Below are 115,343 nucleotides of genomic sequence, written 5' to 3'. Positions count from 1 at the left end.
TGATCATCACGAGTTCGGCCGTCCAACTGGAGCACGCGCTCGGCAAGTCCCAGTCGGAGGCGGAGGCGATGATGGTCGACGCGATCGAACGGGCGGTCGACGGCGGGGTCGACGTGGGGGTCACCCTGATGGACGCGATCCGTGCGGAGGGGGCCGCCCTCGACAGTTACGCGGCTGCGGCCGTCGACGCGGGCGTCGACCACATCACGCTCGCCGACACGACGGGCGCCGGGGACCCGGCGAGCGTCCGCGGGACGGTCGCCGGCGTGGTCGAGACGGTCGCCGGCGCCGCCGGGGTCGCCATCCATCCGCACGACGACATGGGCGTCGGCGCGGCGAACGCGAAGGCGGGCGTCGAGGCCGGCGCCGACAGCGTCGACGCCACCGTCGGGGGGATCGGAGAACGAGCCGGCAACGCGCCGCTCGAGGCCGTCGCCGTCCTCCTCGCGGAACACGGCGAGGCGTTCGACATCGACCACGAGCAGCTGACGCCCGTATGCCGCCGCGTGCACGAGGCGCTCGGGGTGTCGATCGACCCGACGACGCCCGTGATCGGGACGGCGGTTCACCGCCACGAGAGTGGACTCCACACCGCGGCGATGCTGCGCGACCCCGCGGCGTACGAGGGGTTCGACCCGACGCGCTACGGCGCCAGTCGCGAGTTGTTGTTCGGCGCCGGAACGGGTCGGGGGGCGGTTCGTGCGATGCTCGACGACGCCGGCGTCGACCCGACGGACGAGCGGGTCGACCGGGGACTTGAGGCGATCCGTGCCGCCGCGGTCGACCGCGAGGAGCCGCTGTCGGAGGCGGCGGCTCGCGACGTGGTGCTCGGCGCAGTCGACGGCTGACGCCGCTCCGGGCGGCGTAATGGGCCGGTCGGTCGCCGGCTGTTCGGATCGACGGCGGATCGTCGGTGGTCCTCGCGTATCCGTGGGCGACGTCGGTGTGGCGAACGTTGCGAAAGTGTGCTTCGAACGCCGCAGATCGCTTCGAACTGTCCTTCGCAGCCGATTTCGGCTTTCTGATAGCTCCGACATCTAGGAGTTCCGGTGAACGCTGCAGGCTTCTGTTCGAGTGTCGAATGATTCCCCTTGGAGACTGTGAGGCGGACGATCTAGGGGGTCTCGATGAGGGCGTATTGAGGGGCCGCGATAAACCGACTGTGTCGCTGGAACCGATCGACCCAGAATCAGCCTGGCGCTCGCTGTTGGACGAGTGGCGTCTGGCAAGGATCTGAGCGAACGTAAGGGGAGTACAATGCCATCAGCAACTTATGAATTCGGGGTGGCGGAGAGCCCGGAGGAAGATATAAGTCATTATCGCAGTAATCATTATCGAGAGTATGACCTTTTACGATCGCGCGGAAGAACTCGACGCCCTCGACACGGCGTTCGCGTCTCCGGACCACGACTTCTACGTGGTCTATGGTCGGCGTCGCGTCGGGAAAACCGAACTCCTCAAAGAATTCTGTACTGATCGACCACACATCTACTTCCTAGCGGCCCAGGAAGCCGAGGACCGGCAGCGCGAGAAGTTCGTCGAGAAAGTCGCTGACCACTTCGACGACCGCGTTCCCCGTATCGACGGCTGGGACCAGGCCCTCGAGTACCTCGGCGAGAAACTTGCGGCCGAACGGATCGTCGTCGCCATCGACGAGTTCCCCTACCTCGTGGAGGAAAACGACTCCCTCCCGTCGTATCTCCAGTCGTTCGTCGATGAGCAGCTCCGGGAGACCGAGTCGATGCTTGTACTGTGTGGCTCGAGCGTGAGCACGATGGAGTCGGAGGTGCTCGGTCACGAGAGCCCGCTGTATGGTCGTCGTACGGGCCAGATCGACGTGCAGCCGTTTTCGTTTCGGCAGTCCCAGGCTGTCATCGACTACGATATCGAGAACGCGATCCGGTCGTTTGCGGTCACGGGCGGCACCCCGATGTATCTCACCCTCTTCGACTACGACCTCCCGCTCGAAAAGAACATCCGGACGCAGATTCTCTCCCCGACGGCAGTCCTCTACAACGAACCCGAATTCCTCCTCCGCACTGAGTTACGGAACCCCGCGAGATACATGAGTATTCTCGAGGCGATCGCAACCGGACACACGACGCCCAACGAGATCTCGGGAGCGACCGGCATCGATTCCGGGCCGCTGTCGAAGTACCTCCTGACCCTCCGCCGACTGCGGTTGATCGACCGCGAAGTGCCCGTGACGGCGTCTGCAAAACAGTCCAAGCGATCGCGATACCACGTGGCCGACGAGTTCCTCCGGTTCTGGTTCCGCTTCGTCGAACCGAATCGCTCCAGCATCCAAGAAGCCCCCGACGTCGTCTACGACGGAACGATCGAGCCGAATCTCCCCGCCCACGTCGCAACGACCTTCGAGGACGTCTGTCGAGAGACCGTCTGGGAAGCGATCCGTCGTGGCCACCTCGAGTCGTATTCCGAGGTCGGACGGTGGTGGTACGGGGAAGACGAGATCGACATCGTCGGGCTCGCCCCGGACGCCGACCGGATTCTGTTCGCGGAATGTAAATGGACGAGCGAGCCGGTTGGACCGGCCCTCGTTTCGCAGCTCCGCGAGAAAGCCGAGCGTGTTCGATGGGGGCCGGACACGCGCGAGGAGGAATTCGCGTTGTTCTCGAAAAGGGGATTCGTCGATGGACTCGTTGACGACGTAGATGGTAACTGGACGCTGTACGGGCTGAGCGAAATGAGGGCCCTTCTGTAGTCGAACCACTCAACTTCCGTCGAATTAGTAATTCAGTTCCTCCCGCAGCACTTTCGATTCACAGCACAAATTCCGGTGACCGTTCACTCGGAGGGACGGGGCGGTGCCTGCCCGGTTACATGGCTAGGCTTGATGGTGCGGACGACTCACTATTGACCGTTCGGTCCCGAATAGTGTGTCCATTCCCCAAATATCAGGTATGGGACAGGTATAACCGTCCTGGACCCCTCTCACTAGAGAGTTACTCATGGATATCTCCGAGATACTCTCGCCGAATTTCACCGAGTTCGACATCGGCACACCGCTCTCGAAGGTCGCCGGGGCGTTCGAGGATCAGGAACTCGATGCCGTCGTCGTAACGGACGGCGACGAGTATCGCGGTGTCGTCAGCCGCCAACAGCTGGCCTCCTCGTCCAACCAGCCCTCTGCGAAGGTCGGCTCACAGGTACAGCACCTCCCGACGGTCGACCGCACCGAGGACGTCCGCGAGGTCGCGCGACTCATGATCGGGAGCGGCGCCAAAACGCTCCCCGTACTTCGTGATGACCGTGTCGTCGGTGTGGTGACTGGCGATGCCGTGCTTGAGGCTGTCCGTCCGTTTCTCGACGCAGCGACCGTCGACGACGCGTACACGGCGGAATTGGTCAGTGCGACCCCCGAAACCACGATCGGGAAAGCCCTCAATCTGCTTCGAGAGGCCGGAATCGCCCATCTCCCGGTCGTCGACGGGGACGACCTCGCGGGCATGCTGAGCCTGTACGACGTCATCGAGTTCACGACGCGGGGCGGCAGCAAGAGTCAGGGCGGGTCGTCGAGTGGCTTCGGTGGCCGCGGCGGTGGCGGACAGAATCGTGGCGGGTTCGGGGCGCGCGAGGGCGATTCAGACCGAATGCTCGATCTCCCGATACGGAACCTGATGTCCGATACCGTCGCGACGGTCGAGCGGAGCGCTCCGCTCGACGAGGTCGTCGAGACGATGTTCGAGCGGGAGATCTCCTCGCTCGTCGTCACGGCCGACGGGACCGGTGAGCCAGTCGGGATCATCACGAAGACGGACGTCATCGAGGCGCTCACCTGGGAGCGCGAGGACCGGAACCCCGTGCAGGTGTTCGGACTCGAGCTGCTGGAGGGGATGAACTACGACGACGTCTCAACACTGATCGAGGACACGACCTCGAAGTACGGCGAGATGAGTGTGATCAAGGCCAGTATCGAACTGCAGGAGCACAAGGAACAATCGCGGGGGGTTCCACTGGTACTGGCGCGGATCCGACTGGTCACCGACCGCGGCTACTTCACGGCCGATGGCGAAGGGTACGGTGGCTCTCACGCCCTTCGACTCGCCGCGAACGCGGTCGAACGCCAACTCCTCAAGGGGAAGACCTACGGCGACTCGAAGAAGCATCCCGACACTGACGAGCAGGTACAGCTCTATGGCTGGTGGCTCGGCGGGTAATCGGCTCGATATCGACGGACAGACGAGCACGCGTCTCCTGCAGATACCCCTTCGCCGGGGTCGCTGGTCGGGAGTCGCTTTCGTAGATCGACACGGAGACGGGGGATTGTACGGTGTGTTCGAGGGGGCTCGCTAATAGGCAGCCCTCCCGTTATCCGCCTGGGCCCGCTACCGAGGTGTATGGCAGATGACAGACGGGGGTGAGACGACTAGGCGGATCGCGAGGACGAACGCCAGCGTGAGCGTGGGGTTGAGGAGGCCCGGACCCGCTGCGACGAGAAGGAGCCGGTGGGCGATGACCCCCGCGGCCGGCTTGGTGATCTCGATGGAGCACTCGGATCTCACGACTACCCAGTCACGACGGACGCGTTGGTCGAGGCCTATGGCGATTATGCGCTCGAAACACGGGACGGAGAGAGATCCCTCGAAGGCGTACTCTCCGGAACCGAAGACCAGGTATTCGACTCGGCTGATGACGTTCGCAGACGGGTACTGGGACTCATGGGCCGCTAGTAGACCGATCCAACACACTCCTCTCGCAGATCGACCGCCGGTGTTGAGATGAACCTAGTCGGCTCTGTTGAAATCCTCAACCGGTGATATGTTCTCAGCGTTCTGCTGCCACAGGGCGCGAGTCGGCCATCGGGTTCGATCTTATCGGAAACTGAATTTGGTTGGTACAGATAGCGGTAGACAAGTGTGTAATCGTTTCTTGGGGACTCCGAGGCACGTCTCTCTAACGGCCTTACTCGCCGACCACTCACCGGGCGACGACGACCGGAATGGGTGACTGTCGGACCACCTTCTGGGCGACGTTCCCGACGATTAGCCGATCGACTAACGAACCGCTGTGGCTGCCGAGTACGATTGCATCGAAGTCGTCGGCCCTGTTCAGGATCGCCCGGGCCGGATGACCCATCTGAACTTCGGTGGTAATGTCGACATCGTACTCGGCGGCGAGTTCCCGGGCGTTCTCGAATACCGCCTTCGAGTGCTCTTCGGCGGCCGCTTCCGGGTCCTCTTCGAGAGCGAGTGCCGTGGCTGCTCCCCCCATCAGGGACGGTCCGCCCTCGACATGCAAGACCGTGATCTCCGCCTCGGGATGGTTCTCGAGAGCGTACTTGAGCGCTTGCTGGGCCATCTCCGAGTCGTCCATCGGGACCAGAAGCCTTGATAGCATTCTCAAGACTACGGTGAGGACGTGCATAAAATGGATGCTCACTCGCCTCAGGTGACACGTTGGACGGGCACCAGTCGGTGAACTCTCGCAGCACGCATCGACACAACGCCGAGGCGGTTCGGTCGTGTCGACGCCTCACCCGAGACTCGGTGCGACAAAGGTGTCCTCTACCGGATCGTCGAGACCGCGCAGGGCCCAGTTGAGCTCGATCGAACCTTCGTCTACTGTGAGGGGATCAATTTGTCCGAGTGGTCCGTCGGGGTCAAACGGGATCATCAGCCGATTTGCACCGTCTGCTACTGCCCGCTCATACTCGATGAGTTGTTGTGCCGCGTCTTCGTAGCCTGGTTTGAACCACGGGACGACGTATGTCGGTCGGATCTCCATCTCTTCCGGGATGGAGGGAGGAAGTTCCTCCGCCTGCTCGAGTTCTGGCGGGAGGCTCTCGACCACTTGGGTGGTCAACTCGTACTGGTCGGCTACGTGGGCGCCGGCCACGTACTCCCCGTCCGCAATGACGGCGTCGGCTCGATGGACGGACTTCCCGTCGACGGCGGCCGCGACCAACTCAGAGAATCGGTCGGTTCGATAGGGAACGAACAGCTCAGCGTCTCCGTAGAACGAGTTGATCCCCGCGACGAATTCGGAGAGCTCCCGTCTCTCGAGTGTCCTGACTGTGTGCGATGTCGACGGGCGATCCACGCGCGTTTCGAGTGGGTGCATCACGTACTCGTACGGAAATCCATCAGCCCAGGAACGAGCAACTCCCATCGATGCGTCGTTCCCCGACTGGATCGCCGCCGCAATAACGACGTCATCTCCGACTGTCTCCTCTGCATACTCGATCCGTTCGGTGGCGAGTCGTGTGCCGAGGCCATCTCCTCTGTACTCGTGGTCGACCATGAGTCCCGCAAGGTAGCCACGGGGCCGAATCCGGCCGCCGAGTCGGCTGTCGTTGAACGCGATGAACCCCATCCCTGCGGCATCGCCGGATGGAGCTTCGGCGATGAACCCGGCGAAGTCGTCGACCGGCATCAGCGTGGAGTACATCTCGTACGGGTCGACGCTGAATCGCGGCGCAAACTGAATATCCCCGCCATCGGGATTGGACTCAACGAGCCGCTTCATCGTATCCCCGTCGTCGGGGGTGACTTCGCGCACTTCGAACGTTCCGGGAGACATCTTTTGGGCACATATGACAATCCGAATATATCAAATTCATCATCCTATTCGCGGATCGATACTCGAGGGGAGCCGAAGGTGACTCTGTAGCTGTTCGGATGATCTACCCGGGTGGCGGTACAGTCCCACTAGAACCTCCCTGATCCCGACTAGGCCGACGGGTCCGATCAACGGAACTCGCCTGACACGGGTGAGCGTGATGCTGTCTCCGGCTCCTGCAGCGGTACGGGAGTATCCCAGGATAGACGGTTGGGCTCTGCGGAACTATTCACGTCCCGACGAACGGGCCGTCGACACTGCGTTCGGGCGGTGAGAGTCACTGCCGTTTCCTCCTCGAGAACGCGCTCAGCCGTGCCGCAGTTGGAGCGAGAGGCGACTCGCAGTCTGAGTGATCTTCTCCGGATACGACTCCATGAACTCCTCCTGTGCGGCGACGTTGGTGGGCAGCGAGACGCTGATCGCGCCGACGGTGTCGGTCGTCGGGTCGGTGACGGCGGCGCTGATCGCGCTCACCTCGGGGTCGCGTTCCCCGCGGTTGACCGCGAAGCCGCGATCGCGGATGATCTCGATCTCGTCCCACAGTGCGGCACCGTCGGTGATCGTCCGAGGGGTCGACCCCGGCAGGCCCTCGCCGATGATGCGGTCGATCTCGGCGTCCGGCAACTCCGCCAACATCGCCTTCCCGGCCCCGTTCTGATGGAGGTGGAAGCGATTGCCGAGCGGGATGGTCTCCTTGAGGTTGTACTGGTCGTTCTCGCGGTAGAGGAACACACCGGCGTCGAACTCCCGGACCGAGAGGATGACGAGTTCGTCGATTTCGGCGGCGAGTTCGGACACCTTCCGGCGCCCGAGATCGTAGATCCGGCTGGCGTCGCGGACCTTCCCACCGTACTCCAAGAACTTCAACCCGAGTCGGTAGGTCCCATCGGTGTTGTGGACGTAGCCGTGTTGTTCCAGCGTCTTCAGGTGTTTGTGGACGGCGCTCTTCGAAAGTTCGAGGCGGGCCGCCAACGCGGAGACGCCGGCCTCCCCCTCGGCGTGGAGCGCGTCCAACAGCGCGAACAGCGTCTCGTCGGTCGCGATCGTTCCGCCAGCTCCTCCAGCCATTGGGGTCTCTGCGTGGTACACCCGCAATAGTGTTTCCCAGGAGCGAACGAGTTCGACGCCGATCTCGGGGAGTGGCGACTCTCACCTCCGTAGACGTCCGTTTTGCGGACCGAGCAACCAGAATCCGGCCCGCGCCGGAAGCGCAGCGATTCACTCACAGCGAACGAACGAACGGTAACATTCGATGGTTCGGATCCGATAAGAGTCCGAATTCGGCCTCCTCGGCGGCTATTTATATATCCCATACGCTTATGCGCGGAACGTCGCTGGCGCGTGCCATGACGAGTGAGCAGACGGCAACTGTCCGCATCTCGGCGGTTTGTACCGAGGGGAGCACGGGAACGCGTTCGAGCGGCTGGAGCTACCTGCCGTGAGCGACGGCCCGCTCTCGGACCTCCGCGTGATCGAACTCGGCAACATCGTCGCCGGGCCGTTCGCGTCGTCGATCCTCGCCGACATGGGCGCCGACGTGATCAAAGTCGAGCGCCCCGGCACCGGCGACATCATCAGAGGATCCGGCGAGACCGGCGAGGCGATGTTCGGCGCCCTGAACCGCAACAAACGGTCGGTCGTCCTCGACCTGAAGGACGACGACGAGCGTGCCGACCTGATCGGGCTCCTCCGTGACGCCGACGTGTTCATCGAGAACCTCGGCCGGGGCACCCCCGACCGGATCGGAATCGGCTACGAGACGCTGTCCGAGGTGAACCCCGAGTTGGTGTACCTCTCGATCAAGGGGTTCCAGCCGGGCCCGTACGGCGACCGAGCCGGGATGGACGTCGTCGCGGAGGCGATGTCGGGGCTGATGGGCGTCACCGGCGAGCCGGGGCGCCAGCCCGTCCGCGTGGGCACCTCCATCGCCGACATGGGCGCCGCGCTGTACGGGGTGATCGGCGTGTTACTCGCGCTGCGCGAACGATCGACGACCGGCGAGGGGCAACGGGTGGACGCGACGCTGTACGAGTCCGCGAGCCACTGGATGGGGTACTGGCTGTCGTACGCCGACCGGACGGGGCGCGACCCGGAGAAGCTGGGGGCGTCACACCCGTCGTGGGGGCTGTACGACATCTTCGAGACCGACCCCGAGGAGTGGGTGTTCGTCGGTGTGACGAGCGAGCGACACTGGCCGGCCCTGTGTCGGGTCCTCGAGGCGGAGGACCTGCTCGCGGACGAGCGGTTCGACACGGCGACGAAACGCCGCGAACGCAAGACGGAGCTCCGACGCACCGTGGCCGAGTCGATCGCCGACTGGGACCGCGAGAAGCTGATCGCCGCGCTCGAGGCCGAGCGCGTTCCGGTCGCGCCGGTGAACCAGCCGTCCGACCTCATCGACGACGAGGGCCTCCTCGCGGCCGACCTCCTGACGGAGTACACGTCGCCCGCCGACGGCGAGTCCGCCCAGACCGTCCTCGCGCCGGTGATCGGCGAACGGTTCGAGCCCACTCAACGACTCGACCCACCGGCGCTCGGCGAGCACACCGACGCCGTCCTCGACGAGGTGGTCGACGACGCGGCCGACGCCGACGACTGAGCGACTGTCGGCGGGCACGGTCCGCCCCTCGACGAGCCGTGCGCGGGTTTGTTTCTACATAATTTTGTTGCAAATATTTATTGTGGGCCAGAGTGTGTGATCGATCATCGCATGCCATCCGACGTGACGACGTACGAGCTGTTCATCGACGGGGAGTTCCGGGAGTCCAGCGGCGAGGAGCGCATCGACGTCGAGTTCCCCTACGACGGGGAGGTCTGGGCGAGCGTCCCCGACGGGACCGCCGCGGACATCGACGACGCGGTCACGGCCGCACGGACGGCGTTCGAAGAGCCCGAGTGGCTCGGCCTCGAGGCCTCGGACCGACGAGAGCTACTGAACGAGATCGCCGACACGATCGACGCGCACGCGTCGGAACTGGCGGAACTGGAGACGCGCCAGAACGGGAAGCTCCTGCGGGAGATGGAGCCGCAGATGAACGTCCTCGGCGACTGGTTCCGTTACTACGGCCGGCTGACCGACGAGATCGGCGACGGCCGGACGGTGAACGTCGAGAACAAAGACGGGCAGATGTTCAACTACGTCCGCCACGAGCCGTACGGCGTCGTCGGCGCGATCACCCCGTGGAACTCGCCGCTGTTGCTGGCGTCGTGGAAGCTCGCGCCGGCGCTGGCGGCCGGCAACACGTTCGTCCACAAGCCCAGCGAGGAGACGCCCGTCAGCGCGCTCCGCTTCGCCGAACTGCTCACCGCGGAGACGTCGCTCCCGGACGGCGTGTACAACGTCGTCCCCGGCGCGGGCGCCACCGGCGCCGCGCTCACCGACCACGGCGGCCTCGACAAACTCGCGTTCACGGGGAGTACCGCCGTCGGCCGCGAGGTGGCGAAGAAGGCCGGCGAGAACCTGATCAAGGTGTCGCTGGAGCTCGGCGGCAAGAGTCCGAACGTGTTGTTCCCGGACGCGGACCTGGACGACGCCGTCAACGGCGTCATGAAGGGCGTATTCGCAGCGACCGGGCAGACCTGCATGGCCGGCTCGCGGGTCCTCGTCCACGAGGACATCCACGAGGAGTTCGTCGACCTCCTCACCGACCGCGCGGGCGACATCAAACTGGGGGACCCCCGCGACCCGGAGACGGAGATGGGACCCGTCGCGTTCCGCGACCAGTGGGAGACGGTGAAACACTACGTCGACGCGGGGGTCGAGGAGGGTGCTCGGTTGGCCTTCGGCGGCGAGATGCCAGACGAACTCCCGGGCGAGTGTTTCATCCAGCCGACCGTGCTCGTCGACGTCGACAACGGGATGACCGTCGCGCAAGAGGAGATCTTCGGCCCCGTGGTCAGCGTCATCACGTTCGGGTCCGAGGAGGAGGCGATCGAACTGGCGAACGACGTCGACTTCGGACTCGCGGCGGCCATCTGGACGCAGGACATGCAGCGGGCGAACCGATTCGTCGAGTCCGTCCGGGCCGGGACGATCTGGGTCAACGAGTACCGCGTCGTCGCGCCGAACTCGCCGTTCGGCGGGTACAAGGACAGCGGGATCGGCCGCGAGAACGGCCCCGAGGGACTCAAGGAGTACTACCAGGTCAAGAGCGTCTGGTACGACCACGCGGGCGAGGTCGGCGACCCGTTCTCGCTGGACGTCGAGTGACCGGACGACCCGGTCGACCGTCGGGACCGCGGTTCCTCACGGTCGATCGGTAGGAAGTTATTTGGTACTGTAACCCATAGAAAACTTCGCGATGAGTGATCTCGAAGTTATCGAAGACGACACACCGCTCGGGAAGTTCGTGTACGACGGATTCGCGGAGGAGTTCCAGCCCCGGTTCGAGGAGATCGCCGAGGAGACGGGCCTCGATTCGGTGCTGTTCATCCGATCGACGCCGACACACACCCGGATCGTGTGCACGGCCGGGCCGTACGCCGAGACGTACGTCAAGGGCGCCAAGGGGACGAAGAGCGTCAACGAGGGCGAACACGAGGCGTACTGCGAGCGCGTCCACAACACCGGCGAGGAACTGTACATCCCGGACGCCGAGCAGGAGGCGGAGTGGGTCGGCGCCGACGAGTTCGACATGTTCGGCCTCCGGTCGTACTACGGCGTGCCGGTTCGCTACGGCGACGAGGTGGTCGGGACGGTCTGCGCGCTCGACGAGGAGGTGTACGACTTCGAGGCCGGATCGCCGAGCGCGGTCGAGTTGCTCCGCGACGTTCGCGACGACGCGGAGGCGGCGATCGATGCACACTTCGGCTGAGACGCCGCTCGGATTCGGTTCGTACCGGGGTTCTTCAAAAATTCGCTGAACGTACCGGAGCGCCGGCTACAGTTCGTTCCCGCACTCCCGACAGGCGATGACCATCTCTTCGGGATCGGGCATCCGCACGTCCGCGGCCCCCTCGACGACGCGGAAGGTGTGGACCGTCTCATCGCCGCACTCGGGGCAGTCGACCAGGCCGAGCGCCTTCTCCCACTCGTGTCGGGAACCGGGGACGCCCATCGCGAACCCCTTCACCACCCCGTCCGACTCGTTGACGCCGGTCTGGAACACGTCGTCTGCGGCGAAGTGGACGACTTCGCCCGCGCCGACCTCGAACACCTCCGGTTCGGCGCCGGCGTCCGCTTTCGTGTGCCATGTCGCCGTCCCCTCGGTGATGTAGAAGAGCTCCTCCTGGTTGAGGTGCTTGTGTGGAGCCCCGGAGAACGACTCGCCGGGCTCCAGTTCGAACACCGTCATGGCGAAGTCCATCTCGTCGATCGCGCGCGAAATCGGCCGTCGGTTCGAGTTCGCACCCATCAAATGCGGCACCGGGTCGACGTCTGCAACGGATACTTTCCGCATGTGATATGGTGACACTCATTGTGCATAATCGTTCCGTTAGGTACCGGATCGTCGCGCCGGCGTACCGGACTTGAGTGTTCGTGTTTCGGTACGGTTACTTGCCTCTCTGTGGTACGGTAACACACATGCCGACCGAGTCACTCGCGGCGGTACTCGAAGCGCCGATCGACGACGACACCGCATTCACCGACGGACGTCCGGTCTCCGTCGAGGAAGTGCAGGTGGCCGACCCCACGGGCGAGGAAGTGCTCGTCGAGATCGAGGCGACGAGCCTCTGTCACACCGACGTCGGGTTCGCAAGAGGGCACTTCGACACGCCGTACCCGTTGGTGCTGGGACACGAGGGCGCGGGCGTCGTCCGGGAGGTCGGCGATCAGGTCGCGGAACTCGACCCGGGGGACCACGTCGTGCTCGGTCGGATCGCCTGCGGTCGCTGTTCGCAGTGTCGGGCCGGCCACTCGAACCTCTGTTCCCGGCGGGTGCCGGCGAACGAGAGCGGTCGCCTCCGAACGGGGACGGTCCCGTTCAGCCGGGACGGCGACCCCGTTCACCACTGCCTCGGCGTCTCCTCGTTCACCGAGTACACGCTCGTCACGGAGGACGTCGCCATCCCGGTGACCGACGACCTTCCGATGGACCGCGCGTGTCTGCTGGGCTGTGGCGTGTTCACGGGGTTCGGCGCGGTCGAGAACACCGCTGGCGTCCGCATCGGTGACTCGGTCGCCATCTTCGGCGTCGGCGGCGTCGGCTTGAACGGCGTGCAGGCGGCCCGCATCTGCGAGGCGGACCCGATCATCGCCGTCGACATGGTCCCGGAGAAACTGGATCTCGCCCGCGAGATGGGGGCGACACACACGATCGACGCGAGCGACGGCGATCCGGTCGACGCGATCCGGGAGATATTTCCGGAGGGCGTCGACTACGCGTTCGAGATGACCGGCCACAGCGGCGTCATCACTCAGGGACTCGACGCCGTCGGATCAAAAGGGGAAGTCATCGTCGTCGGCGTTCCGCCGTTCGGGAAGGAGTCGGTCGACCTCGACGTGTACGGGATGCTGTTCGGCGAGAAGGCGATCCGTGGGTCGCTGTCGGGGTCGTACAACCTCCCGCTGGCGATCCCGAAGCTCGCTGACCTCGTGGCCGACGGGACGCTCTCGCTCGACCCGCTCGTGACGGACACCCGGTCGATGGCGGACATCAACGAGGCGATGGACGCGCTGGAGGACGGCGGGCAGATCCGGCAGCTGATCGTCCCGTAGATCGTCCGTTCGGTTTTCACTCCAATAGACGACTGATGGATCGAGGACCCACACGAACTCTCCCCGAGAGTGTACTTCGAGGGGGTGGGAACGTATTTATGCTCAGTTAGCGAATATACGGCGTGTCTACCAGAATCATCCTCCAAGCGACCACGTCGCTGATGCTCCTGCTCGGCCTCCTCGGTATCGCGGCTTCGTACGTCGCCGCCGTGCCGTTCTTCTGGTCGGGAGAGGAGGCGCTGTTCGTCGGGGCGGGCCTCCTCGGCATCGGTGTGGTGATGTTCGCCGACCTCCGGCGGCGCAACTGGGGCGAGGAACCGCCCGCCGAAAGCGCCTGAAGCATCCACGGGGGTGTTCGGTGAAGTGCAGTGTCGGACGGAGCGCGACCGCTCACTCACGTAATCGATTTTTACCCGCCTTCGACACTCCCGATCAGACGGATTCGACCTTCTCCGGCCCGTCCATCTCGCCGGCCTCGCCGTCACGGGACACGACGACACCCATTGCGGTCCCCAGACTGGCGCCGAGGCCGATTCCCATGCCCAGCCAGAAGGGGAGGTCACCGGTGACAGCCCCGATCGCGACGCCGACACCGGCTCCGAGCGCGTTGCCGAGTCCGAGTCCGAGCGCGATAATCCCGTACGAGTCGGAATCCATGCTTTCCGGTAGCCTTCCACCGATATAGCTCTACGGTGCGTGGTTCGTACCGGCAGTTGCTGGGCACTGGTGCCCGCTTGTGGACATCATAATCCATCGACCGACCCATCGACCGCTGTCGCGTACGCGAGCCCTCGGGACGACGCTCCCCCGTACCTGCACAACCCCTCGACGGGGCGATCGCCCCCGTCGGCGAGCACGGGACGGCGTACAGGATCGGGTCCTCTCGAGCGGTCCGGGACAGCCCATCCGCCCGTGGCGACGGTGGTCGACCACGTCCGTCCATCCAGTACGGCCAGCGATGGCGAGGTCCCAGGGACAACCGACGCGGACGGTCGCCCTACAGTTCGCGTTCGCGATGACCGCCGAGGGGGAGCGTTCACCATTCGGCCGTCTCCCCGATCTCCCGTAGCAGCGGCGACGGTGGACACGGAGTCCCGTCGGCGTCGAGGCGGTGCCGGGTGCAGACGAGGGTCTCCGTCGCCGCCGTGACGGCGTCGCGGAACTGGTCACGGACGCCGGCGTCGGACCACGCCGCCCGGGGGCTGAGCGTTCCCCCCCCGCCGTCGCCCGCGAGCACACGCTGTGCGAGCGCGTCGGTCAGCACGCTCTCGTGTGCTCGGAGCCACTCGCCGTCGCGGAGCCCCACGACGATAACGACCGGGCGCGACAGCCCCCACGTGTCGTTCGCCTCGACGAGGTCGAGCGCACGGGCGTTCGCGTGTTCCCGGCGGCCGGCGCGGTAGCCCGCGACGGTCTCGGCGATGCGGTCGACGGCGCGCCACGACGGCTCCATCCCCGTCTCGAGGCGGTCGTCGTACGTCGCGGCCGCCTGCGTGACGAGGTCGCGCATGCGGACGACGGAACGGGTCGTCCGCGCGGTGGCACCCAACGCCTCGTCGTCGCGGTCGCGGCGTCGCGGCAGCACCGCCTCCTCGTACCGGTCGACGATCCCCGACAGCGTCCGTCGAACGGTCTGTGGCGTCGGATCGGGGCCGTCGCGGGTGGCCGCGACCCATCCGAGGTATCGTGTGACCGACCGCGGCGGCTCCGTCTCCGCGACCAGGTCGTTCCACTCCGCGAGCGAGCGTTCCTCCTCGGGGAGTTCGCGGGCGAGCCTCGCGAGGGCTGGCGTCGGCACGGGTGCCGGGTCCGCCGCCTCCGGGTGGACCCACTCGTACTCGAGCGGGGCGAGCAGCGTCGCTCTCGAACACGGGGCGTCGACGAGCACCCGACACACCGCCGCGACGAGGCGGTACGGGAGCGTGTCCGTGAGCGGGAGTTGTGTCCACGCCGCGGTCTGGAGGTCGAACGCGCCGGCCGCGTCGGTGAGGGCGGCCTCGTAGCGCGAGAGGTCGGGCGCGACGACGACGATGTCGCTGAGCGAGGTGCCCTCGTCGACGTGGTCGGCGACGACTTCCACGACCCGGCGTGCCTCCGCTTCCCGGGTGCTCGCCGTGACGGTTTCGGGTGTCGGACTGTCGCTCATCCCTCGATCACCGTCGCGCCGGGGCGCTCGACCGAACAGAGGTCGGGGAGGCGTTCCGCGAGCGGCTCCCCGGTCGCGTGCCGGAGGTGGAGACGGAGTTCGGTGTCCGCGTCGGTCGCTCGGCCGACGGATCCGAGGAAGTCGACGAGTGTCGCACCGAGCGTGCTCACGCCCGCGACGGTGACCCGCTCGATGTCGGCGTACACGTCGTTCCACAGGGGCTGCCCTTCGGCGGCGAGTTCGCGGGTCGCCCCACGGGTGATCGCGTCGGCCGAGGGGGCGGTGTCCGTTCGGTCGGCGAGCGTTCGTTGCAGGGCGACGGCCGCGTCGATGCGTGCCAGCGCGTCCTCCCGATCCGGGCCCTCGATGTCTCGGGCGGCGGCGCGAAGGCTCGCTAGGCGGTCCGGGTGGAACCCGGTCGTCGTCTCGACCTCGGCGCGCAGGTGCTCGACCCGTTCCGCGCTGTCGGCGAGGTCGGTGCCCATCGACACCGCGAGATCGCGGTGCCAGTCGGCGCCGTGGTCACGTGCCTCGCGCACGGCGACTTCGAGGTGGTAGAGCCTATCGACTCGGTCGAGGCACTCCGTTCGGGCGCCTCGCTCGCCCGCGAGTCGCCGCGCCACGTCCAGCGGCTGGGCGAACGTGAACACGCTCTGTGGGGCGTTCGCGCGACGAAGGCGGTCGCGCAGGTTGCGACGGTGCAGTCGTGTCGGGGTGAGCACGAGTTCCGTACTGGCGGGTGTGCGGTCGGCTCGCTCGGTGAGCGCGGGGACGGTTCCGTGATGGATCTCGAACGGGTGGTCGGTCGGATCGTGGGGGATGGACTCGGCCGCCGGCATGGCTCTCACCGATGGGGGTGACGGTGTTAACCGGTCGGGTAGTGGAGTGAAAGTGGAATCCGACCTGCGCTGGCATCGCCGATCGACTGGGTACCGTCCGAGAAGCGTTTGAGGACCGGCTGGAGACTCATCGTCGGCGGGTCCCTCACCGAACTCCTGCGCCAGTCACGCCGCCCCGAGTAGAGCGACCATCGCCGACGTGGTACATGAATACCCCCCTATGTCCTGTTATTAGCTTCAAGCTCAGACAGCAAGCTACGCTTTACACCGAAAACGAACTCGAACGGTAATCCGAGTGAGTGTACACGGGTGACGGTCGAAGTCCTCCGAAAAACGGTCGAACCGCGGGGAGAGAACCCGATCGAACCGTCGTTTCGACCGACACCCGGTCGGGGTCGTTGGAACGACCCGGCTCTGTTGAAATCCTACTATTCAGACAGATCATCACCTGAAACAGCCGGTCGATTAGAGCTGCCCATTAAACATATACGACCATTCGTTGCTAAGTACGTATGAGCACTCTCCGGCAAGTCGGATACGTCATAGCTGTAGTCCTTGGTCTCGCCTATCTTATCCTTCCGAAGAGAACCCACACGTTTGGATTTGAGTTCCTTCGACGTTCATCATCCGACCGAACGGAAGAGTCCAACACCCCTGTCTGGCTTTATCGCGGATTGGGTGTACTATTTGTATTCATTGGCGTAACAGGATTCCTCTGAACGGTCACCTGTACTGAGCGGTTCGTGAACCCCTTGTATTCAGCACGGCCTCAACGAACGATCACCGACCTAGAAGGCAGGCAGATGGCTTCTGAATCGGTCGGACGACAACGTGATCGGCGTGGACACAACCAGATTGTCCCGACCGAAACGTGGTCACTACGTCAAAATGTCGTTCACTCGAAGTCTAATTTGGAGAAATGACCGAGCGCGACAGTGCTACCGCTCGTGGTTCAGCTATCTCAGAGGGGAATCAACCGTCAGTCGGGCGGGTCGAGCCCATAGAACTTCTTCGCCACCGTGAGGAACTGGTTTGCGTCTATTCGCGGCGCGTACTCAGCGTTCTCACCGTCGACGGCGAGCTTCACAAGCAGGTCCACGAGTCGCCAGACGTTGTACAAGACACACGCGAACGCGAAGTTGAAGAAGCGGTAGCCGTGGTCCTTCGAGGTCGTCCGGACACGGAACTTCTTCAGCTTCTTGTAGCCGTTCTCGATGCCCCAACGCCGCTTATACCGCCGAACGATAGTCTGAACGCCATCGAGTAACTCCTCGCCAGTTTCGGCCTCACTTGGCTGGAATGACGGGTGGTTCGTTTCAAAGAGTGCGTACGCCTGCGCCGCCTCGGTGTCGTTTGGGATTTCTTCCTCGTCTCTCAGATCGTCCACGAGGTCGCCGAACGGCGACCCACCGGTGTCGTCCGCCTCAACGATATCGGCGAACTCGTCTACCAACTCCTGTCGGTGGGTGGCTTCGTCGAACTCATCGGCGTCCTCGTCGATGGCGAACAGGTCGTAGTTTCAGATCTTCCCATCGCCACAGGTGAGATGAGTCCTAATAAATTCCTGCCAAGTGAATCGCCTGTGCCCATTCCTTCCATTCAGGTAGCACAGAGCACTGATGATACTATTGACATAACGGCCCGAGGAGAGGAATACAGAGTCCAACAGGATGAAGAACTCACGGTTGGTCTGAAATCGAAGACTGTCACATCGCCTGGTGGAGATCAATTCGAGGTGACACCGCAAGTCCGCGTCAGGAATCATGGAGAATTAACTGCACACAAGTTCACCGGAGAGTAAGAGTTCGGAAGTATACCACGACTCAAATCCTACACATTTAAACATGAAATTGTCAAAAGATATTCCATTCTTTCGGACGATTGTTTCCGCTCTGTTAGCAGTCTTACTATTCATATGGGTTACGAGGGCGACGAAGAGCAATTTTCATCCAGTAAATCGGAATCCAGGAGTAGATGGAGAAACGGCATTGGCAGGGTTGTTTGTTAGTGTTATTGCGTGCGTCGCTGGAGTTCTATTTATTCATTCTCTATCACATATTCTGGATCTTGGTGACAACATCGTGATCAGAATCCTGAGGTACCCGTTTGGAGCGTTTATGATTATGTTGGTACAAATATTATACATCTTGTATTTGCAGTCGGATAGTATTACCCAGTTGCTGACTTTTTACGATTGGTTGGGAGTCCCGATCATCATTGGGGCAATCGCAGCCATGGTATCTGAACTTTCTCGCGCTCTGATGCAGCGGCGTTCACAGAGCGGATAGAATACGTTCCATCTCCGAGCCATAGCTTCGCGGGAGAGACTCTCAATCCGCAAACAAGCGTTATTACTATCATTCCGAAATTAATACTTGGATGAGGTACCGACATCCGTTGATTCTCATAGTCTATCTTAATCAACAACCGTCATTTCATTGACGATCCCATCATAGTCTATACCAGTTAGTAGTTCGTCAACGCCAGAGGACTCAGTTCTATGTTCGCCGAGACCAGGGCCCCAGACGCACCCCAGAAGCGGTGAGCTGACACATTGGTTCGACGACAGCATTGGTAGGGCAGGTTCACAAAGCCATTTTCGGCTCAATTCGAAGATTCGTAGTAGTCAGTATTTAAATATCACATCCAAGCGATTCAGGCGTATGTGCCTGTCTTCAGCCGACCAAGGATTTCAACACAGCCAACGACTCGGCTCTGTTGAAATCCTCTGACCTTGACAGAAGTCGCGTGCTGAATATATAGGGTGTATGCAGCAGGCGGTCGAGTCTCAACTCGGGGGTTGAAGGCGACAACGTCACCCTCAGTGTATGTATACAGGTCATTGAGCCGAGGCCACGTGGATGTGTAGGACTACCGCTATTCAGGGTGACCTCTTCGTCTGTGACCCGGGCTCGATGGCGACTGATCTGTGGCTCTCGACCCTGGAATCGCGGTACCGTGTCAGTCCGTTGGCTGCGGGTTGGTGCCAACGTCGAACTTTGCCCTGTACTGCCGGACGACGTACCAGATGGCGACGCCTCCGACGGCAGCGGGGAGCAACCATATCACCGGCAGGGGGACGAGTGAGACGTCCCGCACGTTCGTTGTGACGAACGCGGTGATGGTCGCGATGTACGCCCCACCCATACGTTGGATGTGCTCGAAGAACCACGTGCGAGGTTCGAGGTCGGTGGCGCGGAACTGCCGGACGTCACCCACGGAGGTGATGAGCGCGATGCCGCCGAAGACGAGCATAACGACTCCGAACTGGTTCCCGTTACTGAGGAACCACCCGCCCATAGCGAGGAGGCCGACGCCGGAGGCACCGAAGAGTCCAGTGGCCACCCAGTCGACAGTACCGGGGGTGTCGATCGTGCGTTTCCGGGAGAGAACTCGATAGCCGGAGAACGCGAAGTAGAAACTGAACACGGCGACGAAGCCGAGAAACACTCGAAGGAGCGTCTGGTCGAGCGCCAGCAGTCCGAGTGCCGTGACCGAGACGGCGGCCATCGCGTACACGTACGTCCGACCGAGGCGCCGATGCCGGCGACGACCTTTCTCCGTGAGGAGTGCACCAGCACCGGCACCGAGTGCGACGAATCCAAAGAGGACGTGAACGGCGAGGGTAGCGTCTTCGAGGGAGTACATGTTACTGACACGCCAGGATATATCATAAAAACGTACGGTACGTTGTGAAGCGACCGTCTCCGTTGGTACACTGCCGACCACGTCTGTGTCTCTGACTGTGCCTCGCGCTCTCTGTGCAGCACGGTCGGTGAAACCTCACCCGCCCCTGTCAGACGTGCCGTGCAAGATATAGAGGATACGTTCAGCACCAGTTGCTGGTTGAATTCCTGTCTCGAGGGCTGTTCCAGCTGGTATTGTGTGGCGTTGCGGAGACTGGAGTTCGAATTCGACTCACCGTTTCGCTCCCAATCATGGGGTCTCCCCGTTGTTCTCCCCGCAATCGATTGCTACGAGCCGCGGCTCACTTCTTTTTGCCGACCTCGCGGATGATTCGCAGGTCGTGGACCAGCGGTGCGTCCATCGGCACGATGAACAGTCCCGCCCAGCCGTGGTCGACGCCGCCACCGTCGGATCCACGCGCGGCCATCGCCGCTTCGAGTACAGCCCCGTCGGGGTCGAAGCCGTCGTCGGGGCTGGCTATAAACCCCCCTTCCCTGCTCGGGTGCACCTGCCCCATCTCGCTGGTGTACTCCCTGACGTCCGTTCGACCCGAGGCAGTCAACACCGTCGCCGCATTGGTGTACAGTCGCGCGTCGTCGACGACCCAGCCAGCGACGAACAGGGTGTCGCCCCCGTGGACGAGGCGCTGGGCCCACACCAGCACCGGGAGCTTCACGCCACCGTCCAGCGTGGCGACGGCCCGACCGACGACAGGCTCTGACTGGTCGGGCGCGCTTGTCTCGCCGCGGAGACTCGTCTGCGACCACGCCCCGGCCATCGGGGTGTCGTCGTCCTGCGGAGTGCTCAGCGAGAGGTACGGGGACGCCTTGTCGTTTCTACAGCACCGGCGCACGAGCGTCGGCGTCGTCAGCCCCCGGAGGACGGTCTCCTCGGTCGTCGGTGCCCCCGCCAGGCCCTCGCTGACAGCGTTCTCCACCTCCTCAAGGTCCTCGCCGTTGATCGACGAGCCCTTGACGCCCGGGATGTCCACAGCGGGCACCGAAAGCACAAACGTCTCGGCCACGACGACCCCGTCGCCATCGTCGTCATCGTCGAGGTAGTCGAACGCCTGCTCCATGTCGATGGCCTCGTCGCTGCCGTCGCCCTCGCCTCTGACCGGATTGTCGCGGGTGCTGCGGGTGGTGTTGTGGTTGTTAGCTCGCGTCTCGTCGTCGCCGTCGTCCACCCCGTCGCCGTCCGAGTCGGGGTCTTGGGCCCTCGACGGCTTGTTGCTCCGCGAAGAATTGTAGTCCTGGGCTCGAAGTTGCGTTCCCCCGAGCCAGCCCCGTATCTGGACCGTTCCAAGCATCGGATTGCCCAAGTCGATTTCCTCGTCGATCGCTCGGACGATGTGTGGTCGCACGCAAACGTCGCCGTCGTTGCAGTCCTCGTCGCTCCACTGGGCGATTGCGGGGGCGGCCTCAGTACGGGCCACTCGACTCCCCACGGCGTCGAGACAGCCGGCTAGCCCCACGACACCCGCCCCAGCGCATGCTCCCAGATACGTTCGTCGATTCATGAGATACTATGGGTCTCTGAGGATATAAATAAATCCCAAATAAATTATTATTTTTGCCGGTGCTTTGATCTACTCGGACATTTTCGGAAATGATCGGTATCGTCACATCTGCCGAGTAGAAACTGTGTCCACCCGCCGATGACCGACTCGCGCCCTGTATTCAGCAGGCCCGGTGAAACCTATCACTAGCTGAGGATTTCAACACAGCCAACGACTCCTATTTCAGCCCGGGGTAACCAACACCGCGTATGGTCTCTCGCCGTCGCGTCCTCCAGTCGATGACCGGTCTGGTCGTAGGTACCACGGTCGGATGTCTCGAACGGCCCGGCTCGTCGTCCGAGCGGGTCCGTTGGCGACGGCGGAGGGGTGGGATCCCGCATCTCGCCGACGAAACCCTGTACGCGATGGGCAACAGACAGCTCGACGCTCGCTCGCCCGCCGACGGACGGACGCAGTGGCGGGTCGGGTGGGACGAAGACGAGTTCGACGAGTGGGGCTGTCTGCAACGCGATCTCGGGATCGGAGACGACCTGGTCTACGTCGCAGGGTGTGACGGGCTCAGAGGACTGAGCCGGGCGGACGGCGAGCGCGAGTGGATCACGTCGATGTCGCTTCGAAGCGGTGTCGCTGTCGGGCCCGACCGGGTGTACGCGAACGGCCGTGACCTGATCGCTGTCGACCCCGGGAGTGGCGAGGTCGACTGGCGGGCCCCGACCATCGGAGCGCGGCTCACACGCCCCGCGGTCGGACGCGGGACGGTCGTTCACACCGACCGTGTCGACGGCGTCGTCACCGCGTTCGACACGGACGGTGCGCAGGTGTGGCAACACCACACCGGGACGGAGACACGCAGCCCGACCGTCGCGGACGACACGGTGTACGTCGCCACAGCTGACGATCCCGGCCGAACGGGCGAACTGCTCGCACTGGACCGGAGGGACGGGAACGTTCGGTGGCGTGCCGACACCACGGGCACGGTGAAGCGGGGGACGCGACCGGTCGTCGGCGACGAGCGAGTGTTTCTGGGCTGTAACGGGACGGACGCCGGGCGGATGATCGCCGTCGACAAGCGGGACGGCACCGAGCGGTGGACCTTCACCGACGGGAACACCACCGTGTACGAACCGGCGCTGGCCGACGACTCGGTGTACGCCGGGTCGAACGACAACCGCGTGTACGCGCTCGGTCGCGACGGGCGTCTCCGCTGGGAGTTCGAGACCGACCGTACCGTCGGGAGCGTCGTCGCCGGCGACGACCTCGTCTTCGCGTCGAGCGGTGCGCTCTTCGCACTCGTTCGCGAGTAACCTCGGGGAGTCGATACGGGGGCTCAGTTCGCCGTGTGCGTCGTCGAACTCCCTGCCGGTGTTCCCTCGTCTCACGGGAGACGGAACGTCCGGTCGGAGGACGCTCCGAGCTGTCGTGGCCCGAGTGCTCCCTCGTAGTAGTGGATCACCACGGTGTCCTGTGGGTGTGAGCAGTCGGCCAGCTCCGAGGTTCGAATCTCCGGGAATCCTGTTGGGATTTTACGTCAGGTAAGCTGAGTGTTAGCATATGCTGTCAAGTGAGCGGAGCCCTCGGATACCCCTCGCCTGCGGTGCAATCGTGCCGCTCGCGGCACCTCTCGTCAGGTCCGGTGTCCGGGCACGGGCGCACCCGAGTGGCGGTGGAGTGTGGGGTGGGGCCGGACGGGAAGCGGTCCCGTTGTGGGATTTCGTCGTGGCCACGACTCTCGGCGTCGGCTCCGCTCCGCATCCGGGAATTCGGACGGTCGGTCCAGCGACGGATGTCGCACTGCGGGACCACCGCGTCTCGTCTACCCGCGGAAATCGTTCCGCCACGGTGTCCGAAACACGACCTGAGCGTCTTCGAGTGGGGATCTGACCGATGCCCGAACAGCACGACCATCACGACGAACAGGCGCCGTCTCCGCTGTCACAGCGCGAGACGCCGACCGACGGCGAGTGTCCGTCCTGTCGCGTCTGCGAGCGGTATCGAGCCGACGCCGAGAGGGACACGACACGCCCGGCTCACGGCCACCACGGCGGTGGCGGTGAACACGATCACGGCGGCATGGTCGACCACTCAGGGCACGAGCAACTGTTCAAACGGCGGTTCGTCGTCTGCTTCCTGCTCTCGGTGCCCGTCCTCTACTACAGTTCGATGCTGCAGGAGTGGTTCGGTTACGCGGCCGTCGAGTTCCCCGGAAGCGAGTTCGTCGGCCCCGTGCTCGGCGTGGTCGTCTTCGCGTACGGCGGCATCCCCTTCCTTCGGATGGGCGCGGTCGAGGCCCGAAACCGCGAACCCGGGATGATGCTGTTGATCTCGCTGGCGATCACCGTCGCGTTCGGCTACAGTGTCGCCGCCGTCGCGTTCGACATCGGGGAGCCGTTCTTCTGGGAACTGGTCACGCTGGTGGTCATCTTCCTGCTCGGTCACTGGATCGAGATGCGGAGCGTCCGCCGGGCCTCGGGGGCGCTCGACGAACTCGCCGAGTTGCTGCCCGCGACCGCGGAGCGAATCACCGAGTCCGGTGAGCCCCGGACGGTTCCAGTCGACGACCTCTCCGAGGGCGATCTGGTGCTCGTCCGCCCCGGCTCGAACGTCCCCGCCGACGGCGTCGTCGAGACGGGAGCGTCGGACGTCGACGAGGCGATGGTCACCGGCGAGTCGAGACCCGTCGAGAAGACGCCGGGCGACGAGGTGATCGGTGGGACGACGAATCGGAGCGGCAGCCTCCGGGTGCGGGTCACTGCCACCGGCGACGAGACCACGCTCTCGGGGATCATGCGGCTCGTCGAGGATGCCCAGCGGAGCAAATCACGGACGCAGGTACTCGCCGACCGGGCGGCGGGCTGGCTCTTCTACGCGGCGCTCGGCGTCGCGGCGGTGACGGCGGTCGCGTGGGGACTCGTCGAAGGGCTCGGGCTGTCGGTGGTCGAGCGAGTCGTCACGGTACTGGTGATCGCCTGTCCGCACGCGCTCGGACTCGCCGTCCCGCTCGTCGTCGCGATCAACACCTCGATGGCAGCCCGGAACGGCATCCTCGTCCGCGACCGGATCGCGATGGAGGAGGCCCGCAACCTCGATACGATCGTGTTCGACAAGACCGGGACGCTCACCGAAGGCGAACAGGGCGTCGTCGACGTCGCGACGACGGACGGCTGGGACCGGGACGACGTACTCGCGCTCATGGCCGCGGCCGAAGGCGACTCCGAGCACATGATCGCCGCGGCGATCCGCGAGGCGGCCCGCGAGCGTGATCTCTCGGTCCCCGGGACACGGCGATTCGAGGCGCTCGAAGGGCGCGGCGTGCGGGCGACCGTCGAAACCGAACTCCCCGCGGGGACTGGCGAGTCCGGCACCGGACGACAGGGGACCACGGTCTACGTCGGCGGACCGAACCTCCTGCGGCATCTCGACGTCGACCTCGACGCTACCCTCGCTGCGTTCGCGGACGAGGCCGGCTCCCGGGGACAAGGAGTCGTCTACCTGGTACGCGAGAACGAAGCGGTCGGCGCCGTCGCGCTCGCGGACGTGATTCGCGACGAGAGCCGCGAGGCGATCGACGCGCTCCACGCGATGGGCGTCGAGGTGGCCATGTTGACCGGCGACTCCGAGGACGTCGCGCGTGCGGTGGCCGAAACACTCGGCATCGACACCTACTTCGCCGAAGTGCTCCCCGAGGACAAAGACGAGACGATCGTCGAGTTACAGGAGCAAGACCGCCTGGTCGCGATGGTCGGGGACGGTGTGAACGACGCGCCCGCGCTGACGCGTGCGGACGTCGGTATCGCCATCGGGTCGGGCACCGACGTGGCCGTCGAGTCCGCCGACGTCGTGTTGGTCGAGAACGACCCCCGCGATGTCGTGAGTCTCGTCCGGCTCAGCCGGAAGAGCTACCGGAAGATGCAGGAGAACCTCGTGTGGGCCGCCGGCTACAACGTCTTCGCCCTCCCGCTCGCTGCCGGCATCCTCGCCCCGGTCGGTGTCCTGCTCTCGCCCGCGGTGGGTGCCGTGCTCATGTCGGCGAGTACGGTCATCGTCGCGCTCAACGCCCAGCTCCTGCGCCGTGCGGACATCGCGGCGTGATGGGTTCTTCGACGACTCGACGATGAACTCCCGACCCCTCGACGGGAAGAGACCTCACCGACAGGTTTCTCCCCGGTAGCAACGGACCACACGCTCATACGCTCGTAGTGCTAGTTGTCGGACATGGGCGACGATCACCTGTCTCGACGCCGACTGCTCGCAGCCGTCGGTCTCGCCGGATCGGTAGCGGGCTGTACCGGTAGGTTCGGGGGGGGCGGCCGGATCACCCGGCGCGGGCGATTCGACGGGGGGCGGTCGGGGCGACTCCGGGGACGGGTCGGCCGCAGCTCCCGACGTCGAGATCACCGAAGCGGTGACCGACGTCGAGAGTCCGTGGGGGCTCGCGTTCCTCCCCGACGAGTCCGGGTTGCTGGTGACCGAGCAGGACGGCGAGCTCCTGCTGGCGGACCTCGATGGCGACGACCGAACGGAGTTGGCGGGCGTTCCGGACGTGTACGCTCGGGGCCAGGGCGGCTTGCTGGACGTGACCCTCCACCCGGAGTTCGACACGAACCGGTTCGTCTACCTCACCTACTCGGTCGCGGGGGACGGCGGATCGACGACGCGCGTCGGTCGCGGCCGGCTGGAGCGCGACGAAGGTCGCCTCGCGGAGTTCGAACCGATCTACACCGCTCGCCCGTTCGTCGAGTCGACGGGCCACTTCGGCTCCCGAGCGGTGTTCGACCCCGAGGGGTACCTGTACGTCAGCGTCGGCGACCGACAGTTCAAGAACTTCGGCCCGGACCACGTCGCACAACAGTTGGACAACGACCTCGGGTCGGTGTTGCGCCTCGCCGACGACGGGTCGATCCCCGAGTCGAACCCGTTCGTCGACGACTCGGACGCCTCGGACGCGGTGTTCACATACGGCAATCGGAATCCGCAGGGACTGACGGTCCACCCCGAGACCGGCGCGGTGTGGGAGACGGAGTACGGCGAGCGCGACGGCGACGAGATCAACGTCCTCGAGGCGGGCGGGAACTACGGCTGGCCCGTTGCGGACAACTCCTGTGCGTACGGCAGCGACGATGCGGTCGGCGTCCCGCACGAGGAACGCGACGACGTGATCGCGCCCGTCTACGGGTGGCCCTGCGGGAGCGGGGGGTTCCCGCCGAGCGGCACCACCTTCTACGACGGGGACGCGTTCCCCGACTGGCAGGGCGACCTGTTCGTCGCCGGCACCGCGAAGCAGTACCTCGCGCACTTCACGGTCGACGGCCGAGAGGTGACGGAGGTGACGCCGCTGTTGGACCGCGGCCAGCGGCTCCGCGACGTGACGATGTCGCCGGTTTCGGGACACCTCTACGTGGCGGTCGACGCCGACGAGGCGCCGATCTACCGTATCGCACCGAGCGAATAGCTCGGTATCCCGGTCGACCACTCACCACGAGCTACTACCTGTTCTCGGAGAACGGTTCGACCCGGACGCGTGCGTCGAACCGCTCGACGCCCGCGACACACCCGACCGCCGTCACGCTTTCCCTGCCCGGATGGACGCGAGGCCGTAGGCTGCCCCCGCCGAGACGAACCCCACGACGGCCGTGACGACGAGGTAGATGGTCACCCGGGGGCTCGGTTCGACGACGGGGATGGCAACTATCGCACCGGCGGCGACACAGAGGCACAGGACCGCGAGGTATCGGTCGTACACGGCGGGGTACTCGATCCCGTTCAGGGCTTTCGCGACCGATTCGCCGGCCCTGGTCCGTCGGCGAACGATACCGGTGTCGGTTCGTTCCGCGACGAACTGGAGTCGGATCCGGGCCGCGAACAGTCCGACCGTGGCACCGCCGAGGAGGGCCTCCCGGACGCCCGCGTACCCGAGAACGGTGACCGCTACCCCGAGGAACACACAGACGACGAGGAGTGCGGCCGCCTCGGCGAGGTCACGGCGGATGAGGGACCGGGTCATCGCAACGGCTCCTCGGTATCGAGACGGGCGATCCGTCCACTGACGGACGACCGAGCGGCACTCACCGGCCCCCGGAGACGGTCGATCAATGGTGGCTCCGGGGCTGGCGCGTGTGGTCGATGGTCCGGGCCAGCTCCTCGGCTGCCGCCGAATCGGCACACGACACGCGGTACTCGCTGTGGACGTAGTATCGCCGCCGCAGTCGGACTGTGTCGTCACGAACCGCGACGGAGAGCCGGGACCACGGGACGTACGTGGCGCCGAGCGACCGCTCTTTATCGAACACGACGGCCGAGTCGACGACGGTCAGTTCCTGCGTGTGGTCGCCGCCGAACCGCGCCGCGATGACCATCCCGATCCCGATCCCGACCGCGCCCCCGACGCTCACCTCCCCCAACGCCGCCGAAACGACGACGAACACCGGCACGACGCCGACGGGGATCGCGAGCCCGTGCCACCGATAGACCAGCCTCGCCTCGGCGGTCGCGTGCGCTGCTTCCGTCCGCACACGCTGTTGGGCTCGGGAGCCCGTCCCCACGATCACCGGAACGATCGCGGTGCCGAGCGCGACGAGCGCCCGGACGACGGTCGCCCGCGCGAGTCCGAACCGGCCCGTCGCCGCCGCCACGACGACTGCGGTGGCCGGGGCTGCGATGACGAGTCCGAGCACGAGGTCGGCTTTTCGTGCGACGGCGGTCTCCAACTGCGCGGGCACCTGCCCGGCGAGGACCCACGCGACGACGCCGGTAAGCAGGGCGAGCGCGATGCCGCCGCCGGGTGCGGACGGCCACACCAGCGGCTGCAATACGCCGAGGACACCGGCGGCCGTCACCGCGGTCGCGACGGGGAGGGCTTCCGTAGCGGGGATACGAGGGCGCACAGTCGTGTGTGTTCGACCGGAGACATAACACCGATGGACGCGACGACCAGCTCTCGATTGCCCACGAGGACGCCCCGGTGGTCCCGGGCGGGGGCCGCACCCCGAGCCGACTGAAATACCCCCACGCGTGGCGTGAAATATCGAAACGCGCAATCTGGTGGCGTGAATCGGGATCCCGACCGACCGACGACCTGCAAGTACGAATTTGCCGCAGTTCGGAGAACAGTTGCAGAATAGACATGAACTCCCCATCCTCCGATGCGGACGGTCGGGACCGGCGGCTGCGGGGGCACGACCCGGACGAATGGCTCGCGCTCGGGCGACGGGCGACGCTCAAGACGGCGGCGCTCGGTGTCGGGACGGTCCCGTTCGTGCGGCGCGTTCGGGGCGGTCGGCAAACCCCGTACCTCGACATTCTCAGCGTGGACCCGACCGACTGTCCGTCGGTCCTCGTGAACGTCGCCGTCAACAGCGATCCGGGGCGGAGTGGGGAACTCGACGTCGACCAGTTCACCGTCATCGAGGACGGCGTCGAGCAGCCCATCGAGGAGTTCGGCTTCACCAGTTCGGCGGCCGACATCGCGTTCGCCTTCGACAACAGCGGCAGCATGGAGGACGAGATCGTCCGGATGCAACGCGAGGTGCGCGACCTCACCGACGCGATCGAGGACGCCGGGATCGACGCGCGCTACGGGCTCGTGTCCTTCCGCGAGCGGGTCCGCGTGGAACGCGACCTCACCGCCGACACCGCCGCGTTCGGCACGGCTGTCGACCGCCTCCGACCCGGCGGGGGCGGCACCAGTCCCCGTCGCGAGAACAGTTTCGACGGGATCGCACGGACGCTCGATCTCGACTTCCGCCCCGCCGCACAGAAGGTCGTCGTCGTGATCACCGACGCGCTCGCCCATTACGACGGGGACGTCTCGGGCGTGTCGGACCTGACGATCGACGACGTCGCGCGGCGGGTCCGCGAGAGCGGCGTCGCCTTCGTCGCCGTCTCCCCCGACCAGAGCGACCCCACCTCGAGCATCAGGGTGCTCGCCGACCGGGTGGACGGGCTGTGGATCGACATCCGTGGCGGGAGCTTCAGTGAGGTCCTCCGCCGGATCAGGGAGTTGGTGACGACCGCGTACGTCCTCCGCTACGACACCGACGCCGGCGCGGGCGAGCGCCGCGAGCTCACCGTCACCGTCGCCGACCCCGAGTTGGGCCTGGAGCGGGACACCACCACGCTCGACATCCCCGACGACGCCGACTGTGGGGACGACCCCGACGGCGGGACCGGCCGCCGTCGGACGGTCATGATCACGGCGAACGGACCTATCGAGTACACGCTGGCCGTCGAGGGCACGGTCGAGCCCGACCGGTACGGCGGCGACTTCGCGGCCGACGACAACGACGACCCGGAGGAAATCGCCGACGGGGTGTTCTCGTACGCGAACGACACCGGGCCGCGCGCAGAGAACGCGGGGCCGACGAACTTCCGCGGCGACCGCTTCGTGTTCAGCGGCGCCGTCGAGGAGTTCGACGTCGACCCGCGCTCCTCGCGCACCGACTACAACGTCTACCTCGACGGCAGGAACACGACCGTCGGCCGCGTCCGGCGGTTCCGCGACGTCGACGACCACTCGCTGACGATCACCGCGAACGGACCCGTCGACTACACCGTGACCGTCGACGGCACGCTCGAGCCGGACCGCTTTGGCGGCGTCTTCGTCGGCGACACCCTCGATCTCCCGGTCGAGACCTCCGGCGGCTACCTCCGCGTCACCGACGACACGGGCCCGATGGCCGACGACGCTGGCCCCTTCGCCTTCCGCGGCGACCGCTACCTCGTCGACGGTCGGGTCCGCCTGCTCGACGTGGACACGTTCGACGACGACACGGCGGTGAACTGCTACCTCGACGAACGGCTGACCCCGATCGACGAGATCGTCTCCCCGCTCCCCGGCGGCGACGGCCCGCTGGAGGGGTACGCCTCCGGCACCGCCATCGAAGGCGACGGGAGTCTGTTGGCGATCCTCTCGACCGCGGACAACCAGTTCGGCTACACTGCCGTGGTCGACGGGGAGGCCGAGAAGTCCGAATCGGACGACAACGCCGCCGACGACGGCGATCAAGTGCGGTCGCGCGGCGGCGTCGCGGTCATCAAGGGCACGACCGGCGACAACGCGGGCGACGTCTTCGAGTTCACCGGGGAGCTGCTGTCGGTCACCGTCGTCGGCGCCGACGGCGGGTTCGAGATCGAGGTGGACGGCCGTCGGGTGACGGATTCGGTCGTCCGGTGACCCTCGCGGTCTCGTGGCCGACTCGCCGGTCGACGGCTTCGAGATGGTCCCTCTCCGGTCGACTCCCGGCGGCTCCAGACTGCCGTGAGCCGCCCCTGTTCGCCGGAGCAGTCATTACTGCGTGCGAACTATTCAGTATCGGATAGGTATGGAACAACAACCACTGTTTCGTGAAGTCCAGCGGTTCCGCCAGCCGTGGATCTGGGCGGTCCTCGGCGGAACCGCCGTGCTCATGCTCGCTACTGGGCCCCTCTCGTGGGTCGGTCTCCTGATCGTGGGTGCGGTCGCCGCGCTCGTCTACAGCCTCCGGCTCCAGAGTGAGGTCCGTGAGGACGGTGTGTACGTGAAGATGTGGCCGATCCACCGCTCGTTTCGCCGCTTCCCGTGGGCGGAGATCGAGCACTACGAAGCCACATCGTACGGCCCCCTCCGCGAGTTCGGCGGGTGGGGGATCCGCTGGGCCCCCGGAAAGATCGCGTACAACGTCAGCGGTACCGAGGGTGTGTTGATCGAGCGGACCGACGGCCGGACGGTTCTCATCGGGTCACAGCGCGCTTCCGAGTTCGTCAGGGGCATCGACCAGACCGTTGCGTAGTCCCCGCGACTGCTTGTTCCACGGGAGAGCAGATCAGCCCCGACGCGAGCGGTGAGTATTTCGGGTGCTGGAACCGTGGGTACGATCCATCTTCCGTATGCAGGTGCTTGAACCACTCTTTCGACCGTTCGAACGGTACGCGGACGCCGTCTCCGTGAGAACCCACGGCAGCGCCGCTGCCGTCTCGTTTTGCGTCTTCGTCGGGGTGATCGCGTTCGGATTCGTTCCGGTGACTCGCCGGATCGAGACGTCGGGCTACTCCACGAGCGACTTGCAGGAGGCGACGACACGCGCGGAAGTGGACACGATACTGCGGGCCTTCGAGCCGGTGCTCGATGCGGTCATGTTGCTCTCGGTCTTGGATTACGTCTTCATCGTCGCGGGGTTCTTCCTGTTCTTCTCCCTCCACTCGATCGCCCTACGGACGCTGGCATCCCACGAAAGACTCGCGCTGATCCCGAAGGTCGGCATGGGACTGACGATGGTTTCTCGGCTGCTCGATTCGCTGGAGAACTTCTGGGTCATTCTCATCTACACGAATCCCGAAGACTACCCGACGGTCTTGATCACGCTGATGAACGGCTCGGAATCGCTGAAGTGGCTGGTCGTCAATGTCGAGTATCCGACGTTGGGGATCGCGGTCGTGGTCGCGCTGCTCGTCCGGTTCACTTCGGTGTTCGACGGGCGCGCCGATTCATCGCCGTGATGTGAATCGGGGACATTCGGTGTTCCATCCCGCCCTCCGTGTACCTGCTCTACTTCGGTGGCGTCGCACCCGGAGAGAAGGGGGCGCTCAAGACGGCGAAGGCGTTGGACGACGCCGGCGTCGGTGCGTTCCTCATCGAAATCCCCCGGATCGCCGGGCGGAAGGTGGACCTCGACGACTACCTCTCGTAGCGCCTCTACGAGGTCGCCCCGCCGCTCCCGCACCTGTCGCACCTGTTGGAGTCGTGGCGCCATGCAGACGGCGAGACGGGGCTGGAGGACGTGGGTGGCACCGCAGGTGTCGAGCGGCCGCCGGCGGCCGCGGCGGCGCAGACGGACGGTCTCTCGGCCAGCGAGGAGGAGCTGTTGGACATCATCGCCACCCGCCGCGCGTTCGACGACGTGTTCGGCGACCAGTTGGAGGGGTACCTCGAGGAGCACCACGCGCCCGAGGAGTTCGACCCTGACGAGCAGGACGTCGGCGAAGGTGGCGTCCGCGGGCTCGGCGGTGTCGAGGACACCGACAGCGAGCCCGACGAGAGCGACATCGTAGAGCGGTTCAGCGAGTACCCGCACCTCGACTACGCAGGTTCGGGCCTGGACACCGACGAGTTGCTGGCGATCATCGAGTACGACGACGACCACGGGATCCCGCGGCTCCCGTTCGAGGAGTTCGCCGCCTACGCGGACGCGAAGACGGCGTTCGCGACCGGCGGTGACGACGGGAACGGATGGAAGGACGTCCTCGAACAGGCGGGTGTCGACGTCGACGACTACCGGCCCACGTCGCTCGCGACCAGCGGGCTCGGCTCCTACCTCGCCCTTGGGCGTCACGTCGCCGTCCAGAGCGCCGAGAGCATCCACCGCGAGTGGAGGCGCCTCGAGACGGTGGAGGCTCACAGCGACGACAAGAGCGGGCCTGACAGCCTGCTGTTGGAGTCGATGTTCGAGGGACACACCATCACCCACCCGACCGCGCACGACGCCTACGACGACCTCCTGCCGCGGCCCTCGGCGAGCGCGTCGACCGACTTCGAGAGCTCGTTCGGGGAGGATGAAGATGGATCGAGCGGAGCCCGCCGCGGGCGTCGCAACGAGTTCTACGAGCAGACCATCACCGGCCTGACCGGGATGGAGGTTGGCGAGCGCGGACCGAACCCGCTCGGCGATTCGGGCGCGTCGTCGAATTACTTCATCGTCCTCGATCGGGACTTCGCGTTCGACCACAAGCACGAGAAAATCTCGTACACCCCCCTCTCGTACATGGCGTGCATGGTGGGGGTCCGACCCCCCCATGATCCGGAGGGTGAATTCACCGCTGAGGAGCAGCTCCACACCTGGGTTCGTATCAAGGATCCCACGACGATTCTAAGTGACGATGCGAAGGTGCCGATGGCCCTGTTCAACGAGGCTGCGATCGAACTTGGCACCGCGTCGAGTGAGGACATCCAGCCGGTCGAGCACGAGCCGAAGGATCGCGAGAGTTGGAGTCGCGACGAGATCGTCGACGACGAAAAATGGAACGCGACCGTCGATGCGTTCGCCGAGGAATACGGGATCGATTCCAATATCAGAAAGAAGATAGTTCAAGACGATCTGCTCGTCAACGGCCTCACGAAAGAGGACTCGATTCAGGTCTTCGCGGAGCAGCACATGACCGAGGGGATCGAAGTTGACGACGCAAATGAGGAGAACGCTCCAAGAGTTAAGTCCCGAGTAGCGTTCGCCGCTTACCAACAGTTCTGCCGGTTGAACGATACCGAAAGCAAGCACAACTCGGACATCAATGAGATCGTGGAGGCTGCGGAAGCTTCCAAGGAGCGGAGAAGGTTCGGTGGACCCAAGAGGAGTTGGATTATTGGTTCCACCCTCACTGATAGCGGGTGGGAACTCTGGGAGCAATCCCCTGAGTCTAGCGAGGATTGAAACTATGCTATGAGTTGATCGAACCGATTTTACCATATTTCTGATATAGAATTTGGCTCATTCATATCGGCGAGAGTTGTTCCAGCTCGTGGGGGGAACTTCGACCTTCTGGCTCTAGAGGCTGTCGCATGATGAACGCCTAATGGATACCCTCTAGAGGATCCTACCCGACTTGACTGAATTCAATATCCCATCGTCAAGTCATTGATTGACCCTCTCATCTCGACCCGATTTCCACCACGAGAAGGCCAGTAAAATCGGCCAATTCATCCACCACAGTGTTCGTGTAACAATGGACCGCCATCGGCCCATGTATGTAGTCCGATTCAGCTAAGGCTGGTGCCTCAGGAACTTATCGAGATGGGAATACCTCGCCCAGAAATTCGATGCGACCCACCCGATCCAAGGATCAGTCAGACAAAAATTCCCCAGCTCCCGGACAGCGGTCGTCGTTCTAACAAATACATATACAATCTGGTAGTTTCCGGTGACGTAGCTACAGTACCCCACAATTAAAATTGTGGGGTATGATGGTCTTCCAGACATCCTTTCGGTACTCCTCTCCGAACGTTTGGCAGCAGGTAATCGATGAGTCAAACTACACTGATTCCGATGTTGTTGGCGCGGGTAACGTCCCGCCCTAATTCACCTCTTGTTCAGTGGGATGAACACGATCGTCACGAAGTCACTGGAACCGTACTCGACTAACAGCGTGTTCGGGAAGTGAGCGCACGAACCCTTGGCTCAGTGTATCCGTCCGTTTTCTGATATACGGTACATCCGGTGGGCAGGGGGGGGGCAGGGGGGTGGGCAAGGGGGTGCCGGTGGTCAAATCATGAAAATAACCATACGGCGTCGGGGTAACCCCCTGCCCACCCCCAAAAGATACCTTTGTAAGACAAACATATGATATTATCTTGTGCGGGTAAATCGTAGAATGGCATACGGCGGTGCCGGGCAGGGGGGTGGGCAGGGGGGTGGGCAGGGGGGTAAGTACGGATGGGCAGGGGGAATGATACATCCGAGTTATTAAACCTCTCTTACCTTTGAATTCGAAGTCCTCAGTATAGTCAGAGCCAATTCACTATGGGAACTCTCTGTCGACCTTTATTCCGCACTTCCGGCTGGGGGAGGGGGTATATAACGACCGTATTGAATAACCCCCTATATGTGGTTACGGAGCAGAAAGCTCCTGTCTCAGTGGCCGACTGGCCATCATCGATGTCCGCACCGCCAGGTGGCCAGTGGGGCCTACATTGTACCAGTTTGCTTTCATAGCTTCTGAGAGGCTGGGGGGTTGGCCGAGCGTCGACGCGGGAGGCCGGCTGACGCCGACCGCCGAGTGGGGGGTTGGCCCTGCCATCGCAGATCGGGTGGTCGCCGATAGCGACTGAGTGGGGGGTGGGTTCGAGTATGAGTGAGTGGGAGTCGAGGTGGATCGACAGGCCGACTTTGGGCAGTCGGCCCCAGCTGGAGGTCGGGTGTTCGACGACGTCGAACTCGGGGATCGTCCGAGTGACTCCAGTCACCTGGGCGAGTCGAGAGAGGGCCGAGGCCTATATCGGATTTCCGAGAGAAACGACACTGGGCCAGTCGAGTGGCCGTCCGGATCCCCGGCTGGGTGAGAAGCAGTCGCCAGCCCAGACTGGCTCGGATCGACGTGGCCGAACGTCGGTCGCGACGTCCACGAGTGGGGGCGGAGTGGAGTCGTTCGAAAGGGCTTCGCGTGGGGGGTCGTCGTGGGGGTGCCGCCCCAGCACGAGCCGCCCCGCCCAGCGGGTGGTGTGGGTGGGGTCGTCGTGGGGGTGGGTGCCCGTGTGTCAAGGGTGGGTTGTTGCCCCAGGGCCCCATAGGGAAGACCTCGGATCAAGACGTCGGGAGTGGGGGTGGTAGTGGCACCAGCCCCATAGGGGAAGATGGAGATCGGCGGGTCGTCGTCGACGTCCTCCTCCCCTGGATGGGCATTACTTGATCCGTCGATGTACCAGATACTCGATATACGTCTGACGTTGCGATCGTTGCGGCCGCGAACGCGACCGCGGGGCCCGTGGTGCAGCAGCCCGAGCCGGGAGTCGGCCCGGTCGACCCGCCGCGCCTCGCTGCGCTCCTCGGTCACTTCGTTCCCTGCGGTGCTTGCGTCGTCGGGGCGGGACCGACCGAACCTCACCCGGCTTCGAACCGCGACCGCCACCGAGACGGAAATTCGGCCCGTGCGGACCTCCGAACGCTGACCAAGCTTGACAGACTTGTGTTTCTGTAAATTCGTGGACGGTGTTAGATACAGAACCCCCATTCAGCACTCCTGAACAGCGGCCGATCCGTCGACTACTGATCTAACTCTTCATCGTTGTAAGTACGGTCTGTCGAGCGGTCTTCGTGGGGAACCGACCGATTCCGCTGCCCGTGAGAGAGCGGTGGGGAGCGCTGCCCAACAAACTATATCGCCGACGTACATCTTTGTGGACAGATGCCACGATCTACTACCGCGGAATTCACTATCGATTCGATCCGAATTCTCGATAAGGACGGGTCGGCCGACGAGGACCTAGTCCCGGACCTCACAGACGAAACCCTCATTGACCTATATCGACAGATGCGCCGGTCACGGCGACTGGACGAACGTGCCATCGCGCTTCAGCGACGGGGTGAGCTCGGCACGTACGCGCCGGCGATCGGACAGGAGGCCGCACAGGTGGGCAGCGCGGCTGCACTCGATGCAGGGGACTGGATCGTTCCCGCGTTCCGCGAGCAAATCGTCTATCTGATGCGCGGAAGCCCGATGCACAAGATCCTCTGGTATGCGATGGGAATGGAAGAGGGCGCCGAGATCCCGGAGGGATCGAATCTCATGCCGCCATCGATCCCCGTCGGGTCACAGGCGCTTCACGCGACCGGAATCGGCTGGGGGAAGGCGCTTCGCGGAGAGAACGCCGCGACAATCACGTACTTCGGCGACGGGGCGACCAGCACGGGCGACGTCTACGAGGCCCTGAATTTCGCCGGCGCGTACGATGCACAGACCGTCTTCCTCTGTCAGAACAACCAGTACGCGATTTCAACACCGCGGCGTGTCCAAACGCGGGCAGAGACCCTGGCCCAGAAGGCAGTCGCCGCAGGGATCGAGGGAATTCAAGTCGACGGGAACGATGTCCTCGCTGTCTACGTCGCGACGACCGAAGCACTCGAAAAAGCCCGTAACGGGAACCCAGTGCTCATCGAGGCTGAAACCTACCGCCGGTCGATGCACACCACGTCCGACGACCCGTCGGTATATCGGAGCGCCGAAGAAGAAGCCGACTGGGAGCAACGAGATCCGATCTCGCGATTCGAAACGTACCTCCGATCCGAGGGCGTGCTGGACGACAACCGGATCGAGGAGATCAACGCGGCGATCGAGGCCGAGCTAGCGGACGCGATCGACCGCGCGAAAGAGGGCCAATCGGAGATCGATCCTGTCGATATGTTTCGGCACACGTTCGCCGAGATGCCGCCGGTGCTACAACGCCAACTCGCCGAGTACAAGGTGATGCGCGATGAGTGACGCAAACCAGCTTCGCATCATCGAAGCGGTCAGTCAGGCACTCGACGAGGAACTGGCCCGTGATGACGACGTCATCGTCTATGGCGAGGACGTGGGTATCGACGGCGGTGTGTTCCGGGCCACCCAAGGACTCATTGAAGACCATCCCGAGCAGGTTCACGACTCACCGCTAGCCGAAGCCGGAATCATCGGGCTCGGGATCGGCCTCGCCGCGACGGGCTTTAGGCCGGTCCCAGAGATTCAGTTCCAGTCGTTCCTTTACCAAGGGTTCCACCAACTCCAGCAACACGCGAGTCGACTCCGGAGTCGCACCCGCGGGACGCTCTCATGTCCGATGACGATCCGGATGCCGTTTGGGGGCGGTATCCGGGCGCTCGAACACCACTCCGATAGCTACGAGGCCGGGTTCGCTCATATCCCCGGGTTGAAAGTGGTCGTTCCATCGACCCCGGCTGATACAAAGGGACTCCTGACGGCCGCGATCCGCGACCCGGACCCGGTCGTGTTCATGGAGCCGACGCGACTTTACCGTGCGTCCAGCGAGCCAGTTCCCGAAGGGGAGTACGTCGAGCCGCTGGGGGCAGCCGCTGTCCGCCGTACTGGGGAGGACCTTACTCTCATCTCTTGGGGGGGCATGGTCAGGGACACGCTCGATGCCGTTGAGGAGACGGAGGTAAGCGCGGACGTGATCGACCTCCGCACGATTTCGCCGATGGACATCGATACGGTCGTCGCATCGGTCAGAAAGACCGGCCGCTGCATCGTCGTTCACGAGGCACCTCGGACGGCCGGGATGGCCGCCGAACTCGTCGCCCAGGTCACCGACGAGGCGTTCCTCTATCTCGAAGCGCCCGTCGAGCGCGTAACCGGATACGACGTTCCTGTCCCGATGTTCGCCCGAGAAGAGGCATACCTCCCGGACACGAGCCGAATCGTGACGGCGATCGAACGAACCGTAGGGTTCTGACCGACCCGCTTTGCCACCCTCCGCTCGGCGGGACGAGTGAACATCGCCGGCGTGGAACCAGGGACGAGCGAAAAACAACAACGGCGAAACCTGCGCTGTTACACACGCAGTGCCTTCCAAACGGTGATTTTCTAGTCGAATACCTCCGTACAATCCGCGCAGTCAGAGAACAGCCGTCGACATGAGCAGGCTCAGAATCCCGAGTATTACACTCAGTCCACTGAGACTGACGCTGATCCGTCTTCACTTCCGATTCTCCTGCTGCATCTCCTCGACGAACCTGTGTAGATCCTCCACTTCGTCCTTTGCGTCCGAAGAGAAACTCGTGATAATTCGACTTTCAGATCCTAACTGAAGGAATTGACCAATTAGTCCGCCGTCTGCGTCTGCCCGAGAGCGTCCTGCTGCATGAGCCGCTGCGCGGCGAGTCAACTCGCCCCCGTGACAGCACTGGTTTGTCTCGTCGCCGGCGCATTCCTTCTTGGAATCCACTTCGGTACCGTTGAGACACACTGAGGCTCTCGGGTCTGCAACCCCTGTTGAGTTCCATCGGGAGATGAAAGAGAAGACGGACGGAGAGAACGTCCAGCTGGCCGAACAAGGATCACATGCGGAGAGACGCGAGAAATCGTGGGTTGACCTTTCGCCCGACTCCTCTGAGATGTGGGCAATTTGAAGCCGATCGTATTGCCATGCTTGGAGACTGCGTCGACGGTAGCGACCGTATCGCTGAGACGGGTGGGAAACTCGGCCGCCGCGGTCAAATTTGGACCGCAACCAGTGAGCGTGTAGGTGTCCTCAGGTTGAATCACACCCTCAAGAAAATCGTTGGAATTCGGGCGTAAGCACCCGTATCTCCCGGAATATATAGGTTCGCTCTTCAGGTTCATATATCGGCATCCTCCAAGATTCGGTGTAATGACGAACCGGTATTACCCCACCATCGACGCGGACACTCTCCTCCCAACGTTCGCCTCTGACTCTGGAGCTATCGGGGGTAAGGCCCCTGCGTTGTTCGGCAATTTCTCACCGGGCTCGACTGGTGGTGACAACTGACCATGGACCCAGACGATGACGTTCCGAGCGAGCCAGTGTCTCTCGAAGAAGTGATCCGAGCGAACGCTCCCGAAACGACATTCGTTCTTCGAGTCGACCCGACCACAGGTCCCGAACGTAAATTGGAGATCGTTCCAATAGCGGAGGGGGACAACTGGAAACTCTTGGAGTACGAACACAATGGCTGTCGCTGGCGAGTGATCGGGTCCGAACGAGTCGACGGCTTCTGCTGTAAGACGGAAACCAATCACCCGGAGTAGCTCGGCAAGTCCACGGTAACCGGTATTTGTTTTCAGATGATTGGTGCGTCTTTCGGTTACTGAGGCGCACCACGCAGTGGTCCTTGCAAGACCAGTCCTCCACCCACAACACCAGCTATGCAACACCAGCAATCGCTTTACACAGATGCATCGTACGACCCACCAACTCCCCAGCGCGTGCTCACGGCTGATCTCGGTTGGAAGCCCATTTCCACCGTTTCAGAAGGGGATGAGCTCGCGTCACTTACGCACGTCACGTCTGCGAGTGGTCAAACACAACGTCGGCTCCACACGGCACAGGTGACCGATGTGACCTGTGTCCGTCAACCGACGGTAGAGATCCAAACCGAGGACGTGACTGTCTGCGTCGGGCAGGACGCACGAATCCTGCCGTACACGCACGACTTCCGCGACGCTTGTCGCTTCCGGGCGGGCCAACGCGTCAAGACCGTGCTCACGCCGACGCCGGACCCCCACTCACCCGCGTACCGCGATGGGTACGTTCACGGCGCCTTCGCGGGCGACGGAAGTGTCGTGAAAACGAAGTCGACGAAGAACGCCACCCTGCGGTGTCAAGACGAGGCGATCATCGAGCGTGTCGACGCGTTCGCCCGCGACGAGTACGGACTACAGCGGAAGGGGCGGGAGTTCAACGGCCTCCACGAGATCCGGACGACGATCTGGAAGGAGGTGGATCTCCTCGACGAGGTCCTGCCGATCGATCCCGCGCTGGTCGACGATCTCGATTACTGTCGTGGGTGGTTAGCGGGGATGTTCGACACCGACGGCTCGTTCGACGGGCACACTGTCCGGTTCACGCAGACGAAGCCCGAGCAGCGGAAGGCGTTACAGCAGTTGTTGAGTCGGCTCGGGTTCGAATACGTGGTGGAGCCGGGTGGGATCCGCGTTCGTGGGGCAAATAGTCGGCTCCGTGTGTTGAGTGCGATCCGGCCTGCTGTGTCGAGGAAGATCCGCTCGTACGCCGGGATCATGGTCAACGGATCAGCGGAGGTGGTCAGTGTTGCAGAGCGGCCCGTGCGGGATACGTACGACATCTCGCTGGATAGTGGGGATGCGTACGTGCTTGAGGGGGTGTGTGTGGAGGTTGAGTGACAGGGTCTTCTCGAGACTCAGCGACGATTTGTCGAAGCATCTCTCGCGCCTCATTTTCTGCCAGCCTCTCTAGCTGAGCAACTTACCACACGCACATTCAAGCCCACTCCTCGTGTGGCGACGATAGATGACGCGGCAGGCCCACGTCGACACTCGTCGCTCCGGCGCCGAAGCTGCGGCTCTCGAACGCGCCACAGACGAGGCCCCACCACTCCCCGAGTCGGTCGTCTACCTCGCCCCTGCCAGCGCTGATCCATCACGTATCCGCCGGACGTGGCGCGAGTTCGCCCCCGCGACCCAACTCCGGGTCTGCACCTTCGACGACCTCGTCACCGACACGCTCGAACGCGCCACCTATCACACCCGTTCGAACGCCCTGCCCGCCGAGACGCGCCTGCGCCTCGTCGAACAGGCGGTCGACACCCTCCCAGCCACTCACCCGCTCGTCTCCGCTCGCTCGACGGCGAGCGCACAGACGTACGCCCAAGCGGAGGACCTCCTTTCACTGCTGGAGTTCGCCGGCCTCACGGACGCCGACGCGGTCCGCGATGACGACCGCCTCACCGACGTCGCCCCCCGTACCAGAGACGCCCTCGCAGACCTGTACGCTGCCTTCACGACCGCCCGCGAGGATCACGCTGGCGCCACCGCCACCGACACACACCCGTCGATCCGGAGTGAGCGCTACCAGACGGTCGTCGACACCCCCGACGCCCTCGCGGCTGAACTCGCGCCGGCGACGACAGTCGTCTTCGGTGGCTACACCGTGTTCTCGCCGCTCGAACGCGACCTCGTCGCCGCGATCGCCGACGTCGTCGACCACGCACACGCCATCCTCCCGGTCGCGGGCGACCCCGATGGAGCCCACCTCGCAGGCATCGACCGCGCCGTCGAACGTGCGACAACAGCCTACGAGGCCGCCGGCTTCGAGTTCGTCTCCACAGCACCGACTGGACCGTCGGACCGGCTTGCCGAACGACTGTATCGTTTCGACGACCGCGACCGGCTCCCGAGATCCACGATCGAGCAGGCGGGCGTCGAACGCCGCCACTATCCTACGGCCGCACACGAACTCCGCGGGACGTTCCGCCAAGTCGCGGAGTGGATCGGGTCGGGAACGACACCTTCAGAGATCGCGGTGGTCGTCCCCGACCTCGCCGCGTGCACCGAACAGGTCGCCGAGACCGCAGCCCAGTACGACCTCTCCCCACACATCGCTCGCGAGGTCGGCCTCGCGAACACCGAACTGGGTGAGGTACTCGTCAACGCCTTCCGCCTCGGCGCCGACGACGCGACCGTCCGCGACCTGCTCCGACTCGTCGATAACCCGCTCACCGACCCCGACTGGCCCGCCGACCCCGTGGACGCCGCGACGGTCCTCGCTGCCGGCAGCGCCCTCGAGGCGACGGACCTCCACACCCTCTGTGAGTACCTCGCCACCGACGAACCGGGAACGGCCGACGCGATCGACTGGCTCAAAGAGCGGTGTGGTCGCCTCGCGGACTGCACGTCTGATACCGCCCCGGACCGACTCACCGATCTGCTGAGTGACCTCGGCGTCATCGATGCCGACGCTGACGACTGGACGCTGGCGACCGACCACGCGACGGGCTGGGTCGGCGCCCGCGAACGCGCCGCCCTCCGTGGCGTCAGCGACGTGGTCGACTCCTTCGAGGGGACGGCGATCCCACCGACAGTCGAGTTCGCCGAACGCCTCCAGACCGCGTTCGACTCGGAGACGGTCGACGTCGAAGCGGGAACCACCGACGACGTCCGCGTGTGCACGCCGAGTACGGCGGCCTACATCTCGGTCGAGGCGGTGGTCGTCCTCGGCTTGACCGACGACCGGATGCCGAGCAACCCGACACGGCTCGCGTTCGCCCGGAGCGTCAACGACGCCCATCCGGACTTCGCCGAGAGCGACGCCGTCCAGCAAGCCCGCCACGCGATCGGTGGCCAGATCGCCGACGCAGACACGGTCGTCCTCTCACGCCCGCTGTACACCACCGACGGCGACGAGACCGTCCCGGCGGACATCCTCACGGAACTCGACCGCGTCACTGCCGAGGACGCCATCCCGACTGAACAAGTCGACGACGTGGACGTGGCGCCGCGCTCGCGCGAGGACATCCAACGTCGGCTCGCGGGCGCCCTCGCCGACCAGCCAGTCGTCGACGACGGTGCGCCCACGACCGCTGAGACCGACCTCGTCGATGCCATCGCCGACGCAGACGCGCTCACGAACGCCGCGGGCGACCCGACCGAGCGACTCCGCGCCGGCGTCGCGTGTGCCGCAGGCCGTCGGAGTCCGGTCACGACGGCCTACGACGGTGACCTCTCCCCGGAGACCGTTCAGGAGTTCGCCGCGGCGTCGACGCCGCTGAGTCCCTCACGGGTGGACCGGTACGCGTCCTGCGGGTTCAAGTTCTACGCGAAGACGGTGTTGGGGTTCGACGAGCCCGACTCGGAGCCGCTGGAACTCGATGCGCTCGACAGCGGGCGCCTCGTCCACAACATCTTCGCGCGGTTCGTCCGCTCTCTGCAGTCGGCGCCCGGCGACCCGGTGACGGTCGAGACGGACGAAGCCCACCAGACGGCGATGTACGACGCGGCGGTCGCCGAGATCGAACGGCCGTACGTCCACGCCCACGAAACGGCGTTCCACGACGGGTGGCTCCAGCGGCTGTTCGCCGGGCTGGAGCCCGCAGGGACGAACGAGTACGACGGTCCCGACGGCTACGAGGGGCTGTTGGTGCGGGCACTCCGGAGCTTGGCCGACGAGACGAGTCGCTTCACCGCTCGCCCGGCGTACGTCGAGGCCGACGTCGGCGTCGAAGCCGACGGGCACATCGACGACCCGGTCGCGACGACCGGCCGTGACGACGACCCGGTGACGCTGCTGGGCGGTGAGGCGGTCGACCTGCTCCCGGAGGCGCCCTTCCGCTTCCGCGGGAAGGTCGACCGTGTAGACGTGGTCGCCGGGACGACGCCGACGCAGGTCACGGCGATCGACTACAAGACGGGGTCGTATCCGTCGGTGGCGGACATCCGTGGCGGGACCAGTTTCCAGCTCCCGCTGTATCTGCGCCTGTTGGAGGCGGCGCTCGACGACGTGGACGCCGTCGGCGCGGCGTACTACGACCTCGACATCCCGACGAGTGCGGGCATGTCGACGTCGCCGTTCACGAGTCGACTCCACACGAGCTACGGCGGCGGCACACCCCTGCGACGAGCTCGCACCACCGGCTTGTTCGACTACCACCGCGATCCGGCCGCCGAACCGGTAGAGGACCTCGATCTGAGCGGCAGCGAGAGCGAGGCGGACCTCGACCCCGAGGACCGCTTCCACGAGTTCCTCCACGAGACACTCGACGAGCGACTCACGACGATCACGCAGGCGATGACCGAGGGGGTGTACCATCCGACGCTGTTGGGCGCGGACAAGGCCAACTGCGACTACTGTGCGTACGCGGACGTCTGTGACGTGCGCCACCACCAGCGCGTCGACCGCGTCGACGGCCACGGGCTCGCCACGGCGTACGTTCCGGACGCGGCGCAGTCTACGGGTAGTCAGTGAGAAGTGGCTGGGGGACCGTTCGCAGTCCGTGTAGTGTGCACGCACACTACTTTGTACGGGGAGTCCCTTTGGAGCCCTATGAGCGGTGAGACAGTCGATTCCGAGAGCAAGGTTTCGGGGAACCAAGCCAACATCCCCGCTCGAATCCGTCGCGAGCTGGACATCGACGACGGTGATACCCTCCGCTGGCAGATCGAGGACGACGGGACGCTCCGGGTTCGTGTCGTGCAACAGCGGAGTGGGACCTTCAGCGAGTTCGACGGGTATGACGGTGACGAGGAAACCGACGTCACGTCCGACCACGATGCCTGGGGAGTGGACGTCCGCTAATGCCGCGTGCGTTGATCGACACGAGCGTACTCTTCGCTGCTGCGTACCGCCGCGACGGCGCGCACGACGACGCGCTTCCGCTCCTTCGTGGTATCGACGACGGGACGCTCCCGGAAGCAGTCGTCCTCGATTACGTGCTCGCAGAGACGCTCAACGGGCTCACGACGCACGCGGGTCACGATGCTGCAACTGACTTCTTGGACCGAATCGAAGAAAACGCTCGTGTCCACATCGACTCGCTGACGAAAGACGGGTTCGCCACGGGAAGAGCGCTCTTCCGGCAGTACGAGCAGTTGTCGCTCGTCGACGCCTGCATCGTCGCGTACATGCAAACCGAGGGGATCGGGTATCTCTACGCGTTCGATGACGGCTTCGACGTTGCCGACGATGTGTACCGTCTCGACACCCCGACGAACCCGTATCAACCGGACTGATCCATGCCCGAACAGCCACGTATTTCGACGGGACTGCCACTCGACAACGCGTCTGAACTGACCGCGGTCGTAGAGGTGCCTACCGCATTCGACACGTCCCGATCTGGGTGTGAGCGGTCGGATCACTCCCTTCGAGACAGAGAGGACACGGGTCGGTGTGACCAACTTCATTCCACACTCGTAGCCGCGGGGCACAGGTTCCTGCGATGATCGACGACTCCCGCCTCGAACCCGAACAGCTCGCCGCGAAGACCGCCCTCGATCGCAACGTCTCGCTGCGCGCCGGCGCGGGGACCGGGAAGACGACCACGCTCACGGCGCGGTACATCGCCATCGTCGAACGCGAACTCGAAACGGTTCGCGAGCGACTCGCCGACGGGACCTACACCCGCGAGGAGGCGGTCGAGCACGCGAAGTCGATCCCCGAGCACATCCTGACGACGACGTTCACCGACCGCGCCGCCGCCGACCTCACCGGGACCGTCCGCGAGGAGATCAACGCGAAGCTCTCGGCGGCCGCCGACGAGGAGACGTTCGCGCTGTGGCGCGCCGTCGGCGACGCGCTCGACGACGCGTACGTCCAGACGCTGCACAGTCTCTGCAGACGCATCTTGGAGGAGCGCGCTATCGGCGGACTCGACACGCCGCAGGTCGCTCCCGACCACCCGCTCGCGCGGTACGGGCTCACCTACGCCGACCTCGACGTCGGGTTCGACGTCGTCGAAGAGGACGACGCCGAGGAACTCGCTCGCGAGGCCGCCGCGGCGACGCTGCGTGAGGAGGAAACCGACGCCGTGCGGACGCTGGCGCGGCGCTACGACCGCGGTACCGTCGAGGACATCTGCTACGATTTACTGACTGCTTCGCCGCGCTCCGACCCGTACGCGTGGCTGGAGTGGATGGCCGACATCGAGCACGCCGACGAGTACGTGGCCGCGATCCTCGCGACGCGAGCAGACCCCGAGCGACTCGCTGCGGTGTGGTCGGAGATCGCCGGGGCCGTCGAAACCGTCACCGCGCTCGCCGACGAGGCCGCCGGTCGCCCGACGAACACCGTGGTCGGCCCGCTCGTCGACGTCCTAGAGTCGACAGGCATCGACTCCCGGGCGGCCTTCGAGGCGGCGTCGCTCGCCGACCAGCTCGCGGTGTGCTACGGCGTCGCCGGCGCGGTCAGGACCGGCGACGGCGACCTGTACAACGACGGCTGGCTGTTCCCGAGCGCCTACGACATCGACGGGCCGTCCGACTCCGACGAACACCGCCTGTACGACGCGGTGTGGGCGATCGCGACGGCGGTCCCCGACGAGTGGGCGACCACGTCCGTGGATCTCGAGGCCGAACGCGCCTCCTACGAGTACGTCGACGCGTTCGCGACCGTCGCGACCGCGGCGTTCGAACGCTACGCGGCGGCCAAACACCGGGACAACGTCGTCGACTTCGGCGACCTGATCGCGTTGGCGAACCACTTCCTCGGACAGCTCGACGCCGACGCCCGCCGCGAGTTCGGCTTCTTCGCTGCGGGTGCGCCCGACGGCCCCGACGGCTACGTGATGGTCGACGAGTTCCAAGACACCAACGCCGACCAGTGGCGGGTCGTCCGCGCGCTCGCGGCGCCCGACCCCGACGCAGTCGACACGACGAACCTGTTCGTCGTCGGCGACGACAAACAGAGCATCTACCGCTTCCGCGGCGCCGACGTGTCCGTCTTCGGTGACGCCGACGCCGCGCTCGCGGCCGCGAACGAGCGTGCCGGCGTCGCCGCCGACCAGCCGCCGCTGACGACCAACTTCCGGACGCTCCCCGAACCGCTACACGCGATCAACGGACTGTTCGACCGCGTGTTCCCGCAGGCCGGCGCCGCGGCGAGCGACCCCACACACGAGTGGGCCGCGACGGACGACGACGGGTCGGTGGCGGCCTTCGAGGCGGCGAGCGAGCCGCTCGCGAGTGCCCGGCGGTCGACGACCGGCGACGGCGACCGCGTCGATCCGACGGTCGAGTACATGCCGGTCCCCGTCGACGCTGCCCAGCAGGCCGACCTACTGGGTGACGGCCACCACCTCCGCGAGGAGCGGCGTGAAGACGGGAACGCCTTGGAGGCGAAGGCGGTCGCGACCCGCGTTGCGACGCTGTTGAGCGACGGGACCGCGGTGTTCGAAGCCGTCGACGACGACCACCCGGAGTACGAGCGTCTCGCGCACGGCGACGAGGACGTCCCTGTCGAGCGGATCCGCACCCTCGAACCGGACGACGTGGCGATCCTGTTGAGTTCGCGCGGCGGGCTCGACCAGTACGAACGAGAACTGCGCGACCTCGACGTACCCTACACGGTGATCAAGGGTGCCGGGTTGTTCGACTCGCCGGAGGTCACGACGCTCGTGAACCTCCTCAGAGTGCTGGTCGACCCGACGAACGACCGCGCGCTGTACGGGCTGCTCCGGTCGCCGATGTTCGGGCGGACCGACGACGCGCTCGCACGGCTTGCAGCCACCCGTGATTCCGACGGGTCGCTGTGGAGCGCGTTGCAGGCAGCCGACCACGAGGAATGGGTGGCCATCGCCGCAGACCTCCGGCGGTTCCGTGGGTACGCCGGCGCGAGCGAGTCCGAGGAGTACGATCGCGTCGCGACGTGGAGCGCCCTCCTCACCCGTGTACTGGACGAGACGGGCTTTCTCGCGACGGTCGGAACGGACGAACGCGGCGAGAAGGCGGTCGCCAACGTCGACGAGTTCCGGTCGCGGCTGCGAGCGTTCAGCGAGGACGGCGTCCACAGCCTCGCGGAGGTGCTCGACCGGATCGAGCGCCGAGCCGACAGCGACGCCCGCGACGCGGAGGCGAACGTCGTCCAGTTCGACCACGGCGACGGCGGTGGCGGCGGCGTCAACCTCCTCACCATCCACGAGTCGAAGGGGATGGAGTACGAGGTCGTCGTCGTCCCCAAGCTCGGTCGGGACTTCCAGGCGGCGAGCGGGCCACGGCTCGCCGGCTCCGTCGAGTTCGAACGCGTCGGCGACGGGGACGGCGGCCGCGTGCCGCTGTTCGGGATCGCCGGCCCCGACCCGGCCGACCCGTACACCGACACGAGCACGGTCGCCCGCGAGGTGGCACGCGAACGCCGGCGCGCCGAGGAACGCGCCGAACAGAAGCGCTTGTTGTACGTCGCGGCCACGAGGGCGCGGGACCACCTGATCCTCTCGGGACAGCACACGGGCGGCAGCGACGAGTACCCCGCCGGGCTCGAAGCCCCCGACCCCGAGAACGCGACGACGTGGCGCGACTGGGTGCAGGCGGTGGTGTTCGACGGTGTCGGCTGTCCCGGAGACGACGACGCCGCGACAGTCGTCGATGGCCTTCGCACCGATGGCATGTACGAGCGCGTGCTCCCGTACGAGCGCGCCGGCGCGGCCGAGGCCGGACGGATCGCGGTTCGACTCCCGCCCGCCACGGTGTCGTACGAGCCCTCAGAGACGACCGTCGAGTTGGGACTCGACGAGTTCGTCGACGGTGTCACCGTTGATGGCCCGACGGTGTTGGAATTGTCACCGAGCACGTGCACGGCGCTCGAACAGGGGGAGAAGGTGCTGGAGCGACACGGCAACCGGATCGTCGCGGTCGACACGGACGCTAGCGACCAACGGACGGGCGGCGACAGCGAGTCGGCAGCGACCTCCACCCCGGGTGGACTCCCGCCGACTGCCTACGGCGAACTCCTCCACCGGCTGTGTGAGGTACGGCCCCCGGACAATCGTCTACACGAGTTCGGACGCGAGGTCCTCGCGGAACACGACGAGACGGTATCTATCGAGGGAAACGGCGTCGACGACGCGATCGATACCGCGGCGCGGACCGCCGACCGGGCGCGGGCGCGTATCGATGATGCGCTTGAGTCGGTCGACGGGGAGGTCCGCGCTCGCTACGACGAGTTCCGACTCGATGTCGAGGTCGACGGCGGGCCCGTCGGCGTCGACCGTGTCGACCTCGGCGGGGAGATCGACCACGTCGCCGTTACAGACGACACGTACCACGTGTTCGACTACAAGACCGACCGGATCGACACCGGAGACGTCGACGCGGCCGTCGAGGCGCGAATGGAGCATCACCGGCCGCAGATGGTCGCGTACGCTGCGGGGCTACAGACCGCTGATCCGACTCGGGACGTCGTCGTTCGGCTGGTGTTCACCGACGGAGAGTGTCGTATCGCGCGGGTCGCTGGAACGGACGACGCTGTGGATCGACTACTCGCTATGCTGGATCAACGTCTACAGGACCTCCTGTCGAAGTGAATCTTGGACGAGGAACTGGAGGGGCGGTTACAGCTGTTCGAGAACGTGGTTGGGCCGATGCGTCCGATACTGAACAGCATCGAGCAGGACATCAAAGACGCCGTTATGGGTAGTTCCGGGTCGGACGACACCAGCGAGCCAGTCGTACCACCGCTGGACTTTCGCCCCGTCTGCCGCCTTCTCGCCGACGCGAACGTCGTCGTTCGGACACTCCGGGCAGTTGAGGTCCGGTGCGGGCCGCTCCCGGAGCTCGTCACGGAACGATGTCGCATCCTTCGTCTCGTATCCCCGCGACCAGACCGGGTAGCCGTCGACGAGAATCACCCCGCGCCACTTGTACCGGTAGGAGTCCGGCGCACGATGCAGCACGGCTCGCGCACCGGTCTCGGTGTTCCGATACGCAAGCGTCGGCGAGCGGCTCTCGCGTCGCCAGTTGGTGATGCGGGGCATTGTTCAGAAGTGGACGTCAGCGGGAACGATCCAGAGCTCCTCACTCTCCTCGAGGAGTCGGTCCAGCTGTCCACGGTGGCGAATGCCGGTCCCGTGTTCGGTGTACAGGAAGATCGTCGGGCCGTCGTACGCACCGACCTGGTGGAAGGCGTGCCGGGCGAGGTCCTCGTCGTGCATGATCTCCTCGTCGGAGAGCTCGTCGATGGCCTCCTTCACCCGTTCGAGATTCCGCTCGAATTCCTCCTTCGTCGCCTCCCTACCACGCTCGAGCAGGTCTTCGCCGTCATCAGAGTCGACGGGGGCTGCAGTCGGCAACTCTCCCCATCGTTCTTTCCCCGCAACGGACGTGTCCTCCTCGTCGAAGGTCACAAAATAGTCGAAGACGGCGCCGGCGTGTGGGTCCGCGCCGACCAGGCGGTCGAACACCGACTTTCCGGTGGCCAGCGCGTCGTCGTGCGTCGATGCCTCTACCAGGGCGTAAATCACCAAATGCATCTCAAACACCTCGAAACGCCGACGCACTGGGTGTCGTTGCTCGCTCCAGCTGCGCCGGCACTCATCGCCGGCGCTCGAAAAACTCTCCTCGTGACGGCTGATTCTCAGGATTCGTCCGCTCGTTCGACAGTGATGGTCAGGTCGCCCGATTCGTAGTCTGCCTCGAAGTCAACCGCGAACGCGTCCGACTCGTAGGCGGCGTGGTAAGCACGGTGGCGTTCGAACGAGCCTGTCGCCTTGAAGTGGAAGAACGCGGCCGCCGTGTAGGGCTTGCTCTGTGTTTCGACCTGCGACTCGACGGATGCGGGGAGCGCGATTTGGGGCGTCTCCGTGTCGATACTCGCAGCGAACTCCTTCGCTTCCTCGACGGTTGCTTGCGAATGTGCCGGTGTCTCGCCGGTCAGCACGTTCACCGGAGTTTCCGTGTCGTCGGTGAACAGGACGTCTTCGAAGGTGTGTGTTCCGAGGATCGCCTCGGGATCCAACTCGCAGTCGTGAAACGGGTCGTCCTCTGAGGTCATCGAATCACGAGCCTATGGCGTGGCTCACCCATTCCGACCCCTGAAAAACAGCAGTTGCCACGTAGCAGATCCAACTAGGAGTGGTTGAGGCTCGCCTTCTCAAAGGGTGATTCTCCGGTCAGGATGAGCAGCTCCTGTCGGTCTCCGACTCGCTCGGCCAGCTTCCGTTTCAGGTACTGTCTCGCCGTCGACGGCGTGAAGACGCCCTTGTCGAGCATATCGCCGACGACGTCTTTGAGGGCCGCGAACTGTCCCTGCAGGGGCCATCGCCGACCGGCTCGCCGTCGTACCAGCGCACCGTCGCAAGCGCGCCGTTCCCGACTATATCTCCCTGATCGACCGTCTCCGAGTCGTACTGGACGCCGAACCACAGCGTCCGATAGGCGGTCACCTCGAACGTCGACGACACCACGAAGAACGCCTCGTGGTGGAGGTAGTCGAGGTGGTCAGCGACGATCTCGTCGAGGGTGAGCCCGGTGGCACGGGGCTTCGGCTCGACGACCGTCGGCGGTCGATCCTCGTCAGCGAGGTAGCCGTCGACCGCATCTGCCTCGAGGCCATCGGCCAGTTCCGCCAGCAGCTGTTTCACCCACTTGGTGTCGTGTCGTCGCCACCGAATGGCGACTCAGCCGAAATTCGGCGCTTGAGCTTGAGGTTCGCTGCGCCCCAATGGCTGTAGTGGAGCGTGTACTGTCCGTCTGTGCGTTCATACGCAACGAGTGCGCGGTGTCCCATTGAACAATCACCTCACGGGGCGACCGCGACTGGATCGCCCCGCACCCCTCCCGGGGGACGAACAACGCTACTCGTCGATCGGGTCGGGGACCTGAGGTCCGCGTGGAGGACTTCGCCGTCGCGAACGACGTACCGCTTCGCCAGCACTGGGAAGCGACACTTTGTGAACCCCGTTGCCTGGATGTCGAGTTCCTCGTCAGCTTCGAGGTGGTCGGCGAGTTCTTGCAAGAATTCGTGGGTCACGATGCCGCCCTCGTAGTCCGGGAGGCCGTTCTCCCGCGCCTCGTACACTTCGAAATCGTCGAATCCCCAGATGGTGAGTTCGCCTTCGTCGGTGACCTCCCAGCTGAGCGTTCCGAAGCAGTGGTTCTCACAGAGCTGGCGGACGGCCTGTGGGTCCGATACGATCGCGCCGGTTGACGTCGTCGCAGCTTGTAGTGTCGCCATGTCTGGACTCGCGGGAAGCCCCGCACCCCTCTTGGGGGCGATAAACCGACACTGGAAGTGACCTTGGCGTCGACGGCGATGACGATCAGTCGTCTGTTGGGGCGTCTGGTCCGCTCCCGTCTTCTGGTCGCGTGAGTAGGCTCACTTCTTCTAGGAGGTCTCTTGCAGTCTCGACTCGCTCTCGATCCGCGTCGTCCAACTGGTCGACATCAAGCCGGTTGAGATTGCTGAGCACACAATGCATCCGGTAGCCTTTTTCGACTTGCTGATTCATCGGAAGCGCCTCACCACTCGCCTGCGCAGAAAGACTCGTTACGAGACTGTCGTCGGCGCATCAGAGTCGCCACCAGTGTTCGTCGCGACGCGTTGCCGCCAGGAGGTCACTCTCACACCGGTCGTCCAGCATCGTGTCCGGGATGTGGGATGCCTCGCCGGTCGGCCGTAGTTCCGCAAAGTCAGAATATCTGTCGTGCATCGGTTGGCTCAACACTTCTGTCGGTTTCGCATTTCAATGTCCGGACGCCTCTGCCCGTAACAGACTCTCGATTATGCGAGAGAGTACAAACATATGGGAGTGCGGCACGAACCCTGTTGCAAGAGGTGCCATGCATGTCGGAATCCCCACGGAATGGCCTCCAGTCGTGGACTGAGTTGATGAGCGCCCGCGACCGTATTCGAGCCGTCGCCGAGACGCTTCGTGAACCCCGGTCGGTTAACTGGATCAGCGAGCAGGCCGACGCCGCCTGGAGCACGACCAACGACGAGCTCCAGGACCTCGTCGACCAGGGCCAGCTGCGACGCGTCGAGGCCGGCGAGACGACACGTTACCAGCCTGACTACACGCGCCTGCTCTTCGAAGAGATCCGGACGCTCATCGAGGAGAACACGCGCGAGGAGCTGCGCAACGAACTGGCCGCGATTACCGAGGAGAACGAGGCGTGGCAGGCGACCTACGACGTCGAGACGTGGGAGGAGCTCGAACAGTCGCTCGCCGACGGTGATCTTGTAAGTGACGAACTTCACGAACGCCGTGACGTGATCACGCGGTGGGAGGGGAATCTGGAAGACCGCCGCCTCATCAAGCACGCATTGGCGCTCTACTCGGATGTTGAAGTCGCTCGTGAGCAGATGATGGACGTGGCTGACCGTGTCATCCGCTAATCCCGTCTCATGGCGGGTTTGATACGCTATTCAGATGGTCGAGGTCGTCGTTTTCGTACGCTGCTCGCCACATCGCATGGACGGCACGCGTCACGAGTGAAACCTCGGTTACGTCGACACAGGACGGTTCGGCCTCCGTTGTCGCGGCCTCGGGCGGAGGGTGGAAATGAATATCGGGTGAGTGTGTGTTCGGGTGGCGATCGAAGCGCCAATTGACGTCGTCACTATCGACGTAGTGGAACGAATACATCCCCAGTTCACTCCACTGGATATCGAGCCGGGCGCTCTCGACATCGCCCAACCCATCGCTGAGACTGATCTGCAGTTCCGTGGGGGCGACGACGTCGTCGTACGCTGTTTCGTCGACTAACGGCTCAAGTTCGAGCCACAGGTCACGAATCCGCTGGAGCGCCGGAAGGTAGATCGGCCCGAACTCGCCGGCGCGGTCGTCGCCGTTCATACCGCGAACTGGTGGCTGGCCTCGTCGTAGGCGAGTGCGGCTTGGGCAACGGCGAGATTCTGCCGCGTCGTGCGCCATGCCGTGAGATCGTCCCAGCCCTCCGTCTCGTCGGCGTCGAGTAGCTGGGCGAGGTCTTCCGGTGAGACTACGTCGTAGCGGTCCTCGTAGCGCCGGATTTCGGTTTTCATCTCCTGGATGCTGTCGAGTAACTCCGGCCGATCGACTTCCTCCCGGAGCTCGCGGATCCGGGACATCAAGATCCGGTCGCTGTTGCGCTTGTACAGCGTTGTTTGGCCGTCCTGTTCCGTCTCGGCGAACCCGGTGTTCACGAGGGTCTTGCAGTGGCGACGTGCCGTCGGCTCGCTCACAAGGGCACGGTCGGCGATTTCGCTCGCCGACAGCCCGTCGTGGGTCTGTTCGACGATTTCGTACACCCGCTCGAACGGCGTGGTCTCCTTTTTCCAGTCCGCCTTGACTTGCTCGTTGACGTCCTCCCACGTTTCGGTCATACTGGGTGCTATGCGCACTATGAACAAATAATTTCCTGAGAAAACTATACACCGGCGATGCTTGTGCAGCAGCGTTGTCAGGCTATCTGCTCCTCTAACGTCTCGTGGTGCGTCCGGACAGTCGTTGGCGTGACGTTCCTTGTCTCCGCGACGTCGCTTTGCGTCACCCACTGCTCCTGTTCTTGCCCGGCATTGTAGAGGCAGGCCGCTGCGAATCCAGCCGGATGGACGCCCGTCGTGACGCCGCGCTCCTCGGCCTCCTCCGCGAGGGTTCGGGCCCGCTGTCGGATCTCGTCCGGACACTCGAGGTCCGAGGCGAGTCGCGGCACGAACATGCTGGGGGAGACGGGCTCAGCGGGGAGGCCCAGCTCTTCGTTCAGCGTTTTGTACGCGTTCGTGACCCGTGACTCCGCGACGCGGGCCATCTCGCTGACGTCATCCACCAACCGCGAGCGGCCGTTGCACCGGCAGGCTCCGTAAACGCTGGCCGCGGCGATGGCCTCGATGGATCTGCCACGATGCAGATCCTCGGTCTGGGCGCTCCGGAAGAGCTGACACGCCTGGTCGCGAACCGAATCGGAGAACTCGAGCGGCGCCGCAACCGTCGCCCAGCCCTCGTCGATCGCGGTGTCAATCGGCACTTCCTCGACGTCGGTGTCTTCGATTGTTAGCTCCTCGTACACCCGTTCGGGAAGGACGAAGGTGACGTCGTTCCGGCGAGCGAACCGCCGAACGGCCTGGTACCGGCTGTTCGACGGCTGCCCCATCGCGACGAAAAGGCCGGTGTCGGCGATGTGGAGCCGGCTCACGCGTCGTCAGCTGCGTCGCCGTCGTTGATGTCCAACTCGTCGAGTCCTGCCCCTGCCTCCTCTATGTCGTAGTGCTCGTGCACTACGGGCCGGGGCGCCTGGAGGATCATCTCTGCCGCCAGCGGCGAGATGTCGAGGTCCTCCGCCATCAGCCGGTGGGTCACTTCCCCACGCTCCCGAGCGACGGCGTAGGTGAGCGCTGTCGCGAGCCCGGCGACGCCGTGGCGGTCGATATAGTGCTCTCCTGAACTGTTGAACGTAGTCAGTCACACAGACAGACGCCGCCTTCCCGGATCTGGCTCACTGCGAACTGATGGACAGCGCCGGCGAGGTCAGTCATTGCTTCTGCCTGCTCTTCGGTTGGACGCCCCCCGCCGTAATAACTCTCTGTCCGGTTCTCGCTGTAGAGGTCCTTCATCGCCTCTGCAGTCTCTCGCTCAAACAGCCCGATCTGGTGGGCACGCTCGTAGCTGAACTGGTGGTCTTGAAAGTCCTGAAGCGTATCGTTCGTCATCGAGAGCGCGTACGCCTCGATCGACCGTTCGATCGCGCCGAAACAGACCTCGATGACGGCCGTGTAGTACCCATCCTGTGACTGGAGAATGTCAACGACCTCGAGGAGGCGGCACGCTTTCGTCAGCTGTGTCTTCCAGTCTTCGTCGGCACTAATCCCGTCCTCGAACGCTGTTCGACCGCGTCCGACCATCTCGAAGGCATCCTGTGCACGGTCGAGTGCTGTGAGCACAGCGGTCGGGTCCGAGCCGTTACTCATCAGTGGCTCCTTCCTCCAAGAGGAGGTTCTCGACGGTTTCGAAGTCATTCGTCTTGTAGACCGGAATCCCTGATACGACGATCTCTCGTATGTCTTCGGTGTACGCCGGGATCGCCTGGACGGCCTCGACATCGATATCGTAGGCGTATCGGTCACCATCGAACTCCGTATCTTCGAGGTCACGGGCAATGACGTTCGCTTCTCGTTGGCTTTCGGCCCGCCCAGACCGAGTTAGCACCCATAAATCGATATCGCTCCGCCGATCAGCCTCGCCCCGAGCCACACTCCCATAGAGAATGATGCCGACGATGTCGTTGATGTTCTCACGAAGCTCCGTAACCGCAGCTTTGACGGGTTGATGGTACTCTGGTTGGGGGACCCGGAGGATCGGATCGTCTGGAATCGATAGGCGCTGTCTGTTGATCTGGACGAGTCGCTGGTTGCTTTCGGGCGATTCGACGACCAAGTCGTTCGCGCTGAGAACGTTTACTGCCCGTCGGACGGACTGATGTGAGTGACCGATCTGTGTCGCGAGTTCTCGCAGTGAGAAGTCACTGAATCGGTGGTTTGTTAAAAAGAGAAGGACGTCGCTCGTCGCCTTATGTTTGAATAAAGTCGGATCTGAAGGGGGTATTGAAAGAGAAATAGCTGCCCCAGACGAATTCGTACTATCCGCCTCGCGGTTCATGTGCCGTACCACGGACCACTACTATAAAAACATTATACGTGATTCGGAATCTGCTTAAATATTTATCTGCCAGCGACGGACGTGCGGAGAACGAGGTCCGTCACCTCCGGGCCTCACCACGTTCGGTCGCTGGGGCTAGAAAGTCCCACTCTCGGATGGCAAAACCCACAATTTCGATTCGCCGTTGAAGCTGTTCCCACTCACGCGCGAGCTCTCGGCGACGATCCTCTTCGGTGACGTCGAGTACCTGGTCAGCGATCGTCTCGCGAAGTTGGTTCAGTGACTCGACTGCGAACTCGTCCTTCCATCCTCGGATCTGAGCGTTCATCTCGGTGAGCCGTTCGGTAAGGTCTTCGACGGTGTGGTCGCTGTCCCGAAGGCGTATGGCCTCCGTGAGTGCTTGACGACGATAATCTGGAAAGTATGTCGTGTGGCCCCGGTGTCGTCACGGTGGAGGATGCCGTCGTCGACGAGATGTTCGAGGACGCGCTTGGTAGGCCCGTGTGACCACTCTGCTTCGGAGGCGATCCAGTTTGCTGTCCGCGGCTCTGAAACCTGTTGGGCGACCATCCGCACCCGGTCTTCACCCGTGGGTTGGCGTTTCATCGGGCCCTCGGAAATCGATTCACCTCCAGTCATACAACCCCGTTCGTACTGTGTCATAAAATAGGTCACAGGCATCTAGTCCATAGACTAGTTACGATCTGATCTTGGCCTAGAAAATACTTATTAATGTGGAATACTGCTGGACCGTATGGATGAGCTGACGGCGAACATCTCGTTCGAGCGGTTCGTCGACATGCCGGATTTCTACGGGTCAGGAGCAGCAAAATATCGGCTCGCGATGGTCAAAGATCGGGATGATTTCCTCGATCTCTTCGAAGGTGCTCAGCACGTAGACGCTGTAACGTACGCAGAGACCCCGGAATTGATGGTCACGATGTTGACCGACTACGGCATCGACTCGCTCGATGTGTTAATTGGGAACTCTGAGGATTACGCTGACCGGGTCAATGAGGTTTCGACGGCACGGTCCCTCGTCGAATTGCGACAGGAAGGGAGGCTCACAATCCGATTAAAGAATCAGAAGACTGTCCACTCGAAGATCTATCGAATCGTTATGCCTGACGAGACGGTGAAGTTGGTCCACGGCTCGGCAAACCTCTCTCGAAATTCGTGGGAATACCACACCAACCAGATCTCCGTATTCACTACGACTCTCGGGTCCCAACTTGATGAGGAGTTTGAGCGGTTCATCGACGAATACCGGGATACCTACAGTAGTAGAACGCTCCTCGATGGTCTCGTTGAAGCACTAGAGAGTGCTGATTCCGCTGAGGAGCGAGAGGAACGAATCGAGTACTGGGTCGGAGCAGGCGAGCTTGATGTGAGCGACATTGCCGCGATGAACCAAGACGCAACCGGCGATGTGATGGCCGTCGCGAACAACATCACCGCAGTCGTAGAAGATCCGGAGATGGCAGACGAGACGGTTGCATTCATTGAGGAGCCCGATAACGCCGATCGGAATGTAATCGCACCCGACCAGGAGAGTGGTGACTCTGACGGATCCACGTCTTCTGATCCGGACATTGGCTTGGTGGAGTCAGACCATGAGACAGGGTTGACAGAGACGCTCGATCGGCCTCGCGTCCGTGCGCCAGACGAAAAAATCCGGATGGGAACGAGTGTCGTCGACAAAGACGTCGCTGACGATCTCGGTGGAGCACTTCGAAATCGCGGGGCGACTGTCGAAGATCACAGTATCACAGCCCCGTTGAGCGCATACAACAATCAGGTACAGGAGTCGACCAAGATTCCCGTGATGAAGGTCCTCCCCGAGACTGAACAGCTAGTTATCGGCGACGAGGAGGATATGATTCTCGTTGCGACTGAGGATGCGACTCCAGAGATACTCGATCACTGTCTGTCTACTATCGAGGCGTATATCGAGACCGTCGAAAACCACGGACACACGCAGACGGAGACTGCTGTGATGGCTCAGATGTACGAAGCATTTCTCTACGGGTTCTGGGCCCCATTCGCGAATCAGTACGCCAAAGCGCTCTCCTCGCCTTCGAGAACGCTGGACAATGTACTCCAGCATCTCTACATCGAAGGGAAGAGTGACGCTGGGAAGGACAAACTGACTGAGTATATTCTCCGCCTCGTCTCTGACAATACGGTCATTTCGGGCGTCGATGCGGACGAAGTCGGAGTAAAGGAAATCCGTGGAATCCGTGAGTGGGACACCTGTTTCCCGTACGCGATCATCGACGCAGAGAAAGAGAAGATCCAACGATGGAGCCCCATCCGGAATTACTGGGGAGATTGGACGCCAACCAGTGTGGATCAGCCATGTTTGATCTTCACGACGAACGACAAGCTTCCCAAGTCGGAGTTCCGGAACCGGATGAAGATCCTGAGTATGGACGTCTCGTTCCCTTCGAACCCCGAGGACCCAGGCTTCCACGACGCACAAGATGACCTCAGTGAGGTACTGGAACAGCGGAATCCGATCTTCAGTTACGTCGCCCGGAGGATGCTGACTGAAAAGCCGTGGAACTCGGGGAAGGGAACGATCGAAGACGTGCGCAGGATCTTCAACGATTTCTACGAGATTGCAGACAGAGAGAAACCCGACTATTTCCCCGGTGAGAAGCCTGCCGAGAAACAATACGACACTGGTCGGTTGAAATGGAAGCGTGATATTCGCGGGGGTCGAGTCACGTTCGAGTCGGAACCAGGAGCGATCACCGCGAACTTCGACCGTGAAGACCACGAAGTGTACGACTACGAGAAGCGTCTCGACAAGCGATTTATGTCGGACAAGTCCGGCCGGAGTGTGTACATCGGGGCACCCGAAGAGTTCGCTGCATGGGCTGGATACACCGTCGAGGAACTTCTCGATAACCCCTCCGAGGTATCCAGTAGCGACGAGGTTTCGATGACCTCCTCTGGAGGCAACTCGAGCGAGTCTGAGGGGTCCGAAGGATGGTTCTCTCGCATTTTCAGTCGTTAACCCGGATTTCGACAACTCAGTGGGGTGTTTAGCCTGGTCGATGTTGTGGTCTCATCGAGGGAAACTGGCTAGCATAATAATACACATCGAATTGTTTTCTCCGAAAGTGATTTATCACTCCCGCCTGAGCTAGCGACGATGACAGATCAATCCGACATCGAGGATGGTTCTCTCATCGACCTGTCCGTACAGGTCGTCCGGGAACTCGATGCAGGACCAGAGCGGATGGCGCGTCGAATTCTTGTGCGCGATGTTGTGGGGAACGAGTTTTCGCTGGCGATCTGGGTGGACAACGCCCTCACTGACTTCGAATGGCGGCCTGGTCAGTGGTACCAACTCGAGCACGCCCGAGGTAACGTACACAACGAACAGAAGAGCCTGAACGGTTCTTCATCTCTTCAGGCAACCCCCATCGAGCCGCCGGAATTGGCATCCGAGTCGTCTGTCGGTGATATCATCGCTTCAGTTGAGGACGGACAGCCGTATCTTACGCTATTCGAGTTGGAGGGCGATTTCGAGACGGTCGACGTCTACGAGTACACGATCGAAGCCAACGGTACCTTCGAGAGATCTGCGATGGACCAGACGTACAGCCTCACGGCGTTCCTCCGGCGACGGTTCGGCGGTGGTGTCACACACGCTGGTCCAATGACTGTTCTCTCGACACGTCGCCTAGAAGACATTCTGCCTCACCCTTTCAGCTTCTCCGAGGTAGATGCCCGCACTCTCTCCGCTTCAAATGAGACGGACAACAGGAACATTGTCCGCCTTCTCCAGCATCTGCTGAAGGAGGCAGTCGACGAAGCATCGTACCGAGCCGACCGTATCAACGACATTCGGCGTCGTACCCCCGAGCTGACCGATGAAGAAGGGCTCGTTGAGGCGTATCGTGCGTTCGAGTGTCGCGTGCACGTGACGAGTGAAGGTGCCGCGTTCGTTGGCGTCGAGACTAAACTCCGTGCACGGAGTCGCGTCACAGCAGATGTCTACGCCACTGCGACCGGCTCAGACCTATCCGAATTGGTCGGAACAAGAATCGAGCACGACCGCGAGCGGTACAATGTCGGCGGAAGCGGCCGGCTACACAGTGTACGAGATGAGCGGTTCACCGACCCGCTGAGTGACTTCGGCGGGCAGTCGCTTGCAACGTGGTACGAGGAGAACGACCGCGTTCCAGAAGACGTTCTCGGGGATCTTCGTGAGGAGAACCCACGTCTGGTCGACGTAATGTATCCGACCAAAGACGATCCGAGTGTTCACGTACCGAACCTACTCCGAGTATCACCACGCAAGGAGGTAGTCAAACGAGTCGCTCCTGCGTTCCACCGTGAGTGGGATCGCTCTGCGAAGGCCCAACCCGACGAACGGTTTAGAGACGCGATCGAGTTTATCGCCGATCTCGATACAGTCCCTGATATCGGTGTCGAGGTCGACCCCGCTCCAACAGGCCCGAGCCTCGCGTACTTCTCACACGAAGTGGACCGTGACGATAACCTCCGATTTTCGGATGACCACGTCGCTACGCTCCCCAAGAACGGACTTAACAGAGGAGTACTCCGGACGCCCGACTCGTTCGACGTCCAGTACTTCATCCCGGAACGGTTCGAGTCCGAGTCTCGGCGCTTCCTCGGGGGGCTCGCGAGTACACTTGACCGGATGGGTGCTTCTCCGACCAGTACAACGGTTACGACGTACGAACTCGGGCCGTCACTCGGCTACACCGAACCGCTCGCGGATGTGGATGCAGACATCGTCTTAGCCGTTGTCCCAGAAGCCAGCAATGAGTTCATCCGGGACGGCCTGATCGACGATCCGTACCCGGAATTCAAGAAGGGGCTCGGTGGTGACGGTGTGCCGTCCCAGATGGTGACGACCGATAACCTCGACAACCAATGGGTGAATCAGAACACGGCATTGGGACTGATCGCCGGTGCTGGTGGGATCCCGTGGTGTATCGATGAGATGCCGGGGGATCCAGATTGCTTCATCGGACTCGACGCGACGCGCGATCCCGATACAGGGCAACACCTCGGTGCAAGCGCGAACGTCGTCTTGGCTGACGGCACAGTCTTCGTTTCGAAGACACAGCGGCTGCAGTCGGGCGAAACGTTCGACGAAAGTGCGATCCGTGACGTGATCAAAGACGTTCAGCGAGAATTCGTCCGACGAGAAGGGGAGTCACCATCGCACGTGATCGTCCACCGGGATGGCCGACTGTTCGAAGACGAGGCAGCCATTCGAGAGCCATTCGCCGACGCGGGGATCGAGATGGACATCCTCGATATCCGCAAGAGCGGAGCCCCGAGGATCGCGACCAAACGAAACGACGAGTTCAGAATCGAACAAAAGGGGCGACTGTTCGTCAGTTCGACCGACGACCACGGGTTTGTGGCGACGACAGGCGCGCCAGAGTTCACCGATGACCACGGATTGGGAACACCCCGAACACTCCACGTCGTCCGCCGTGCAGGAGATACCTCGATGTTGACGCTGCTCGAGCAGGTGTACTGGCTGAGTGAGGTTCACGTCGGCAGCGCCGGGCGAAGCGTCCGGCTCCCGATCACGACCTACTACGCTGACCGATGTGCTGAGCACGCGAGGAAAGGGTATCTGGTCCAGGGAGAGCTCGTAGAGGGGGTCCCGTACATCTGATGCGGGTTCTGATCGAGTACTCGTCCACGCGGACCACACACATTCAAGCACACTGCTCGTGTGGCCGGACGGACAGATGACGCGGCAGGTCCACGCCGACGTGTGTCGCTCGGATGCCGAGTACGCCGCGCTCGAAGCTGCTGCGACGGAAGCATCTCGAGTACCAAGTTCGGTCGTCTATCTCGCACCGACATCCGCACAACCGGAACGTATCCGCCGGACGTGGCGTGAGATAGCCAGCCCGATCCAACTGCAGATACGGAGCTTCGAGGACCTCGTCACCGACGCGCTCGAACGCGCGACGTTCCAGACGCGCACTAACGCCCTCACCGCCGAAACACGTCTACGCCTGGTCGAGCAGGCTGTCGACGGACTCGACTCGTCTCACCCACTCGTCTCGACTCGGACCACTGCGAGTGCACAGACGTACTCGCAGGCGGAGAACCTCCTCTCCCTGCTTGAGTTCGCTGGTCTCGAGGACGCCGATTCGGTTCGCGACGACCCCCGCCTCGCCACTATCGACCCACGTATTAGAAACGCACTCGCGGATCTCTATGCTGCCTTCACCGCCGCTCGCGACGCACACGCGGACGTTACTGGAACGCGACCGTCGATCCGAAGCGAGCGGTATCGAACGGTCCTCGACCACCCGAACGCACTCGCCGCCGAACTCGCTCCGGCGTCCACGGTCGTCTTCGGTGGCTTCACCGTATTCTCCCCGCTCGAACGTGACCTCGTCGCGGCGATCGCCGACGTGGTCGACCACGCTCGGGCTATTCTCCCGCTCGCAGGTGACCCGGATGACGGTCGACTCGTCGGGATCGACAGCGCGGTCGAACGTGCGGCGGTCGCGTACGATGACGCCGGGTTCGCGTTCGACCGCTCCACGCCGACTACGCCATCGGAACTGCTCTCGGAACGACTCTACCGCTTCGACGACCGAGAGCCGCTGTCGGCCGCCACAGTCGAGAGGGCGGGTATCGAGCGCCGGCAGTTCCCCACGGCTGATCACGAACTCCGCGGCGCGTTTCGACAGGTGACCGACTGGATCGAGGCCGGAACGATACCCTCGGACCTCGCGGTCGTCGTCCCCGACCTCGCATCTCGAACGGACCACGTCGCCGAGGCAGCGGCTCAGTACGGTCTCACTCCCCACATCGCTCGTGAGGTCGGGCTTGCGAACACCGAACTCGGCGAGGTGTTGGTCAACGCCTTCCGCCTCGGCGACGACGATCCCACCGTCCGTGACCTGATCCGACTCGTCGACAGCCCGCTCGTGGACGCCGACTGGCCCGACGAGCCGATCGACGCGGCGACGATCCTCACCGCCGGAAGCGCGCTGGAAGCGACCGACCTCGAGACCCTCACTGCGTACCTCGATGCCGACGAACCGGGTACAGTGGATGCCATCGGGTGGCTCCGGCGTCGGTGCGCTCGCTTCACAGACTGCACGGCCGCAACCGCCGAAGACCGACTCGTGGAACTGCTCACCGACCTCGGCGTGCTCGACGGCGACGTGGACGACACCTGGCGTCTCGCAACTGCGCGCGAAAGTGGGTGGGTTGTCGCCCGCGAGCGCGCTGCGCTTCGGGGGGTGCGCGACATCGTCGACTCCTTCGAGGGCGCACGGATTCCCGGGGACGTCGCATTCGCCGAGCGGCTCCAGACGGCGCTCGACTCGATGACGATCGATGTCGAGGCAGGGACGACCGACGACGTTCGCGTGTGCACACCGAGTGCGGCCGCACACATCAGCGTCGATGCGGTGTTCGTTTTGGGCCTGACCGACGACCGAACCCCGAGTAACCCGACACGGCTGGCGTTCGCCCGCAGCGTCAACGACGCACACTCTGATTTCGCGGAGAGCGACGCCGTCCTCCAGGCTCGCCACGCGATCGGAACCCAACTTGCTGACGCCGACACGGTTGTGCTCTCGCGCCCGTTGTACACCCCTGACGGGGACGAGACGGTTCCCGCAGACGTCCTGACCGAACTGGAGCGGGTCACCGCCGAGGACGCCATCCCGACCGAGCAGGTCGGTAGCATCGACATCGCCCCCCGATCGCGCGAGGATGTGCAACGTCGCCTCGCGAGTGCGCTCGCTGACCAGCCCCTCGCTCGCGACGGGACGACGACGGCCGGGGAAGTGGAGCTCCTCGATGCCGTCGCCGACGCCGACGCGTTGGCGAACGCCTCCGGCGAACCGACCGAACGGCTTCGTGCTGGAGTCGCGTGTGCGGCAGGCCGCCGAAGCCCGCGCACGACAGCCTACGATGGGGACCTCTCTCCGGAGACGATCGCGCAGTTCGGTGCGGCATCGACGCCGCTCAGTCCGTCCCGCGTCGACCGATACGTCACGTGCGGGTTCAAGTTCTACGCGCGGACAGTCCTCGACTTCGAGGAGCCGGAGGCGGCGCCGTTGGAACTCGACGCACTCGAGAGCGGACGGCTCGTCCACAACGTGTTCGCGCGGTTCATCCGTTCGCTACAGTCCGAGCCCGGCGAGCCGGTGGCGGTAGGGACGGACCAGTCGTATCACACCGCGATGTACGAGGCCGGGATCGCGGAGATCGAGCGGCCGTACGTCCAAGCACACGACACGGCGTTCCACGATGGGTGGCTGCAGCGCCTGTTCGCGGGACTCGACCCTGCGGGGACGAACGAGTACGACGGGCCCGCCGGGTACGAGGGCCTGTTGGTGCGCGCCCTTCGGAGTCTCACCGACGAGACGAGTCGCTTCACCGCTCGCCCGGCGTACGTCGAGGCCGACGTGGGTGTCGAAGCGGACGGCCCCGTCGACGAACCCGTCGCGACGACGGGACGTGACGACGATCCGGTGACGCTGTTGACCGAGGAGCCAGTCGACCTCGTCCCCGACGCGCCGTTCCGCTTCCGCGGGAAGGTCGATCGCGTCGACGTCGTGCCGGACACGTCCCCGACGCAGATCACCGCGATCGACTACAAGACCGGGTCGCACCCGAACGTGACCGACATCCGCGAGGGGACCAGTTTCCAGTTGCCTCTGTACCTCCGACTCCTCGAGGAGGCACTCGGACCGGGGTTCGATCCCATCGGTGCGGCGTACTATACGCTCAAGCTCCCGACTGAAGCCGGAGTGTCGGCGTCACCTTTCACCAGCCGACTCCACACGGCCCACTACAGAAGTAGCGGCCAACCACTCCGGCGAAACGGCGTCAGTTCACTGTTCGACTACCACCGAGATCCGGCCGCGGAGCCCTTCGCGGAACTCGACTCCGGTAATGGAGAGGAAGAGACAGATTTGGACACAGACGAGCGGTTCTACGACTTCCTGCACGAGACACTCGATGACCGACTCACGACGATCACGAACGCGATGACCGAGGGCGTGTACCACCCGACGCTGTTGGAGGCTGACGATGCGAAGTGCGATTACTGTGCGTACGCAGACGTCTGTGACGTCCGCCACCACCAGCGTGTCGACCGTGCCGACGACCACGGGCTCGAGACGGCGTACGTGCCGGATGCCGTCAGGCCGTCCACGGGGGGCGGGCGATGATCGACGATGACCGCCTCAAGCCCGAGCAACGTGCCGCGAAGGACGCACTCGATCGGAACGTCTCCCTGAGTGCCGGTGCGGGGACGGGGAAGACGACCACGCTCACCGCCCGCTACGTCGCGATCGTCGAGCGTGAACTCGCAACCGTCCGGGAGCGCCTGGACGATGGGTCGTACACCCGTGAAGCGGCTGTCGAGCACGCGGCGTCGATCCCCGAGCACGTCCTGACGACGACATTCACCGACCGCGCTGCCGCGGACCTCACCGGGACGGTCCGCGAGGAGATCAACGCGAAGCTCTCGGTGGCCGACGACGAGGAGACGTTCGCGCTGTGGCGGGCCGTCGGTGACGCACTCGATGACGCGTACGTCCAGACGCTCCACAGCCTGTGTCGACGGTTGCTGGAGGAACGGGCCATCGGGGGACTCGACACCCCTCGTGTCGACCCCAGTCACCGACTCTCGAAGTACGGGATGACGTACGTCGACCTCGATGTCGGGTTCGATGTCGTCGAAGAGGACGAAGCGGAGGAACTGGCCCGCGAGGCGGCCGCGGCGACGCTTCGCGAGGAAGAGTCCGACGCGATCGGGACGCTCGCCCGCCGCTACGACCGCGGCACCGTCGAGGACATCTGTTACGACCTGCTGACGACGTCTCCACGCTCCGACGCGTACGCGTGGCTCGAGTGGATGGCCGAGGTCGACGACGCGGATGCGTATGCCGAACGGATCCTCGGTCTGGCTATCGAGGTCTCCCCCGAGGACGTCCTGTCGGTTTGGGACGCTATCGCTGACGCGCTCCCGGTCGTGTTGGCGAACCGAGACGCAGGATCAGCGAACCCGACGAAATGGGCGATCAATCCGATTGTCTCGACAGCTGAACGTGTCGGGATCACGGACCACGCCACCTTCGAGTCGGCGTCGTATCTCGACCGAGTCGAGTTCGTATACGGGCTCGCAGACGCGGTGACAAAGGGGAGCGGCGAACAGTACGACCACGATAGCCTCTTGCCCACGGCACATGACCCGGATGCCGCACCGGAGAACGACACGGACCGACTGTATACTGCGGTCTGGCAGATTACGGAGGCCGTCCCAGCGGATTGGTCGGGACAGTCACTCAACAGCGATCTCGAACACGCCTCCTACGAGTACGTCGAGGCGTTCGCAACCGTCGCGACCGCGGCCTTCGAACGGTACGCCGAGGCGAAACACCGCGACAACGTCGTCGACTTCGGCGACCTGATCGCGTTGGCCAACCACTTCCTCGGCCAGCTCGACGCCGCCGACCGCCGAGAGTTCGGCTTCTTCGCCGACGGGGTGCCGGACGGCCCCGACGGCTACGTGATGGTCGACGAGTTCCAGGACACCAACGCCGACCAGTGGCGCGTCGCCCGGCTGCTGGCGTCACCTGCTCCCGACGACGTCGACACGACGAACCTGTTCGTCGTCGGCGACGACAAGCAGAGCATCTACCGCTTTCGCGGGGCGGACGTGTCCGTCTTCACCGAGGCCGACGAGGCGCTCGCGGCGGCGAACGACCGCGCGGGCGTCGCTGTCGAACAGGCCCCGTTGACGACGAACTTCCGGACGCTCCCCGAGCCGCTGCACGCGATCAATGGCCTGTTCGACCGGGTGTTCCCGCGGCGCGATGGCGATAGTGAATCGCCGACCGGCGAGTGGGCCTCCACAGACGAGGACGGCACCGTCGCCGCGTTCGAGGCGACGAGCGAGCCGCTCGAGAGCGCGCGGCGGTCGACGACCGGCGACGGCGACCGCATCGCTCCGAGCGTCGAGTACATGCCGGTCCCCGTCGACGCCGAGCAGCAGGCCGACCTGCTGCCCGACGGCCACCAACTCCGGGAGGAGCGGCGCGACGACGGGAACGCCTTGGAGGCAAAGGCGGTCGCGACCCGTGTCGCACAGTTGCTGAGCGACGGAACGAGGGTGTTCGAGGCGGTCGACGACGACCATCCGGAGTACGACCGCCTCGCGCACGACGACGATGGCGTCCCCGTCGAACGCACCCGCGATGTCGAGCCCGACGACGTAGCCATCCTGTTGAGTTCCCGCGGCGGGCTCGACGAGTACGAGCGCGAGCTCCGCGAGTTGGGCGTGCCCTACACCGTGATCAAGGGTGCCGGCCTGTTCGACTCGCCCGAGGTCACGACGCTGGTGAACCTTTTGCGCGTCCTGGTCGACCCGACGAACGACCGTGCGCTCTACGGGCTCCTGCGGTCGCCGATGTTCGGACGGACCGACGATGAGCTCGCGCAACTGGCGGCCACCCGTGGCGCCGACGAGTCGCTGTGGACCGCGCTGCAGGCAGCCGACTACGACGAGTGGGTGGCAGTCGCCGAGGACCTCCACCGGTTCCGAGCGTACGCGGGCGCGGCGGACCACGACGAGTACGAGCGTGTCGCGACGTGGAGCGCCCTCCTCACCCGTGTGCTGGACGAGACGGGCTTTCTCGCGACGGTCGGTGCGGACGAGCGCGGCGACAAGGCCGTTGCCAACGTCGACGAGTTCCGTTCGCGGCTGCGAGCGTTCAGCGAGGACGGCGTCCACAGCCTCGCGGAGGTCCTCGACCGGATCGAGCGTCGTGCCGACAGCGATGCTCGCGACGCGGAGGCGAACGTCGTCGAGTTCGATCACGGCGATGGCGATGGTGGCGGCGTCAACCTCCTCACAATCCACGAGTCGAAGGGCATGGAGTACGAGATCGTTGTCGTCCCCAAGCTCGGACGGAACTTCCAGAGCGCGAGTGGGGCTCGGCTCGCAGATTCCGTCGAGTTTGAACTTGTCGAGGGAAAGGGTGATCGCGTACCGTTGTTCGGAATCAAGGGTCCCAACCCAGAGGATCCGTACGACGACATGGCGACAGTCGCTCGCGATATCGCGCAGCAGCATCGGCGGGCCGAAGAACGGGCCGAGCAGAAACGACTGCTGTACGTCGCGGCGACACGGGCGCGTGACCACCTGCTCCTCTCGGGGCAGCACAAGGGAGGCGACGACGACTATCCGGCGGGTTTCGAAGCACCAGATCCCGAGAGTGCGACGACATGGCGCGATTGGGTGCAGGCGGTGCTGTTCGACGGTGTCGGCTGTTCGGATGGGGACGACGCCGCGGCAGTGGTCGGCCACCTCCGACGCGATGGCGAATACGAGCGGTCGCTTCCGTACGACCTGCGAGGGGAGCAGGCAGTCGGCAGCGTCACCGTTCGCCTCCCGCCCGCCGATGCGACGTACGACACGCCCGCCTCGACAGCGGACCTCGGAGTTGCGGAGTTCGTCGACGGGGTGACGACCACCGGCCCGACGGTACTGGAAGTCTCCCCGAGTGACTGTACGGCGCTTCGTCGGAGGGAGATGCGACTGGAGCGGCACGGTAACCGGATCGTCGCAGTCGATACAGACGACACTGCTCGCAGCCGAAGATCCGACCACGAGTCCGGGAGGACGGCCACGCCGGGCGATCTCCCGGCGACAGCGTACGGAGAACTCCTCCACCGGTTGTGTGAGGTCCAGCCACCGGACGACCGCGTGCACGACTTCGCGAGAGAGGTCCTCGCCGGACACGACGACCCGGTCGTCGTCGATCAAGGGAGTCTCGACGACGTGCTCGACGCCGCGGCCCGTACTGCCGACCAGGCTCGCACACGGATCGACGAGGTGCTCGCGGGAGTGGGCGAGGACGTCCTCGCTCGCTACGACGAGTACCGACTCGACGTGGAGATCGACGGCGACGACCTCGGCGTGGACCGCGTCGACCTCGGTGGCGAGATCGACCACCTCGCGGTCACCGACGACACCTACCACGTGTTCGACTACAAGACCGACCGCGCCGGATCCGATGACGCCGACGCGCTCGTCGAGGCCCGAATGACGCACCACGAGCCACAGATGCTCGCCTACGCTGCGGCGCTACGGGCTGCTGATCCGACTCGGAACGTGGTCGTTCAGTTGGTGTTCACCGACCTCGACTGCCACGTCGCGAGGATGGACGAGACGGACGACGCGATCGATCGACTCGTCGATATGCTAGACACGCACATCTGAGACCATTCGGAAGAGCGAAATATCACAGAGGAATCCTGGGGATGTCGCAGGGAGCGCTGCCCGAATACCCACAACAATCGGGTCCACTTCCACGATCCACCATCCGCGACTGAAGTAACATATCTCGATCTACCTTCGGTTCACCCGCTCGAGGTGGACCCGACAGTTCTAGTGACGATACAACAGCGGGTCGATACGCTCTCGGACTCTACACGACGCGTTCACTACGTCCTGCGGATAGTTCGTTTGGTCTCCGAGTGAAGTCGTATGGTGGCGACGGAGGGTCTCTGAATTCGAGAAGAATAGTCGTTCGAACCGACAGAATCGGTTGAGAGGGACTGCGTCCGTCCGCACCAGTGATTGGTTCTCGATGCTCTGGAAATCACGTATCCGAGTAATACTCCCGACGGCGACTTTCCACGTATGAACACGGGGACACTGAAGCGGTTTGAGGTCGACTCGGGGCGGCTCTACTTTCTCCGAGTCGGGGATGACGCCACGAAGACAAAGCACGTTCGGATCATCCAACCGACGATCGAATCTATCCTGGAAGGGAACGAGCTCCCCGTTTGGAGTCGACTCTGCAATCAGGTTACGGGCTCGAGAGGGGAGAAGCTGCTTGTGATGACCGATCGTCGGTTCGTTATCGTCGATACCGAGAGCGAGCGAACCGACGAGATTCCACTGAGTCAGATTCGGCTGTTGTCGGTGGAATCGCCGAAAGTCCAATCGAAGCGTGCTGCCGTCAACGCGCTCGGTAGAGCGACGATTTTTACTCGAATCCCTACGGCCGTGTTACAGGCAAAAGAGCAACTGAAAAAGGAGCTGTGCATCACGACCGCTTACGCCACCGAGTATCGGTTCAACGGGTTCGATGGTGCGGATGCCGACAAGGTCTGTCGAGAACTCCAACTCAACCTGCGAAAGCTGCTTGAAGCTCGCCAGGACAGCGAGGCTCGTGCAGCAGTACTCGAGAGAATCAACGACAACATCGCACGAATTCCAGAGGCGGAGGTTCACCTCCCGGATGAATTTCTCGAGTTTGCGCTCGATTCGGACTCTCCAGTCGAGCACGTCCTCGCCTACCGGGCGGGCGTTCAGGCAGCCCGTGAGGGTGAGTCGTTTGCGAGCGTAACCTTCCGAGGGTATCGACCGGAAACCGAGAAGAGCTGGGAGCGAGGATGGGAGGAAGAGACCTCGGACCTTCCCGCTGCGGAGCGGGTGACCATTCTCGCTGATATCTTCGAAGACGAGAAAGCAAAACTCGAATCCGCGTTAGACCGCTCTCTCGTCCGTCCGGGTAACGAGTTCTTCTTGCCAGTAGAGAACCGGAGAGTAGCAATTGTAATCGGTGAGTGCACCCCCGACGCCGGTACGGATCGGGTGATCGTAACGAGTGCGACATCGTTCGAATATGCGAATCCCTTCCGGGATCCGGACACTCCGGAGCTCCCGTATTCACTAACCGATCCGGAAGCGAGAGAGATCTATATGGAGGGAGTCGGGGCAGCGAGCGAGGGGACGCACGTATCCGAGTCACCCTATCAGCGCACGGAGAAGTTGAATTATTGGAAAGACGGCTACGAACGGGAAGCTCGCCGCATCGGAGTCGACGTACCACACGTTTCTCCACCCCCGGAGCTCTCCGATCCACAACAGCGTGAGTGGTTCCGAGAGGGAGCCATGGCTGCGTACAATGGCCGACCGAAGAGCAGCGCCCCGGAGGATGACGGCTCGAGGGAGCGGCCTCTCTGGATGCGGGGGTACCTCGAAGAGACGGAAGCGATTCAGGATTTCAGAGAGTCCGGTAGGGACCGGCACGGTGGGGATCTCCTCGATGAGGGCGGTGACGCGATGGAACAGGCGGTGTACGAGAAAGGTCTCGCTGCGGCGTATGCTGGGAAATCGATCGACGACTGTCCGTTTGAGACGCATCCCTGGCGGGATATCTGGGCCAACGGATTCACCGCCGGCACGGAAGAAAAGTGAGTCACTGCGACACGACCACGTCTCTCGCCGCGCCGGCGCATGTCGAGCACCGAACTGACTGCCGAAACATGGCTCTATGTTGAGGCTACGTCTATGATTCCAGCATGCGTCAGTAGAGGCAGAGCCACGATGCTAGATGAACTGCTCGAATCGATCGCCGAGACGCTCGCTGCGGTAACCGACGCCGACGACAGCGTAGAACTCTCGGAGATCGAAACAGGCGCTGATGTGTCGCTGGAGGGGATTTTGAACCAACCGGGGGCTACGGATATCCCGCTAGCAGATCTCGATACTACCCCATCCGTCGACACGAGTCAGTTGGCGTTGACTGATATGGATAGCTCACCCGCTATGGATCTGGCGTACGAACTTATCGAATCGGCTGAAGCGTTCCCCGAGCCGGACCCTTGGTCACCCGTAAACGCAGCATTCGAAGATATCCAGTCCCACCGTGAAGCGGTCGCAGAGATGTCTCCGACGGAACTGCAGTCCTATATCGCGGCGACCCGGGCTCGGACAGCCGCGCTCGACACGCTGATGCAAGGAGAACAGTACGAAGCCGATGTGCGGAGCGACGTCTCCGAATCGGTGCGAAACCTCGCTGAGTCGAAGTCGAAGAGCTATGCCCCCTTTACCTACACGCCATCCGAAACCGGGCTGACGCTCTCCGATGTGAGCGCGCCCGTCGGAGAACACGAGACGACTGATCTGGGAAACGGTATCATCGAGCGCAACGGAAAACGGTACAGACGGTTGCTCAACAGCACCTACGACCGAATCGACTGATACGGCAGTTGAGGAACTGCCGAAAGTATCGGAACTTTCACCAGTCCGTGTACCGTGACCGAATGTCGATCCCTCCGAAATCGCGGTTACGCAATCAAACCGCGCTCAGGTCACCGAGAGGAACAGCCACAGCGGCGCCGACACGATCGGCTTCCCACACTCCGGACTCTCGAACTGTTCGATTTCGTCCCGCATCGCCAGGACGAGGCCGAACGGGGCCTCGCCGTCGTGGATTCGATGGTGAACCGGCTTCGATCCCCGGGAACTCCCGTCACCGTCGGAGCTACCCCACTCGTACCGTTCGTACCGACCCATGTAGCCGTGGTCGTCAGAAGCCTCCAACGGGGGGATTCCGTCCCAGTACTCACCGTCCCCGTTCAACACGGTGTCCAGACGCCGTTCGTACTCACTTTCCTCCTCCTCCCGACGAAGGTACGTCTCTGCTGCCTCGACGACACGGGCTGCAGTCGTCTCTGTGAAACCAGGAATTTGAGCGAGATGATCGGGATCTGCGGCAGCAAGTGTTTCGACCGTCCAATGAGTCTCGGGTTCTTCTAAAACGGCTGTTGGCGTCAGGTTTGGCTCGTCTCCGTCTGTCGGTGGATTCCAGAGTGCCTCTCGTTTGGAGGAGCCGATACCGCGAACGTCGCCCAACATATCGTATAGCTCGACGGCGTCGACGATTTCGGTAGCAGTCTGAGAATCGATCCCATCCGCGTTAGAGATTTCTTCGGCGGACTGACTCCACAGGTCCTCTAACCGATCGACGCCGGCTTCTCGAAGTGCAACCTCGACAGATTCGTCAAACCAATTTAATAGCTCGTCTGCGCTGCCAGCTGGCCCCGTCGGTGGTTCTCCAACCGTTGGTTCGTACCGAACGAAATCGTGGAGTTCCGCGTCGGGAGAGCTGCTCTGTCGATCGAGGAATTCGCCGACGGCCGCGACCTTTTTATCGAGTTCTTCTCCAGTCGTATCCAGGCCTATCGGGATGGGGGCGCCCGCGACTTTCGGGATGAACTCGACGAACTGATCGTCGCGTTTCCAATAGTTGACGACCCCAGCGTTTGGGTCATGTCGGTGGTTGAAATTGTAGCTGAGCCGCATGATATGGTCGAACGCGACCATGTACTCGAGTCGAGAACGAAGTTCAGCGTCAGCCGTAGTGATATCAGCTAAGTCCCGCCAACAGAGTGCATTCGCGAGGCCGACGTCTCGAAGGGCAACACGCAGCTCGCGCGGTTTCTTGTTGCCGTATCCGTCGCTGAACGTGAGGAGGACCATCTGTTCGAGCGTATCGAAGTACTTGTTCCGGAGTGTGCGCCGGTCGACGTCGAGGATCCAATCGTCCGTCCCACTGTCACCGAGTAGTTCGTCGTATTCGAACGGTTCTGTCTCCATTGTGTGGGCTGCCCATGAGTAGAGGCGACCAAGGTCCCGTGTCCGATGTGGTCGGATCGAATCGAACGCCGGCGCTTGTTCGTGGATCGTGCCGAGTGTCTCGTCGAGGACATCGGTAGCGACGCTGGAGAAACCGGAGGAATCGGAGGACTGAGCCGTGTTGCGGAGATACGCGCGGATCTCACGATCGGGGCGGTCGAATATATCGTCTTCAATTCGTAATGAGAGATACCCACCGAGTAGCAAATACTCCTCGAGCGCGGTGGTAATCCATTCGCGCGGAGAGTTTGTCTCACCCGTTCCGACCCAATCGTCGATCTCCGAAAGTTGCTCCTCGTAGCGAGTGAGTGCCGCCACTACCTGCTCCGGGTCGTCTTCGGTAATCGCACCTTGGAAGCTCCGTCTTAGGTCAGACCCGCTCAGTCGATAGGTATCGGGGTCGTGAACGTCTTCGATCGAGTCACCGCGTAGCTGAGCACTGTAATCGATATCGACACGCCGGTCAGGATCGGCACCTTCGAAAATCGGGAACCTTCGCTGGAGGTAGTCTCGGAACTTCGGCGGAATAACCGTCTCAATATCGTACTGTTGGGGCGGGAGACGCATTTGATCCCGCTCCGGGTCGTAGAGTTCCCGTTCGACAGTTTCCTCAGCGATACCGGTAACGACGATTTTCCGTGCTGGCGTTTCCTCGAGTAATTCAGAAATCAACTCACCCCACCCAGACTCATCTGGGTCGCTGGCAAGCGTGTGGATGTCGTCGATAAAGACGTAATGGCGAGTCTCATCTGGGTCTCCATCGAGAATTTCATCGCTAAAGTAGTCGACGACGTCCTTGATCTGCCGCTCGGGCCGCAATTGGAAGGCTGGGTCCGCGTCTAACGGGAGATACAATACTCGGTCAGGACCGAGCTCGGGCAACTGTTGAACGAGGTTCGTGTACTCGTTGTCACCCGGTTTGGTAGCGTGGTGGTACTTGTCGATCGCCCACGCGGCCTGGAGTTGAGAGACGTCTGTGGAAGGTAGATTCTGGAGATCAGCGTCGGGCAACGTCCAGAGGAGTTTCCGGAATTCCTCGTCGACGAACAGCTTGATCGACTGTGACAACAGCGTTGTTTTCCCCGTGTTCTCGGGACCAGTGATGGCGAACAATCTCGTGTCTTCGCCGTCTCGCCAGCCGTCTGCCCACGTGAGCTTGTCTAGAGTGCCGAAGAAGTCGGACTTGTAGAACGCCCAGTCCTGCTCGATATCGATACTCCCGGGTCGATTCGGACGGTAGGTTGCCTCCGAACTCGACCACCAGTAGTTGATATCGTGTATCCGCTCCCGGAGCGCGTCGAACGACTCGAATCGGGAGGCAGCGTCGGTCATTACACTCGTACTCAGCGGCCTTCCACTTAAAATCACGATAACGCATTTCGATGTGGAATACGATAGCACGTGAGGAAAAGAAAACAATCCAATGCGGTTTTGCAAAACGACTAAGTGCTGTCACACAGTTGGTGCGTATATGGCCACGGCCCAGAACGTCACCGTCGACTCGGAGTCCAACGAGGTTCACATCGACTCGCTCACAGTCCACGACGAGGAACTCGTGTCGTTCCTGTCGGACGCGCCCGGCGAACCTGAAGCGGCGGTCGAGCGGGCGCTCCGCGTCGGTGCGTCGACGCTCGAACTCGCCGACACCACCCGAGAGGTCGAGTACGTCCGTCGCGAGTTCGACACCCTGCGCGAGGCGTTCGCGGACGAGGTTGCGGAAGTCGAACGCGAGTTTGAGGACGCGTTCGGCGATGACGGCGAGTTCGAAGGCCGACTGGACGATGCGTTCGGTGAGGGCGGTGCGTTCGCTGACCGTCTCGATGAGCAGTTCGGCGAGGAAGGCGAAGTGATCCAACAGGCGCTCGACCCCGACAACGACGGGTCGCCGCTGAACCGGATCCGGCAGACGTTCCGCGAGGAGATCCGCGATCTCAGTGAGAAACTGGAGCGACAGGCCGGTGCCGAGGAAGAGCGTGAGCTGAGTCACCGCTCTGGCTACGACTTCGAGGACACCGTCCAGGAGATGCTCGCGGACGCGACGTACAACACGAGCGACGATGTGGAACGGACGGCCGAGACCGAAGGAGAACTTCCCGGTCGCGACGTCGGTGACTTCGTGTACACGATCGGCGAGACGGGCCAGCGCATCGCTATCGAGGCGAAGAGCGTGGAAGGGTACACCCGGCCGAAGATCGATGAAGAGATGGCCGACGCGATCGAGAACCGCGACGCGGACTTCGGTGTGTTCGTCAGCGAGTGCGAGTCGTTCGTTCCCGACACCGTCGGCTACTTCCAGCCGTACGACGACTACGTCTGTGTCTCGCTGTCCGCCGACCGCGACGACGAGGTTGACGAGTCGTTCCTGCGGATCGCGCTCAGTTGGGCGCGGACGCGTGCGATCCAGGGACACGTGGACGCCGGCGACGACCTCGATCCTGAGGAGGTGCAGTCGCGTGTCGAGGCGGTGCGTGACGAACTCGACCGCATCTCCAACGCCAAGCGCAAGTGCACCGAGATGCAGTCGACCGCGGACGACGTGAAGGGGCTGTTGGACGGTCTTCGCGACGACGTGATCGTCGAACTCGACGGGATCACGACGGAGCTGAGCAAGGCCAGCGACGGAGCGTGAGTCGAGAGCGTCCCGTCGAAGATCCCGACCTGGAGCGAACGTTTACTACCCGATACGTGGATCCCCCGTCACGATAGATGTCCCTCCTGCTGGAGAACGCCATCGGCGCCGTCGATTTCGAGGAGGTCACGCTTCGTCCCGTCCAGTCGATCGGCGGCGCCGGCGTCCTCGACGAGCCGGTCCCGCTGGACGTGGTCGGTGGCTACGCCGAGCATCACGACGTCCTCGACGCCGACGGCCACGGCGTCGTCTTGCCGCTCCACGGTCTCGATGACGCCGAGTTGACCGGCGAGGCTGTCCGCTACCGCGAACACGACCTCCGTGGCCCGATGTTCGGCGGCCGCGGCGCCGACGGCGACGTCGAGTGGGTCGCCCCCGATGGACTTGCTGCCTCCGAGACGGCCGCACGCCTCCGCTTCTGGCACCCGGACCACGTCCCCGACGAACTTCCGTCGTACCACGTCTCGCCGGTCGCGGCGGTCGAACCGGCCCGAAACCCGCTCTCAGACACCGAAGACCTCGTGGAGGGCCTCCGCGAATACGTCACCGAGGAGCGCGATGCCGCACGCGAGGCGAACCGAGAGCGGGCAGAGCAGGGTCCGACCACCCAGTACCAGCGGAACGGGTCGGCTATCCCGACACTCGACTGTGTCGACGTCGAGGACGGCGAACACGTGTTCCGTGTCCGTGAGGCCCCAGACGTCGGGCTGCATATCGACGACGAGTCGGCAGACCGCTACGGGTTCGTTCGCGACGAGTTCGACATCCACGAGGGCAACGAGGTGTTGATCCACGCGCCAGACGGTGTCTCCCACGAGGCGTTCCCGGTCCGCGCGACGGTCGCATCGACGCGTGGCCGGGACCTTCGACTCCGAGTCGCATGGGACGCCGTCGAGTCACGGTCGTCGGTGGGAGCGATCCTGAACAGACCACGTGACGGGTACGGGCTGTCGCCGCTGCTCAACCCAGTCCCGTTCGAACGTCAGACCGAAGCGCTGGATGCGCTCGCGGACACGCCGATGGCAGCTGCGTTGGCGGGAGCGGAGCCGCTTACCTTCGAGGACGACGCCAAGGCCGCCAGCGAGCCACTCGACGACGAGCTCAATCAGGACCAGCACATCGCCGTCGACCACGCGCTGTTGGCCGACCGACTGTTCTGTATCCACGGCCCACCCGGAACCGGCAAGACGCGGACGCTCGTGGAGTTCGTCCGGCGGTCCGTCCAGGCGGGCCGAGACGTCCTCGTGTGTGCGGACTCGAACCAGGCCGTCGACAACCTCCTCGTGGGGTCGAGCACCGCAGACGGCACCGACGAGGGCTCGCTCCACGCGTACGGGCAACACGGTACCGACGAGTTCACGATCCACAGAGCCAACGCTCGGCGGTCGAACAACCGAGTGGTTCGAGCACACTACGGCGACGGCAACAGCGGGAGCGCCGACGTCGTCGCGACGACGAACAGCAGCGCCGGACGACTCGCCCGCGACTTCGACGTCCTCGTCCTCGACGAGGCGACACAGGCGACGTGTGCATCGGCGTGCGTTCCGCTGTCACGGGCAGAGAAGGTAGTCCTCGCGGGTGACCACCAGCAACTCCCGCCGTACACCGCCGCCGAGGGGCCAGCTTCCTCCCGGTACGGCTCGTCGCTGTTCGAGCACATGTACGCTGACGGGGGCGTCTACGAGGGTGTCGGTGTCCAACTGCGAACGCAGTACCGAATGCACCGCGACGTCGCGTACCTCCCCAACCGACTGTTCTACGGGAAGTCGCTGCGCAACGGGCGGGCAGTCCCCGAACTCTCGAACCACAACACCATCGTCGCCCACTCGTTCGGCGGTCGCGAGGAGCGCGTGAATCACTCGCTGCGCAATCCAACGGAGGCGCGCTTCGTCGCGATCCTCGTCGAGCGACTCCTTGACGACGGCCTCGCCCCGACCCAGATTGGTGTGATCACGCCGTACACGGCGCAGGTGGATCTTGTTCGCGACCGACTGGGCGAGGTGAACGACGGCGACGACGTCGTCGTCGACACGATCGACGCGTTCCAAGGGAGCGAGCGCGAGGCGATCGTCATCTCGTTCGTGCGGAGCAACGACGCGGGCGACGTCGGCTTCCTCGGCCGCGCGGACGACGGGCCGCGTCGACTGAACGTGGCGATGACCCGAGCGAAGCGGCACTGTGCGCTGGTCGGCGACTGGAACACGCTGCGGGGCCACCGTCGTGAGGCTCCACGAAACGACTGTACCGACGTGTATCAGTCCATCTACTCCGATCTCGAGAGCAGCGGCCGCGTCACCAAGCCTGACCCGTCGCTCCTCCCGTGACCGCTCCTGCTGGTCCCCTCCGCTGATCCGGGACCGGTGGTCAGACATCTGATAGTATCTGGGGTTGGAAAGTATTCTCGATGTGGTTTATCCGACTATTTATATACTGTACCCTCGTTGTAGCGACTGCGACGTCGGATCGAGCCGGTCGACCACCACCCGAGAGCCTTCGCCACGCATGCCCCCGAGCCACGAACCCGCCCAGTCCACCCACGACACCGTCGACGAACCGATCGCCTTCACACATGACCCGAGCCACACGTTGGGGGACCTCGCCGGTCTCGCCGACGAACGTGATCGCCTCGAGACGGTGGTTACAGCGCTGGCCGAAGGTGTCCCGGTTGCCACCCACGGCGTGCTCGTACACGGACCGGGGGGCAACGGAAAGACGCGAATCGCGGATGCTGTCGCGGGGGAGTTGGCGGACCGAGGGTTCTCCGTCGGGTGGGTCGACGGCACCGACGGGCTGGAGGCGGTCGACGCCGACCTCAACGAGGCAGTAGAGCGAGCGGCCCGAGCGGCGGTCGACACGGCGCCGTGCGTCCTCGTGCTCGACGACATGTTCGACCACCGAGCGTCGGCCATGCTTCCGCGTCTTCGTGACCGTCTCACCGACATCGAGACAGCGGGCGAACGGGTGTTGGTCGTCGCGACGGCGGACCCGTCGAACGCCTCGGGGGACCTCGGTGCAACGTTCGAGACGAGCGTCGCGGTGACGGCGCCGGACGGAGACCGGGCGACGACACTCCTCTCGTCGTTCCTCGACGAGTTCGCCGCCGAGACGGTCGTCGACGTCGATGTGGACACGGCGAGCGAGCGTGTTCGCGACGTCGCCGCCGGCACCGCCGTCGTCGACCTGCGTGCGGGAGCGAAGCGAGCGGTCCAAGAGGCTGCGTTCGGCGAAGCCGAGACAGTCGTGACTGGCGAATCGCTGCGGAGAGCCATCGAGTCTGTCGTGGAGAGCAAGCCGCCCACGCCGTACGCTCGGCCGTCGACCGACGACAGCGGCCCTCGTCGCGTCGAGGCGACCGACGTGACCTTCGGCGACATCGGTGGTCTCGACGAAGTGAAAGCGGAGTTGCGGGCGGCGCTGGAGTTTCCCGAGCAGTTCGCCGACTTGTACGACGCCTGTGACCTCGACGTGCCGGGCGTCTTGCTGTACGGTACGCCGGGGAACGGGAAGACGATGCTGGCGAAGGCGCTCGCGACAGAGTACGACCGCGCGTTCGTCGCCGTCGACGCGCCAAGCTTGAAGAACAAGTACGTGGGCGAGACCGAACGCACCATCCGCGAGGTGTTCGAGACGGCCCGTCGGAACGCTCCGAGCGTCGTCTTCATCGACGAGATCGATGCGATCGCCGGGAGTCGCGAGGAGGCCAGCGCCTCTCACGAGGTGGGCTTCGTGAACGCCCTGCTCGCAGAGTTGGACGGGTTCACTGGGACCGAGCGCGTGTTCGTCGTCGCCGCGACGAACCGCCCCCAAGCCGTCGACGGAGCACTGCTGCGCGAGGGTCGCCTCGGGCGGCACGTCCACGTCCCCGTCCCCGACGGAGACGCCGCTCGCGCGGTCGTCGAGCGGCACGTCGACTCGTATCCGCTCGCCGACGACGTGACGCCCGCGTGGATCGAGGACGTGATCCCCGACGGCGCTCCCGCGGCCACGATCGCGGGAGTGTGTGAACAAGCGCTCCGCTGGCACGCTATGCGTCGTGCCAGCGAGAGCGGCTCCGAAGCGCCCGTCGTCACCCGCGCTGACGTCCGTGCAGCCGTCGACGAGTACCCGATGCCGACCGAGGGAGAGACCGCCGCCGCTGGCCGCTCGAGTTTCTACTGATCTGAGTCACCCGTCAGATTTATAATCTACACCCGACTCTTGGAAAGTGGAAAAAACATAGAAAATATTATTCTGTGAATTGCACGGCGACTACCCACCCCCAGCTCATCCCTATGACAGCCCCACCTTCAGCAGCCGACGACGACCGACGGACCATCACAGGCCAGTTCGTGTCCCACCGACCCGCAGGCAAACGAGATCGGGTTTGGCGACTCCAGTTCGAGACGGCAGACGGCCCGGAATCCGTGTTCCTGCATCCGGAGCGCGAATGCGTGCGGTACGACCTCAAGACCGGCGAGTCGTATCGGCTCAGCAACGTCCGTGTGTGTCAGATCGCCGACTACGAGGTGGTTGGTGAGTGTCCCGCGTGCGGTGAGCCGTTGAGGGAGTGGCACGCGATCGACGACTACCCCCCGGTGCGAGCCGTCCTTGACGGGTTTGAGACCGATGGGACGGTGTACGTCGTCGACGCCGAGAGTCGAGTGACGACCGCCGATGAGGGCGACGACCCGGACGGCGACCACCTCGTCGACGACTGGCGACCGTGGCAGACGACGCCCGAGCCGACAGCGTACGTCTGTACTGACTGCGGTCGCGAGGTCGACCCACGGTACCACAGGGGGGATGGTGCTGAGGGTCGTGAGCTACGCAACATGAGCGCCTCGGCCGACGCGAGCGCGCCACTCGCATCCGCGAACAAGAGCATGGGGCTCGCGACCGGCGGCGCGACGGACGCGGGGAACTTCCGGGAGAACGTCCGCGAGGGGTACGTCCCCCAACCGGACGCGCTCGCGTACGAGGGATTGGTTCACGACTACCAATTCCCCGCACGCGGCGACACGGATGCTGAGGGGCTGTTCGTCCCGACCTGCACGCAGTCTGTCTCGTCGAATCCGCTGACGGGTGGGGTCGAGCGGTATCTCTCGATCGGGCTGGACTCGTCGCTGTCGGCTGCGGACTTCGATCGACCCGCGCTCGATTTGGTCGCCGTCCTCGACGTCTCCGGTTCGATGTCGAGTGCGTTCGATGAGTACTACTACGACCGTTCGGGTACGCGCCGTCGCGTCGACACCGACAACAGCACCGCCGACTCCAAACTGGATGCGGCGACGAAGTCGCTGTGTGCGCTGACAACGCAACTCGACGATGACGACCGACTGGGCGTCGTCCTGTACGACAACACCGCACACGTCGCGAAGCCGCTCCGACTTGTCGGCGACACCGACATGGCGGCGATCCGGCAGCACATCCGCGCGATCACCGCACATGGCGGCACCGACATGAGTGCGGGCTTCGATGCGGCCCGCAACCTGTTCGAAGCTCTCGACGACGGCCGATCCGACGGGTCGGACCGAGAGCGCCGCGTCGTGTTCATGACCGATGCGATGCCCAACACCGGGAGGGCGTCGACGTCTGCCCTCGTCAACGGAGTGGCCGACGCCGCAGCCGACGGCGTGTACACAACGTTCGTTGGGATGGGGTTGGACGCGAACGCCGACCTCATCTCGGAACTGTTGGCGGTTCGAGGGGCCAACCACTGCTTCGTCCACTCCGCGACCGAGTTCGAGCGCCGACTCGGCGAGGAGTTCGACTGTCTCGTGACGCCGCTGGCGTTCGATCTCTCGGTTGACGTCGACGCCAACGGCTACGAGGTGGCCGAAGTGTACGGCTCGCCCTCCGCGCGACCCGATGACGGAACTGCGCTGGAAGTGACGACGCTGTTCCCCTCACCGACAGAGGACGGCGAGTCACGCGGCGGCGTGATCCTCGTCGAGCTCGAAGCGACCGACCCCGATCTGGACGCCGCCGCAGATGCTGGCGAGATCACGCTCACGGCGTCGTGGGTCGAGCGGGACGGCACACCCGACGAGACCACAGCCACGGTTAGGCCGCGAGTGGCGGGCCACGACGACGACGCGGTGTGTAAGGCGGTCGCGCTCCGTCGGTACGCCGCGGAACTCCGCGAGTGGACCGAGCGCGTTCGCGAGGGAGGCGACAACGGTGACGAGAGCGGTCAGATCGACGACTGGCTCGAACCCGCACGACCGCGGCACAACCACCACGAGCGGGGCTCAATCCGGCTTCGCTTGTCCGACGCCGACGTCCAGCGGTTCAAGCGACTCCGCGAGTACCTCCAGGCCGTGCGGACGGTCGTCGACGACCCGGATCTCGATCAGGAAATCGAGCTAGTGTCAGAGTTACTGGAACACGGGCGAGCAGACCAGGAGGTGCCCCGGTGAGCACCGACTCGTCGAGTTCGAACGAGACCGTCGAGTCTGGGGATTTCCCCGTCTCCTTCGGCTACCAGCACGCCAATCCCGGTGCGGGTAACGAGTCGGTCCTCCTGCGATTCGGCTACCCTGGTCGCGACGGCGACGCGTGCCTGCTCGTGGATGCAGGGCGGAACGTCGACCCCTCGGAGTTGCTCCGGCCCGAGGACAGGCTGGTGGGCGTCTGTCTGACCCACGCGCACTTCGATCACTACCGTGCGTTGTCGGGCGCGCTCGACGGCGACGTTCCGCTGTTCGCTTCGCCGGACACGGCGGCGATGATCGACGACGTGCTAACCGTCGCAGCGACAGAGCGCGGCATTCAGCGATCCGGTGCGGTCGAGGAGGCGGTCGTCGCGATCGACGACTGGACGGACGTGTGTTCGGGTGTTCAACTCCACCCGCTACCGGCCGGGCACGCACCGGGTGCAGCGGGGTTCTTGTTCCGGTTCACCGACGCTGAGGAGGCACACGACGTCGTCGTCACCGGCGACTTCACGCTCACCGACTGCGCGGGTTACCCCGGCTTCGACACGGGGTTGGCCGTCGACGTCGAGTGTCTGTTCCTCACCGCGGCGACCGACCCCAACGCCGGCGGGACGCTCACCGACGCCCTCGCGGACACCGTCGAAGGCGCGCTCGTGGGCGGTCGCTGTCTCGTGACCTGTGGCGCGCTCACCGGCGTGCACGTCGCTCGCCTGATCGCCGCCGTGAACAGTGAACTCGGGACCGACGTACCCGTCCGCCTCGTCGGCCAAGCGGCGAAGCTGTACGAGACGCTCGGATTCGAGCACGAAGATGTCGAATGCGTCCCCGTGTTCGACGACCCGCACAGCTGTCTGACTCCCGGGACCGTGACGATCGCCGGACCGGGCGTACCGAACGAGGACAGCAGCGGCCGACTGTTCCGGGCGCTCGAACAGGACACGGCGGCGACGGTCGTCCAACTTGTCTCGAGTGGCGGAGACCCGGTGACACGCGGCGGCTGTACGACCACCGGGTACGCGTTCTCGAACCACCCGACGGAGGACGATCTCCGTACGGTCGTCGAGTCACTCGAGCCGGCACAGACGGTGATCACACACCAGCGCGGCCGAACGAGTCGGTTCAACGACCTCCCGTCGTGCGTGCGTGCCACTGGCGACGGGGATTCCTACACTCTCTACGAATCCGGCACCTGGGTCCGTCCCGACTGGATGCCCTCTGTCCGGGAACGCGACACCGCGGGCGGACTCCGCCTCGGAGCCGTCACCGATGTGTTCGACAGCCTCCCGCTGCCCGACATCAACCCTGCGACGTTGCCTAACCTGGCTACCGAGGGCATCGACGCTACGGCCATCAGAGCGCGGGTCGAAGCCGCCGACTGCGACGACACCGCCACCAACGCCACGGACGAATGCACCGACGCGAGCACGATCACTGACGCCGACACCCAGCCCATGAGTGACGCTGAATCCACAATCGACCACGACAAGCACCGCCTGTTCGAAACGACAGCGACCCCCGAGTTCAACGCTGAGAAGCCCGCGGCGTTCAACGAGGAACTCCCCGACCCGACAAATCTCGTCACCGACCGCGCCCGGAGCGCGCTGTTCGACGGTTCGGACAACGAGGAGGACATCGAAGCCGAGGCCGACAAAACTACGGTAGACGTCGACGGCCCCGACCAACAGACGGACGGCGAACCCGCGGCGTCGAGTGAGGACGTGGGCTACACAGATACAGAAGAGAGCGACGCCGTCAACGGACCGGGCCCCGACACGTCCGTGGGTCATGAGGAAGATGAGCCCGCGAGTAGTCCCATCGAAGCCGATGAGGACGTCACTATCGACGGGTTGACGGCCGCCCTCGTCCGTAGCAACCTCACAGACGACGAGTCGAGCACGACGCCAGCCGCGTTCGTCGCCGACGCCGTCGAAGCGTTCCTCGCGTCGGTCATCGCTGGCGCAGCGCCGACCGAATCGGCACCGCCGGTTTCTGTGGCAGTTGCCGACGACTTCGCCCCCGTGCTTAATGACGCTGCTGTCGCTGCAGGATTCGCGGACGTCAACGAGGCCGCTCAAGAAGCACTCGTGAATGTCCTCGGTGGTGGAGAGCCTCTGACCGTCCCGCTGGGTCGGCTATCCTCGTTGGTCGTGACGGTTGCGACGTCCGACGAGTACCCGTTCGACACTAAGCGCGCTATTGTTGAGACGGCCGTCGTCAGCAAGCTTGAAACGGAGTAACGAGTCGAACCCACCCCTCAAAAGGTGTAGTTCTTGATTTGTCTGCGCCGATGCGCCCGGAGAGTCGGCAAAGTCCTAGTTGGATGTAGTCTTTCCCGACCATTGAATAGTTCGGTAGATGCACCCCTACCAGATGTGTTAGAACAGGTTTCCAGCGGTTCTCTGTTTGGTTTTATTAATCGTTCTCTTTTGGGCTTTGAACGGTCACGTCGGTCACGATTGACTGAGGGATGCGTTCAAACGCGGTCGCTACTCGACTTTCGCGAATGTCTGATTCTGAGATACCCCAGCCAGAGTTGTCCATGACCTCAGCGAGTCTATCTGGGGATACCTGATCGTCGTACAACAAGGATTCCAATTCGAGTAGTGACGGACCGGGGAGGTCCGGGTCTTCCAGACGGTGGAGTTGATGATCAACATCCGCGACTGGTTCGCGAACTAACTCAAGATGTGCTCTGATCTGCTCACCTTGGCTGATTCCAGCGTAAGCTAGAGACTCGGTGATCCGCTCCTCGATTACGTCTCCATTCATATCCATCCCAATGAAAAGCAGACTAAGAGCCTCCTGTGAGGCCGCTCGAACAGCAGACGTTTCTCTCCTCTCTGAGGGGTTGAACACGGCCTGTAAATCATCGTCTGGAAGCCACATGTAGAGGGCTTCAAGGTCAATAAGCGCCGTTCGCAGACGCTCTCGGAGAACCTCACAGAGCGCTTCACGAGTAGAGTTGTCACCTTTTGATCCACTCAGAACCTCTCGTTCTTCATCAGAGAGGATCCCGTCCTTCTGTCCCCTGGTGGCTGACTGCTGTTCACTCATCGCTACCACCCTCGGTGAATCCACCCATAACCGCTGGCCGCTCAGTAGAGTGACCTAGTAGTGTCGCTCGTTGCCAGTTCGCGTAGCCTCTAGCGATATCAGTAGCAGTCGACCCAAATCCGATCGGAGCAAATGCAACAGTTCCGAGGAGAACCTCCTCAAAGTACTGAAGCAGCAACACGTCCTCAAAGATCGGGACCGTGGTCTGTTCGAACGCCGATCGTTTCTTCATTACAGCAGACCACTCCGAATTCGCTGCGACGAATTCCTGATGTTGGTCGAACACGATCTGCGATGGAGTCTCGGACTCATATTGGCTGATGAAATCGTCGTACGATTCTGCCGCCGCGGAGTCAACCGTGCTCCGACTGTACTCCTGCTGGATATCGATAGCAATGGTACCAACCATCCAGTGAGGTTCTTCCAAGTCCTCTCCCAGAGCGTACGCGGACTGTGCGATTGGAGCGTTTACAAACGCCGGGAGTTCGGTCTGTAGCTTCTTCAGGAGCGGTGCATCAGTTGGAGTAGGCAACCGAGTGAACTCGGGTGGTGCGAGATCATCTCCGATCACGAGTTCGTCGAGGTTGACCTGCGCTGCTGGCTCTCTCTGCTGCCACAGCGTCCCAGCTAGCCCCGCACTGCCGACACTCCGAACAAGAGTCCGTCGCGTGAGGTTGTTGTCTGTCATTGACCTTCGCCGACGATATAACGACTCGTTAGAAACAATAACGTATTGTTATGTGCGCCTCCCATCCGGAACCCATAGGTTCAAGCCATAACGATACGTTATCGATAACACGCGAATCAACACTCCAATGGATCCTATCAACCTTCGAGTCCCGGAAGAGCTCAGGGAGCAGGTCGCGGAGCTAGCACGCCGACTTGAAGGAACAGACGGACCTTCCGAGATGAGTACCACGGCACAGAAGCTAATCTACGTCGGACTCGGCATGAGAAAGAGCGGACAAGAACCGAAGTTCGAGGGGCCACTCGGAATGGTGAGCCGTCCGTTCGCGGGAGTCAACTTCGCCGGTGAAACAGTCTCGTTCGGAACCCGAGTTTCAACTGAAGTCGGTGAGGAACTCACAGAAGTCTTTGAGACGAAGAAGCATCCAGCAGCGAGAGAGGCGCTTCGTGTCGGTGTGATCTATCTGCAGATCGAGGAACTCGACATCACAGGCCCAGCACAAATCAAGCGTCCGTTTGCGAAACTCGAAATGGAGGACCCGATTGACGATCCAAGGGCGATGGACGCGCTCCAGGAGTTACGGTCAGTGCTGTAGTACAGGCTCGCGATCATCGACGCAGATGTTATGGATAGCTCCCAGCTGACCCTGTACCATTCAACCGCCGCCGCGAAACTGCCGGCCATTCTGACCGATGGTGTCGTTCCGTCAGTTGAAACATACCGCGAGCCATTAGTAGAAAGCCTGATCGAGTTCGCCGAGGACCGTGGAATTTCAATTCCTCTAGATCGAACCGAGTGCAGTTTCTTCCATCCTACGCAGGCTATCGAACACACGACGTTCTATGGTACAGATGACTACGACGCGTTGTCTGCCCCGATGGGACTCGGAGTCGTTGATGGGCAAGAGGTCACTGGTAGTGTCGCTGTAGGAGAGTACCGACTCTTTGGAGAGATAATCCATTTCTCGCACACAGATGTCGCTGATAGATATTCTCTTGTCGAGTCATATGAAGAAGCCCTCGAAGGCTACGCAGAGTCGTTTGTCGCCCTTGACGAGTTTTCGTCGCTTGATGAGATTGTCTCAGAGTATGATCATCCGGAGATTATGGTCGAAGGTGGAGTCAGCGCCGAAAGCGTAAGCGAGGTTCTGCTTGTGAAAAATATCAAAATGTAATTCATTCATAGGAGTTAGGGTTGTATATTACTATCCGCTTGAAATAGTTTGAGAAGTGAGCAATTCATACCCATTTCTGGTTTTTCCTATGTGTTAGTATATACAGCCAACAGTTCAGGGGTCTCTAATATTTGGCGTCCTCTCACACGAGTTGCGATGTGAACTTTCGCTTGCAAGCGACGAGGTGGAGAATTTTCTGTTTACATTTCCGGAACCTACTACTTACCAACGTTTCGGAATTACCGATAGATGAACTCAGGCGGTCAGTACTTGACTTCGTAAGTTGAGGAAGTGATACTCCCGCTCTGCTTGAGTGAACTAAGCCCCTGCCACAGACAATCGACAACAGCACTTGAAGCACTGGGCTCCCCTGTTGTCTCTGGGTCGACGCTGTGGAGACGAACGAAATAGTGTTTATCACCAGCATTCTCAGCATAGTCGTACTCACGCTTCGTCAGTGTGAATCGCCTTCCATCAGTAGACTTGGTCCCTTTGACCTCTAGGGTTGATTCTTCGGCTGGATCAAGCTTTGACAGACTTATCCCTGCGGTACCCAGCACAGCGCCCGAAATGTGAATATCGTAGCCGAGACGCTCCGTACCTACATTTGTTATCTCGACCTGCTGTTCCACATCCCTGATAGTGCCACGGAGAATGATTTTTTCCTTTTTCCGATCCGTGGAGAGGGTTTCGACTTGAGTGTTTTTTCCATGCGAGTCAAGATAAGACTTCACGACTCGACTGAGCTTCCAGACGGTGTATGCTTCTGCGACCTCTCCCACCTTGTCGCTGTCAGTCACATCACCCTGCGGAGCATTTGTCTTCGGTGCCTGAGACGTCTCACGGCCAAAATTCACACCAATATCGGAATCCGATAAGTCCTCTATTCCATCATCCGCGTTCTGATCGGACTCAGGCTCTGAGTTCATGGCCAGACGATCCTCTGGAAATTCAAAGTTGGTTATTTCATCATCCTCTGCCAACTCGTCTGCCTTAGAGCTAGGTATCTGTGTTTCCTCATCGTCTCGGAGTAGTTCCCATTCTACAGGGTCTGCCCCCTCGTCTAGATCAGTATCAGCCACAGGTCCTGCGTGATATCCCGCACTGTCGTTGATATTCTCATTCTGTCTATTTCTCGCGTTTGCTTCTTCAGAAGGTTCTAAGAGATTCTTTTTTGAATCGCTATGGCTCGGCTGTGCTTCGTCATCGTTTATGGAGTCCGGGCTTGGCTGATTTACGCTATCGTTCTTAGGTTTAGCAGAACCCCCCTCAAGGACCGACTGAAGATTGTAGCCTCGTTTCCTGAGATACTGTTCGCTGAGTGGCTCCGGCTTCCCGAAGGCGCCTTCAACTACATCAACCACTTCTGAGTGGGTGTTAACACCGATAGAGAGCCACCTCATAAGTTCCGTCACCATCGAGTCAAACGATTTCGCATCCGTGGTGAGTGTTACTATCGGTTCAAGATCGTCATCGGTCTCAATTACGCAGTCCGACTTTACCACCTCCGAGATAGTTTTTCGATCGAGTTGGTGCTTACATAGGAGTGTTTCTGCCCACTGTGGCGTTCGTTCCGCAAGCTGCTGTAACTTCTTTATCGGTGGTGTATTGAATCCAATATTTTCACCAAGCACTGAGTACACCAGATCAAGTATCTCAGCGTAGTAGTCGGACAGTTCTGCTGTACTCTGTGCGGGCTTGTAGTCATGCACCGACTTGGTCCACGCCGCGGAGAGTACTGTGAGCCCGAAATACTTCTGGTAACAATTTCTGACGTCTGTGATAGTAGCATCCTCTAAATCGAGCGGAGACACAGCGAGGGTCCGCTGTTTAATTTTCTTAGGGGACTGCCGTACTGCCAGCTTGTCCGTACAGTAGTAGGATACTTGTTTTGCTGGTCTGATTGACCCGTCTAGCGTCGGAACTCCGTTGATCATCTTTCGTAGATTTTCTTGCGAATCGACAGGTTCATGCTCGAGACAGACATTTATGAGATTCAAAAATCCAGTTTCAACCCGTCTCATAGATTTCTCCCCGCCATTAGCAGCTTCAACGATTTCATTGTAGCTGTCGGCTGCTTGAGATATAGTCGCGGATTCTGGCACTCCCAACTTTTCAACCATGAGCTCCTCAAACTGAGCCCCGTAGGCTGCTTGAACCGCGAGTAAGTGGCCATCGAAGTCGGTCCCTTGCCAGACGAGCATCTCGATCGGAAGTACCTTCTCTGGTTCGTTCGGTATGGGGTAATCGAGCGTCCGGAGCTGTCTTAGCACCCCCTCGGCTTCTTCTTCAGATAGCGCATTAAGATGTTTCTTGACATATTCTAGCCGGTCGCAAAACTTGTTAATTTTTTTGATTTCTCCGGCTTTCCAAGACGAGACTATATCCTTCAGTACGTTAACCGATCGCTCCGGGCCGATCTCAGTCTGCACCCCGAGGCAATCACGAAGTCCCTCTGGTATCTGTTCGGTCAAAATCGGTACATCCGCGTGCTCGGTCTCTGAAGTTTGGACATATACCTCATCCGGACAGCGGTGAGACTTATCCTCACATGGAAGCCACGCTACGGTCTGAAGTGTTCTGAAAAACGAAGTGGGAGTTGTTGTTTGATTCAATTCGACGTCTTGTGGGTTCTTATCAACCGCCCATGCAGCCTTGATAAAAGCAAACTCAGAGTAGTAGTCGTCCCAATGGAAATCTAACATCTTGAGAAAATGTTCACATACCTGAACACTATCTACGTGAGTTAGTGCCGCCTGGAGATCATTGTGAGTACATTGAGCTATCTTGGCGTCGACAAGGCCATATTTGCATCCTTGACCTTGGCCACCTTTCTTCATCCACGAGAACTCATTTTTCAATCCGTTATAGCCGTTCTTCCTCACTGTTTCATCCCGAGGAAGATGAGTTTCAATAGCCTCTACTTGAAGATGTGTAGGCATCTCCCAGTTCAACGTACTTTTTGTGTCAGTAATGGCCTCATTAAGATCCGCTCGAGTCCTGTAGCCCTGATTCTGTTCACTCAAAGGAATGCGTTCTTGCACCCCTAGTTTGCTGAAGAATGCCCCCCACGAACTAGCATCCTCATCGGATGTAAGTTGAGCATACGTGTGAGAGACCTGGTCGACACCTGAGAGCGCATCAGCGATCGGATCAAGGCGGTAGGTGTGGTCCTCTCGGTATTTATCGGTGAGCAATAAGTAATTCGCCGGTTTGTACTTTCCCGTTTGTGTTTGGAGGCATATTTTTCCCAGATCCTCCTTCTGTATCGCTAGACCGTTGTTCCGACGGTAGTACTCATAGAGGAACCGAACTTCACGACGATGCCTGCTCTTAGAAGACGAGTGGCGTTTTTTGAGATTAGGGAGTAAACGCTTAATCAGCGTTTTCGGCCTCAGCTCTTTCACATTGAAAACAGTAGTAAAGAGCTTTCTCGGGTTTATCTCTCTGTCTTCACCAACTGTGTTCATATGTTCACAGAACGTTCGATTAAGGACGTTGAGTTCACTGAGGACATCCTCAGTTCCAGGCAGGGCCCACGACTCTGTAAGCGGGAAGTAAACCGTGTCCTCAGCGACCTCATTTGGAGAGAGTAAATTCGAGTCTGACAGCCACAACACTGGTAGTGCAGCGAGGGCTGTATCGAACTCATTCGTTGTTCCACTCTGTGCCTCTCGATACGCTATCGCAGTCGCACAGAAGTCGACAACCCATTCCATCGACTGTTCGCTGAAAAAGTCTCTCTCTTGACAGGCGGTGAGCAACTCGACGATCCCAACGTTGTGGAGATCGGGGATATTCCGAACTCGAGAGCTGACAGATTCCGGATAGTCATCTGCGAGCTTATGCCGACTCTCATCGAATAGCAGTTCATAGTCCGCGTCACAAAAGAGATCCTGGAACCCACGGTCAAGGGCGAACACGCTTGCTGGCTCACGAAACTCACCATCGGTACACTCGAGACAGTCACTCTCTTGGAAAACGCTGTACGTGTCACTCTTAACTTGGTCGGAGATACTCTTTCGTTCATCTGGTGTCAATGTGATGCTTGGCGTGTCCACGTGAGGAAGCAAGAAGAGAAACTCTGCTGGCTTGGATCGCTCCTCAAAGAAGTGATCTCGCGCCTTGCCGAGACAAGTGGTAACGGCATTAACTAGTCGATAGTTCTTATCATTATCTGGCAATACGTGCTGTCTGTCATCGGGCAGTTCAAACTCTCCGTGTAAGTCGAACGGAACTGGAATGGTATCCTGCGTCGGAAAGTACGTGTAGAGTCGAGACATCCGCGAGGTCTCGAGTGGCGCACCCGCAGAGTCAACAGCGACCGAAAGAGTGAGATCTCTCTCTTCATCGTCAGTAGTGGTCACAGAACTCGTGAAGTCTTTCCGGCAGTCTGTTTCTACACACTCGCCACCACGTAGCTTCACAACACACTGTCGTCGGCCGTCACTCCGGCGGTGATATTCAATTTGCTCTGTCTGCCCCTGATTGTCAACTAAATTCACCTGAACAATTTCCAAATCCCATAGATATTTCAGATACTCCGAAAGATCTTGAAGTAGCTGTGTCTTGATCGACTCTCGAGGGGCGCCGCCCGTGCTCGTTCTGAAGGGTAGAGTGATAATGGTCTCTTCAGTTGCGGTCCGCTCAGAATCGATTCGGGGTACAGTGGGTTCCTTCCGGTTAAAACTGAAGTGATAGTATCCGGAATCGATTCTCGGTTCCTCAGTGACGCTGAATACGGATTTAAATCCAGTTCCGAACTGGCCGATCGATTCACTATCTTCCTTCGTCGTCCGCGAAAACGAACACAATCGGTCCACGTTCGATTTAGTCATCAACTGGCCGTCATTCTCAACGACTAGCTTGTCAGGAGTGAGTGTGAAAACGACAGCACCACACCCGTCAACATCGTGGGCGTTCTGGAGCAGTTCTTGAACAACTCTCGAAACATATTCATTCCGTTCAACCGTTTGGGCCCGGCTCCGCTCTGTCTGTTCTAAAAGAACCTCGAAGTCTTGCTTCAACTGTGGTTGGTCAGCTAACTCCTGCTTCATCCGATCGAAGCTGACTCCTGATTCGCGCTCTCTAAATTCGTTTAGGTGTTCAGCTGCGGCCTGTCGTGACTTTGGTATCTCATCTTCCATAGTTCAAATTTTAGTGTTGGATCTCGTTGTCTTACTGGCGTTCAATTCCTCTCGGACTCATACTTGTTCATCGGCGTGACGAACAATTCCCCGGTCTGTGTCGGGTGAATTCTAATAGTAAACATTCAATTATGTAACGATTAAAATTGGCCACATTTATATTTTTCCCCGGCTTGACATCGACGTACAGACTACTGAGGACCCGATCGAGATACCAACCTCATAGAGTATGTGCCTCGCTTGTCTTATGGTCACTATAGGACCGCAGCAAGTGGCTGATGAGCCATCTAAGTGTTAGCCCAAGTCCTATGATACAACCGGAATTGCAGTGTAGTTGATTCTTGAGCTATTCGTGACTAAATGAGGCCTATACCATCGTTCAAGGACGATCAAAGCGCGAATCTAATATTGAAGCCCCAGATGCGCCGCTAATAGTCTCGCTCCTGACCCGACAGCGAGATGGTACCGATTTCCACTTCGGCTTACTGAGTTAAGCCCAAGTGGCCCTTGCTGACAGTCAATCCGGCCGCAGCAGCCCCAATACCCCCGGATTCCGTAGAGAGCGACTATTATCCGGACTTGTATATCGTATACCGCGATACCAATATTTGAGTTCCCGTCGACACCACAGTTTCGGAGGATAGGCCAGTTTCGGGTTGAATTGCCATCAATTCGCGGTGATTCTCTCCAATCAAGCATCAATGTTGAGTCCCTGTGGTCGGAATACCGGGCGAGCGTGAGAAATTGCGTGAGTTTTGACGCTACTGAATAGCGTCGCCACTCTCGAACAGCTAACCCGGCGAGAGCGTAGCCGGTTAGTCAGGTGGAATCAGCGCCGAGGCGATCAGTTCCACACACTCGCCGGCAGTCAAGATCGGTGCGTAGTCCATCTCTCCGTCGACACCAGCTTTGAGCAGGAAGTCGGTGAGCCGCCAGATATTGTACAAGAGCACGGCGAACACGAAGTAGAACAAGCGAACGCGGTAGTCTTTTGAGGATGTTTTCGCCAGGAAATCGTGCTTGATGCTCTTGTACTCGTTTTCGATTTGCCAGCGCCGACTGTAGCGCCGACAGAACGTCTCGGCTTCATCCGGCCTGACTCGGAGATTCGTCGCGAAGACGGTCGTTGCCTCGCCGCTCGTCGATGGCACGTACAGGAATCGCATTGGGTGAGATCCCGCCTCAACGTGGACGGAGGCCGGCTCAACAGCCACCTCCTGGTCGTCCTCGTCTATCTGTTCGATCACCTCGCGTTCGGTACTGGCGATGCGCTTTGGAATGAGGTAGTTCACATCGAGATTCGAGAGCGTCTGAAACACTCGCATCGAGTCGAACTCCCGATCACACAGGACCGTCTCGATAGGCACGTATTCCTTCGCGCGTCGAACCAGTCGCCGCACGGTGCGGTGAATTTGATTCGGCGAGTTTTCGTCCCACGCGGAGCTCTCTCGCACTGGCTCGACGGCTAGGACGAGCGGAATATTCTGCCCAATAATCGAGAGCGTCGCAAACTTGAACGCTCGCCCCTCGCTGTCCTTCGTGCCGCTGACCATCGGCATCTCCTCGACATCCCCGTAGTAGGGAATGGTGGTGATGTCGATCGCAGCGGTGACTGGACGACGGAACGATGCCTCAGAAGCGATGACCGAGAGCAAGCGGTCTGTCGTCTCATTAAACCCCTCAACGAGCTCTTCGGGATCGAACTGTTTGACTACGCGGAGGTGGGTGTCGCCATGCGGGCCGTAGTCCTCGCCGCGCCGATACTGGAAGCGAGCGGCTCCTTGCGCGGTGCCGCACCGAACCATCCCCATGAAGGTCTGTAACTCGAAGAACCGGGTGTCCTCGTAGGAGGCGTTCTGCGCTCGGCCAGAGTCGAATCCGTCGAAACCGTGATCCCGTGCGAGGCGTGTCGTCCGGCGGATCTGCTCGTCCGAGAATTTGTCGCCCGTAGACTCGTCCTGCTCATTGTCTTCAGGTGACTCCGGTTTCGAGTCAACGACCTCCTCCTTCAGACGAACAGCGGGGACTGTGGGGCCGTGGTCATGGATCTCCTTGACAACGAAATGAGCGGCGACGGTCACGTACTCGCGAACCCCATCGTCGAATCGATTCCGCCAAGTGCGAGAGAGTACGGCCTCGTCGGGAACGTGGTCTAGCCCGAACGGTTCAGCGAGTTCCTGGTACGTTTCGAGGGTCCGGTAGCTGTCGCCCGTCAGCTCCCGATAGATGAACAGCCGGAGCATTCCTCGGAACGAATCGGGTGCTGGGTGCCACTCCGGGTAGCCGTCCTTGAGATGCTCCATGTAGATGGTTACCTCGCTCACAGCCGCCCGGAGACACACTCCATCTCCTAGTGTTTCCCTGAGTTCGATTCCAGTCTTGTAGGCGTGAGTCATCCGGCAGGCGCGATCCGAGAGCGGATCCAAGGTCTCCGACATTGATTCTTGATTGCACCGGCGAGATGGAAGTGGCCGCGATCTCGTCTGTATCCTCTTGATCGTCGACACAGATGCTCAGTAAGGGGTTCACAGGACAGTGCGGAACTACCAGATTGAAACGACAGGTCATGAAAATCGTTCACACACCCAATCACGTCGATGAGTGAACCGGATCAGCGATCAACGTCCGACCGTCTGACTGCCCTTCTCGAGAAAGCAAACTACGAGGAGACAGTGGCGTGCCTCAACTGGCTCAGTGCAACTGATGCTGAGACTCGCAATCGAGCGTTCAGAGAGGTTCGAGATGTCGTTGCGGAGCGGGCACGCTTCTTCTCGTAGCACCAGCTGAGTAACTGACACATCAAATCAGGAAAACTAATCTGTACACCGCAGGGCCGAGTGCTGCCCTTGCTTACTTCACGAACATGTCTGTTCGGATGCGGTCCGGGTCGACATTAAACACGCACACGCGATTTGTTGACTCGTCTTCGGGGACCCAGTCAACTGACGCAGTCAGTCCATCAGGGGTTGTAACGGTCACTGTCCCATCTTCGCCAGTTAAGAACACGTCCCCGGACACCCAGTCATCATTTTCTCCTATCGGAAACGATCGCTCATCTCCATCAATGCTGAGCGTCACCGTGACAGATTCTGAGCGAGTGTTCGAAATGATGATATCTGCGGGACTCTCTTGTTCGGCCCAGGGGGCCTTCGCGCCCGGTCCTGGGCTATCGGGCTGCTCGCTCCCACCGCCAATGCCTACACACCCCCCAAGCACAGTAATCCACAATCCATGGATATATTTGCGTCTCCTAATCATAGGTATCAAACTACCATCGATACATAAATATCTTGTTCGAGGACTAGCCCATTCAAACAGTGTGTCTTGAGGTTGCTTATTGGAAGTGATCCAGCGTATGGTCAATCGAATCGAGCGTGCACAACGACATATAACGAGTCCAATCACCCCATGAGATGTCGCTGTAACTGTCGCAGTTCCCTGATTCTGCGAAATCGTTGCTCGGGTCTTTGGCGTAGGAGGCTACAATGGGGGTCGCCTTATCGGTGCCGTTCACACTGAGCACGTGGCCAAGCTTGTGATCTGTCTGCACCGACGACCCGGCCTCATCTTGGACAAGCTGACATAACTCATAAATGAACGCGTGGAGCGACTCGTGAATCGCCATTACAGACATCTCCCCGGGGTCATCGTAGTAGCCATCGCCCGCACCCACAAATCCAACACACCGCCCCTGCCACGCATGGCCGTACGTTCGGGCCATGCCACAATTGCTCACAAATAGATACAGTTCTTTCCCGCCGAATCCATTCGCGTCCAGCCAATTGTTCGCGTCGGATCGCTCCTCACCCTCGTCACAAGAATTCGCGGTGAAATCGGTAGTATATGAGATGACCCGCGTCCCAGGAACGTTCGTTGATGCGTAGATGTCGTTATGAGCTTGCTTGATCCCATCGAACGCCGCCTCAAGCGCCCAATCAGGACACTGCGAGCACCCCATCACGTTCACCTTCATCGCCCATCGATCCGTCTGATCACCGTTGTTGGCACTTTCTTGAGCGTAGAATGTCATTGCGATCCACCTCCGTTCTTGTTCATCAATACGTCTGACTCCTTATCAATCGAAATACCGAGCTTGCCATGGTTTTGAACGACAAACGTCGGTGTTGCAGCCAGCGACCTAGACTGAAACATTGGGGCGTCATTGGAGCGGTCATTTCGAGGGTCCACAGCCGGGACCCGTTCTTCAACTTCCACTTGCTGCTGTGGGTATGAGATCTCCACCTGTTCGCCCACTCCAACACGAGTTACTCCCGTCGGCCCATCAATTACAGTCGTCAGCTGGTCAAAGCTGACGTCTGGTGGGGTAATATCGGGAGTTGCGGTGAGATCAAAAACGGTCAACCGGCGCGTGTCCACATTCAGTTCAGTCGCCGCAAACGCGCCATCATGGGCTACTCCAGGAATCGATTGTCGGCCAGTGTCTCCAGTGTAGTACCCGTCGGTGAAGACGACCCGATCATTCGATTTGAACGTGCCCACAATCCCCGGTGTTGCCCAGGGTGATAGGACAACTTCGTTCTCATTAACACTTACTGCGTGATACGGTACTTCGTCCACATCAGCTTGGCTCTCTTTGGCGTTGAAATCCGCTGGTATCGAGGTGTCGAACTTCCATCCGGTTTCAACGAGCTGTGTTGTCTTGTCGGTACTCTGTGCTGATGCGACAGACATTCCTGTGGTAGCGATCCCCGCTGCTCCAAGGACTGTTATGAGGTGACGGCGAGTTACGTTACTTGAGTCCTGCGACGACTTGTCGGAATCTTGTATTGACATGCGGTTTGGATCTGATCTTCTGTGCTGGTTTTATCTCGATACACCATTCCCACTATTCCTGGATATTACATCCAGAAATCCAATTCACCCGACTGAATATAGTTCTTTTGTAATGATTAGTATTAAATTAAGTGTCCTAATAAAATCACACCTACAACACATGTTGAATGGAAGTACTGAATTGGTGCAAGCCATAGTCAGAGCTATCGATCTACCCCATCCCCTTCCCCGCCAAAGGGCGCGCATCCAGTAGGTTGGCTAGGCCACCGGAGCTGCAGCGGTCGCAGAGCTAGAGCGGCCCCTCAAGATGCCCAAGTTCAACGCGGTACCGCGTTAGCGTCGCGAGCGTGTCGACGACTATTCCACAGCCATCGCAGGCGCGGTGAACGCGCTCGTCGGGATCTGGCCGCGTCTGGGTGGCGCAGTCGACACAGGTCGGGTGAGTGATCCGCTCGTCCTGTTCCCAGGTATGCGCCTCGCCAGTCTCGGTGCCGGACGGCGCGTCATAGAAGGCACAGCCGACGAGTGTCTGCTGCATCACTCGTCCTCCTTGTTGGCCTCGCAGCCACTCGTCCAGCCCCGGTGGAAGACGGCCAGTTGCATCGTCGAGTCGAATGCAGTGCTACTCGGCTCGTGGACGAGGACGCGGTCCTCGGGGACAGGTATGACGACGCCCAAACCGCTGTACTTCACCTATTTCACATCTCATGACTGAGAATAGAAGGCACGCATCAAATCCATCCTCCGAGGTTGTGGTCGACACGGCTTTTGCATTTGGATTCCTAAAAACCACCACTCGATTGAGAGGATGGCCCTGTGCGCTGCGGATGCAATCGGATTCATACGAGCTCGGCCAGTTTTCGAGCCCCACCGTTCGCTACTGGTTCTTATAGACCAGATCGACAGGGAGCCGCCAGAAAACTGCGTTCAACAGAGAATGTTGTCTCTGTTGAAGTCTTTCAGCATTGATATTGCGTAGAGCTGGCTTCTCTATCGAATTCTACGATCCCACTACAAACCAAAACCTCAGCAAATCGCAAGACGACAAGAGTATTTCAACAGAGCCATCCTAGTAGAAGAAAATGAGTAAACGGAGTCTTCAGAGACTCCGATATTTCAGAGGTCGCCAACCGCTATTCTGATCATATATATCTAGATTAGATCATCACAGAATTATTCTGTCGTGATCTCTACGAAGAAACTGCCTCATACGTGATCTCACCGGACTCTAATATCTCAATTTGCATTGACTGCGTCGATTGGCTAATCGCAATTTCTGTTTCTGCTCCACTGTCTGTACTGACAATAATTGTACTTGAACCACCCCTCCGAACGATAGCTGTGATTTCCTCCCGAGTGTCTGGGCCCATCTCTAGTTGATGATCAGGTGACTCCTCACGTTCGGACGCATTAATCACTGTAACTGATACCTGTTTGCTTGATGAGGTTCGATTATATATTTCGACGGGCACCTCTGTGGTCCGACTGAGGACATCCAGGCAGCCGCTAGTAGCCACCAAGATTGCACACGCAGATCCAAGGATGAATCTTCTTTTCATATCAAATTAGTTAAAACAGCGCATAGTAATAAGCGATCGGTCTGACGAAATCGTCGAATCGACTTCTGTCAGTTCAGATATTAGTGACCTAACAAGGCACGCATCGAAACCATCCTCCTAGGTTGTGCATCGAGGCCGGCCATGTACACGTCGCTACAACGGGAGCGCCGTCGCGGACCGCGCGGTCGAGTTTCCGGATCGGTGCGCCCTCCCCGTCGAGGAACAGGAGTAGCCTCCCCAGACATCGAACGACACGTCGTCCTCGAACCACACCACCCCCGCGGATCGGGATGGTGGAGAAAACCGTGGCTGCGGAGGTTCACCGGTCGCCCGTCAGCGGCTCGCGCAGCGCCCACACGTCAGTCGTCGGGTCGAGTCGGTGCGGTTCGGCGCCGCGGTCGGTGACGATCCCGGCGTGGTACAGCATCGCCTTCAGCTGGAACACGGTCGGCGAGTGGTAGACGCTCCCGTCCGTCAGTTCGGCCGTCCGCAGGTCGCCCTCGGCGTCGAGCGTCCGCGCGCGGGCGTCCTCGGTGCCGCGGAGGAACAACTCGACCGTGAACGTGGGGTGGGTGGTGTGGAGCCACCGAACCAACTGGACGAGCGTCGGCGCGGGGTAGCCGTCGTCGGCCATCGTCTGGAGTTCCTCGACGATCAACTGCGTCGCCGGGTACGCCCAGACGACCCGGCGGGTGAGCAGTCCCCAGTCGGGGGCGAGGTCGCAAAAGCGCCTGCGTGACCGCTTCCAGTCGTCGAACGCCGCGAGCGCGGCGTCGACCGTGCCGTACCGATGGAGCGCGAAGCGAACCACCTCCTCGCCGAGCGGCGTGAGCCGGAGACGGTCGGGCCGCGCCTCGACCAGGCCGAGGAAGCTCGCACCCCGCCGTGCGGCGGTCGTCGCCGCGACGACCCGATCCGCGAGCACGGTATCCGTGTCCGTCGAGTGGTACACCGCCAGCGGCACCGCGAGGTAGTTCTTCGGGTGGTTCAGTCCGAAGGAGGCGTCGGCGACGCCCTGTGCGGTCGCCTGAAACCGGATCGCGGTCGCCTCGTCCGAAGTGCGGTTTCCGACCACACGGGGCACCTCCAGCGCCGTCGCCTCGCCGTCGACAGCGACGCCGAGCACGCCGACGTTGAGTTCGCGCGCGAGCGTCCGCGCCGACTGGGAGACGGCGTCGACCGGGGCGGCGACGTAGGCGGCGTTGGCCTCGCCGAGGCGGTCGTACGCCTGGACCACGCCGCGCTCGGCGTCGACGGCGCCGCCGTCGGTGTAGCCTTTCGCCTCCACGGCGACGAGCGGCGGCTGGTCGCCGAACCGTTCGACGGCGAGCAGGTCCGCCTCCAGATCGCGGACGCCGACGAGGTCGGGGTAGCCCGAGCCGAGCCGGACGTGGTTGAACGGGGCCAGTCGCTCGCGGACCGCCGGTTCGATCGGGCGGCCGGGGAGCCACTCGTCCATCGCGAACTGGGTGTCACAGACCGCGTACGTCTCGGGCTCGTCGTCCGGGAACAGCCGGGCCTTGGCGTGCGCGAGCACCTGTGGCTCCGAGAGCGACGCGGCGGTTGCCATGGATGCACCTCCGGTGACGGGTGTAAGAAGCTTCTGCCGCGACTCCCCCGTCACCACGTCGGTCGATCCCCTCAGAGGGTGTCGGAGTCGGCGTCGGGGGCACCGAACGCGGCGAACGCGTCACCGTCCGCTCCGCGCGAGAGGACGGTGACGATGTCGTCGGCGCGGACGACGGTGTCGCCGTGCGGCGTCAACTCGCGGTCGCCGCGCTCGATCCCGATCACGAGCGTCTCGGCGTCGAGGACGCCCGCTTCGACCGCGTTCTCGAGCGTGCGGCCGGCGATCGGCGCGTCCGGGTGGACGCTCACCTCGACGACGCTCGCGTCGCCGGTGAGACTGATGAAGGCGTTCCGCTCCGGGACGCGCTCGTCGTGGGGGTCGAACGGGTCGAACGGCGCGAACAGTTCCTCTTCGAGCAGGTCCTCGTCTTCGATGTGGATGCCGAGGTCGGTGAGTTGTCGGGCGATCCGGCGCAGGTCGGCGGTCGTCCCGCCCACCGCGAGGACGTGGAGGTTTCGACGCCCGGTCATCAGCGTCCGGACGTTGATCACGCCGGGGACGGCGCGTGCCTCGTGCGCCAGCGCCTCGCGCTCGGTGATCGGCACGTCACAGAGGTAGAGGTTGGTGAGTTTGCCGTCGGCCAGCTCGAAGTCGACCTGAGCGGTGTAGCCGCGGACGATCCCGGCGTCCTCGAGTTTGTGGATACGGTTGCGGATCGTCGCCCCCGAGACGCCGGCCCGTTCGGCGAGGGCGCTGGCGGAGGTGTTCCGGGCGTCGTCCATCAGCGCGTGGAGTATCTGCCGATCGATCTCGTCGAGCCGGTAGTCCGTGTTCGGATACGTCATTGGGGCGTTGGGGTTCGATTTCGCAACCGAGTACGCGACACCGCCGTATAGTAGTTCCTCAGAGCGGTGCGGGGACCGGCGCCGGTGGAGCGGTCACCGCTCGCTCGGCCGCACGGCGGGGACGGAGCGTCCCGTCGGCCGATGCCGCCGCGCGTGACTCGCGCCACACCGCGGACGCAACCGAGTCCGAGGACCACGACGGAGATTCGATAATGAAAAATTGAGTGGCCAATAAATTCGGTTTCGAAAAGAAAATGCGCGTGTTTATATCATCTCGGCACATCGGCTGAGCATGGACCGCGAGACGGTCGACAGCACTCGGGCCGACGAACCGCCACGGACCACGACAGCACGTCGACGGACCGGCAGCGACGGGCACGACGGCGGTGCTACCGATACCGGCGGGGCCTCACTCGTGACGGGTCACTCGACCCGGTCCCCCGGAGGTGGCTGATCGATGCGTGCGTTCAGCCACCTCGCGGTTCCCGTCGCGAACGCCGACGACGCCGTCGCGACGGTCGACGCGCTCGGGCCGCACCTGCGACACGTCGACCGCATCACGCTCGTCCACGTCATCGAGAAGGGCGGCGGCGTGGTCGACAAGGCGCCGATGGCGAAGCGGCGCGCGGACGCGGAGGCGTTCCTCGCGGTCGCCGCGGCGCGGATCGACGGGACGGTGCCGACCGGGACGCGTATCGCCTTCGGGACGGACGTCGCCGAGACCATCGTCAAGACGGCGATCGACGTCGGGGCCACGGCGGTCGCCTTCCACCCCCGCGGCGGGAGCCGACTCCTGCGGCTGTTGACCGGTGACACCGCGACCCGGCTGGTCTCCGACCCGGATCTGCCGATCGTCTCGCTGCCGCCGACCGACGACGGGACGGGGCCCGATCCGTCGCCGGCCGGACGGCGGGAGGTCGACTCATGAGCGACGAGGAGCTGGCGAAAGACCTCGGACTGGTGTCGGCGCTCACCATCGGCATCGGGACGATGGTCGGCGCCGGCATCTTCGTGCTCCCCGGCGTCGCCGCCAGCACCGCCGGGCCGGTGGTGGTCGTGTCGTTCGTCGTGGGCGGGCTGATCGCGCTCGTCAACGCCCTCTCGGTGTCCGAACTCGGGACGGCGATGCCGAAGGCCGGCGGTGGCTACTACTACGTCAACCGCGCACTCGGGCCGCTGTTCGGCTCGATCGCGGGCCTCGGCGACTGGATCGGGCTGGCGTTCGCGTCGGCGTTCTACAGCATCGGCTTCGGCCAGTACCTCGCGACGCTCGTCCCGTTGCCGGAGGTGCTGTTCCTCTCGGAAGTGCAGGTGGGCGCGCTCGTCGCCGGCGCCGTGTTCGTCGGCGTCAACTACGTCGGCGCGAAGGAGACCGGCGGCGTGCAGACGGTGATCGTCACGCTCCTGTTGGGCATCCTCACCCTGTTCGCGGTGCAGGGGTGGCTGTCGTTCGACCTCGCGACGTTGCTGGGCGAGGGCGGCGCGGCGCCGTTCGGCTACGGGGCGATCCTCCCCGGGACGGCGCTCGTGTTCGTCTCGTTCCTCGGCTACGCGAAGATCGCGACGGTCGCCGAGGAGCTGAAGAACCCCGGGCGGAACCTGCCGCTCGCGATCGTCGGGAGCGTCGTGATCGTCACCGTCCTCTACGCGGTGCTGGTGAGCATCATGCTCGGCGTCGTCCCCTGGCCGGAGCTGAGCCAGTCGGCGCCGCTGACGCAGGCCACGCAGGTCGCGTTCCCCGGCGGGTTCGCCGGGCTGGCCGTCACGGTCGTGACGCTCGGCGCGCTGTTGGCGACCGCCTCGAGCGCGAACGCGTCGATCCTCGCGTCCGCGCGGATCAACTTCGCGATGGGTCGCGACCGGATCGTCTCCAACTGGCTCAACGAGATCCACCCCTCGTACGCGACGCCCTACCGCTCGATCCTCGTCACCGGGGCGGTGATCGTCGTGTTCATCGCGGCGTTGGGGCGCGACATCGAGGTGTTGGCGAAGGCGGCCAGCGTCCTGCACCTCGTCGTGTACGCGCTGATGAACGTCGCGCTCGTCGTCTTCCGCGAGACCGACCCCGAGTACGACCCGGCGTTCCGCGTCCCGCTGTACCCGCTGACGCCGGCGCTGGGGTTCGTCCTGTCGCTGGGCCTCCTGGCGTTCGTCGGGCAGACGGAGCTGCTCCTGTCGGGCGTGTTCGTCCTCGTGGCCGTGGTGTGGTACGTCGTGTACGCCCGCAGGCAGACGACCCGTCGTGGCCTGTTGGGCCAGTACGTCCTCGAGCGTGGCGACGACCTCCCGCCATCGGTCGTGAACGCGGCCGCGACGGTCGCACCGGACGGCTCGGGGCGGGACGACACCCCGACGACGATGGTCGCGCTGTCGAACCCGCGCACCGAACGAGCGCTCGTGACGCTCGGCGCCGCGCTCGCCGACCACGACGGCGGGCGACTGCTGGCGACGCACGTGATCCAGGTGCCGGACCAGACCTCGCTGGAGGCGGCGGCCGAACAGCGCGACCGCATCTCCCGCACGTCGGCGGGCCTGCTCGAGGACGCGCGGGCCGACGCCGAGCGCCTGGGTGTGCCGGTGGAGACGCGGACGGTGCTGTCCCACCAGGGCCTCGCGGAGGTGTTCGACTTCGCGCGCGACCACGAGGTCGACCGCCTGGTGATGGGCAACGGCGGCACCAGACTCGCCGGCGGGCGCGTCGAGGGGCGGCTCGACGAGTTGACCCACGACCTGCCCTGTGACGTGCTCGTCCTCGACGACGGGGCGTTCGACCCCAGCGAGGTGCTCGTCCCGACCGCCGGCGGTCACTCCTCCGACCTCTCGGCGGAGGTGGCGCGGGCGCTCCACGAGACCGTCGGCGCGCGCATCGCCGTCCTCCACGTCGCCGACGACGTCGACGAGGGGGAGGCGTTCCTGTCGGAGTGGGCTGCCGACCACGACCTCGCCGACGCCGAGCTCATCGTGGAGACCGGCGACGTCGAGGCGGCGATCGGCGCGGCCGCGGAGTCGCGAACGCTCGTGCTCGTCGGGGCGACCGAGCGGGGCCTGCTGTCGCGGGTCGTCCGCGGGTCGCTACGGCTGTCCGTGCTCGACGAGCTCGACTCGAACGTCCTACTCGCCGAGCGCCCGCGCAAGCGGACACTACGCGAACGGCTGTTCGCGTAATCGGTGTCCGGGGGAGCGAGCAACCCCCGCGGCCACCGTTCGGCACCGCTCGACGTTGCGCCGGGAAGTCGGGGCGGAGGCTGTCCCGCTGCAGTCTGGTCGAACGCTCCGGCGAATCGCCGGGAGTACTACCCACCGGGAGTGTTATCACCCGACCGTCCGCCTCGGTGATACGATGGGCGCAGACACTGTAGTGGGTGCCACTCGGAGCTACGTCGGAGTCTGTGTGGTGGTCGGGCTCGTCGGGGGGTTCGCCGCCGCCGTGACCGTACCTGAAGCGACGTTCGCCTTCCGTACCGCCGTCGTCGGAGCGGTCTGTGTCGGGATCGCCGGTGGGCTCCTCTCGAGGGCCGGGCTCCGTGAAACCGTTAGCCTCGTCGCGCTGGCCGAGGCGATCCGGTCGGCCGCGCTGCTCGTCGTTTCGGGCCTGTGGGTGCTGCTCTTCGGCGGTCAGGGCACCGGGTTCGTCGTGTTCTATCTCCTCGTCGGCGGTGGCATCGCCCTCGTCGTCGCCCTCCTTACGGTTCCGCTTGCGGCGGCCATCGGCGGGCTCACTGTCACCGTTACCGACACCCTGCGGGGGTGATTGTCCGATCAGGCGGGGGTCCGAGCGAACCTCTGGTACTCGGGGACGTTACCGGACCGTGGTCAACCGGGATCGATTTTTGTCGGTGCGACAACAATTCCTCGTCCCGTACGGTGACTCGATGAGTTTCCCACGTCACACTCGGCGGACCCAGCGCTCCGGTGCGCGGACGGTGCGTTCCCGGTACGGAGATGGCGACTGAGGGGCTCCACGGCGTCGACGCCGACGTTCCCGGGTCGCATCTCGCCGCGTTCGTCGTCGTCACCCTCGCGGTGAGCGGAACGGTCGCCGCGGCGACGATCGTCGACACCGTCTCCGGCGTGACGACGGTCCCGATCATGGTCACTCCCGCACTGACGGCCATCGTCCTCCGTCGGATCGAAGGGCAGTCCGTCCGGCGGACGGTCGTCGAGTCGTTCCGCGGAGCGACGCGCAGGTCGCTCGCGTTCGCGATCGGGTTCCCGGTCCTGTTCATCGCGGTCGCGGCGGCCGTCGCGTTGTCGACCGGGCTGGGGACGTACGTGCCCGGCGGGGGCGAGTTCAGCTACGCCGGCCCCGTGTTCCTCTTTCCGGTGTTTCTGGTCTTCGCCGGCGCACTCAGCTACGGCGAGGAACTCGGCTGGCGCGGGTACCTGCTCCCGGAGTTGACCGCGCGGTTCGGGCCGATGGTGGCCACCGCGCTGGTGGGCACGGTCTGGGCGCTGTACCACTTCCCGGCGCTGTACTTCGGCGCGCGAGCGACCGACCTCGGGGACCCGCTGACGACCTCGCTCATCCAGATGGGCGCGGTGTTGGCCGTCGCCGCGTACCCCTTCTCGTACGCCTACTACATCTCGGACGGGAGTGTCCTCCCGCCGGTGGTGCTTCACCTGACGTGGAACCTCCTCAACCCGTTCGTCCTCGGCAACGTCTACACGAACGTCGAGGGGTTCATCGCCGGGCAGGTGATCCTCGTCAGCGGCGAGGGCCTCCTCGGACTGGTCATCGGGATCCCGACGCTCGCCGTGGTCGCGCTGCTCATCCACCAGCGACGGGGGTTCGGGACGGCGCTGCGATCCGACCGATAGCGGGTCGCTCGCCCGGACCCTCGGCGGCGTCACTCGCCGATGCAGTAGAGGTGACCGTCGGCGGACCCGATGTACGCCCGGCCGCCGGCGACCGCCGGCGACGATTCGACGAAGTCGTCGACGGAGACGTGCCACTGTTCGGCGCCGTCGGCTCGCGAGAGCGCGAGAAAGCGGTCGCCGCCCCCAATGTACACCCGGTCGTCGACGACGGCCGGCGACGACCGGAAGTCGTGGTCGGTCTCGTAGCGCCACTCGATGTCGCCGCCGTTCCGCGAGAGGGCGAACACGCTCCCGCTGACGTCGACGGTCGGCATCCCCGCCGCGCCGTCGTCCGACGTCTCACGGGGCGTGGGAGTCGGCGTCGACTCGCCGGGCGCGTCGTAGTCCGTCGCCTCCGATCCGGTCGCGGCGACGTACACGCGGTCGTCGTCGACCGCCGGCGAGGACTTGACGTTCGACGCCCGCAGGTCCGTCTCCCACCGAAGCGTCCCCGACGCGGCGTCGAGCGCGACGAGCCGCCCGTCGACGTGGACCCCGACGTACACCGTCCCGTCGGCGTACGCGGGTGGCGCGAGCACGCCCGCGTGCTCGCCGCCGCCGTCCCACGTCCACAGCTCCGCGCCGGTCGCCGGGTCGAGCGCGACCACGCTGCCGTCGTGGTTGCCGAAGTAGACGCGGCCGCCGCCGACGGCCGGCCCGGTGAACCAGTCGGTCGGCCCGGTGTAGGTCCACTGCCGCGCTCCGGTCGCGGTGTCGAGGGCGAGCGCCGTCCCCGCTTTGCTCCCGTCGGTGTCGCCGCTGGCGACCGCGGGCATCGTCCCGGCGGTGCCGACGAACAGCGTCCCCTCGTGGACGGCGACCGCGCTGCTGTGGAGGTTCGTGTTCGTCTCGAACGTCCACCGCCGCTCGCCGTCCGTTCCGAGCGCGAAGACGACGCCGTCGGCGTCGGCCGTGTAGACGGTCCCGTCGACGACCGTCGGGGCGGTCTCGACGTAGCTCGTGGTGGGCGAGCTCCAGCGCTCCTCGCCGGTCGTCGCGTCGAACGCGTGGACGGCGTTCGCGGCGCTCCCGACGTACACGGTGCCGTCGCGAACCGTCGGGGCACACAGCACCGTGGGGGCGTAGCCGATCCCTCTCCACGCGACGGCATCGGTTCGGGGGCCGTCGCCGGCGTCGTTGACGCCGGAGTGTCGGCCGTCGAAGCCGAACGTGGGCCAGTCCGCGGCCGTGGCCCCGGACCCGGTGCCGTCCGTCGACCCCGTGGCGTCGGCCGTCCGTCGTCCCCGGGTGCCGAGACAGCCGGTGGCGCTCGCCACGCCCCCCACGCCGAGCCAGCGACAGAGTTCTCGACGACGCATACGGGCGCGGAAACACCGGAGCGTGGAGTAAGTTTCGCCGACGCGCACGCGTGGGTCACCGTCGCCGCCGGTGGCGCCGGACGCCGCCTATCACTCGCAACACCGAGACCCGTACGTATTTGAGGGGGACCGAGAACCCATCAGGCAACGAATGGTTCCTCCGCTTCCAGTTTCGGTGGTGACCGCCCCGTGAGCGACGACGGCGGTGGCCTCCGGTTCGCGAGCGGCCCCGATTGGGGCCGTGCGCTCCTGACCGTGGTGTGTGCGCTCGGGCTCGTCGTGTCGGCGGCGGCCCTCCCGTTCGTCGTGGGCGGCCAGCCCGCGCCGGCGCGGGCGCTGTTGACGAACGAGGATCTGGCCGCCCAACCGGCGCCGGGGAACACGGGCGACGGCTCGTTCGGCACCGTCGACGGCGCGGGCGTCGACGCACCCGGCGACGCGCCCCCGCTCGGCGCCCCCGACGCTTCGGGGACCGACGAGTCGGGCGACGCGTCAGGCGCCGCCGGCTCCGGATCCGGCGGCGGCCTCGGCGCGCTCGGCGCGCAGTCGGCGACGTCGGTCGGCGGGGCGCTGGCGGGCGAGTCCGGCGAGTCGGCGCTCCGGAACCAGAGCGCCGAGGTCCACTTCGTCGTGGAGACGACCCGGCCGACGTACTGGCGGACCGGCGCGTTCGACGCCTACACCGGGCAGGGGTGGGCTCGGACGGGCGAGTCCCAGTCCAGCGACGGGACCGTCGACACCGCGGGCCTGCGCGACGAGCGGATCGACTACCGGGTCACGCTCCAAAAGGACGCGGCCGCGGTGCCGACGGCGTGGCAGCCCGCGCGTGTCTCGCTCCCGACCGACTCGCTGTACGAACTCCCCGGTCGGAGCCTCGCGTCGGCCGACGGCCTCCCGAGCGGGACGACGTACACCGGCGTGTCGTACGCGCCGCCGGACGACCCCGCGGTGCTCGCCAGCGCCGGCCGCGACTACCCGTCGTCGGTGGCCGATCGGTACGCGACGCTGTCCGAGAACCGGTCGAGCGACCGCGTCGCGGCGTTCACCGACGAGCTGACGGCGAACGCGTCGAGCCCGTACGAGACCGCCGTGACGGTCGAACGCTGGCTGGAGGCGAACCGCGACTACTCGCTGAACTCCTCGCACGACGCCGAGGCGGGCACCGTCACCGAGCAGTTCCTCTTCGAGATGGAGACGGGCTACTGCGAGTACTTCGCGACGGCGATGACGGTGATGCTGCGGACGCAGGACGTCCCCGCGCGCTACGTCGTCGGCTACTCGGCGGGCCAGCCCACCGGCGACGGCGAGTACACGGTGCGGGCGATGAACGCCCACGCGTGGGTGGAGGTGTACTTCCCCGACGTCGGCTGGGTTCGCTTCGACCCGACGCCCGCGAGCGACCGGCTCTCGACGGAGAGCAGCGCCTTCGCCGAGCAGACCGGCGAGCCGTCGTCGTCGTACCTCTCGGAGTCCGGGGCCGACGGCGAGGGGACGCCCTCGTCCGCCACGGGTGACGCCGACTCCGTGACCGGGACGCCGAGCGGGACGGCGGGCGGGTCGGGCGCGACCGGCGGGACTGGTACCGGGACCGCGACCGGCGACGCCGGAACCGCAACACCGACCAGCGGCGACGGGACCGGCGGGACCGACAGCTCCGGCTCGGGGACGGAGACGAGCGACGGCGGGGCGACCGGGACCGAGAACGACACGTCCGGGAGCGACTCCGAGGACGACACGTCCGAGGGCGACTCCGGCGAGGAGTCCGACTCGGGCGACGACTCCGATTCCGACACCCAGACCGGCGACGAGGCCGCCGAGGAGGAGAGCGACTCGACCGGGAGCGACGGAACCGAGAACGGGTCGACGGCCTCGGAGCCCGAGCCCGTCGACATCACGCTGAACCGCACCGCGGTGCCCGGCGCCACCGTGGCGGTGACCGTCACCCGCGGCGACGAGCCCGTCGTCGGCGCCCGCGTGTCGTTCAACGGCGAACCGGTCGGGCGGACCGACGAGAACGGGACCGTCGTCGGCGAGGTGCCGTACGCCCGCGACCTCGACATCACCGTCGAGGGCGAGCGCGCCGAGACCATCGACGGCGGCGCGCTCCCGCCGCTGGAGCGCGACGACCCGACCGTCTTCGGCGTCTCGCTGGGCGACGCCGTCGACGACCTCGCGGGGACCGCGGGCACGGCGACGGCCGACGAGTCGCCGAACGGGACGACCTACCCGCTGGAGACGAACGCGACCGTCTCGCTCGTCGGCGACGTGCGCAGCAACGCCTCCGTGACCGTCGTCGCGACGGTGGCGGACGTGCCGGTGCGCGAGGCGACCGTGCTGCTCGACGGGACGGCGGTCGCGACGACGGACGCACGGGGGCGCGCCACGATCCGCCTCCCGAGCACGCCCGGCGATCACACGCTCGCCGTCCGTAGGGGACCGGTCGAGGGGAACACGACCGTCTCGATCGACGAGTTGGGCGCCGACCACGGCGTCGGCTGGCCGCTCGCGCTCCCGACGGCGCCGGTGACCGTGACGGCGACGCTCGGTAACGACACGCTGGCCGGGGCGACCGTGCGCTCGGACGGGACACGGCTCGGCGAGACCGGCGTCGACGGCAACGCGACCGTCTCCCTGTCGGCGTCGAACGGCGTCACCTACACCGTCGCCGCGTACGGGCAGACCGCGACGACGACCTTGACCGGCGCCGTGACGAACGCGGCCGGACTGGCTGTCGCCCTCCTCGCGCTGCTGGGCGTCGTCGTCCGGAGCGGCTACCGGCGCGGCGTCAGCCCCCGCAGGATCCCGGGCAAACTGTATCGGGTGACGCTCCGGGCGGTCCACGCCGCGGTGGCGGGGCTGGTGGCGGTCGCCGAGGCCATCACCGGCGGCGTGACCGCGATCCGGCGGCTGGTGGGCGTCCGCTCGCGAGCCGTGGCGCTCCGGGCGGTGCCGGGACGGGTCGCAGCCGCCGTCGGGGCGGCCGTCGCCGGCGCGGTCGCGTGGCTGCGCGGACTCCCGGCCGCCGTCGCGTCGTGGTGGGCGACCAGGAACGACGATCCGACCGACGACGCCGGGAGCCGGGCCGGCGGCGACTCGGCCGGCGCGGAGACGGAGGCGCGACTCACCGTCCGCCGGGCGTGGCGGCGCTTCCTCAGTATCGCGCCGGTCCGCGGCGTACGACGGCGGACGCCCGGCGAGGTCGCCCGTCTCGCCGTCGGCGCCGGCCTCCCCGCGGGGCCCGTGTCCACGCTCCGGGACGCCTATCGGGAGGTCGAGTACGGCGGCGGCGACCCGGAGAGCCGGGTCGGCCGGGTGCGGGGCGCGTTGGCGACGCTGACTGACGAGGGCGACGAGTCGGCGGCCGAGGACGCCTCCGGCGCCGACTCGGCGGCAGACGAGCCCGCCGACCACGACGCCGACGACGCGGACGGGGGTGACCGCTGATGGCGCGCGGCGTCTCGCTGGGGACGGTCGTGGCGTTGGTCGCCATCGTCCTCCTGTCGGTCGCAGCGGGCGCGGTCGCCGGCGGCCAGTCGCTCGCGGAGACGATTCCGGCGCTGGACCCGGTGCTCGACGCGTTAGCGCAACTGGACGCCTCGACGGTGCTCACGGCCGGCGCGGTGCTCGTCGGGATCCTCGGCGGACTGGTGGCGATCGTGCGTCGGGCCGGCGGGACGACTGTCGACGACGACGACGGCGCCGACCCCCGTCCCGAGGAGGTGACGGTCGACCCCGCGACGGTCGCGGGCGCTGACGTCGACCGACTGCTCGACGCCGCGACGGCGGTCGACCGCGCGGAGGAGGCACGCACGGGACTCGCGGCGACGGCCGCCGCGGTGGTGCGCGCCTCCCGCGACCTCGACCCCGAGGCGGCCGACCGCCGCGTCGAGACGGGGGCGTGGACGGACGACGCGCTCGTCGCCGGCTTCCTCGGTCCGGAGGCGCCGGTGCCGGTGGTCGCCCGCCTGCGCGGGTGGCTCGACCCCGCCGCCGAACGCCAGCGCCGCATCGACCGGAGCGTCGCGGCGATCCGCACCGCGCTCGCGGGGAGGTGCGCGATGAGTAGCCCGGTCGCGACGCCGACGGGCGACGCCGAGGGGCGAAGTCCCGGCCCGAGACCGACAGCCGGACGGACCCCGAGGACACGGCGCCCGAGGAGCCGGCGTCGGAGGCGGCGACCGCCTCGCCGACCGGCTCCGGTGGCACGACCGCCGGGACGACGGCTGGGGCGTGTGGGTGGTCGCGGTGCTCGGCCTGCTGGCGCTCGGGCTGGTGTACGCGGAGCCGCTGCTGTTGGCGGCGGCGGTCGTCCCGACGGCGTACGTCGCCTACGGGGCCGTGTCGTCGCTCCCGAGCGAGGTGTCGCTGGCCGTCGAGCGCTCGCTCGAGGCGGGCCCCGTCGCGCCCGGGGAGACGGTCGGCGTCACGCTGCGGATCACCAACGTCGGCGACGCGGTCGTGCCCGACCTCCGGGTCGTCGACGGCGTGCCGCGCGAACTCGTCGTCGTCGACGGGAGTCCCCGCGCGGCCGTCGCGTTGCGCCCGGGGTCGAGCACCGAGGTGACGTACGAGGTGGTCGCCCGCAGAGGGGAGTTCGGGTTCACGGATCCGGCGGTGACCGTGCGCTCGCTCGCCGGCGGCGACCGTGCGAACCTGACGGTCGACCCGGACGGCGCGGACGCCGTCGAGTGTACCCGGCCGGCCGCGCTGCCGGCACCCGTCAGGGCGGCGCCCCGTCGCGTCGGGCAGACGACGAGCGACCGCGGGGGCGAGGGGCTGGAGTTCCACTCCACCCGCGAGTACCGCCCCGGCGACGCCCGGGCGCGGGTGAACTGGCGCCAGTACGCCAAGTCCGGGAAGCGGTGACGACGGAGTTCCGCCGCGAGCGCGCCGCCAGCGCGGCGGTCGTCCTCGACGTGCGGGAGGCGACCAGACGCTCGGCGGCACCCGGCCGCCCGACGGGGGCGGAGACCGGCGCCTACGCCGCCGAGGCGGCCGTCGAGCAGTACCTCGCCGCCGGCCACGACGTCGACCTGATCGTGCTCGGCGTCTCCCGGCGGCGTGTCGACGCGCCCGTGGAGACGGTCGAGGACGCCCTGCTCGTCACGGACGCCGAGACGGACGCCGGCCGCTACCGGGCGCGGGCCGTGTTCGGCGCCGCGGCCGCCGTCGCGACCGACCGCACGGCGAAGCGCGGCGCCTCCAGCGACGCGCTCCGATACGACGGGACGGTCAGCCGGCGCGCCGAGCGCACCGCCGCGCGGGCGCTCGGCCGGGTCGACGCGAACGCCGAGGTGGTCGTCGTCTCGTCGCTGCCGGACACCGAGCCGCTCGCGTTCGCGCGCCGGGCCCGGGCGACCGGTCGCGACGCGGTGCTGTTGTCGCCGGACGACACCGGCGACACGACCCGCGGCGGCCGGATCGCCGGCGTCCACCGCGAACTGCGCGTCCGGACCGCCCGGGGCGCGTGCGACGCGGTGATCGACTGGGGCGGCGCCGAGCCGTTGGGAGTGGCCGTCGCGCGCGCTGTCGGAGGTGGGCGACGGTGACGTCGCCCGAGTCGGTCGACGAAGGCGGCGAGGGATCGACCACCGGCGAGGCCGCCGCGCCCCGCGAGGACACCGCCGCGATCGAGGAGCCGCCCGCGTCGACGGCGGCGGTCGCGGCGTCGAACTGGCACCCGCCGTTCGCGGGGTCGACGCTCGCGATGGTCGTGACCGCCGTCGCCGCCGGGGCGCGCGGTCACGCTCGGCCTGACGGCGCCGACCGCCGTCGCCGCCCTCGGGGGCGTCGGCATCGGGCTGGTGGTGTGGGTCGCCGACGGGGAGCGCTACGAGTACGTCCGCTCGGCCGCGGGCGTCCTCGTCGGCGTCCCGACCGGGGCCGCGGCGCTCGCCGGGGTGGCGTACGTCGTGCTCCAGCAGTTCGCCGGCTCCGCCCCGGTCGGTGCGGCGGCCGTCGTCGCCGGCGTCGCCGTCGCCGCCCTCGGCGCGACGGTGCTGCCCGGCGACTCGTTGACGCCGGGGGCGCTGAACGTGGCGGCCAAACGCGCGACCGTGGGCGCCGCGGTCGTCGCCGTCGTCGCCGCCGCGGACCTCGGCGGCACCGTCGTCGAAACCGAGGGCGTCGAGATCCCGGGGGTGCCGGAGCTCGAACCGGGGCTGGTCGACCCGCTCCTCGCGCCGGGTGTGGGACCGGTCCCGCCGGTGGGGACGTTCCTCCTCGTCGTCGGGCTCGGTGCCGCGTCCGTACGGGCGGCGCTGGGACGGCTCCCGGTCCGCGAACTGCTCGACGACCGGAGCGACGACCCCGGCGCGGCGCTGGCGCGGTACGAGCGGCTCCGGCGCGGCCTCGGGTACGGCTGGATCGCGGCCGCGATCGGACTGCCGCTGGTGCTCGTGAACCAACTGTCGGCGGCGCCGGCGCTGTGGGGTCGCCTGCCGACGGCGGCGCTCGCGCTCGTCGACGCGCTCGCCCGCTCGTCGTTCCTGCGGTCGCTCGCCGTCGCCGCGATCGTCGCCTCGGTGGCCGCGGTCCTCCTGGCGTGGGGAGTCAGGCGCGCCGCCCGGACCGACCCGAGCGCCCACGCCGGGAGTGTGGGTGCGCTGGCCGGCGGCGGTCTCGCGACCGTCGCGGCGACGGCGACCGCCGAGCCCGTCGTGGGGACGCTGCTCCGGGCGGTCGAGCGTGCGCTCCCCGCGAGCGCGGCCACGGAGTTCGCACGGCAGGGCGACGCGGTCGTCGCGTACTACGGCGACGCGGGGCTCGCACTGGCGTTGGCGACCCTCGGCGCGGTCTCGACGCTCGGCGCCTGTCTCGTGCTCCGGGTCGCGATGACGGCGTCGGTGCTCCCGCGGGCCGGCAACGGACACGCGCTCGCCAGCGCGGGACTCGTGTTCGCCGGCGCGTTCGGCCTGACGGTCGGCGTCGGGCCGACGGTGGGCCTCGGCGCGGTCGTCGCCGCCGTCGTCGTCTCGGACACGGGGCGGTACGGCCGCGGGATCGGCCGCGGCGTCGGGCGTCGGGCCCGCTCGCTGACCGCGCAGGTGGTCCACACCGGCGGCGTCCTCGGCGTCAGCGTCGTCGCCGGCGTGGCGGGTGTCGCCGCCCTCGCCGTCGCGGGCTCGGTGTCGGTGCCCGCCGGCCCGACCGCGACGCTGGCGCTCGTCGCCGGCGTGGGCTCGGTCAGCGTGCTCGCGCTGGCGCTTGCGCTCGGCCGGTGAGCGGCTCGGCCCGTTTCGTTCTCACGTCGACACCAGTTCACAGGGAACGCGTCGATCCTCGTTGACAAGGACGCGCTCCGTGCGTCGCACACTCCTCCCGAGATCGGGGAGCTCGATCCACAACCACGCGAAGGAATTGATGATGCTTGGGA

The 115,343-nt window shown here is 63.7% G+C and carries 80 protein-coding genes and 9 pseudogenes (2 of these 89 cut by a window edge); 48 read left to right on the top strand and 41 right to left on the bottom strand.

Annotated elements, in window-relative coordinates; genetic code table 11:
- The 3 genes from P0R35_RS15820 to P0R35_RS15810 form a co-directional block, all read left to right on the top strand.
- Window positions 1-848, top strand: partial view of a LeuA family protein gene (locus tag P0R35_RS15820; RefSeq protein ID WP_284014734.1) — the 3' portion only. Its footprint begins 262 nt before the window's first position; 848 of the gene's 1,110 nt are visible here — the last part of the coding sequence; the start codon falls outside the window, past its left edge; its stop codon occupies window positions 846-848.
- A 494-nt stretch (window positions 849-1,342) separates the two neighbouring features.
- Complete coding sequence (locus P0R35_RS15815; protein ID WP_284014733.1) at window positions 1,343-2,725, top strand: ATP-binding protein; 1,383 nt, start codon at window positions 1,343-1,345, stop codon at window positions 2,723-2,725.
- 247 nt (window positions 2,726-2,972) lie between these two features.
- Window positions 2,973-4,181, top strand: a complete 1,209-nt coding sequence (locus P0R35_RS15810) for a CBS domain-containing protein (RefSeq protein ID WP_284014732.1) — start codon at window positions 2,973-2,975, stop codon at window positions 4,179-4,181.
- A gap of 168 nt (window positions 4,182-4,349) precedes the next feature.
- Here P0R35_RS15810 and P0R35_RS15805 read toward each other — a convergent pair whose 3' ends face one another.
- The 4 genes from P0R35_RS15805 to P0R35_RS15790 all read right to left on the bottom strand — a co-directional run bounded on the left by P0R35_RS15805 (window position 4,350) and on the right by P0R35_RS15790 (window position 7,650).
- Window positions 4,350-4,712, bottom strand: coding sequence for a hypothetical protein (locus P0R35_RS15805; RefSeq protein ID WP_284014731.1), 363 nt, complete (start codon window positions 4,710-4,712; stop codon window positions 4,350-4,352).
- 229 nt (window positions 4,713-4,941) lie between these two features.
- On the bottom strand, window positions 4,942-5,361 hold the full coding sequence (locus P0R35_RS15800) for a universal stress protein (protein WP_284014889.1): 420 nt from the start codon (window positions 5,359-5,361) through the stop codon (window positions 4,942-4,944).
- 135 nt (window positions 5,362-5,496) lie between these two features.
- Entirely contained in the window at window positions 5,497-6,543 is a 1,047-nt protein-coding gene (locus P0R35_RS15795; protein WP_284014730.1) for a GNAT family N-acetyltransferase, read from the bottom strand.
- A 345-nt stretch (window positions 6,544-6,888) separates the two neighbouring features.
- Complete coding sequence (locus tag P0R35_RS15790; RefSeq protein ID WP_284014729.1) at window positions 6,889-7,650, bottom strand: IclR family transcriptional regulator; 762 nt, start codon at window positions 7,648-7,650, stop codon at window positions 6,889-6,891.
- A 370-nt stretch (window positions 7,651-8,020) separates the two neighbouring features.
- Here P0R35_RS15790 and P0R35_RS15785 point away from each other — a divergent pair, with 370 nt between their 5' ends.
- The 3 genes from P0R35_RS15785 to P0R35_RS15775 all read left to right on the top strand — a co-directional run bounded on the left by P0R35_RS15785 (window position 8,021) and on the right by P0R35_RS15775 (window position 11,396).
- Window positions 8,021-9,181 (top strand): CaiB/BaiF CoA transferase family protein, encoded by a 1,161-nt coding sequence (locus P0R35_RS15785; RefSeq protein WP_284014728.1) that lies wholly within the window; start codon window positions 8,021-8,023, stop codon window positions 9,179-9,181.
- Window positions 9,182-9,292: 111 nt separating this feature from the next.
- Complete coding sequence (locus P0R35_RS15780; RefSeq protein ID WP_284014727.1) at window positions 9,293-10,792, top strand: aldehyde dehydrogenase; 1,500 nt, start codon at window positions 9,293-9,295, stop codon at window positions 10,790-10,792.
- Window positions 10,793-10,883: 91 nt separating this feature from the next.
- On the top strand, window positions 10,884-11,396 hold the full coding sequence (locus P0R35_RS15775) for a GAF domain-containing protein (protein WP_284014726.1): 513 nt from the start codon (window positions 10,884-10,886) through the stop codon (window positions 11,394-11,396).
- Between the two features lie 66 nt (window positions 11,397-11,462).
- Here P0R35_RS15775 and P0R35_RS15770 read toward each other — a convergent pair whose 3' ends face one another.
- Window positions 11,463-11,981 carry a cupin domain-containing protein gene (locus tag P0R35_RS15770; RefSeq protein ID WP_284014725.1) on the bottom strand — a complete coding sequence of 173 codons (519 nt, stop codon included), beginning with the start codon at window positions 11,979-11,981 and terminating at the stop codon, window positions 11,463-11,465.
- 125 nt (window positions 11,982-12,106) lie between these two features.
- On the opposite strand from P0R35_RS15770, the gene P0R35_RS15765 reads away from it, so the two are divergent.
- Both P0R35_RS15765 and P0R35_RS15760 read left to right on the top strand, forming a co-directional pair.
- Window positions 12,107-13,240, top strand: a complete 1,134-nt coding sequence (locus tag P0R35_RS15765; protein WP_284014724.1) for a zinc-binding dehydrogenase — start codon at window positions 12,107-12,109, stop codon at window positions 13,238-13,240.
- A gap of 122 nt (window positions 13,241-13,362) precedes the next feature.
- Entirely contained in the window at window positions 13,363-13,578 is a 216-nt protein-coding gene (locus P0R35_RS15760) for a hypothetical protein (protein WP_284014723.1), read from the top strand.
- Between the two features lie 94 nt (window positions 13,579-13,672).
- Here P0R35_RS15760 and P0R35_RS15755 read toward each other — a convergent pair whose 3' ends face one another.
- The 4 genes from P0R35_RS15755 to P0R35_RS15735 form a co-directional block, all read right to left on the bottom strand.
- Window positions 13,673-13,897 (bottom strand): hypothetical protein, encoded by a 225-nt coding sequence (locus P0R35_RS15755; RefSeq protein ID WP_284014722.1) that lies wholly within the window; start codon window positions 13,895-13,897, stop codon window positions 13,673-13,675.
- A 379-nt stretch (window positions 13,898-14,276) separates the two neighbouring features.
- Window positions 14,277-15,386 carry a PD-(D/E)XK nuclease family protein gene (locus P0R35_RS15750; RefSeq protein WP_284014721.1) on the bottom strand — a complete coding sequence of 370 codons (1,110 nt, stop codon included), beginning with the start codon at window positions 15,384-15,386 and terminating at the stop codon, window positions 14,277-14,279.
- A complete protein-coding gene (locus P0R35_RS15745) occupies window positions 15,383-16,225 on the bottom strand; it encodes a hypothetical protein (RefSeq protein WP_284014720.1) in 843 nt (280 codons plus the stop codon). The genes P0R35_RS15750 and P0R35_RS15745 overlap by 4 nt, the downstream gene beginning before the upstream one ends.
- 979 nt (window positions 16,226-17,204) lie before the next feature.
- Entirely contained in the window at window positions 17,205-17,678 is a 474-nt protein-coding gene (locus P0R35_RS15735) for a hypothetical protein (protein ID WP_321170466.1), read from the bottom strand.
- A gap of 9 nt (window positions 17,679-17,687) precedes the next feature.
- Here P0R35_RS15735 and P0R35_RS15730 point away from each other — a divergent pair, with 9 nt between their 5' ends.
- Window positions 17,688-18,026, top strand: a complete 339-nt coding sequence (locus tag P0R35_RS15730) for a hypothetical protein (protein WP_284014718.1) — start codon at window positions 17,688-17,690, stop codon at window positions 18,024-18,026.
- A 1,160-nt stretch (window positions 18,027-19,186) separates the two neighbouring features.
- Here the strand turns inward: P0R35_RS15730 and P0R35_RS15725 are convergent.
- Window positions 19,187-19,873 (bottom strand): DUF2306 domain-containing protein, encoded by a 687-nt coding sequence (locus P0R35_RS15725; protein ID WP_284014717.1) that lies wholly within the window; start codon window positions 19,871-19,873, stop codon window positions 19,187-19,189.
- Between the two features lie 340 nt (window positions 19,874-20,213).
- Window positions 20,214-21,431, bottom strand: a complete 1,218-nt coding sequence (locus P0R35_RS15720; protein WP_284014716.1) for a hypothetical protein — start codon at window positions 21,429-21,431, stop codon at window positions 20,214-20,216.
- A gap of 404 nt (window positions 21,432-21,835) precedes the next feature.
- Between P0R35_RS15720 and P0R35_RS15715 the strand changes: the two genes are divergently transcribed.
- The 3 genes from P0R35_RS15715 (at window position 21,836) to P0R35_RS15705 (ending at window position 26,880) form a co-directional block, all read left to right on the top strand.
- Window positions 21,836-22,735, top strand: coding sequence for an outer membrane protein assembly factor BamB family protein (locus P0R35_RS15715; protein ID WP_284014715.1), 900 nt, complete (start codon window positions 21,836-21,838; stop codon window positions 22,733-22,735).
- A 580-nt stretch (window positions 22,736-23,315) separates the two neighbouring features.
- Window positions 23,316-25,520, top strand: coding sequence for a heavy metal translocating P-type ATPase (locus P0R35_RS15710; RefSeq protein ID WP_284014714.1), 2,205 nt, complete (start codon window positions 23,316-23,318; stop codon window positions 25,518-25,520).
- Window positions 25,521-25,833: 313 nt separating this feature from the next.
- Entirely contained in the window at window positions 25,834-26,880 is a 1,047-nt protein-coding gene (locus P0R35_RS15705; RefSeq protein WP_321170464.1) for a PQQ-dependent sugar dehydrogenase, read from the top strand.
- Between the two features lie 111 nt (window positions 26,881-26,991).
- On the opposite strand, the gene P0R35_RS15700 is transcribed toward P0R35_RS15705, so the two are convergent.
- Together P0R35_RS15700 and P0R35_RS15695 are read right to left on the bottom strand one after the other, a co-directional pair.
- On the bottom strand, window positions 26,992-27,432 hold the full coding sequence (locus P0R35_RS15700) for a hypothetical protein (RefSeq protein WP_284014713.1): 441 nt from the start codon (window positions 27,430-27,432) through the stop codon (window positions 26,992-26,994).
- Window positions 27,433-27,517: 85 nt separating this feature from the next.
- Window positions 27,518-28,312, bottom strand: a complete 795-nt coding sequence (locus P0R35_RS15695) for a hypothetical protein (RefSeq protein WP_284014712.1) — start codon at window positions 28,310-28,312, stop codon at window positions 27,518-27,520.
- 422 nt (window positions 28,313-28,734) lie between these two features.
- Here P0R35_RS15695 and P0R35_RS15690 point away from each other — a divergent pair, with 422 nt between their 5' ends.
- From P0R35_RS15690 to P0R35_RS15635, 12 genes are all read left to right on the top strand, one after another.
- The gene (locus P0R35_RS15690; RefSeq protein WP_284014711.1) at window positions 28,735-30,600 is read left to right on the top strand and encodes a vWA domain-containing protein; all 1,866 of its coding nucleotides are present in this window, start codon (window positions 28,735-28,737) and stop codon (window positions 30,598-30,600) included.
- A 148-nt stretch (window positions 30,601-30,748) separates the two neighbouring features.
- Window positions 30,749-31,195, top strand: coding sequence for a hypothetical protein (locus tag P0R35_RS15685; protein WP_284014710.1), 447 nt, complete (start codon window positions 30,749-30,751; stop codon window positions 31,193-31,195).
- Between the two features lie 97 nt (window positions 31,196-31,292).
- Window positions 31,293-31,901, top strand: coding sequence for a hypothetical protein (locus tag P0R35_RS15680; RefSeq protein WP_284014709.1), 609 nt, complete (start codon window positions 31,293-31,295; stop codon window positions 31,899-31,901).
- 38 nt (window positions 31,902-31,939) lie between these two features.
- The gene (locus tag P0R35_RS15675; protein ID WP_284014708.1) at window positions 31,940-32,092 is read left to right on the top strand and encodes a hypothetical protein; all 153 of its coding nucleotides are present in this window, start codon (window positions 31,940-31,942) and stop codon (window positions 32,090-32,092) included.
- A gap of 90 nt (window positions 32,093-32,182) precedes the next feature.
- Window positions 32,183-33,826, top strand: coding sequence for a hypothetical protein (locus P0R35_RS15670; RefSeq protein ID WP_284014707.1), 1,644 nt, complete (start codon window positions 32,183-32,185; stop codon window positions 33,824-33,826).
- 2,467 nt (window positions 33,827-36,293) lie between these two features.
- Window positions 36,294-37,367: a pyruvate dehydrogenase (acetyl-transferring) E1 component subunit alpha gene (pdhA, locus tag P0R35_RS15665; protein ID WP_284014706.1), complete on the top strand. Its 1,074-nt coding sequence runs from the start codon at window positions 36,294-36,296 to the stop codon at window positions 37,365-37,367.
- Window positions 37,360-38,334 (top strand): alpha-ketoacid dehydrogenase subunit beta, encoded by a 975-nt coding sequence (locus P0R35_RS15660; RefSeq protein ID WP_284014705.1) that lies wholly within the window; start codon window positions 37,360-37,362, stop codon window positions 38,332-38,334. The genes pdhA and P0R35_RS15660 overlap by 8 nt, the downstream gene beginning before the upstream one ends.
- Before the next feature lie 1,616 nt (window positions 38,335-39,950).
- A complete protein-coding gene (locus P0R35_RS15655; protein WP_284014886.1) occupies window positions 39,951-40,763 on the top strand; it encodes an LAGLIDADG family homing endonuclease in 813 nt (270 codons plus the stop codon).
- A gap of 127 nt (window positions 40,764-40,890) precedes the next feature.
- Window positions 40,891-44,340, top strand: a complete 3,450-nt coding sequence (locus P0R35_RS15650; RefSeq protein WP_284014885.1) for a PD-(D/E)XK nuclease family protein — start codon at window positions 40,891-40,893, stop codon at window positions 44,338-44,340.
- Window positions 44,341-44,418: 78 nt separating this feature from the next.
- Entirely contained in the window at window positions 44,419-44,670 is a 252-nt protein-coding gene (locus P0R35_RS15645; protein ID WP_284014884.1) for an AbrB/MazE/SpoVT family DNA-binding domain-containing protein, read from the top strand.
- Entirely contained in the window at window positions 44,670-45,104 is a 435-nt protein-coding gene (locus tag P0R35_RS15640; RefSeq protein ID WP_284014883.1) for a PIN domain-containing protein, read from the top strand. The genes P0R35_RS15645 and P0R35_RS15640 overlap by 1 nt, the downstream gene beginning before the upstream one ends.
- Window positions 45,105-45,310: 206 nt before the next feature.
- On the top strand, window positions 45,311-49,387 hold the full coding sequence (locus tag P0R35_RS15635) for a UvrD-helicase domain-containing protein (RefSeq protein WP_284014882.1): 4,077 nt from the start codon (window positions 45,311-45,313) through the stop codon (window positions 49,385-49,387).
- 27 nt (window positions 49,388-49,414) lie between these two features.
- Here the strand turns inward: P0R35_RS15635 and P0R35_RS15630 are convergent, their stop codons facing one another.
- From P0R35_RS15630 to P0R35_RS16870, 7 genes and pseudogenes are all read right to left on the bottom strand, one after another.
- Window positions 49,415-49,837, bottom strand: coding sequence for a DUF7568 family protein (locus P0R35_RS15630; RefSeq protein WP_284014881.1), 423 nt, complete (start codon window positions 49,835-49,837; stop codon window positions 49,415-49,417).
- 3 nt (window positions 49,838-49,840) lie between these two features.
- Window positions 49,841-50,332, bottom strand: a complete 492-nt coding sequence (locus P0R35_RS15625; protein ID WP_284014888.1) for a DUF7995 family protein — start codon at window positions 50,330-50,332, stop codon at window positions 49,841-49,843.
- A gap of 104 nt (window positions 50,333-50,436) precedes the next feature.
- Complete coding sequence (locus P0R35_RS15620; RefSeq protein WP_284014880.1) at window positions 50,437-50,853, bottom strand: DUF8025 family protein; 417 nt, start codon at window positions 50,851-50,853, stop codon at window positions 50,437-50,439.
- A gap of 74 nt (window positions 50,854-50,927) precedes the next feature.
- Window positions 50,928-51,588 (bottom strand): annotated as a pseudogene (locus P0R35_RS15615) (DUF6735 family protein).
- A 12-nt stretch (window positions 51,589-51,600) separates the two neighbouring features.
- A complete protein-coding gene (locus tag P0R35_RS15610) occupies window positions 51,601-52,035 on the bottom strand; it encodes a hypothetical protein (protein WP_284014879.1) in 435 nt (144 codons plus the stop codon).
- Between the two features lie 85 nt (window positions 52,036-52,120).
- Entirely contained in the window at window positions 52,121-52,309 is a 189-nt protein-coding gene (locus P0R35_RS15605; protein WP_284014878.1) for a DUF8012 family protein, read from the bottom strand.
- Window positions 52,310-52,359: 50 nt separating this feature from the next.
- Window positions 52,360-52,510: pseudogene (locus P0R35_RS16870) on the bottom strand (biosurfactant protein 1); the annotation flags it as partial.
- A gap of 134 nt (window positions 52,511-52,644) precedes the next feature.
- Between P0R35_RS16870 and P0R35_RS15600 the strand changes: the two are divergent.
- A complete protein-coding gene (locus P0R35_RS15600) occupies window positions 52,645-53,196 on the top strand; it encodes a DUF7342 family protein (protein ID WP_284014877.1) in 552 nt (183 codons plus the stop codon).
- A 7-nt stretch (window positions 53,197-53,203) separates the two neighbouring features.
- Here the strand turns inward: P0R35_RS15600 and P0R35_RS15595 are convergent, their stop codons facing one another.
- The 8 genes and pseudogenes from P0R35_RS15595 to P0R35_RS15565 all read right to left on the bottom strand — a co-directional run bounded on the left by P0R35_RS15595 (window position 53,204) and on the right by P0R35_RS15565 (window position 57,115).
- Entirely contained in the window at window positions 53,204-53,656 is a 453-nt protein-coding gene (locus tag P0R35_RS15595; protein ID WP_284014876.1) for a toxin-antitoxin system TumE family protein, read from the bottom strand.
- Entirely contained in the window at window positions 53,653-54,165 is a 513-nt protein-coding gene (locus P0R35_RS15590; RefSeq protein ID WP_284014875.1) for a winged helix-turn-helix domain-containing protein, read from the bottom strand. The genes P0R35_RS15595 and P0R35_RS15590 overlap by 4 nt, the downstream gene beginning before the upstream one ends.
- 77 nt (window positions 54,166-54,242) lie before the next feature.
- Window positions 54,243-54,755: pseudogene (locus P0R35_RS15585) on the bottom strand (transcription initiation factor IIB); the annotation flags it as partial.
- A gap of 39 nt (window positions 54,756-54,794) precedes the next feature.
- A pseudogene (locus tag P0R35_RS16865) lies at window positions 54,795-54,932 on the bottom strand (PIN domain-containing protein); the annotation flags it as partial.
- Window positions 54,933-54,970: 38 nt separating this feature from the next.
- Window positions 54,971-55,210, bottom strand: a pseudogene (locus P0R35_RS15580) (DUF7437 domain-containing protein); the annotation flags it as partial.
- 26 nt (window positions 55,211-55,236) lie between these two features.
- Complete coding sequence (locus P0R35_RS15575; protein WP_284014874.1) at window positions 55,237-55,746, bottom strand: DUF8154 family protein; 510 nt, start codon at window positions 55,744-55,746, stop codon at window positions 55,237-55,239.
- A complete protein-coding gene (locus P0R35_RS15570) occupies window positions 55,739-56,434 on the bottom strand; it encodes a nucleotidyltransferase domain-containing protein (protein WP_284014873.1) in 696 nt (231 codons plus the stop codon). The genes P0R35_RS15575 and P0R35_RS15570 overlap by 8 nt, the downstream gene beginning before the upstream one ends.
- A gap of 100 nt (window positions 56,435-56,534) precedes the next feature.
- Window positions 56,535-57,115 (bottom strand): annotated as a pseudogene (locus tag P0R35_RS15565) (DUF7342 family protein).
- 73 nt (window positions 57,116-57,188) lie between these two features.
- On the opposite strand from P0R35_RS15565, the gene P0R35_RS15560 reads away from it, so the two are divergent.
- From P0R35_RS15560 to P0R35_RS15535, 6 genes are all read left to right on the top strand, one after another.
- The gene (locus P0R35_RS15560; RefSeq protein ID WP_284014872.1) at window positions 57,189-59,456 is read left to right on the top strand and encodes a hypothetical protein; all 2,268 of its coding nucleotides are present in this window, start codon (window positions 57,189-57,191) and stop codon (window positions 59,454-59,456) included.
- A 138-nt stretch (window positions 59,457-59,594) separates the two neighbouring features.
- Entirely contained in the window at window positions 59,595-62,108 is a 2,514-nt protein-coding gene (locus tag P0R35_RS15555; protein ID WP_284014871.1) for a Piwi domain-containing protein, read from the top strand.
- Window positions 62,109-62,184: 76 nt separating this feature from the next.
- Entirely contained in the window at window positions 62,185-65,646 is a 3,462-nt protein-coding gene (locus P0R35_RS15550; protein WP_284014870.1) for a PD-(D/E)XK nuclease family protein, read from the top strand.
- Window positions 65,643-69,704 (top strand): UvrD-helicase domain-containing protein, encoded by a 4,062-nt coding sequence (locus P0R35_RS15545; protein WP_284014869.1) that lies wholly within the window; start codon window positions 65,643-65,645, stop codon window positions 69,702-69,704. Before P0R35_RS15550 ends, P0R35_RS15545 begins: the two co-directional genes overlap by 4 nt.
- Before the next feature lie 423 nt (window positions 69,705-70,127).
- Entirely contained in the window at window positions 70,128-71,693 is a 1,566-nt protein-coding gene (locus P0R35_RS15540) for a hypothetical protein (RefSeq protein ID WP_284014868.1), read from the top strand.
- Window positions 71,694-71,822: 129 nt separating this feature from the next.
- The gene (locus tag P0R35_RS15535; protein ID WP_284014867.1) at window positions 71,823-72,479 is read left to right on the top strand and encodes a hypothetical protein; all 657 of its coding nucleotides are present in this window, start codon (window positions 71,823-71,825) and stop codon (window positions 72,477-72,479) included.
- Window positions 72,480-72,584: 105 nt separating this feature from the next.
- Here the strand turns inward: P0R35_RS15535 and P0R35_RS15530 are convergent, their stop codons facing one another.
- A complete protein-coding gene (locus P0R35_RS15530) occupies window positions 72,585-75,248 on the bottom strand; it encodes a helix-hairpin-helix domain-containing protein (protein WP_284014866.1) in 2,664 nt (887 codons plus the stop codon).
- A gap of 139 nt (window positions 75,249-75,387) precedes the next feature.
- Between P0R35_RS15530 and P0R35_RS15525 the strand changes: the two genes are divergently transcribed.
- From P0R35_RS15525 to P0R35_RS15505, 5 genes are all read left to right on the top strand, one after another.
- Window positions 75,388-76,545, top strand: coding sequence for a hypothetical protein (locus P0R35_RS15525; RefSeq protein ID WP_284014865.1), 1,158 nt, complete (start codon window positions 75,388-75,390; stop codon window positions 76,543-76,545).
- A 77-nt stretch (window positions 76,546-76,622) separates the two neighbouring features.
- Window positions 76,623-78,869 (top strand): AAA domain-containing protein, encoded by a 2,247-nt coding sequence (locus P0R35_RS15520; RefSeq protein ID WP_284014864.1) that lies wholly within the window; start codon window positions 76,623-76,625, stop codon window positions 78,867-78,869.
- A gap of 82 nt (window positions 78,870-78,951) precedes the next feature.
- Window positions 78,952-80,703, top strand: coding sequence for an AAA family ATPase (locus P0R35_RS15515; protein WP_284014863.1), 1,752 nt, complete (start codon window positions 78,952-78,954; stop codon window positions 80,701-80,703).
- 272 nt (window positions 80,704-80,975) lie between these two features.
- Window positions 80,976-82,943 carry a vWA domain-containing protein gene (locus P0R35_RS15510; protein WP_284014862.1) on the top strand — a complete coding sequence of 656 codons (1,968 nt, stop codon included), beginning with the start codon at window positions 80,976-80,978 and terminating at the stop codon, window positions 82,941-82,943.
- Window positions 82,940-85,198: an MBL fold metallo-hydrolase gene (locus P0R35_RS15505; protein WP_284014861.1), complete on the top strand. Its 2,259-nt coding sequence runs from the start codon at window positions 82,940-82,942 to the stop codon at window positions 85,196-85,198. Before P0R35_RS15510 ends, P0R35_RS15505 begins: the two co-directional genes overlap by 4 nt.
- 175 nt (window positions 85,199-85,373) lie before the next feature.
- Here the strand turns inward: P0R35_RS15505 and P0R35_RS15500 are convergent, their stop codons facing one another.
- Both P0R35_RS15500 and P0R35_RS15495 read right to left on the bottom strand, forming a co-directional pair.
- On the bottom strand, window positions 85,374-86,015 hold the full coding sequence (locus tag P0R35_RS15500) for a DUF8102 family protein (RefSeq protein ID WP_284014860.1): 642 nt from the start codon (window positions 86,013-86,015) through the stop codon (window positions 85,374-85,376).
- Complete coding sequence (locus tag P0R35_RS15495) at window positions 86,008-86,703, bottom strand: hypothetical protein (protein ID WP_284014859.1); 696 nt, start codon at window positions 86,701-86,703, stop codon at window positions 86,008-86,010. The genes P0R35_RS15500 and P0R35_RS15495 overlap by 8 nt, the downstream gene beginning before the upstream one ends.
- Window positions 86,704-86,830: 127 nt before the next feature.
- Here P0R35_RS15495 and P0R35_RS15490 point away from each other — a divergent pair, with 127 nt between their 5' ends.
- Entirely contained in the window at window positions 86,831-87,298 is a 468-nt protein-coding gene (locus P0R35_RS15490) for a hypothetical protein (protein WP_284014858.1), read from the top strand.
- Window positions 87,299-87,328: 30 nt separating this feature from the next.
- Window positions 87,329-87,877 carry a hypothetical protein gene (locus tag P0R35_RS15485; protein WP_284014857.1) on the top strand — a complete coding sequence of 183 codons (549 nt, stop codon included), beginning with the start codon at window positions 87,329-87,331 and terminating at the stop codon, window positions 87,875-87,877.
- Window positions 87,878-88,140: 263 nt separating this feature from the next.
- On the opposite strand, the gene P0R35_RS15480 is transcribed toward P0R35_RS15485, so the two are convergent.
- The 9 genes and pseudogenes from P0R35_RS15480 to P0R35_RS15440 all read right to left on the bottom strand — a co-directional run bounded on the left by P0R35_RS15480 (window position 88,141) and on the right by P0R35_RS15440 (window position 101,792).
- Complete coding sequence (locus P0R35_RS15480) at window positions 88,141-93,024, bottom strand: sacsin N-terminal ATP-binding-like domain-containing protein (protein ID WP_284014856.1); 4,884 nt, start codon at window positions 93,022-93,024, stop codon at window positions 88,141-88,143.
- Between the two features lie 815 nt (window positions 93,025-93,839).
- Window positions 93,840-95,462 (bottom strand): transposase, encoded by a 1,623-nt coding sequence (locus tag P0R35_RS15475; protein ID WP_432765064.1) that lies wholly within the window; start codon window positions 95,460-95,462, stop codon window positions 93,840-93,842.
- A 412-nt stretch (window positions 95,463-95,874) separates the two neighbouring features.
- Window positions 95,875-96,282 carry a hypothetical protein gene (locus P0R35_RS15470; RefSeq protein ID WP_284014855.1) on the bottom strand — a complete coding sequence of 136 codons (408 nt, stop codon included), beginning with the start codon at window positions 96,280-96,282 and terminating at the stop codon, window positions 95,875-95,877.
- Window positions 96,283-96,358: 76 nt separating this feature from the next.
- Window positions 96,359-97,054: a hypothetical protein gene (locus P0R35_RS15465; protein WP_284014854.1), complete on the bottom strand. Its 696-nt coding sequence runs from the start codon at window positions 97,052-97,054 to the stop codon at window positions 96,359-96,361.
- Window positions 97,051-97,818, bottom strand: a complete 768-nt coding sequence (locus P0R35_RS15460) for a hypothetical protein (protein ID WP_284014853.1) — start codon at window positions 97,816-97,818, stop codon at window positions 97,051-97,053. Before P0R35_RS15460 ends, P0R35_RS15465 begins: the two co-directional genes overlap by 4 nt.
- Window positions 97,819-98,110: 292 nt before the next feature.
- Window positions 98,111-98,356 (bottom strand): annotated as a pseudogene (locus P0R35_RS15455) (DUF7558 family protein); the annotation flags it as partial.
- Window positions 98,356-98,490: pseudogene (locus P0R35_RS15450) on the bottom strand (DUF8069 family protein); the annotation flags it as partial. The pseudogenes P0R35_RS15450 and P0R35_RS15455, both read right to left, overlap by 1 nt.
- A 1,206-nt stretch (window positions 98,491-99,696) precedes the next feature.
- Complete coding sequence (locus P0R35_RS15445) at window positions 99,697-100,947, bottom strand: hypothetical protein (protein WP_284014852.1); 1,251 nt, start codon at window positions 100,945-100,947, stop codon at window positions 99,697-99,699.
- A 71-nt stretch (window positions 100,948-101,018) separates the two neighbouring features.
- Window positions 101,019-101,792 carry an Lrp/AsnC family transcriptional regulator gene (locus tag P0R35_RS15440; protein WP_284014851.1) on the bottom strand — a complete coding sequence of 258 codons (774 nt, stop codon included), beginning with the start codon at window positions 101,790-101,792 and terminating at the stop codon, window positions 101,019-101,021.
- A 457-nt stretch (window positions 101,793-102,249) separates the two neighbouring features.
- Between P0R35_RS15440 and P0R35_RS15435 the strand changes: the two genes are divergently transcribed.
- From P0R35_RS15435 to P0R35_RS15420, 4 genes are all read left to right on the top strand, one after another.
- Window positions 102,250-102,720, top strand: a complete 471-nt coding sequence (locus P0R35_RS15435; RefSeq protein ID WP_284014850.1) for a universal stress protein — start codon at window positions 102,250-102,252, stop codon at window positions 102,718-102,720.
- Window positions 102,717-104,957: an amino acid permease gene (locus P0R35_RS15430; RefSeq protein ID WP_284014849.1), complete on the top strand. Its 2,241-nt coding sequence runs from the start codon at window positions 102,717-102,719 to the stop codon at window positions 104,955-104,957. Before P0R35_RS15435 ends, P0R35_RS15430 begins: the two co-directional genes overlap by 4 nt.
- A gap of 175 nt (window positions 104,958-105,132) precedes the next feature.
- The gene (locus P0R35_RS15425) at window positions 105,133-105,543 is read left to right on the top strand and encodes a hypothetical protein (protein WP_284014848.1); all 411 of its coding nucleotides are present in this window, start codon (window positions 105,133-105,135) and stop codon (window positions 105,541-105,543) included.
- A gap of 191 nt (window positions 105,544-105,734) precedes the next feature.
- Window positions 105,735-106,610: a CPBP family intramembrane glutamic endopeptidase gene (locus P0R35_RS15420; RefSeq protein WP_284014847.1), complete on the top strand. Its 876-nt coding sequence runs from the start codon at window positions 105,735-105,737 to the stop codon at window positions 106,608-106,610.
- 29 nt (window positions 106,611-106,639) lie between these two features.
- On the opposite strand, the gene P0R35_RS15415 is transcribed toward P0R35_RS15420, so the two are convergent.
- On the bottom strand, window positions 106,640-107,968 hold the full coding sequence (locus P0R35_RS15415) for an outer membrane protein assembly factor BamB family protein (RefSeq protein WP_284014846.1): 1,329 nt from the start codon (window positions 107,966-107,968) through the stop codon (window positions 106,640-106,642).
- 189 nt (window positions 107,969-108,157) lie between these two features.
- Between P0R35_RS15415 and P0R35_RS15410 the strand changes: the two genes are divergently transcribed.
- The 6 genes and pseudogenes from P0R35_RS15410 to P0R35_RS15390 all read left to right on the top strand — a co-directional run.
- Window positions 108,158-111,412, top strand: a complete 3,255-nt coding sequence (locus tag P0R35_RS15410) for a transglutaminase TgpA family protein (protein ID WP_284014845.1) — start codon at window positions 108,158-108,160, stop codon at window positions 111,410-111,412.
- Window positions 111,412-111,924 (top strand): annotated as a pseudogene (locus P0R35_RS16760) (DUF7269 family protein); the annotation flags it as partial. The gene P0R35_RS15410 and the pseudogene P0R35_RS16760, both read left to right, overlap by 1 nt.
- Before the next feature lie 274 nt (window positions 111,925-112,198).
- Window positions 112,199-112,834, top strand: a complete 636-nt coding sequence (locus P0R35_RS15405) for a DUF58 domain-containing protein (protein WP_284014844.1) — start codon at window positions 112,199-112,201, stop codon at window positions 112,832-112,834.
- Window positions 112,831-113,517, top strand: a complete 687-nt coding sequence (locus tag P0R35_RS15400; RefSeq protein ID WP_284014843.1) for a hypothetical protein — start codon at window positions 112,831-112,833, stop codon at window positions 113,515-113,517. The genes P0R35_RS15405 and P0R35_RS15400 overlap by 4 nt, the downstream gene beginning before the upstream one ends.
- A gap of 255 nt (window positions 113,518-113,772) precedes the next feature.
- Window positions 113,773-115,191 (top strand): hypothetical protein, encoded by a 1,419-nt coding sequence (locus P0R35_RS15395; RefSeq protein ID WP_284014842.1) that lies wholly within the window; start codon window positions 113,773-113,775, stop codon window positions 115,189-115,191.
- Between the two features lie 139 nt (window positions 115,192-115,330).
- A protein-coding gene (locus P0R35_RS15390; RefSeq protein ID WP_284014841.1) for a hypothetical protein crosses the window boundary here: on the top strand, window positions 115,331-115,343 show its 5' portion. It continues 170 nt past the right edge of the window; 13 of the gene's 183 nt are visible here — the first part of the coding sequence; its start codon is at window positions 115,331-115,333; its stop codon lies off the right edge, out of view.

It is taken from the genome of Halobaculum litoreum (assembly GCF_030127125.1).
GTDB classification, from domain to species: Archaea; Halobacteriota; Halobacteria; order Halobacteriales; family Haloferacaceae; genus Halobaculum; species Halobaculum litoreum.
The sequence above is the reverse complement of the archived record's forward strand: the minus strand, read 5'-3'. Positions and strand labels throughout refer to the sequence as shown.

Bases quoted from the DNA above. Each gene is read 5' to 3' on its own strand.
- P0R35_RS15815 (WP_284014733.1), top strand. From the start codon at position 1,343: ATGACCTTTTACGATCGCGCGGAAGAACTCGACGCCCTCGACACGGCG.
- P0R35_RS15810 (WP_284014732.1), top strand. From the start codon at position 2,973: ATGGATATCTCCGAGATACTCTCGCCGAATTTCACCGAGTTCGACATC.
- P0R35_RS15800 (WP_284014889.1), bottom strand. From the start codon at position 5,361: ATGCTATCAAGGCTTCTGGTCCCGATGGACGACTCGGAGATGGCCCAG.
- P0R35_RS15795 (WP_284014730.1), bottom strand. From the start codon at position 6,543: ATGTCTCCCGGAACGTTCGAAGTGCGCGAAGTCACCCCCGACGACGGG.
- P0R35_RS15790 (WP_284014729.1), bottom strand. From the start codon at position 7,650: ATGGCTGGAGGAGCTGGCGGAACGATCGCGACCGACGAGACGCTGTTC.
- P0R35_RS15780 (WP_284014727.1), top strand. From the start codon at position 9,293: ATGCCATCCGACGTGACGACGTACGAGCTGTTCATCGACGGGGAGTTC.
- P0R35_RS15775 (WP_284014726.1), top strand. From the start codon at position 10,884: ATGAGTGATCTCGAAGTTATCGAAGACGACACACCGCTCGGGAAGTTC.
- P0R35_RS15770 (WP_284014725.1), bottom strand. From the start codon at position 11,981: ATGCGGAAAGTATCCGTTGCAGACGTCGACCCGGTGCCGCATTTGATG.
- P0R35_RS15765 (WP_284014724.1), top strand. From the start codon at position 12,107: ATGCCGACCGAGTCACTCGCGGCGGTACTCGAAGCGCCGATCGACGAC.
- P0R35_RS15755 (WP_284014722.1), bottom strand. From the start codon at position 13,897: ATGGATTCCGACTCGTACGGGATTATCGCGCTCGGACTCGGACTCGGC.
- P0R35_RS15750 (WP_284014721.1), bottom strand. From the start codon at position 15,386: ATGAGCGACAGTCCGACACCCGAAACCGTCACGGCGAGCACCCGGGAA.
- P0R35_RS15745 (WP_284014720.1), bottom strand. From the start codon at position 16,225: ATGCCGGCGGCCGAGTCCATCCCCCACGATCCGACCGACCACCCGTTC.
- P0R35_RS15725 (WP_284014717.1), bottom strand. From the start codon at position 19,873: ATGTACTCCCTCGAAGACGCTACCCTCGCCGTTCACGTCCTCTTTGGA.
- P0R35_RS15720 (WP_284014716.1), bottom strand. From the start codon at position 21,431: ATGAATCGACGAACGTATCTGGGAGCATGCGCTGGGGCGGGTGTCGTG.
- P0R35_RS15715 (WP_284014715.1), top strand. From the start codon at position 21,836: ATGGGCAACAGACAGCTCGACGCTCGCTCGCCCGCCGACGGACGGACG.
- P0R35_RS15710 (WP_284014714.1), top strand. From the start codon at position 23,316: ATGCCCGAACAGCACGACCATCACGACGAACAGGCGCCGTCTCCGCTG.
- P0R35_RS15700 (WP_284014713.1), bottom strand. From the start codon at position 27,432: ATGACCCGGTCCCTCATCCGCCGTGACCTCGCCGAGGCGGCCGCACTC.
- P0R35_RS15685 (WP_284014710.1), top strand. From the start codon at position 30,749: ATGGAACAACAACCACTGTTTCGTGAAGTCCAGCGGTTCCGCCAGCCG.
- P0R35_RS15680 (WP_284014709.1), top strand. From the start codon at position 31,293: ATGCAGGTGCTTGAACCACTCTTTCGACCGTTCGAACGGTACGCGGAC.
- pdhA (WP_284014706.1), top strand. From the start codon at position 36,294: ATGCCACGATCTACTACCGCGGAATTCACTATCGATTCGATCCGAATT.
- P0R35_RS15660 (WP_284014705.1), top strand. From the start codon at position 37,360: ATGAGTGACGCAAACCAGCTTCGCATCATCGAAGCGGTCAGTCAGGCA.
- P0R35_RS15650 (WP_284014885.1), top strand. From the start codon at position 40,891: ATGACGCGGCAGGCCCACGTCGACACTCGTCGCTCCGGCGCCGAAGCT.
- P0R35_RS15645 (WP_284014884.1), top strand. From the start codon at position 44,419: ATGAGCGGTGAGACAGTCGATTCCGAGAGCAAGGTTTCGGGGAACCAA.
- P0R35_RS15640 (WP_284014883.1), top strand. From the start codon at position 44,670: ATGCCGCGTGCGTTGATCGACACGAGCGTACTCTTCGCTGCTGCGTAC.
- P0R35_RS15635 (WP_284014882.1), top strand. From the start codon at position 45,311: ATGATCGACGACTCCCGCCTCGAACCCGAACAGCTCGCCGCGAAGACC.
- P0R35_RS15630 (WP_284014881.1), bottom strand. From the start codon at position 49,837: ATGCCCCGCATCACCAACTGGCGACGCGAGAGCCGCTCGCCGACGCTT.
- P0R35_RS15625 (WP_284014888.1), bottom strand. From the start codon at position 50,332: ATGCATTTGGTGATTTACGCCCTGGTAGAGGCATCGACGCACGACGAC.
- P0R35_RS15620 (WP_284014880.1), bottom strand. From the start codon at position 50,853: ATGACCTCAGAGGACGACCCGTTTCACGACTGCGAGTTGGATCCCGAG.
- P0R35_RS15610 (WP_284014879.1), bottom strand. From the start codon at position 52,035: ATGGCGACACTACAAGCTGCGACGACGTCAACCGGCGCGATCGTATCG.
- P0R35_RS15605 (WP_284014878.1), bottom strand. From the start codon at position 52,309: ATGAATCAGCAAGTCGAAAAAGGCTACCGGATGCATTGTGTGCTCAGC.
- P0R35_RS15600 (WP_284014877.1), top strand. From the start codon at position 52,645: ATGTCGGAATCCCCACGGAATGGCCTCCAGTCGTGGACTGAGTTGATG.
- P0R35_RS15595 (WP_284014876.1), bottom strand. From the start codon at position 53,656: ATGAACGGCGACGACCGCGCCGGCGAGTTCGGGCCGATCTACCTTCCG.
- P0R35_RS15590 (WP_284014875.1), bottom strand. From the start codon at position 54,165: ATGACCGAAACGTGGGAGGACGTCAACGAGCAAGTCAAGGCGGACTGG.
- P0R35_RS15575 (WP_284014874.1), bottom strand. From the start codon at position 55,746: ATGAGTAACGGCTCGGACCCGACCGCTGTGCTCACAGCACTCGACCGT.
- P0R35_RS15570 (WP_284014873.1), bottom strand. From the start codon at position 56,434: ATGAACCGCGAGGCGGATAGTACGAATTCGTCTGGGGCAGCTATTTCT.
- P0R35_RS15560 (WP_284014872.1), top strand. From the start codon at position 57,189: ATGGATGAGCTGACGGCGAACATCTCGTTCGAGCGGTTCGTCGACATG.
- P0R35_RS15555 (WP_284014871.1), top strand. From the start codon at position 59,595: ATGACAGATCAATCCGACATCGAGGATGGTTCTCTCATCGACCTGTCC.
- P0R35_RS15550 (WP_284014870.1), top strand. From the start codon at position 62,185: ATGACGCGGCAGGTCCACGCCGACGTGTGTCGCTCGGATGCCGAGTAC.
- P0R35_RS15545 (WP_284014869.1), top strand. From the start codon at position 65,643: ATGATCGACGATGACCGCCTCAAGCCCGAGCAACGTGCCGCGAAGGAC.
- P0R35_RS15540 (WP_284014868.1), top strand. From the start codon at position 70,128: ATGAACACGGGGACACTGAAGCGGTTTGAGGTCGACTCGGGGCGGCTC.
- P0R35_RS15535 (WP_284014867.1), top strand. From the start codon at position 71,823: ATGCTAGATGAACTGCTCGAATCGATCGCCGAGACGCTCGCTGCGGTA.
- P0R35_RS15530 (WP_284014866.1), bottom strand. From the start codon at position 75,248: ATGACCGACGCTGCCTCCCGATTCGAGTCGTTCGACGCGCTCCGGGAG.
- P0R35_RS15525 (WP_284014865.1), top strand. From the start codon at position 75,388: ATGGCCACGGCCCAGAACGTCACCGTCGACTCGGAGTCCAACGAGGTT.
- P0R35_RS15520 (WP_284014864.1), top strand. From the start codon at position 76,623: ATGTCCCTCCTGCTGGAGAACGCCATCGGCGCCGTCGATTTCGAGGAG.
- P0R35_RS15500 (WP_284014860.1), bottom strand. From the start codon at position 86,015: ATGAGTGAACAGCAGTCAGCCACCAGGGGACAGAAGGACGGGATCCTC.
- P0R35_RS15495 (WP_284014859.1), bottom strand. From the start codon at position 86,703: ATGACAGACAACAACCTCACGCGACGGACTCTTGTTCGGAGTGTCGGC.
- P0R35_RS15490 (WP_284014858.1), top strand. From the start codon at position 86,831: ATGGATCCTATCAACCTTCGAGTCCCGGAAGAGCTCAGGGAGCAGGTC.
- P0R35_RS15485 (WP_284014857.1), top strand. From the start codon at position 87,329: ATGGATAGCTCCCAGCTGACCCTGTACCATTCAACCGCCGCCGCGAAA.
- P0R35_RS15480 (WP_284014856.1), bottom strand. From the start codon at position 93,024: ATGGAAGATGAGATACCAAAGTCACGACAGGCCGCAGCTGAACACCTA.
- P0R35_RS15475 (WP_432765064.1), bottom strand. From the start codon at position 95,462: ATGTCGGAGACCTTGGATCCGCTCTCGGATCGCGCCTGCCGGATGACT.
- P0R35_RS15470 (WP_284014855.1), bottom strand. From the start codon at position 96,282: ATGATTAGGAGACGCAAATATATCCATGGATTGTGGATTACTGTGCTT.
- P0R35_RS15465 (WP_284014854.1), bottom strand. From the start codon at position 97,054: ATGACATTCTACGCTCAAGAAAGTGCCAACAACGGTGATCAGACGGAT.
- P0R35_RS15460 (WP_284014853.1), bottom strand. From the start codon at position 97,818: ATGTCAATACAAGATTCCGACAAGTCGTCGCAGGACTCAAGTAACGTA.
- P0R35_RS15445 (WP_284014852.1), bottom strand. From the start codon at position 100,947: ATGGCAACCGCCGCGTCGCTCTCGGAGCCACAGGTGCTCGCGCACGCC.
- P0R35_RS15440 (WP_284014851.1), bottom strand. From the start codon at position 101,792: ATGACGTATCCGAACACGGACTACCGGCTCGACGAGATCGATCGGCAG.
- P0R35_RS15435 (WP_284014850.1), top strand. From the start codon at position 102,250: ATGCGTGCGTTCAGCCACCTCGCGGTTCCCGTCGCGAACGCCGACGAC.
- P0R35_RS15430 (WP_284014849.1), top strand. From the start codon at position 102,717: ATGAGCGACGAGGAGCTGGCGAAAGACCTCGGACTGGTGTCGGCGCTC.
- P0R35_RS15425 (WP_284014848.1), top strand. From the start codon at position 105,133: ATGGGCGCAGACACTGTAGTGGGTGCCACTCGGAGCTACGTCGGAGTC.
- P0R35_RS15420 (WP_284014847.1), top strand. From the start codon at position 105,735: ATGGCGACTGAGGGGCTCCACGGCGTCGACGCCGACGTTCCCGGGTCG.
- P0R35_RS15415 (WP_284014846.1), bottom strand. From the start codon at position 107,968: ATGCGTCGTCGAGAACTCTGTCGCTGGCTCGGCGTGGGGGGCGTGGCG.